Genomic DNA, 99,653 nt, shown 5'->3' with positions numbered 1-99,653 from the left:
CGAGTACGAGACCATCATGACCTCGTCGGTCGCTCTGACCGCGTGACGTAGCTGTCACCTGATCATGCAGCAGACCCAGGCGCTGTGGATGCTGGGCCGCTCTGCGTCCTGGCCGGCGTGCGAGCACCACCCGGGGCGGCATCCCTTGGCGGCGCGCGAGGTCGAGGGTCGAGCGCTCTGGGTGTGTCCGACGCTGGGTGCACAGGTGGGAGTGATCGGTGCTCTCACCTCTGTGGGTTGAAGGACGCTCTGGCCAGGCGGCAGCACGCACCCCGGTAAGACCGCGCGACGTCTGCGGGATGACCGCGCGCTGTCTACGCAACGGGGTTAGGTCTCCGAGTCAGCGTCTCGGTCTGCGTAGCGTCGACGCATGAGCAACTTCACGTCGATCGAAGAACACAGCTGGCGTTGCGGATGCGGGGTCCAGAGTGCCCCGACACTCAGCCTGGTGCAGGCCACGCAGGAGATGGCTATGCACCAGGCGGCCCACGCGAGGAGATGACGAGGGCGGGATCACCGTGCGCCGCGCGCACCGCGGGATGACCGTGCGTTCTGGTTGCTGCGCTCGACGCTGTTCAGTGCGGCTGAGCCGACTCCTGCGGCGTCAGCAGCCAGCGGGCGAAGACACCCTCCTCCAGTTCGGTGGACCACCGGACCGTGACCTGGAAGGTGGCCGGCGACACTCGCAGCCGCAACCCCATCGGTTCGCGAGCCGACTCCTCACCGGTCGTGGGGTCCGGCTCTCGGACGGGAGGAAGACCCGGCGCCTCCTCGGCGATCTGGCCGCTGTACTCGCCGGCCCCGTCCATTGCGGCGTTGTAGAGCACCAGCTCCCCGGTGGGGACCGTGAAAGTGGCGCCGTACTCGTCGTTCTCGTCGAGGGGATGGTCCACGGCGGCTTGCAGCAGCGCGCCGTACGCCTTCGCGGATGCCTGCACGATGCAGATACGGTCCTGGCTGCGGAAGATCTCCAGCCAGCTTTCGTCGCTGACGGTGCCGTCCGGGCCGATGAGTGCAGCGGTGTCCCCACCCAGGGGGATGCTCGTCACGTCGTAGCTGAGGCCGCAGAGACCTTCGTACTGCTCTCCGCTGAAGCCGGACCACGAGCTCAGCTGTGATGCATCCAGGGCGAGGTAGACCTCCCCGCTCGTCCAAAGACGACCCACGTGCGTCCACATCGGCTTCGCTCCTCCCGAGTCCAGTTCTGCCGAGCCTGCGACCGCAGAACAGCCGTCGCACCGCAGTCGCGGCCGACAGGATCGCAGTTGCGGGATGACCGTGCGATGCGCGCGTACCGGCGGTGGGAGCGGAGATGTGGCTGAGCCAATTCGGTGACGTGGCTGGCGGGAGTCGGAGCGGTCCCGTTCGACCCGCGATGCTGAGCGGCGTGTCGCACCGTCCCCACCTCTCGTCACTGCGGTCTCACCGCTTGGCCTTCACGCGCTACGTGCTGGTGGTGCTTTGTGCGGGCGTTCTAGCCGTCGGTCGAGCCATTGACGGCGAGTGGTGGTGGTTCGCGCTCACGACTCTGGTCGCGGTCTGGGCTGTCGTTGCGCTGGTGTTCTCGGTGCGTCGGCGGCGTCACGCTGTCGCCGTTGGTGGCCAGTCGACGCAGGAGACAGCCGCGGCAGAGGCCGTTGCAGAAGCGCAGTGGACGACCGAGCGCTTGCGCGAGCTCGCCCGTGATCGAGATCTGGACCTCGACTCTTCCCGAGGTCGTATCGCTCTCATCAAGGTGGTGCGGGAGAACGACCCGCGGCTGGGTTTGGTGGCAGCCAAGAACGCCGTGGACCGCGTCTCCCGGATGTGACTGAGCATCAGGGCTACCTGTGCCGCGCCGATGTTCCTCGAACGACAGGGTCAAGAGGGACGTTCACAATGCCGGAGTGATCGCACTCAACTCGTCAGATCCGGTCGCCGCCAACGCCGGGGCGACCGCGCGGATCGCGGGATGACCGGATGTTGCAAGGTGCCCATCAGTGCCCAACACGGGCTCTGGACCAGCTCAGCGCCGGTACGGTCACGAAGGTGATGTCTGCCGTCGACGCGCCCCTGATCTTCCTCGACGTCGACGGCCCGCTGATCCCCTTCCGGTCCAGGCCAATCAGTCGGAAGCATCCCTTCCGCGATGCGGTAGCGCTGGCCATAGCCGCCACAGGAAACCCACTGCTCGACCGGCTCGACCCCGACGACGGGCACAAGCTGCTGTCGCTGGAATGCCCACTGGTATGGGCAACGACTTGGATGACAGAAGCCAACGAGGTCATCGCACCCCTGCTGGGGCTACCGGAGCTTCCTGTCGTCATCTGGCCTGACGAGGACGACGAGCCGCAGCACGGCATGCACTGGAAGACCACGGCTCTCACCCCATGGGCAGCCGGACGTCCCTTCGTCTGGCTCGACGACGAAGTCACCGACGCCGACCGGCGATGGGTCGAGGCGCACCACCCCGCCCAGGCACTGCTGCATCGTGTCGACCCCTCCACCGGTCTCACCGAAGCCGACTTCACCGTCATCCGTGGGTGGCTCAGCTAAAGCAACGAGCATCCTCACCCGCCATGATCGCGCCCGAATCGCGATGACCGTGCGGTCGGGTCAGGCCAGGAGTCGATGCATCGCCTGATGCAGCAGGTCGGGGGTGAGCGCCCACAGGAGCGCGGTCTCACCCGCGTGCGGCAGGTCGAGGACGAGGCGGATGTCCAGCCCGTCCGCGGCCGTGGACCTGGCCTGGCCCGTCTTCTCCGCCAGGGAGAAGGTAGGCGGCGGGCACCGTCCGGCCTCCCACAGCAGGGTACCTCCATCGACGGCGTCACCGAGCTCCTCGGCTGTTTCGATCAGCTCCGCTGGGCTGAGGAGAAGGTCGAAGGACAGTCGGCGAGCCCGCCAGGTCCGTGGACGTTCAGCCGAGCGGGAGCTGAGCGGCACCGCGGCGGTGCTCCACCGGGTCATCCCGAGTGCGAGGTGGCCTTCGAGCACCACGAAGGGGATCTGGGGGTCCATCACGGTGGCCAGCTCGCTGAGCCGTCCTGACCAGATCGGGACACTGGCCGATCCGTCTGCGCGCACGGCGACCTCGCCGAGGTTTCTCCGATCCACTCGGGCATCTCACCACGGCTCGCGCCTCGACATGGGAGGTCGTGGTCGGCTGGCGAGCTCGCGCAGCGCGGGATGACCGGTGGTCATGCTCCCCGCACTTTGGGGCGACTTCGAGGCAAGTGACAGTCCCTCATCGCGGGATGACCGGATGCTCGAGCGGGCCCTTCCTGGGCTGGGGAACGGCGCGACTGCCGGGTGCGTCCCACGAGGCGTGCGAGCTCGCCAACTTCTTGCAGCCACCGGAGTACTGGCTTTCGTCTGCGCCGCGCTGGGTGTGCTGCCGGTGACTCCAGCAGCAGCCAGCTGCGTGGGCCCGCAGTTGGTGATCGGCGCCGGCCCGGAGGCAGCGTCGCTGGGTGGTGGGGAGAGCCCGGCACCGGTGACAGTGGCCACGGACGGGCGCCTGCAGGTCGCTGGGGAGTGGTTTCGCGAGGGCTGCGACGACACCAGTGCGGCAGGCGCGGGGTGCGCGGGTCCGTCGGCGAGTTCGGAGAGTCCGATGCGCGGGGTAGACCTGGTGTTGGAGCAGGGCGGCTCGTCGTGGACGTTGGGCACTGCTGATGCAGCGGGGAGTGGTGAGAGATACGCCATTTCGTGGCAGGTGGACCTGCCTGCAGAGGTCGTAGCGGGTCCAGCGGTGGTGAGCGCCGGCGGCGTGGGGATCCCTGTTGAGGTCAGTGGCTGACGCCGCAGCGACGTTGATGGTCGTGCCGGATCGCGGGATGACCGTGCGCACGCGCACCGCGGGATGACCGTGCAATGGATCGAGCGAACGTCCCTCCTCTAGGGCCGCGCCCGGCCATCATGCGTAGATGGAGAGCGAGGTAGCTGAGGAGCCGCGGGTGCACCAGCCCGTCTCGGTCGTGACGCTCCTCGCGGTCGCCTTGCTGGTCTTCGCCGTTGGGGTCGGAGCCTGGGTGGTGTGGCAGCTCAGCGCGGGAAGTCGGCCCCCCGCCGCTTTCGAAGACCGCACCGCCCTGCCGCAGTGCCCGCCGATCACCGTCCCGCAGGGTCAGTCCACTCCTGTGTTGCTGCAGGACTGTTTGTTCAGCCTGGACGCGCAGCATGATGGTGTGGAAGTCGTGGTCACGTCCTTAAGCACCGAGGGAAGTCCGACCAAGACCTACTACCGAGTGCTGCCCGGTGGAGGTGCGGAGATGTTCAGCGACGTCACCGCGGATGCCTACGGGCCCGGTGGGTGGACCCACGTGCAGTGCCCGGACGCCGCCGCCTTGGAGACCAGGGACGGCTGCCGGCCTGCGTGACGTCGGGGTGGTTCGGCCTGATCCACCGCCGTTGAGCACGGCTCGGCCGTGCTCAACGAGCTTGCGGAAATCGCCAAGAGCGCGACGTCGCCGCCAGCTCAGAACGGCGCACAACGCGGGATGACCGCGAGCTTCCCGGCTCCCGAGCTGGTCGTCTCGATAGCGTCACCGGATGCTCCCGCGCTTGGCCTCCTCACCGTCCACGTCATCGTGACGAGACCACGAGGGCCGGTCCTGACGCGCTGCTACCGACCACCGGCAACCGCCTCCACCGTGCTCACCCCCACGCTGGTGTGGCTGCACGGAGGTGCCTTCTTTGCCGGTGGTCTCGACGGGCCGGAGTCTGAGGCCTTCGCCCGGGCCCTGGCGGGGCGCGGTGTGCGGGTGGTGACCGCTGACTATCCCCTCGCTCCGTTGTTGTCGACGTGCTGGCCGTTCCCGGACCGTTCGGCCAGTGGTGTGCCGCGGTCCCACTTTCCCGCGCAGGTCCAGTACGTGTCTGCGGTGCTCACCCAGGTGCGGGCGGCGTTCACCGGCCCGGTGCTGCTGGGTGGTGCCAGCGCTGGCGCCTGCCTGGCCGCCGGTGCTGCTGCGGCAGCCACGGCAGATGGTGCTCGTCTCGACGGTGTCGTGTTGGCCTACGGGTTCTTCCACGCCCGTCTGCCGCCGCGACCTCGATCGCTGCGGGCCCGGTTGCGCGGTAGGCGTCGTTTCACCCACACCCGTTGGCCGATGCTGGCGATGAACCTCAACTACGCCGGGTCCCGCGCACGGCTGAGTGATCCGTCGGCCTTCCCCGGTGGGCACCATCTGGTGGACTTCCCGCCGACGCTGCTACTGGATGCCGACCGGGATGGGATGCGAGCCTCCAGCAGCCTGTTCGCCACTGACCTAGCGGCAGCTGGTGTGCCTGTGGAGCACCGCGTACTGCCCGACGCCGTGCACGGCTTCCTAGGACGTCCGAACGAGGGTGACTTCACTGCCGGCGTCGACGTCATCGCGCGGTGGTCGCTGCAGCAGGTGGGGTCAGTGGTCAGGTCACTGGCTCGCGCCGCACCGGTCGCTGGAGTCACCCACACCAGCTGACGCCCTCCGAGCTCGCTGCTCCGTCGCGCTCTTGGTCACACGCTTGACGACGTGCGCACCGTGTGACGGCGGAGGCGGGCGTTGAGGATCAAGGACACGAGGCTGAGGACGACACCTGCAGCCAACCAGCCGGCGTCGGAGAAGACGTTCCCGCCGGTTCCACCCTCATCGGCGCGGATCGCGCCTTGATAGGTGAGTACGACCCAGACGGCCGTGAGCACGGTACCGGCCAACGCGAGGAGGATCACCGCCCAGCGGCGCGGTCCTGTCGCCACGGCGAGCACGAAGGCGACCAGGACGACGACGCCCCCCGCCGGCAGCAAAGCCAGGGCGAGCAGCAGTAGGAGGTTCACGACGTCGAGCGTGCCGGTCGTGAGCCTGCGCGGCGCGTCTCATCGATGATCTTCACTGGTCCCGTCCGGCAAGAGCACAGGAAGCGGTCTCGAAGCGAGAACCAACCCGAGCTGCATCAGCTTTTCGGCAACATGTGGGTGCTCGTCACGCTCGGCGTGCGCTCGGTCATCGCCATGATCGCGACGTCGCCGGCCGCGCGCACATCGCGGGATGACCGGACGTGTGGTTGATCGGCATGCTGGGTCGATGCACCTTGAGCTGCAGGCCGCGTTGACACCCGTCTTGGCTGATCTGGAGGTGCCCAGCGGAGTGGCGGCGAGGGTGAGCGATGAGGAGTGGCAGGACGCGGTTCCCGGGGCGGCCAGTTGCGTGGTGGTCAGCCCTGATGGCTTCGGCATGGGCGTGTGGATTTCGACCGGTCAGCCGCTGAGTGCCCAGGTGACAGCGCTGGCTGACCAAGTGCAGGAGTGGGCGGTGGAGGCGCTGTGGATGCTGGGCCGCTCTGCGTCCTGGCCGGCGTGCGAGCACCACCCGGGGCGGCATCCCTTGGCGGCGCGCGAGGTCGAGGGTCGAGCGCTCTGGGTGTGTCCGACGCTGGGTGCACAGGTGGGAGTGATCGGTGCTCTCACCTCTGCGGGTTGAAGAACGCTCTGGCCAGGCGACAGCACGCACCCGGTAAGACCGCGCGACGTCTGCGGGATGACCGTGCGTTCTTCGGCGGTCCCCGCACCGCGGCGTGAGTCGCTGACGTCAGGTCACCGGCAGGATGTCCAGGCGCTGCTGCGCGGTGGCGCGGACCCGCGGGGTGCTGCCGGTGGTGGTGAGTCGCAGCAGCACTTCCCGAGAGGTGCTGGTCGAGGCCGCCTGCTGCTGAGCTTGGATGAGCCGTGCGTGGGCTCGAGCGCGCTGCTGCTCAGCCGGAGTCAGGGCCGGTGCCGGTGGCAGTGGGCCGAAGACCTCCGTGGTGATTGAGGGGGCCGCGAAGGTCGGGTTCTCGCGGTACCAGCGCAGCTCATCGGCCACATCGGGAAGGTCGATGCTCTCCGCCGCGGCAGCGTCGGGGTCCACCTGTGGCCACCGCTCCCGCAGCCAGCGCAGCAGCAGGGGCCGGTGGGTGCTGATCTTGGTCCAGTCGCGGTGGAGTTGGCGCACCAGACTTCGGCCTTGGGTCGGGGTGGCGCGGCTGATCAGGTACACGAGTGCCGCCAGGTCGGTGGGGGCGTAGCGGCGGATGCGCCCGGGAAGGTCTTCACCTGGGCCCCAGCTGTCGCCCTGCTGGCCGACGGGTCGTCGGGCGAGGTAGGCGAAGCGGTCGTGCACCGCCTCCCAGGCGCGTTCGTCTCCGACGACGACCAGGCACGTCAGTGCGTAGTCCTTCACGACGGTGTCGCGGCTGGCTAGCCCGTGGAGCAGGTCGGGGGTGGCGTGGGCGCCCTCCCGGCGGGCCAGGGCCACCAGGGCGGTGGTTCGTGCGTCTCGCCCACCGCGGTCTGCGCTGTGCCGGATGGCGTCGGTGTGACCGCGGCGGGGGAAGTCGCCGAGCGCGGCCAGGACGTGGGGGATCCGGGTCTTGGCGACCAGGGGAAGGGCTTGCAGGAGAACCTGTTCCCCGTGTTCGCCGTCGCTGACGGCGTCGAGGAGGGCGGCGTCCACGGTGGCGCCATGACGGGAGGTGAGGCGTTGGAGGAGGTCGTGTCCCTGCTGGGTGGGCGCGTTGCTGGTCATGTCCCGTTCCTCTGGTGTTCCTGGTCGCAGTACGCGCGACGGTAGCGGCGGGGCCGGACAGGTCCCCACGGTGCGGCGGGATGCCCATGAGGGTCGTACGTACGAGTCGCCCCGCCATCGCGGGCTTCCACCCGATCGCTGTGCCGTTGACCGCGCGGAAGGCGGGATGACCGTGCGGTCGGTTGTTCGTGGGCGCGATTCTGGATCATTCCTCCACCTCACGATGGCCAGGTGTGTCAGCCTGCGCCGGTGAACGATCGTGGATGCCCTCACGCGGTGGTCGTAGGACTGCTGGCCGGGGTCGCGCTCCTGTCCGCGGCGTGCTCGGGTGGTGGCGACGGCCACCCGCCGATGCAGCCGACGTCTACGGGGAGCAGTCTCGCCACGGAGTCGACCGGTCCGCGACTCAGTGATCACGCGGCGGAGATCGCTGAGTACGAGCAGGCGGCGCAGGCAGCGTTGCCCGCCCGCGAGGGTGCGCTGTTCAGCTCCTCCGGGATCGTCACCGGTGCGGACACGGCTGAGGGCTGGCAGGTACAGAGTCAGCGGAACAGCTCCTCCGGGCAGGACGCCGCGGTCGGGAGCCGGCAGGTGGAGCTGGTGTGCGCGGGTCGGGGGGAGGTTCGGGTCAGCGTCACCGTGCGGACGGTTGCAGGCGATGAGGTGAGCATCACCCCGGTCTCGACTACGTGTTCGGCGCAGGGGTCGACGTCGCAGGCTTCGTTTGAGGTGGGGGCTGATGATGGGGGCTTCGAGGTCGACGTGGTCCCGGCCGAGGATGCTGTCGCGGTCCTGGGGTATGTCGTCACCTGAAGGGTCGTCACCTGAAGGGCCGTCACCTGAAGGGCCGTCACCTGAAGGGCCGTCACCTGTGAAGCGTCACGGCTTTGATGCCGCTTCCTGATGAGTCAGGATGCGGCCTTCCAGAAGAACATCCCCAAAGAGACACCGACGGTCGTGGCACCCGGAGAAACGTTGGCGTCGCTTTCGAGCGTTCGACCCGGGACCTCCACGCGAATACTTACTGTTCCTGTGTCCAGAGACGAGAACTGCGCCTCACCCTTCGCGTCAGTCGAACGCGTAGTGGACTTGCTGCCCTGGTGGATGGTCACAGGCGTGTCAGGCAAGACCGCGTTTGGGCAGACCCGATTATCGGGCTCGCACACGGCCGCTGAAACCGAAACCGTCAGAGTCGTGGCCTCGGCCTGCGCAACGTGCTGATGCGCTGCCACTCCGAGCACCACTACTCCAGCTACTGTAACCAATCCAAAGATGCGCGCCCGCCGTCCGCGACGAGGTGCACGGTATTCCGGTTCGGATTCAGCAGCCAAAGTCAACACCCACGAGACGGCCGGCGGCGGCCAGGTTGACGGTGTGCGTTTTCCTGCCAACGCTGAAAAAGCTGGTCTGGGCTGCGGCCGCGGGGCGGTCCCGGCAGGTGTGCTTGCGGCCCAGGAGCAGGGTGGTCACCATGATGACCACTCCTCTACCGGTCCTGAACGACCGGTGGCGGCGCCGAGCGGGGGCCAGGAGGGCCAGACCAGAGAGGGCTGTGCGTGGAAGGTGGTTCATGATGAGAAGTCTGGCGAGATCTCGACCCTCACGCTGGCAGTTGACGGAATACCTCGACCGCGTCACGCATCGGCGGACGAGAGGCTGTTCGGCGTCTGAACCGATGAGCTTCTGGCCTACTGGAGTACGCCGTCTCTCCAGTAGCAGCGTCCGACTGATTGGGCTCGGCAACTCAGGTGCCGCTTCACTACACGTCGTACTGTCGCTAGGGCAGCTTCCCGGGACGGGCTTCTGGGGCGGCGCGCCCTACGGAAACCGTGAGAGCAACGGTGTGACCTCCAGCGGTAAGTTGCGTCCTTCTGGCGGGGCTACATGGCGGGCTGACCGCGTACTGAGCGCGGGATGACCGAGCGTTCTTCCTCGCGGTGTGAGCAGGCCTCGCCTGCTTAGCGGACAGCCCGGAGCGCCTCGGCCAGCTTCGTGGCATGTCCTCGGCCCAGGCCTGGCAGGGGTAGATCCCGGTGGGTGGCGGTGCGCACCCTGCTGTGCCACTGCCAGGCCCCGGCCACGTACACCTCTTGGACGTCGTTCCAGGCGATGTGCGTGCGGCTCCGCTGCCCCGACCCCTGGTTGATGGTGATGCCCTCGTGCGAGATGGTCGTGGTCACTTGACGGCGACGCGTTCGCCAGCTGATGACCGCTGCCAGGACCAGCAGCCCGATGGCCACAGTCATCAGCTGGCGGTCGTGCACCAGCACCGCGCCCAGCAGCAGCAAGGCTGCGAGCAGCAGGGATCCGACGAGGGCCGCGATCTTTGCGCGCGTCCCCACGCGCAGGGCGTACTCACCGTCGAGGCCGGTGAGGTCGGGCTGGGCGGGTGATGGGCGCGGACTCACTCGTCGGAGTCTGCCGCTTCGTCCTCGCCTGGTGGGGCCGGTCACTCGGGTGGAGTAGCCGGGCAGAGAAGGTGCGTTCGGAGCTGTCCAGCTGCGACAGCTGGGCACGATTAGGACACCGACCTTGCACGCGGTCATCGCCATAGTGATGTCCGGAGGTTGCCGGTGGGTCAGAAGCGCGCACAACGCGGGATGACCGCGCGTGCGTTCTGGCGGGGGTTGGCTCAGATGAGGGGCAGCACCCGCGAGGTGAGGTTGTCGAGGTCGGTCAGGGTGAGCTCGCTGCGGGTCTGCGGCAAGCCAGCCTGCGGCCAGGACAGGGTGATGCGGAGCAGTCCGTCGCGGGGCAGGTCGTCGATCCAGTAGGCGGCGTCTCGGGCCCACACCTGGTCGTCGTCGCTGGCGTGCAAGGCGCCGGTGGTGGTGGCGACGCCGCGGGTGCCGTTGACCTCCACGATGATCTGCGGCTCGGAGTAGGGGGTGTAGCCGTGTTGGCTGTTCTCCCGTTCGACGAAGGAGCCGGAGGGGTAGCGGCGCAGCGTGCCGGGGTTCCAGGCCGTGGCGTCTCGGATGTGTTCGCCGCTGGCGCGCAGGACCAGGGGTAGGTGCAGGCCGCTGGGGTGGGCGTAGACGCAGCGCAGGCCGGCGGTGATGCCGGGGGCTTGGGCCAGGATGAGGGGTCCGTGGGCGATGGAGCCCAGTTCGTGGGGTGGGAGCTGGGCGGGCCACTGGTGCTCGGTCACGGCTTCAGCATGGCTGCGATCGTCCTCGTCTCGCGTCGATTGCTGCTCGACCATCGCGGGATGACCGTGACGTCGGTGCAACAGGGCGACCCCCGTCGTGGGGGAAGACGTGGGTGCGCCGATCTGGTCGCCCGGGTGACCGTTTCGGTTCACCCACGGGTGACCTCATGTGGTGACAGCGGTGGGTGCGACGGCCAGGGCTGAACGCCCGGACATCGTCATGACCGCGACGTCCGTGACCGTGGAGTCGGGGCAGTGCGGGTGAGCCGCTGACGGCTCGGGGACCGGGGAGCATCCCCACCGGGACTGCTGGAAGCGTCACCGGTGTCTCCATGTGGAACTGTCCCCGATGCCCTACGACGTGACGGTCGGTGCTCAGGCGTTCTCACGCTGCTGTCCTTGCCCAGACGTCGCCAACTCCGCGAGCACCCGCCGGACGTCCGCGCCGCGGACCGGCTTGACCAGCACCCCGTCCATGCCGGCCGCGCGGCACGCGTCCGCGGACGCCTCGAGCGTGTCGGCGGTGAGCGCGAGGATCCGCTGGGCACCGGCCGGGCCTGGGAGCGCCCGGATCGCGGCAGCGGCCTCCAGCCCGGACAGCCGAGGCATCTGGAGGTCCAGCAGCACCAGGTCGAAGTCCCCGGCGGCGGCGGCGAGCACGGCCTCCTGACCGTCGTTCGCGGTCGTCACGTCGGCGCCCTCGGCGGCGAAGAGTCCGCGGGCGACCATCAGGTTGATCTCGTTGTCGTCGGCGACCAGCACCCGGGGGCGACCCTCCGGAGCGGGGTCGGGGACCGGGACCGGGGTCTCGACGGCGGCCGGGGCGGACGCGGAGGGTCGGGCCGGGGGCTCCTCGCAGACGTTCGCCGGTGCTCCCTCCGCCCGGGGCAGCTCGACCACCACGGTGAAGGTGGACCCGTGACCGGGGCGGCTGGTGACCTCGACGCGCCCGTCCATGAGCTCGACGATCTGCCGGCTCAGGGCCAGGCCGAGGCCGGTCCCGCCGTGCTGCTCGCCCGCGCTGCCCTGGGTGAAGGGCTGGAACAGCAGCCCCTGCTCCTCGACGGTCATCCCGGCCCCGGTGTCGCGGACGGCCACCTCCAGCCGCACGGTGTCGGAGCCGGTGAGCACGCTCGACACCTGGACGTCGACGTGCCCGGCGCCGGTGAACTTCACCGCGTTGCCGACCAGGTTCATCAGCACCTGCCGCGTCCGGCGGGGATCACCCAGCACGGTGTGCGGGGCCGATCCGGTCAGCCGCAGGTCCAGACCCTTGCGCCGGGCGACGGGCTCGAGGGCGGCGACGACCTCCGCGCCGACGTCGCCGGGCCGGAAGGGCTCGGCGGCCAGCACGACGGAGACCGTCTCGGCCTTGGACAGGTCGAGGACGTCGTTCAGCAGGGCCAGCAGGGCGTTGCCCGACGCGTGCGCCACCCGGACGTGGTCTTGCTGACGGGGGGTGAGGTCGTCCAGGGAGAGGATCTCCAGCATGCCGAGCACGCCGTTGAGGGGTGTGCGGATCTCGTGGCTGGCGGCGGCGAGGAACGCGGTCTTGGCCCGGGTCGCGGCCAGGGCCTGGTCGCGGGCCTCGGCGAGTGCCCGGGCCTGGGTGCGGGCCTTCGTGACGTCGGTCATCGCGATGACCGCCCCGAGGGGACGTCCGGTGGAGTCGTGCATGGCCCGGCCGTCGCAGCGCACGGTGACGGGGTCGCGGCCCGCCGGGGCGATGACGATCGCCTGGTGCTTCACCGCCCCGTCCACCAGGGCGCGGAAGAGCGGCACCTCGTCGTCGGGCAGCGGGGTGGTGCCGTCCTCGCGGAACAGGGAGTACGTCTGCGCCCAGTCGTCGGGCCGCAGGGTGGGGTCCTCCGGGATCCCGTGGAAGTCGCGGGCCGCGGGGTTGAACAGGGTGAGCCGGCCGTCCGCGTCGCAGGCGACGATCCCGGCATCGAGGGTCTCCAGGACGGCGGCCGTGAGCGCGCCGCGACGTTCGGCCACGTCCCGGGCCTGGCGGTAGCGGACGGCCTGATCGGCGGTCTCGCGGGCCAGTCGCGCCTGCTCGAAGATCGCGACCGCCTGGGCGGCGAGGTCGGTGAGGCCGTCGAGCTGGGCCGGGGAGAGGTCGCCGGGGCGCTCGTCGAAGACGCACAGCGACCCCAGGACCCGCCCGCCGGGCAGCACCAGGGGAGCGGAGGCGTAGAGGCCGACCGAGGCCAGCCGGCCGTCCACCCAGGGGTTGCCGGCGAACAGCGGTTCCCGGCCGGCGTCGGGCAGGTAGCGCAGCTGCGGGTGGCGTCGCGCGGCGGCGCACATCGAGTCCGACACCGGGGAGCGGCCCCCGGCGAAGCCCACCGCGCTGACCTGGTGCTGGAAGCAGTCGTCGAGCAGGTTGACCACCGCCGACGGCACGCCGGCGAGGGTGGCGGCGACCCGGGTCACCGCGCGCAGCTCCTCGGCCGGGGCGTGCTCGGGCAGGCCGTACTCCGTGAGCAGGTCGCCGTCCTCGGGGGCGGCGATCGACGAGATGTCCACGTCCGGTTCATCGGCGGTGGGGACCGAAAAGTTGAGAACTCGTTTCTAGAACACTCCCTCCTCCCCCCCGGGCGCCGCACGGTCTCCCGGTGGGGCGGTGGGAGGCTGAGCGCGTGCAGATCGAGCTCCTCGGCCCGGTGCGGGCCCGCCGCGACGACGGCTCCGAAGTCGTCGTCGCCGGGACGCGGTTGCGACGGCTGCTCGCCGAGCTCGCCCTGCGCGGCGGCCGACCGGTCCCGACGGGGCTGCTGGAGGACGCGCTCTGGGGCGAGGACGGCGCGACCGGACCGGGTGCGCTGCAGTCCCTGGTGTCCCGGTTGCGCCGCACGCTGGGGCCAGAGGTGGAGGTCACCGCCGGCCCGGCCGGTTACGCGTTGAGCGGTGTCGACGTCGACGTCCCCCTCGTCGAGGCCGGGTTCGCCGACGGCCGGCGGTTGCTGCGCGAGGGGTCCTGGGCCGCCGCCGCCCAGGTGCTGGACGCGGCCCTGGCCCGCTGGCGCGGGGAACCCGTCGAGATCGCCGGTTCTCCCGACGCCGTCCGCCTGGAGGACGCCCGTCTCGACGCCCTCGCCGACCGCTGCGAGGCGCGGTGGCGGGCCGGGGACCTCGACGGCCTCCCGGCCGACCTCGAGGAACTCGTGGCCGCGCACCCGCTGCGGGAGCGGTTCGCCGAACTGCGGGTGCGGGTCCTCGTGGCCGCCGGACGCACCGGCGAGGCGCTCGCCGCCTACGAGCAGACCCGACGGGTGCTGGCGGAGGAACTCGGCGCCGATCCCTCACCCGCGTTGCGGGAGGCGCACCTGGCCGCGCTGGCCGAACCCGCCACCGGACCGGCGCCGCATCGGACGGTGCGTTCGCTGACGTCGTTCGTCGGCCGCGACGGTGACCTGGAACGTCTGACCGGCCTGCTCGCGACCACGCAGTGCGTGACCGTGGTGGGACCCGGTGGCGCGGGCAAGACCCGGTTGGCCACCGAGGTCGCCCGGCACCTGGCCCGCACCTGGGCCGTCCACGAGGTCTCGCTCGCCCCTGTCGCCGAGGGCGAGGACGTCCAGGGGGCGGTCGTCAGCGCGGTCGGGGTCGGCGACGTCGCGCTGGAGACCCGGGCCATCCCGCGCGACGTGGCCGAACCGCTGCACCGCCTCCGCTCGGCCCTGAGCTCCGGGGCGACGGGTCGGCCCGTGCTCCTGGTGCTCGACAACTGCGAGCACGTCCTGGACGACACCGCCGTGCTGGTGGAGGACCTGCTGCGGCACTGCCCGGGCCTCAGCGTGCTGTGCACGAGCCGGGAGGCGCTCGGCGCGGAGGGGGAGGCCCTGCACCCCCTCGGTCCGCTGCCGACGGACGCGGCGGTGCGGTTGTTCACCGACCGCGCCGTCGCCGTCGACCCCGGGTTCGTCGTCGACGACGCCAACCGCGGGGTCGTCACCGACCTGGTCCGCCGTCTCGACGGGTTGCCGCTGGCGCTGGAACTGGCCGCGGCCCGCCTGCGCACCACGACGTTGACCGACCTCGACGCGCGGCTCTCCGACCGCTTCCGCGTCCTCGCCGGCGGTCGGCGCACCGCCGTGGCCCGCCACCGCACCCTGCGCGCCGTCGTGGACTGGAGCTGGGACCTCCTCGAGGAGGACGAACGCGTCCTGCTGCAGCGGCTCTCGGTCTTCGCGGGGCCCGTCGCCGTGGACGCGGCCGCGGCGGTCGCCCGCGACCTCGGCGACGAGCACGAGGTCGCCGATCTCCTCGCCTCGCTCACGGAGAAGTCGCTGCTGCAGCTGCGTCCGGGCCCGACCGTCCGCTACGCCCTGCTGGAGACCATCCGCGAGTACGGCGCCGAACGCCTCGCCGCCTCGGGGGACCTCGAGGACGTCCTCGAGGCGCACACCGCCTGGGCACTCGACCTCGTGGCGCGCGCGGGCCGCGGTCTGCGCAGCCGTGATCAGGTGGCGTGGTCGCAGCGGCTGGACGCGGAGGTCGACGACCTGCTCGCGGTGCTGCGCCAGCTCGTCGCCGCCGGACGCGGGGAGGACGCCGTCCGGCTCACCCTGCCGGTCGTCCTCTGGGCCGGTGCCCTCGGCCGGCAGAACCAGGCCCGCGAGTGGGTCCGCCTCGCCGCCTCCGTCCCCGCCCCGGCCGCGCCCGTCGAGGCGCTGGTCGTCGAGACGGCCGACCGGATGATGGGTGTCGTCGAGGCGGCCAGCAGCCCGGGTGAGGTCATGGCGGTGCTGGCCGTGCTGCGCGACAAGGTCGACGTCCTGCTCACCGCCGACGCGAACGTCTTCACCCGGCTGGTCGCGCTCGTCGTGGACCGCTTCGGGGGCTGGGACGGCGACCCCTTCCGCGACCTGTCCGCCACGGCCGAGCAGGACGCGGCCCTCGCCGCCCTCACCGCGGAACTGTCCGCCGCCGGTGAACCCTGGCTGGTGGCGACGTGCGAGTTGCTGCGCGCCTCGGCCGCGGAGAACTTCGGCGACGCCACGACGATGCTCGAGGCGGCGCAGCGGGCCGAGGCCGGGTTCCGCGCGGTCGGCGACCACTGGGGCCTGTCCGCGACGCTGCGGATGCTCGCCCAGGCGCAGGTGCATGGTGGTGACCTCGACGCCGCGGAGGCGCTCTACGTCGAGTCCCTCGACCTGGCTGCTGCGTTCGGCGGAGCCGACGACGAGGTCCTGGTGCGGACCCGGTTGGCCGAGGCCCACCAGCGTCAGGGGCGGTCCGCGGAGGCGGCCGCCGAACTCGCCCGCACCCGTGCCCTCACGGCCGGCAGTTCCGACCCCACCCGCACCTGGCTGGTCCTCTCCGAGGTCGTCACCGCGGTCCGGGAGGGACGGGTCGAGGACGCCCGCCGGCTCGCGGTCGAGCACGAGGCCGTTCTCTCGCAGCGGCCGCTGGGTGGCGCCTTCGGCCACGAGCGGGCCGCGCTGTCCGCGGCGATCTCCCGCGTCCACACGGCCGCCGGGGAACTGGCGCAGGCCCGCGCACGGCTGGTGGTGGCGCTCGAGGCGGCGCTGCAGACGCGGGACATGCCGATCATCGCCCTGGTCACCACGTCGGCCGCCCACTGGGCGCTCGCCGACGCGAACCCCCTCCGGGCGGCCCGGTGGCTCGGGATCGCCGCGGCGCTGCGGGGGTTCGACGACGCCACCGACCCGTCGGTGCTCGAGGTCCTGGCCGGAGCGCGCGACGCCACCGACGAGGCGTCGGTGGCGTCGGCGGTGGCGGGTGGACGGGCGCTGGACCGTTCCGCGGCCCTGCGGGAACTCGCTGCGGGGTTCGGGGTGCTCGGGCAGTGACGCGCGTTGCCCCGGTGGTTCCTCAGGCCCGGCGGTTGTAGGCCCGCAGGGCCAGCGGCACGAACACCGCGAGGAACACGGCGATCCAGCCGCCGGTCCAGGCGAGGTCCCCGGCGACCGGGCCACCGAGCATCAACCCGCGGACCACCCCCACGAGGTGGGTGATGGGGTTGACGTGCACGAAGTCCTGCAGCCAGCCCGGCATGGTGTCGGTGTTCACGAACACGTTGCTGCCGAAGCTCAACGGCATGACGAGCAGGAACATCAGACCCTGCACGGCGCCCGGGGTCCGGACCACCAGGCCGACGAACACCGAGATCCAGCCGAACGACAGGGCGAACAGCATCGAGACGCCGAGGGCGGCGAGCGTGGGCACGAGACCGGTCTGGACCCGGAAACCCATGACGTAGCTCGCGCTCATGATGACCGCGAAGAGGATGAGGTAGCGCACCACGTCGGCCAGCACCGCCCCCACGAGCGGGGCAGAGCGGGAGATCGGCAGTGACCGGAACCGGTCGAACACCCCCTTCTGGATGTCGCTGTTCAGGTTCTGCCCCAACGAGACCCCGGCCAGCGAGATCGACTGGGCGAGCAGGCCCGGCAGCAGGTACTGCAGGTAGGAACCCCGGTCACCTCCGCCGAGGGCGCCGCCGAAGATGTAGGTGAACATGAGCAGGAAGATGATCGGCTGGATCGTCACGTCGATCAGCGCCTCGGGGGTCCGGGCGGTCTTGATGAGGTTCCGGACGGCGAGCGCGCCGGCGTGGCGCAGACCGCGGAACGGACTGGGGGAGACCGTCTGGACGGCGGTGCGGGTGGGGCGTTCGAGAACGGTGCTCATGCTGCCACCTCCTTGTTCTGGGTGTTCTGGGTGTTCTGGGTGTTCTGGGTGTTCTGGGTGAGGGTCGAGAAGACCTCGTCGAGGGTCGGCAGGTGCAGCGACAGTTCGCTGACCGCGATGCCCCTCTCGGCGAGGCCGGTGACGGTGGCGGGCATGGCCCGCTCGTCGAGGACGGGTACGGAGAACCCGCCGCCCGGCAGCGACGTGGGTTCCTCGGACGAGAACCCCGAGAGCAGGTGGGCGACCGCCGGGCCGTCGGCGGGATCGGCCGGGGTGACGGTCAGGGTCCGGCTGCCGGCCTGCCGCTTCAACCCGAGCGGGGTGTCGTGGGCGATGACGCGACCGTGGTCGATGACGGAGATCTCGTCGGCGAGCTGGTCGGCCTCCTCGAGGTACTGCGTGGTCAGCAGGACCGTCGAACCGTCCCGCACCAGGGTCCGGACGACGTCCCACATGGCGTCGCGCTTGGCCGGGTCGAGGCCGGTGGTGGGTTCGTCGAGGAACACCACGGCCGGCCGGCCGACGAGGGAGGCGGCGAGGTCGAGGCGGCGGCGCATCCCGCCGGAGTACGTGCCGGCGGGGCGTCCGGCCGCCTCGGTGAGGTCGAACCACTCGAGCAGTTCGTCGGCGCGCCGGCGGGCGTCGCGGCGGGAGAGGTCGAGGAGGGTTCCGATGAGCTTGAGGTTCTGCAGACCGGTCAGGTCTTCGTCGACCGAGGCGTACTGACCGGTGAGCCCGATGGTGCGCCGGACGGCGGCGGCGTCGTGGACGACGTCGAAGCCGCCGATGCGGGCCACCCCGTCGTCGGGACGCAGCAGGGTGGCGAGGATGCGCACGGCCGTGGTCTTGCCGGCCCCGTTGGGGCCGAGGACGCCGAGCACCTTGCCCTCCGACACCCGCAGGCTGACCCCGTCGAGGGCCTGGGTGTCACCGAATCGTTTCCGCAGGCCGTCGGCCTCGATGGCGTAGTTCATGGTCGTACCGTCGCCCGCTCCGCTGGCGCGGCGCTGGCACGCGGCTGGCGTGACCTGGTGCGAGCTGGCGTGGGCCGGTGGTGGCGGGCGTCCGCCGGGACCCGCTACCCTTGGGACGTTTGCCTGCGTGAGTCACCCGGGGTCCGCCCGGCCACCCGCAGGCCTCGGGGGAGATCCAGCACTGTGACGGACAAGCTCACGCTCATGCAGATCAGCCACATGTACGACGTGGACGTCGCCGCCCTGCACGCCATGGTCGGCCGTCGCGCCCTGCCCGAGCCCACCTGGTCCGACGGCCGTCTCGGCTGGAGCGCCGCAGACGTCCGCGCCTCGCTGCAGAAGCTGGGCCTGCAGCGCGCCTGACCCCCCACGACACCTTGGGGGCCGCGCCGGCGGGCGGTCAGGTGGAGTCGCGCGCCACGAAGCGGTGCGGCACGACGCGGACGGCTTCGCCCGGTCCGTTCGTCGACAGTTCCACGACGAGGTCCAGCGCCGCGTGGGCGACCTCGGCGAGGTCGATGACCAGCGTCGACAACCGGGGCGTGACGAACTCCCCGACGGCGAGCCCGTCGACCCCGACGACCCGCACGTCGCGGGGTACGTCGAGACCTGCGACGCGGAGTTCCTGCAGGACGCGGAACCCGTCGAGGTCGTTGAAGGCGACCACCGCGTCGGGTTCACCGGCGGCGGCCAGGTCGGTCCAGGGGGTCAGGCGGTCGGCGACGACCGGTTCCACCCCGGCGGCGCGGAACGCGGCGACGAACGCCTCGCCGCGACGGGTGCGGCCGTGCGGGCCGAGACGGTCCAGCACCACGGGGTGCCGGGTCCCGCGGGCCAGCAGGTGCGCGACGGCCTCCTCCGAGGCCGTCGCCCGTTCGAACTCCACCCGCCCGTGGCGGGGGTGGAACCGCGGGGGGTCGATCTCCACCACAGGCAGGTTGGGTGCTCCCGTGACGGGGGTGTCGATGGCCAGACCGGTGAACCCGATGACGGCGTCCGCCCCGCCCGCGAGGTCGGCGATGCTGCCCTGCTCACCCATCACGACGTTCCAACCCCGGTCGGCGGCGAGCCGCAGCACCGTGGAGGCGAGTTCGCCGTAGTAGGGGTTCGTGAGGTCGCCGACGAGGAGGCCCAGGGTGCGGGCCGCGGGTTTCACCAGACCTCGTCCGAACCGGGACGGGTGGTAGTTCAGTTCCCGGGCCGCGTCGAGCACCCGTTGCCGGGTGGCCGGGTTGATCCCCGGCATGTCGTGCAGCGCCCGGGTGACCGTCTGCCGGGAGACCCCGGCGACGCGGGCCACGTCGACGATCGTCGTGGCCCGCGTCGTGTCCGGTGTTCTCACCCCTCCTGGAGGTCCAGCCAGGCCACCTGCTGCGCGTCGAGTTCGACCCCGAGGCCGGTCATCGAGGAACGGGCCTCGGCGATCGTGCGGGGGCCGAACAGGGCGAACGTCGGGAACGACTGCGCCAGGACGAAGGCCAGCGCGATCGCCGTCGCGGGGACCCCGAGTTCGGCGCCGAGCTTCTCGGCCCGGGCCTTGCGCTCGAAGTTCGCGTCGCTGTAGTAGCAGCGCACGAGTTCCGCGTCGCTCCGGTCGTTCACGTCCGCGCGGGCGAAGAACCCGCGGGCCTGCGACGACCACGGCAGCAGGGCGATGTTCCGCTCGGTCAGCCACTTCTTCGACTCGGGGTCGGTGACGTGCAGGCACCCGGCCCACGGCACGTCGTAGGCCTCGGCGAGGCCGAAGTGGTTGGACAGCACCGTGAACGGCTGCTTGCCGTTCGCCGCGGCGTAGGCGTTCGCCTCGTCGACGCGGGCGGGCGACCAGTTCGAACCGCCGTAGGCGCTGATGCGACCGGCCTTGGCGTGCTCGTCGAGGACGTCGACGAACTCACCGACGGGGATGTCGAGGTTGTCCCGGTGCATCATGTAGATGTCGGCGTGGTCGTGGCCCTGCCGCTCGAAGGACTCGAACAACTGCCGGGTCAGCGACTCCGGGTCGTTGTGCGGGGTGTGGCAGCCCTTGACGATGACGTTGACCTCGGACCGGATGCCGCGGTTGGTCAGCCACGTCCCGAACAGCTTCTCGTACTTGCCCATGCCGTAGAGCCACGCGGTGTCGAAGGTGTTCCCGCCGGCCTCCACGAACGCGTCGAAGATGGCCGACGCGTGCGCGAGGTCCGGCTGGTTGTCGCACCCCATGACGAGGCGGGAGACGGGGCGTTCCAGTCCCTCGACCTTCCCGTACTTCATGGCCGTGGGTTCGCGGCGCTGCAGCGGGAGACCCGAGACGGTGGGGATGTTCGCGGTGTCGGTCTCGAAGGGGTAGCGCAGCCCGATCGCGTCCCGCCAGCGGTTCAGCACGGCCGAGACCGCGAGGGTGTCGTCGAGGGTGAACACGGGGGCCTCGTCGGAGACGAGGGCCTGCGCCTCGCGGGCGTAGGCCTTGTTCTCGGGCAGTTCCGGGTCGAACTCGAAGGTCTCGGTCTCCTGGCCCGGCCGGGTCAGGACGACGCGGGTCTCGCCGCGGATCGTCCACGGGTCGGGGAGGTGGATCGTCCCGCCGGAGCCGTACACCGTGATCGTCTCGGGGTCGGAGAGCGCGACGCCCGTGCGCACGGACGCGGTGACGCCACCCGCGAAGGTGATCGAGGCGACGGCCCACTCGTCGACGCCGGTCTCGCCCACGGTGCCCTGGGCGGAGAACCCGGTGACGGCCGCCGGCCGGCCGAGCGCGGCCGCCGCGACGAGGTGCGCGGCCGAGACGGGGTAACCGCCGACGTCGAGGATCCCGCCGCCGGCGAGGTCGGCGTCGTAGAGGCGGCCGGTCTTCCCGCCGGTCGCGAAGGCGAAGCTCGCGTCGACGTGCTGGACGGTGCCGACGGCCCCGGACCGCACGAGGTCGAGGAGCTTCGCCGTCTGCGGGTGGTGGGCGTACATGTACGCCTCGAGGAAGTGCACGCCGCTGGCGCGGGCGGCGTCGACGATCGCCATGACCTGGCCGTTGTTGGGGGCGAGGGGCTTCTCGCAGAGCACGTGCTTGCCGGCGCGGACCGCGGCCAGGGCGAGCTGCGCGTGGGTGACGTGCACGGTGCTGACGTAGACGGCGTCGACGTCCTCGCGGGCCAGCACGGCGTCGTAGTCGCCGACGAAGGCGTCCGGGTTGAACTCCGCTGCGAAGGCCCGGGCGCGCTCGGCGCCGGCCGCGGTGGGGGAGGCGCCGACGGCGACGAGTTCGTGACCCGCCGCGGGGAGCTGGCCGGCGAAGCGCCGGGCGATGTTGCCCGGGCCGACGACGGCCCAGCGGGTGGGGGAGGTGGACGACACGGGAGGCGCTCCTTCGAGCCGGGGGGTGACGGTCGCATCGGGAACGGTCATCTCGTGAACGTTCACGACGCCGCCCACGGTAGCCATCCCGGTGGGGGCGGGTCAACGGTGGACCGTCAGCCGCGTGCCTAGACTCACCCCGTGACCGTCGACATCAAACCCCGCAGTCGCACCGTGACCGACGGCCTGGAGGCGACCGCTTCGCGCGGGATGCTGCGCGCCGTCGGGATGGGTGACGACGACTGGGTCAAACCCCAGATCGGGGTGGCCTCCAGCTGGAACGAGATCACCCCCTGCAACCTCCCCCTGGACCGCCTGGCCAAGGCCGTCAAGGACGGCGTGCACGCCGCCCAGGGCTATCCGTTGGAGTTCGGGACGATCTCCGTCTCCGACGGCATCTCGATGGGGCACGAGGGGATGCACTACTCCCTCGTCTCGCGCGAGGTCATCGCCGACTCCGTCGAGACCGTGATGAGCGCCGAGCGCCTCGACGGCTCCGTCCTGCTCGCCGGCTGCGACAAGTCGCTGCCCGGCATGCTGATGGCCGCCGCCCGCCTCGACCTCGCGAGCGTCTTCCTCTACGCCGGGACGATCCTCCCCGGCCGGGCCAAGCTCTCCGACGGCAGCGAGCACGAGGTCACCCTCATCGACGCCTTCGAGGCCGTCGGGGCGTGCGCCCGCGGGCTGATGTCGCGCGAGGACGTCGACACCATCGAACGCGCGATCTGCCCGGGTGAGGGTGCCTGCGGCGGGATGTACACCGCCAACACCATGGCCGCCGCGGCCGAGGCGCTCGGGATGTCGCTGCCCGGCAGCGCCGCCCCGCCCGCCACCGACCGCCGCCGCGACGGGTTCGCCCGCAAGTCCGGCCAGGCCGTCGTGAACCTGCTGTCCAAGGGGATCACCGCGCGCCAGATCCTCACCAAGGAGGCGTTCGAGAACGCCATCGCCGTCGTCATGGCCCTGGGCGGTTCCACCAACGCCGTCCTGCACCTGCTCGCGATCGCCTACGAGGCCGAGGTCGAGCTGACCCTGGACGACTTCGACCGGGTCGCGGCGAAGGTCCCGCACCTCGCCGACCTCAAGCCCTTCGGCCGCCACGTCATGGTCGACGTCGACCGCATCGGCGGCATCCCCGTCGTCATGCGCGCCCTGCTCGACGCCGGTCTGCTGCACGGGGAGTGCCTCACCGTCACGGGCAAGACGATGGCCGAGAACCTCGCCGACATCGCCCCGCCCGACGTCGACGGCGTCGTGCTCCGCGCCCTCGACAACCCGATCCACAAGACCGGGGGCATCACCATCCTCAAGGGCAACCTCGCCCCCCTCGGTGCCGTCGTGAAGAGCGCCGGGTTCGACTCCGACGTCTTCGAGGGCACCGCGCGCGTCTTCGAACGCGAGCGCGCGGCGCTGGACGCGCTCGAGGACGGCACGATCTCGGCCGGCGACGTCGTCGTCATCCGCTACGAAGGCCCCAAGGGTGGCCCCGGGATGCGCGAGATGCTCGCCATCACCGGCGCGATCAAGGGCGCCGGCCTCGGCAAGGACGTCCTGCTGATGACCGACGGCCGCTTCTCCGGCGGGACCACCGGCCTCTGCGTCGGCCACGTGGCCCCCGAGGCCGTCGACGCCGGCCCCATCGCCTTCGTGCGCGACGGCGACCGGATCCGCCTCGACGTCGCGGGCAAGACCCTCGAGGTCCTGGTCTCCGACGAGGAGCTCGAGGCCCGTCGCGAAGGCTGGGAGCCGCTGCCCCCCGTGTTCAAGCGCGGGGTGCTGGCCAAGTACGCCAAGCAGGTCCAGTCCGCCTCCCTCGGCGCCGTCTGCCTCTGACCTCAGGGTGCGGCCGGGTGGGATCGTTGCCTCCGCGGTGACGTCCTGCGGGATCGTTGCCTCCACGAAGGCGTCTAGTGACACCGTGGAGGCAACGATCCCCCCGCCGCGACCGCACGAGCCGGTAGACCGTCCAACTCGTGGACCACGTGTCCACGATGTGAGACGCAGCGATCCCGTGGCTGACATCTCCCCACGCAGGGGCTACCTTCGGCACATGCGGTTCCTCGTAGCCATCGGACAGCGCGCCGGCTGACCAGTTCGGCCGAGCGCGCGACCCCTCACACGCCTTCCCTGGCTGAGGGGTCTTTTTGCGTCCGGCGGACCGATCTGCCGGGCGTCCGGGACTGAACGACGACCGTGAACGGCACCGCCCGAGGAGGACACCAGAGATGCCAGAGCAGCTGCCACTGGACCCGAAGCTCCCCGTCGCCAAGCTCACCGGCGCGCAGAGCCTCATCCGTTCGCTCGAGGCGGTAGGGGTCGAGGTCGTCTTCGGTCTGCCCGGGGGCGCGATCCTGCCCGCCTACGACCCGCTGATGGACTCCCCGCACGTCCGGCACATCCTCGTCCGCCACGAGCAGGGCGCCGGCCACGCGGCCGAGGGGTACGCGGTCGCCACCGGCAAGGTCGGCGTCTGCATGGCGACTTCCGGCCCGGGAGCGACCAACCTCGTCACCCCGATCGCCGACGCGAACATGGACTCCGTCCCGATGGTCGCGATCACCGGGCAGGTCGCCGCCAAGGCCATCGGCACCGACGCGTTCCAGGAAGCCGACATCGCCGGCATCACCATCCCGATCACCAAGCACAACTACCTGGTGACCGATCCGGCCGACATCCCCCGCGTCATCGCCGAGGCCTTCCACCTCGCCGCCACCGGCCGGCCCGGCCCGGTCCTCGTCGACGTCGCCAAGTCCGCGCTGACCGCGACGACGTCCTTCGCCTGGCCCGAGACGATCGACCTGCCCGGCTACCGCCCGGTGACGCGGCCGCACGGCAAGCAGATCCGCGAGGCCGCCCGGCTCATCGCCGCGGCCGAGCGCCCCGTCCTCTACGTCGGCGGTGGCGTCATCAAGGCCGACGCCTCCGCGGAGCTCGCCGCGCTGGCCGACCTCACCGGCATCCCGGCGGTCACGACGCTGATGGCGCGCGGTGCGCTGCCCGACTCGCACCCGAACAACCTGGGCATGCCCGGGATGCACGGGACGGTCGCGGCCGTGACGGCGCTGCAGAAGTCCGACCTGCTCATCACCCTCGGCGCGCGCTTCGACGACCGCGTCACCGGCGACCTGCCGAGCTTCGCCCCGCACGCCAAGGTCATCCACGCCGACATCGACCCGGCCGAGATCGGCAAGAACCGCGCCGTCGACGTCCCGATCGTGGGCGACGCCCGGCTCGTCATCGCCGAGCTCACCACGGCCGTGGCCGCCGAGTTCGAGAACGGGCGCGCCGACCTCACGGCCTGGACCGAACTCACCCAGTCCTGGAAGACGACGTACCCGCTGGGCTACACCGAGTCCGACGACGGCACCCTCGCCCCGCAGCACGTCATCGCCCGGATCGGGGCCATCGCCGGTCCCGAGGCGATCTACGTCTCCGGGGTCGGGCAGCACCAGATGTGGTCGGCGCAGTTCGTCCAGTACGAGAACCCGCGCACGTGGCTGAACTCCGGCGGACTGGGCACCATGGGCTACGCCGTCCCCGCAGCGATGGGCGCCAAGGTCGGCAAGCCGGACACCGTGGTGTGGGCGATCGACGGCGACGGCTGCTTCCAGATGACCAACCAGGAACTGGCGACGTGCACCCTCAACGGCATCCCCGTGAAGGTCGCCATCATCAACAACTCCAGCCTGGGCATGGTCCGGCAGTGGCAGACGCTCTTCTACTCCGAGCGCTACTCCAACACCGACCTGAACTCCGGTGACCACCACGGCACCCACGCCGCGCCGGTCCCCGACTTCGTCAAGCTCGCCGAGGCCTACGGGTGCGTCGGTCTGCGCTGCGACAAGGCCGAGGACGTCGACGCGACCATCGAGAAGGCCATGGCGATCAACGACGTGCCCGTCGTCATCGACTTCCGCGTGCACCGCGACGCCATGGTCTGGCCGATGGTCGAGGCCGGCGTGAGCAACGACGCCATCCAGTACGCCCGCGGGGTGTCGCCCAAGTGGGACCGCGAGGAAGAGGGCGACAACGAGTCCGGCCCCGAGAAGGTGATCTCCTGATGTCCCAGCACACCCTGTCCGTCCTGGTCGAGAACCGACCCGGTGTCCTGATGCGCGTCACGTCGCTGTTCGCGCGCAGGAACTTCAACATCCACTCCCTCACGGTCGGACCGACCGAGCGCAGCGACATCTCCCGGATGACCATCGTCGTCGACGTGGAGTCGCAGCCGTTGGAGCAGGTGACGAAGCAGCTCAACAAGCTGATCAACGTCCTGAAGATCGTGGAGCTCGAGGACGGCGGTTCCGTCCAGCGCGAACTGCTGCTCGTGAAGGTCCGTGCCGACGCCTCGGCGCGCGGGGAGGTGCTCGACACCGTGGCGCTGTTCCGCGCCCACGTCGTCGACGTCGCCCCCGACGCCGTGACCGTCGAGGCCACCGGGAGCCCGGACAAGCTGGCCGCGCTGCTGCGCGTGCTGGAACCGTTCGGCATCCGCGAGCTGGTCCAGTCGGGGTCGGTCGCCCTCGCCCGCGGTGGACGCGCGATCTCCGACCGGGCGCTCCGCTCCGCCTGAACCCGAACACCCCCTGTACGACGAAGAAGATCCAGAGGAGAGAACCCCACGTGGCCGAGATGTTCTACGACGACGACGCCGACCTGTCCAAGATCACCGGGAAGAAGGTGGCGGTCCTGGGCTTCGGCAGCCAGGGCCACGCGCACGCGCTGTCGCTGCGCGACTCCGGCGTCGACGTCGTCGTCGGCCTCAAGGAGGGCTCGAAGAGCCGCGCCAAGGCGGAGGAGCAGGGCATGACCGTCCTGACCCCGTTCGAGGCCGCCAAGGCCGCCGACGTGATCATGGTCCTGGTGCCGGACCACCTGCAGCGCGGTCTCTACGCCGAGGCGATCGAGCCGAACCTCACCGCCGGCAAGGCGCTGTTCTTCAGCCACGGCTTCAACATCCGCTTCGGCTACATCAAGCCCCCGGCCGACGTCGACGTCGTCATGGTCGCCCCCAAGGGCCCGGGTCACCTCGTCCGTCGTGAGTACGTCGACGGCCGCGGCGTCCCCGTGATCGTCGCCGTCGAGCAGGACGCGACGGGTTCCGCGTGGGACCTCGGTCTCGCCTACGCCAAGGCGATCGGCGGCCTGCGCGCCGGCGGCATCAAGACCACGTTCACCGAGGAGACCGAGACCGACCTGTTCGGTGAGCAGGCCGTCCTCTGCGGTGGCATGTCCGCCCTCGTCCAGACCGGTTTCGAGGTCCTCACCGAGGCCGGCTACCAGCCCGAGGTCGCCTACTTCGAGTGCCTGCACGAGCTGAAGCTGATCGTCGACCTCATGTACGAGGGCGGCATCGCCAAGCAGCGCTGGTCGATCTCGGACACCGCCGAGTGGGGCGACTACGTCTCCGGCCCGCGCGTCATCGACGCCTCGGTCAAGGGCCGCATGCAGGACGTCCTCAAGGACATCCAGGACGGCACCTTCGCCCAGCGCTTCATCGACGACCAGGACGCCGGCGCACCGGAGTTCAAGAAGCTGCGCGCCGCCGCCGAGCAGCACCCCATCGAGGCCACCGGCCGTGAGCTGCGCAAGCTCATGTCCTGGGTGAAGTCGGACGACTCCGACTACGTCGAGGGTTCCGCCGCCCGCTGACGCACCCCGTCGTCACGAGGGCCCCGCACCACGGTGGTGCGGGGCCCTCGTGCGTCCGGGGTACCGGGTCAGCGTCCGGGACGCACGAAGCAGCGGATCTCCTGCAGGCGCGCGGCGATGGCCGCCTGTCCCGTGGCGCCGGGGTGGAAGCTGAGCACCGGGTCGCGCGGCACGATCGTGTTGATCCACGACGCCGCGGGATCGGCCTCGCAGGAGGAGTGCCCGGTGAAGGGGCGCACCAGGTCCACGTAGAGCCCCCCGACGGCGGCAGTGGCGGCGCTCGCCGCCGCGTTGAGCTGCAGGGTCGCGTTGTTGATCGCCGTCCGGGCCGCGGGCTGGATGACGTCGCAGCGCGGGGACGCGGCGCCGGTGGGGAAGAGCAGCGGGTAGCCCGTGACGACGAGGACGGCGTGCGGGGCCTTCGCGAGCACCGCACGGTAGGTCTGCTCCAGCGGGGTGATGCCCCCGGCGGGGGCCGTGGTCAGCGCCCGCAGGGCGGCCGCCGAACCCGCCAGCGCGGCCTGGCAGGAGGGTGCCCCCGGGACGGTCGCCACGGTGTTGCACGCCGTGGCCACGCTGCTGAACCCGGCGTCGTTGCCGCCGATGCTCAGGGTGACCGTCTTCGTGCGGGGGCCGAGGGCGTCGAGCTGCGAGCGTTCCCCCTTGAACCCCCGCACCAGGCTGACGGTGGTGGCGCCGCTGCAGGACGCGTTGACGTAGGCCTTGGCGTCGCCGCGCAGCAGACCCGTCCCGAAGACGGTGTGCCCGCTCAGGGCGGAGCGGTGGCAGCCGTCGGCGCCGCTGTCGCCGTAGACGTCGCTGACCCACGGCATCGCACCCGCTGCGGGCGCGCCCTCACCCGAGGCGTAGGAGTCGCCGAGGGTGGCCACCTTCGCCCCCGCCGGGTTCAGCTCGGGCGGTGGTGGCCCCTGGGCCGCCGCGCTCCCGGCACTGCCCACCACCAGCGCAGCCCCCACCACCGCCGCCGTGAGCGCGCTGGGGAACCTGGGCGAAATCCTGGACCTGGGCACGTGCGCCTCCGGCGGGCTCGTCGTCGAGTGGGTGGAGCAGGACGAGTCTGGCAGTCGGGCGCTCACCGTGCAGGCACATCGCGTCGCGTCCCCGGGAGGCTCGGAGGTGCCCCGCCGGGAGGTGGGTGCCAGGGTGGGCCCATGAGCAACCTCAGCGACGACGACATCACGACGACGACCTCCGCCTCGACCCCCGGGGGCGACGCGGACTCCGGCGACAGCGACGCCACCCAGGTGGACCCCTCGGGTTCCGACCCGGCCGGGGTGGACCCCGACGGCGGCGAGGGCGGGGACTCCGACTCCGGCGACTCCGACTCCACCCAGGTCGACCCGAGCGGCAGCGACCCGGCGGGCAGTGACCCCGCGGGATCCTGACGTGACGAGCGCCGGTCCGGCGTTGCGACGGTGCTTCGGGGAGGCCGCCGACCGCCTCGCCGAGGAGCACTGGAACGCCGCTCCGCTGCTCGTCCGGGCCGCCGACCGCGCGGCCGAGGGCGGGCGGGCCTCCGTGCACGACCTGCTCGCCCCCGCCGACGTGGACGAACTCCTCGGCCCGCGGGCGCTGCGGACCCCGTTCTTCTCCCTGGTGAAGAACGGCACGCCCCTGCCCCGCGCGAGCTACACCCGTCGCGCGGTGGCGGGCAACCAGCAGTTGTCGGACCTGCCGGACTCCGAGCGCATCGCCGCGGCCCACGCGGACGGGGCGACCATCGTCCTCCAGGCCCTGCACCGCACCTGGCCTGCGCTGCAGTCGTTCTGCTCCCAGCTCGCGGAGGACCTGGGGCACCAGTGCCAGGTCAACGTGTACGTGACCCCGCCGGGTGCGCAGGGTTTCAACCCCCACCACGACACCCACGACGTCGTGGTGCTCCAGGTGGACGGGCGCAAGCACTGGACGATCCACCCGCCCGCGGTGGAACTCCCGCTGAAGTCCCAGCCCTCCACCCGACTCGGCCCGGACCCCGTCGGCGGGCGGCCCGCCGTCATCGACACCGTCCTGGAACCCGGCGACGCCCTGTACCTGCCCCGCGGCTGGCTGCACTCGGCGCGCACGACCGAGGACCGGTCCATCCACCTGACGATCGGGGTGCTCGCCACGACCTGGGCCGACGTCCTCACCGACGCGGTGACCTCCGCCGGCGCCGGGGACGTGGCGCTGCGTCGTGCGCTGCCGCTGCCCGGAGCGCCGACCCCGGAGGACGTCAAGGAGTTTCGCGCCGCGGCGCAACGCTGGCTCGACACCCTGGACGAGGACGCGGTCGAACGTCTCGTCGCCCGGCGGCGGGCCGGTGCGGTGCCGCCGGAACCGGTCGGGGTCCTCGCCCAGGACGAGGCCGCCCGCACCCTGACCCCGGACCGCGCGGTGCGGGTCCGGCGTGGGGTGCGTCCCCGGTTGACCGGCCCGGGCGAGACCGTGGACCTCGTCCTCCCGGACCGGCGGATCACCTTCCCCGGTTGGCTCCGTCCCGCCCTGGACCACGTCCTGACGGCGGGCCGCACGTGCGCGGGCGACCTCGCCGCGGTCGGCCTCGACGTCGACGACGCCCTGGTCGTCGTGCGCCGTCTGCTGCGTGAGAACGTCCTGCTCCCCGCGGGGGGTCCGGCCTGAGCACGGAGGCCATCGCCCGCCGGTTCTCGTGCGCCGCGGCGGCGGAGGAGCGGGGCGACGCCCTGCTCGGCACCGCCACCGCGGTGCGCGGTTACCTTCTGGTCGAGGAACCCGGGGCCTGGGGCGCCGGGGCCGTGCCGGCGTCCCGGCTCGGGCCGGTGGTGACCGACGCCCTCCGCGGGACCGCGCAGGAACGCGGTCTGAAGCTCCTGCTGATCCGGCGCCCCTCCGCACGCGACCTCGACCCGGACGGCCCCCGTCGGCTCTTCCTCGTCGACGTCCGCCGCGGGCGGGCCCGCACCCTGACCCGCACGACCCCCCAGGCGGAGGTCGCCGCGGCCGCCGCCGCGACCGAGGGCTGGGAGCTCCACGACGAGCCGCTGCTCCTGGTCTGCACCCACGGTCGCAAGGACTGGTGCTGCGCGCTGCGGGGGCGCCCGGTCGTCGCGGCGCTCGCCGACCTCGATCCCGGTCCGGTGTGGGAGTGCTCCCACCTCGGCGGGGACCGCTTCGCCGCGACCGCTCTGTCGCTGCCGACGGGGGTCACGCACGGGCGGTTGTCCCCGGCGGACGCACCGGACCTGGTGGCGGCGCTGCGCACCGGTCGCGTCCTGCCGCACCGGTTGCGCGGTCGTTCCTGCGACCCCGGGGTGATCCAGGCCGCGGAGGCCCACGCCCGGCTGGAACTCGGGATCGACGTGCTCGAGGCGCTGCGCCCGCGGGCCGTCGTCGACGAGGAGGAGGGCCGCTGGCGCGTCGACCTCGAGCACGAGGGGCGTCCGCTGCGGGTGCACCTGCGGGTGGGATCAGCTGCGGCGCACCGGTTGACGTGCTCCGCCCCCGACGACCGGCACGCCCGGACGTGGGAGCTGGAGCACATCGACCGGTGAACCCGGTCTCAGGCCGTGAGCTTCTTCGCGGTGGCGACGACGCGGGTCACGAGGTGGTCCAGCGCCGTGAACGTCACGTCGTCCAGCGGCTGGTCGCCCTGACCGGCGACGTGGCCGACGCCGTAGGGGTTCCCGTCCACGAACTTCGAGGGGTCGGTGTACCCGGGCGGCACGATGATCCCGCCGAAGTGGTAGATCGTGTTGTAGAGCGCGAGGAGCGTGGACTCCTGGCCACCGTGCAGGGTCGAGGTCGAGGTGAACCCGGCGTAGACCTTGTCGGCGAGCTGACCCGCACCCCACTGGGCGCCGAGGGAGTCGATGAACACCTTGAGCTGCCCGGCGATGTTGCCGTAGCGGGTGGGGGAGCCGAAGAGGACCGCGTCGGCCCAGACGATGTCGTCCGCGGTGACCCCGGCGGCGCCCTTGGCCTCCTCGGCCTCGGCGGCCTGTTCGTCGGTGGCCGCCTTCTCCCCGCCGGTGGGGGTGCGTTCCACCTGCCGGAGCCGCACCTCGGCGCCGAGGGACTCGCCGGTCGCGGCGAGGCGTTCGGCCATGCCGCGCACCGTGCCGGTCGCGGAGTAGTAGACGATCGCGAGCTTGACGTCGCTCACCAGTGACCTCCAGGTAGTTGAAAGTACAACTTGCACCTCCCAACCTAGACCTGCCGCCGACGGAACGCACCACGGGCCGTGGCGCCTTGACGGGACGCGGGCGGGCTGGTGGTCTTCACCGCGTGTCCGGTGACCCGCGAGAGACCCGCTGGACCCTGGACCCGGACCCGTCCCAGGACGACCTGCAACGTCTCGTGGCCGAGCTGCGTCCGCCGGCGAGGGCGTACCTGCCGCGATCCGTCCCGCTGGCCCTGAACCTCCCCCTCGTCGACCTGTTCCCGTTCGTCCCCCCGCAGTTCGTCACCGCACGCCTGGGGCGTCTGCCGGTGCTGTTCCGCGACCTGCTGCCGGCCGGTGCGACGTGGATCCACGCCCTCGACGAGCCGGGTGGGCGGTGGCGCGTCCAGGTCCTCGGTCTCGCCGACGGCATGGTTCCCGCCAGGACCTCGCTCGCCGGGTTCGTCCCCGCCGGTGGGGTCGTGGTGACCCTGCGCCAGGGCCACGACGTCGAGCCCTGGGACCTCGGCTTCGTCACCGACCCGGCCGACGGCGACCGGGTCACCCTGCTGGTCCGCGGGCTGCCGACGTTCGTCGCTCTGCCCGACGCCCGGACGACGCTCCTGGGGTGTCGGGCGACCTTCCACGGCACCCCGGTGACCGTGACGGCGGAGAGCACGGCCTGGCCGGAAGTCCTCCTCCTGCAGCTGCTGCACGCCGCCGACCTACAGTGACGGGGTGAGCGGGAAGACGTTGCCGACGAAGGACTGCGTCGTCTGCGGTCGCACGATCACCTGGCGCAAGAAGTGGGAACGGGACTGGGACGAGGTCCGCTACTGCTCCGACGGCTGCCGGCGTCGGGCGAAGTCTTCCGCGTCCGCGGTCGACACCGAGCTCGAGACCACCATGCGTGCGCTCCTCGACGCCCGTGGGCGGTCGAAGACGATCTGCCCCAGCGAGGTCGCCCGCGCCGTCGGCGGCGAGGGCTGGCAGGAGCTGATGGAACCCGCGCGCGCCGCCGCCCGCCGGCTCGTCGTCGCCGGGGAGGCGGAGATCACCCAGGGCGGGAAGGTCGTCGACCCCTCGACGGCGAAGGGACCGATCCGGGTGCGCAAGACCTGAGCACGGGAACGGCGTAGGTTCGCCGTCATGCACATCGGACTCCACGTCTCCGACTTCACCAACCCCGGCGGCCCGGCCACCCTGCGCGAGGACCTCATCCGCATCGTCGGCGAAGCCGAGGAATCGGGCTACCGCAGCGTCAGCGTCATGGACCACCTCTGGCAGATCCCGCCCATCGGCGACGCCGAGCGGGCCATGCTGGAGGCCTACACGACCCTGGGGTTCCTGGCCGCCCGCACCGAACGGGTGGAACTCCTCGCCTGGGTGACCGCCGTGACCTACCGGGAACCGGGCCTCCTCGCGAAACTCGTCGCGACCCTCGACGTCCTCTCCGGTGGCCGCGCCTGGCTCGGCATCGGTGCCGCCTGGTTCGAGGGGGAGGCGACCGGACTCGGGCTGCCCTTCCCGCCCACCGCGGAACGTTTCGAGCGGCTCGAGGAGACCCTGCGGATCTGCCTGCAGGTGTGGTCGGACTCCGAGGAACCGTTCGAGGGGAAGCACTACACGCTGGGTCGCACGCTCGGCAACCCCCGGCCGGTGAAGCGTCCGCACCCGCCGATCCTCATCGGCGGAGGTGGGGAGAAGAAGACGTTGCGCCTCGTGGCGCAGTACGGGGACGCGTGCAACCTCTTCGGCGGCGACGACGTGGCGCACAAGCTGGACGTCCTGAAACGGCACTGCGACGACCTCGGCCGCGACTACGACACGATCGAGAAGACCGTCATGGCTCCGTTCACCCCGAACGACCTGGACGGGTTCTTCGAGAGCGCGAAGGAGTACGCCGCGCTGGGTGTGACTCACCTGCACGGTGGGATGTACGGAACCTACGAACCCGGCACGGTGAAGTCGTTCGGCGACGCCGTCGTCCCACGTCTCGCGGAACTCTGAGCACGCGGACCGGTTGCTACCCAACAGGTCCGAGGTGACGTGATGCAGCCGGTGGAGACGGCCGACGCCGTGCGTGCGGCGTCGGCGGTCGCCGGGTCCGAGGGCCTGGAGGTCGGCGACGTCGTCGTCCTCCAGAACTCGAACAAGCTCACGCTGCGGTTGCTGCCCGCGGACGTCCTGGCCCGGGTCGCCCCGGAGTCCGACGGGATCCTGGCCTTCGAGGTCGACCTCGCCCGGCGACTGGCGGCCGTCGGGAGCCCCGCGGTGGCGCTCGACCCGCGGGTGCGACCGCGCGTCCACGTCCGGAACGGGTTCAGCGTCACCTTCTGGGAGTTCCACCCCGCCCGGGAACGCCCCCTCTCGGCCGAGGAGTACGCCCGGGCGCTGCGACGACTGCACGAGGACCTGCGAGGACTCGACGTGCCGTACGCCGCCGTGCCGCACGTCACCGAACGGGTCGACCGGGCGTCTCGACTGCTCGCCGACCGGGAACGCACACCGGAGGTCCCCGAGGTCGACCGCACGTTCCTGACGGCCGTCCTCACCCGGTTGCGCGACGTCGCCGGCCGCGGCCCCGAGCAGGTGATCCACGGGGAGCCGCACGAGGGGAACGTGCTGGCCACGGAGTCGGGACCACGGTTCGTCGACCTGGAGACGTTCTGTCGCGGACCGGTCGAGTTCGACCTCGCCCACGCACCCGACGACGTCGCCGACCACTACCCGGGACTCGACCCCGACCTCCTCCAGGACTGCCGGGCGCTGGTGCTCGCCATCGTCACGACGTGGCGCTGGGACCGCGACGACGAGCTGCCGAACGGGCGGGAACTCGGCCGGGAGTGGATCGCGCAGCTGCGGGCGCTCACCGGGTGAACCGCCACACCACCAGCGCGGGCTGCCCGAGGTAGGCGGCGTCGCTCGCCTCGGGGACGAGCGCCTCGAGCGACCACGGCCACTCGTTCCAGGTCCCCGGAGCGTCCTGGCCGGGTCGGCCGGTCGTGGACCCGGCCGGTACGGGTTCGACGCAGTCGAGCACCCGCAACCCGGCGGAGAGCGCGGCGCGCAACTGGGTGCCCACGGGGTGCACGAAACCCTCGATGCGCCGCGCCTCTCCCCGGGGGCCGGGGGAGGACGGGATCGAGCCCCGGCGGATCCGGTCGGGGTGGACGTCGGAGACGACGAGGGTCCCCCCGGGGCGCAGGACGCGGGCGAACTCCGCGAAGACCGGGGAGAGGTCGGGGACGTGGGAGAGGGCCAGGGCGCAGACCACCACGTCGGACGAGGCGTCGCCCACCGGGACCGCGTGCAGGTCGCCCGGGAGGAACTCGACCCCCGCGACCCCGGCCAGCGCGAGCATCTCCGGGGAACCGTCCACGCCGGTGACCCGGTGTCCGCGGGCCGCCAGCTCGGCGGACCAGCGCCCCGTCCCGCAGGCCAGGTCGAGGGCGTCCCCCGGAGCGAGGTCGTCGAGCCAGGGCAGCACCACGTCGGCGTCGCCGAAGGCGGTGTTGGGGACGTCGTAGCGCCGCGACCACTCGGCGTACCCCTCGCCCGGAGGCACCCGGGCCACGTCGAGACCGTCGCGCAACCGGGGGTCGTCGAGCAGCCGGCGCACCTCGGCGAGGCGGCGTTCGACGAACTCCCGGCCGTACCGGCCGTGACCCGTGGTGGCCCGCTGCAGGGCGAGCCCCTCGATCCCGAGCAGGACGGCGAGCGGGTGTTCGTGGACGGCGTCGGCCATGGCAGGCCTCTCAGGCGTAGCGACTCGGCGGGACGGGCAGCCCCATGTTCTCGCGCAGGGTCGCCGCGGGCAGTTCCGGCGGCAGCGCACCACGTCGCACGAGCAGCGGCACCACCTGCCCGACGAACTCCTCGAGCCCCGCGGGGACGGAGGAGAACGCGAGGGTGAAACCGTCGGCGGCGCCGTTCTCGAAGCGTTCCACCATCCAGTCCGCGACCTGCTCGGGCGTCCCGGGCAGGAACCGGCGGCGGAGCATCGTCCGGTACAGGTCGCGCAGCGTGAACCGCTCCGGGTCCGACTGCCGCTCCATGAGCTTGCGGACCCCCTCGAACACCGTCTGCACCTGGTTCGACCCGCCGCTGAAGTCGAACTCGAACCGTTCGTCGAGGGGGTGGCCCGAGAGGTCGACCCCGAGGTGGTGGGAGAGCCAGTCGAGGCTGAGGCGGTCCGGGGTCAGCGCCTCGATCTCGTCCACCCGTTCGAGAGCGCGTTCCGGCGTCTCGCCGAGGACGGGGGAGAGGGCGGGGAGGACCTTGAGGTGGGCGGGGTCGCGGCCGTTGTCCGCGGCGCGGCGCTTGTAGTCGTCGGCGAGCTTCCGAGCACCCTCCAGCGGGGCGCTGCCGGGGACGAAGACCGCCTCGGCGTGCTTCCCGGCCAACCGGCGGCCGTCCTCGGAGGAACCGGCCTGGAACAGCACCGGGTGGCCCTGCGGCGGGCGGGGCAGGTTCAGCGGACCGCGGACGCGGAAGAACTCACCCTCGTGGTCGAGGACGTGCATCCCCGCCGGGTCGGCGTAGCGGCCCGAGGGGACGTCGGGCCGGATCGCGTCGTCGTCCCAGCTGTCCCACAGGCCCTGCACGACGTCGACGTACTCGCCCGCCCGGCGGTAGCGCGCGGCGTGGTCCAGGTTCACGTCGAGACCGAAGTTGCGCGCCTCCTCGTCGCTGGCCGAGGTCACCAGGTTCCACCCGGCCCGCCCGGAGCTCAGGAAGTCCAGCGAACCGACCTGACGGGCGGTGTGGAAGGGCTGGTTCCACGTCGTGGAGACGGTGGCGACCAGCCCGATGCGTTCCGTGCTGCGGGTGAGCGCGCCCAGGAGCCCGAAGGGTTCCGGGCGGACGTTGGCGACGTGCTCGACCCCGGAGGGGAAGCGGTCCCACACGTAGAGCTCGTCGGCGTAGAACAACGCCGTGAACCCGCCGCGCTCCGCGGTGCGGGCGAAGTCCTCGTAGTAGCCGTGGGTGAGGTAGTCGTCCGGGCGCCCGCCCGGGAGCCGCCAGCTCGTGAGGTGCTCGCCCCCGGGGTAGAAGAGCATCGCGGTGAGGATCACGAGCGGGCACGCTACCTCCGCTGCGACCGGGTGAAGCGCTTGACACGGGGCCCGCGGTCACCGTTCACTGGAGGAGCCATCCAGAGCGGCCGAGAGACCTGGCTCGTCGACGCCGCAGCAACCGCCTTCGGGTAGGTGCTTCCGCCAGGACCGATGGGAGAAGCTCCGTGCCTGAACACCGCCTGACGCGCCGTCTCGTCATCGACCTCCTGCGCAGCGCCGGGATGACCTGTCGGGCCTGAACGCCCGCCAGGTCCCCCGTTCACGCTCCCGGAAGGTCCCGTCGATGTCGCACGTCCCGTTCCCGCACGGTTTCGCCACCCAGCAGGTCCACGCCGGTTCCTCGCCCGACCCCGCGACCGGTTCCCGCGTCACCCCCGTCCACCTGACCGCCGGTTTCGTCTTCGACGACTTCGAGCAGGCGCGTGCCCGCTTCGCCGGTGAGGACGACGGCTACGTCTACACCCGGATGGCCAACCCCACGACGACGGCGCTCGAGCAGCGCCTCGCCGTCCTCGAGCACGGCAGCGACGCGATCGTCGTCGGCACCGGCCAGGCCGCGATCACGGTGGCCCTGCTCGGCGTCCTCGGCGCCGGCGACCACGTCGTCGCCGCGGGGGACCTCTACGAGGGATCCCGCGGCCTGCTCGTCGACAACTTCGGCCGGCTCGGGATCACCGTCGACTTCGTCGCCGACAGCACCGATCCTGCGGCCTGGGAGGCGGCGGTGCGCCCCGAGACCCGGGTGTTCTTCGCCGAGTCGATCGCGAACCCGAAGAACGTCGTCCTCGACGTGCCCGCCGTCGCCGCCGTGGCCCACCGGCACGGCATCCCGCTCGTCGTCGACAACACCTTCGCCACGCCCTACCTGCTGCGCCCCCTCGACCACGGTGCCGACGTCGTCGTGCACTCCGCGAGCAAGTTCCTCGCCGGGCACGGGGCGGCCCTGGGCGGCGCGATCGTCACGGGCGGTTCGTTCGACTGGAGCGGGTTCGACCACCTGACCGCTCCGGCGAACGTCCTCGGCGGGGTCAGCTGGGTCGAGGCGCACGGGTCGCGACGGGCCTACGTCGAGCACACCCGGGCCGTCGTCGCCTCGCGGTTCGGGCCGACGATCTCCCCGTTCAACGCGTTCCTGGTCCAGCAGGGCCTGGAGACCCTGTCGTTGCGGGTGGCGCGGCAGACGTCGACGGCCCTGGAACTCGCCCGCTGGTTGGCGGCGCGTCCGGAGGTCGTGAGCGTCGACCACGCGGGACTCCCCGGCCACGGGACCTCCGCGGTCGCGCAGCGGTTGCTGCCGCGGGGCAGCGGCGCGGTGTTCTCCTTCACCCTCGAGGGTGGACGGGCTGCGGCGCAACGCTTCGTCGACGCCGTCGAGCTGTTCACCCGGATGACCCACGTCGGCGACGTCCGCTCGCTGGTCATCCACCCGGGGAGCACGACGCACGCCCACCGCACCGAGGCCGAACGCCTCGCCGCCGGGATCTGGCCGGGACTGGTGCGGCTCTCGATCGGGCTGGAGGAACCCGAGGACCTGCTCGCCGACCTGGAGCTCGCCCTCGCCGCCACGGTCCCCACCGCGGTTCCGGCCGAGCTCCCCGTGGCGGTCTGAGGTGACGCGCCTGCAGCACTTAGGGTACTTCTTCTCCCGGGGTTTCGGCCCGCAGGGCTGGGGCCGGGACTACCAGGCGTGGAACGACGACTGGACGCGTCCCGACCTCTACGCCCACGCGGTCCGTGACCTCGAACGCGCGGGTTTCGACCTCGTGGTCATCGAGGACGCGATCTCGCTCGGCAACCCCGACACCCTCGACCTGCGGGTCCGCGCCGCCTACGGCGGGCCCAAGCACGACCCGCTGCTGCTCGCCCCGTACCTGTTCGCGGCGACCCGGCACCTCGGCGTCGTCCCCACGATCAACGCGGGGATCACCCCGCCCTACCTCGCCGCCCGGCAGGCCGCAACGCTGCAGCACCTCTCCGGCGACCGGTTCGGGATCAACCTGGTCACCGACGTCGGCAGCGCCCGCCACGTCGGGCTCGAACCCGTCGCGCACGACGTCGCCTACGACCGCGCCGAGGAGTGGATCGACGTCGTCCGCCGGTTGTGGCACAGCTGGGACGCGGACGCCCTCGTCGCGGACGCCGAGACCGGGCACTTCGCCGACGGGGCGAAGATCGACGCCTTCCAGCACCGGGGTGAGCACTTCCGCCTCGACGGACCGCTCAACGCGCTGCCCTTCGACGGCGGGGACCCGGTGGTCGTCTCGCCCGGGGGTTCCGCGCGCGGCCTGGGTTTCGCCGGGTCGCGTTCCGACGTGCAGCTGGCGCTGGCGCCGCTGCAGGTCGAGGAGGTGCGGGCCTACCGGACGAAGGTGCTGGCGGCGGCCGCGCTCGCCGGTCGCAAACCCGCGGACGTCCGCGTGCTGTTCGTCGTCAAACCGGAACTCCTCGCCAGCCGGGAGGAGGCCGACCGGGTCGTCGCCGCCTCCCGGCACGCCTCCGACGCCGTCCTGCACGAGGTGGCGCTCGCCTGGTCCAGCGACCTCGAGACCGACCTCACGGCACTCCCGCTGGACGCGCCGATCGATCCCGCGGTGTTCGGCGACCACGTCTCGCTCGGCACCCTCACCGCGTTGCGCGGGGACACCCCGGACGCCCCGCTGCGGGAACTGCTGGCCCGCAAGGCCCGCAAGGGGCGTCTCGGCGATCGCAGCGGACTGGTCGGGACGGCGGAGGAGTTCGCCGACCTCGTCGAGGAGTTCGGTGCGGACGCCGACAACGACGGGTTCCTGCTCTCCGGGGACCTGCACCCGGTGACGTTGCACCGGTTCCTGGACGACCTCGTCCCGGTGCTGCGCCGGCGGGGGATCCTGCGCAGCGGGTACGGCGGCGGCGGGTTGCGGGGCAACCTCTTCGAGTTCTAGCCCAGGAACTCGCGCACCCCGGCGCGCAAGCGGTCCAGGGCGTCGGCGGTCGCCGTGGGATCCCCCGGGAACTCCAGGGAGTGGTCGGCGCCGACGAACTCGAGGACCTCGCGGTCGCTCTCGTGGGCCAGGGTCCGGTTCCACGACGGGTCGGCCGTCCCGCCGACGAGCAGGGTGTTCGCGTGCGAGCGGGCGGCGGCGAGCCCCACCGCCGGTTCGTCGAGCAACGGCGTCAGCCAGATGCCCGCGAGCGCGAGGTCCGCGGCCACGGGCAGGGCCAGCGTGGTCAGCGACTTCGCGACGACGAAGTTCGGGCGGAGGTCGTGCAGCAGGGCCCGCACCAGGTCGGGGGTGTCCGCGGCGGTGGGGGCGGGACCGTCCCAGGAGAGGGTCAGCACCCGGTGCCCGGCGGCGAGCAGTTCGTCGCGGACCACCCGCAGGACGGGCTGGTCGGCGTCGTAGCCGCGCCCCGGCAGCACCAGCGTGGGTGCTCCCGGGGCGTGGCCCGCGGAGTCGATCCTCATCGGTCCGGGATCAGCTCGGGTCGGCGCCGAGGACGACCTCGAACTCCAGGAGCGAGGCGCCGGTGGCGACCGGCTTGGCCCGCTCGCCCGCGTGGGCGGCCTGCGCGCCCCCGCCGGCCCAGGCCTGGAACGCCTCCTCCGTCTCCCACTTCGTGTAGACGAAGTAGCGGGTCTCCCCCGAGACGGGGCGCAGGAGTTCGAAACCGAGGAACCCGGGGGTTCCCTCGACCGCACCCATCCGGGCGCCGAACCGGCGCTCCAGCTCGGGCCCGCCACCCTCGGGGACCTCGATCGCGTTGATCTTCACGACAGCCATGCCGACAGCGTCTCAGGGTCAGTCGGCGATGGCGGCGACCGGGGGTGTCCTCGCCGCACGTCGTGCCGGCAGCACCGAGGCGAGCACCCCGGCGAGCGCGGCGACGACGACGATCCCCCCGACCTGACCCCACGGCACGGCGAGCACGACCGGCATCTCGGCGCTGAGCACCGAGGCCGTCCCGGCCAGGCCGTACCCGGTGCCGAGGACCACCCCCAGCACCGCGGCCACCCCGGCCACGAGCAGCGCCTCCCAGGCCAGCACGGCGCGCAGCTGACCCCGGGTCAGCCCCAGGGCCCGTAGCAGGCCCGACTCCTGCCGTCGTTCGACGACGGAGAGGGCGAGCGTGTTGCCGACCCCGATGAGGGCGATGACGACGGCCACGGCCAGCAACCCGGTCACGATGAGGAGCATCGTCGTGAGGAGCTGGTCCAGGGAGTTGCGCAGGCTCGCGATGCCCTGGACGTCGCTGGAGGGCAGGACCTGGGCGAGGGCCTCCGAGATCCGGTCCGTCGCCGCGGCCTGGGCCCCGGTGTCCCCGTCGGCCAAGCGGATCCAGGCGCCCGTCGGCTCGAGGTCGGTCCGCAGCCGCTGCGCGTCGGCCTGGGTGATGACCGCCGCGGACTGGCTGTCCGGGGCGATCCGGACGGTGAACGGGACGGCGGCGCCGCTCGGCTCGCCGGCGTCGTCGAGGACCTGCAGGGCCAGCGCGTCCCCGTCGGAGAGACCTGCACCGAGGGTGGCCGGGAGGACGATCTGACCGGCCCGGGGCAGGGGTGAGCGCTGCTGCGAGCGCACGACGGCGCCCGCCGCGGCCGGGTCGACGGCGTCGACCGTGAGGCTCAGCGAACCGTCCGCGGTCGTGAGGTCCAGGTTCTCGACCAGCGCGAGACCGGCGACGCCGTCGACCCCGCGCACCGCGGCCACGACGTCGGGCCCCCAGGGCTGCGAGGCGGTGGCGACCACGTCGGTCGGGTAGCCGGCGTCCATGGCGCGCAGGGCGCTGACCCGCGTCGAGGAGGTCCCGACGACCATGGCCGTCGTCAGCGTCACCCCGATGACCAGGGCGGTGGCGGTGGCGGCCGTGCGGCGGGGGTTGCGGATCGAGTTCCCGGCGGCGAGTCGGGCCGGTACCCCGCCCAGGCGTCGGAACGGCCTGCCCGCCAGGGCGACGAGCGCCGGTACGAGGTGCTGGGCCAGCAGCAGGAACCCGAGGAAGCTGAGGGCTCCCGCGACGAGGGCACCGAGGAGCTGGCCACCGGCGGCCAGGACGACCATGGCGGCGGTGGCGGGGACGGTCACCACGAGACCGAGCACCAGGCGCACGACGCCGGCCCGGGAGCGCACCGGAGCGGTGGACAGCGGCCGCAGCGCGGCCAGCGGGGCGACCCGGGTCGCGGCCCGTGCCGGGGCGAGCGCGGCGAGGACCGTCACCACGGTGCCGAGGACGAGACCCGCCAGGACCGCGGAGGCGGGCAGGACGACGTCGGTCAACGGGACGGGGGAGTCGACGCGACCCGCCAGCCCCGCCACGGCCCGGGCGAGACCGGACCCGGCCAGCACACCGACGACCGAGGCGAGCAACCCGACGACGAACGCTTCCCCGAGCACGCTGCGACCGATCTGGCCGCGGTCCGCACCCACGCAACGGAGCAGGGCGAGCTCGCGGGTCCGCTGGGCCAGCAGCACCGCGAACGTGTTCGCGATGACGAGCCCGGCGACGAGGACGGCGATCGCCCCGAAGGCCAGCAGGACGCTGGTCAGGCTCTGCGCGTCCCCGGTGAAGGAGTCGGCGACGTCCTGCGCGGCCTGGTCGCCGGTGGTGACCTCCACCGACGCAGGGGCGACGGCGGCGACGCTGCGGAGCAGGGCGGCGAGGTCGGTGCCCGGAGCGGCGGCCACCCGCAGCCGGTCCGGGGACCCCGCGCCCCACGCGGTGACCGCCTCGTCGGTGCCGAAGACCGTCGGCACCAGGCCTGCGCGCGGGTCGCCCGCGAGGTCGACGGTCCCGACGACGGTCACCTGCTGCGTGACGGGTTCCGGGGACCCGGAGGCGTCGTCGCCCACGGGGTAGTGCGTGAGGGCGATCCGCGTCCCGGGCGCGACGTCGACGCGGTCGGAGACGGCGATCTCGTCCGCGTCCTGCGGCAGGCGGCCGCTGCTGACGTGCTGCCACCGCAGCATCCCGGGGCTGCCGAGGCTGCGGGCCTGCGCCGACGTCGCGCCGGTGCGGTCGGGCAGTCGCACGTCGACGGAGGTGGACCGGTCGGCCGCGACCGCGGCGACGCCCGGCAGGGCCGCCACCACGGGTTCGAGGGCGGTGAGCGGTCGGTCCTCGGCGTAGGGGTCGCTCGGGGTCACGACGACGTCGCTGGCGACGAACTGCGCGCCGACACCCTGCAGGACAGCGGCCTTCGCCGTCGCGTTCAGGGACAGGGTCGCCACCACGAAACCCACCGCGATGACGATCGCGAGGCAGGAGGCGAGCACGCGTGCGCCGTGCGCACGCAACTGGGCCAGGGTCACCCGGAGCACGGTTCAGACCCCCAGGGTGCGCAGGGCGTCGATGACGTCGTCCGGGGTGGGGCTGGTCAGCCCACCCGCGAGGCCGCCGTCGGCGATGAGGACGACGCGGTCGGCGTAGCTCGCCGCGACCGGGTCGTGGGTCACCATCACGACGGTCTGGCCGACCTCGCGGACGCTGCCGCGCAGCAGGCTGAGGACCTCCGCGCCGGCGCGGGAGTCGAGGTTCCCGGTGGGTTCGTCGGCGAAGACGACGTCGGGCCGGGGGAGCAGCGCGCGGGCGACGGCGACGCGCTGCTGCTGCCCACCGGAGAGTTCGTGCGGGCGGTGCCGGAGCCGGTCGGTCAGCCCGAGGCGGTGGACGACGTCGTCGCGCCAGGCCGCGTCGGGCTCCCGGCCCGCCAGGCGCAGCGGCAGCAGCATGTTCTCCTCGGCGTCGAGGACGGGCAGCAGGTTGAAGCTCTGGAACACGAAACCGATCCGGTCCCGTCGCAGTCGGGTGAGCTCGGCGTCCTTCAGGGCGGTGAGTTCGGTGTCACCGAGGAACACCTGTCCCGCGGAGGCGACGTCGAGGCCTGCGAGGCAGTGCATCAAGGTGGACTTGCCGGAACCCGAGGGGCCCATGATCGCGGTGAACTCGCCCCGGGTGAACTCGACGTCCACCCCGGCGAGGGCGTGCACGACGGCGTCACCGCGGCCGTAGGTCTTGCGCAGACCCACGGCACGGACCGCGGAACTGTCGTGGAACTCGGACACGGTGGTTCTCCCAGGATCGCGGGGGTTCTCGAACACCCTCGACGCTAGGGATCGCGGCCCTGCGCAGCGTCTGGCCCTGAGTGGATCCTGAGGTCATCCCGTGGTCTGACGGGCTCCCGCCGCTTCGGGCACGGGACCGACGCGGCCGGGCCCTAGGCTCCTGCCGTGGTCACCCTCGGCACCCCGAACTCCCCGTCCGCGACGCGCGTCCTGATGCTCGGCTCCGGTGAGCTGGCCAAGGAGGTCGTCATCGCCCTGCAGCGCCTGGGGGTCGAGACGATCGCCGTCGACCGCTACGAGGGCGCCCCGGCCCAGCAGGTCGCCCACCACTCCCGCACCATCGCGATGAGCGACCCGGACGCCCTGCGCGCCCTGTTGCGGGCGGAGCGACCGGACGTGATCGTCCCCGAGATCGAGGCGATCGCCACCGACGTCCTCGTGGAGCTGGAGGCCGAGGGTTTCCGGGTCGTCCCCACCGCCCGGGCCGCCCGGTTGACCATGGACCGCGAGGGGATCCGCCGCCTCGCGGCGGAGACCCTGGGCCTGCCCACGAGCCCCTACGCGTTCTGCGACTCCCTCGAGGAACTCCACGCCGCCACCGGCGGACCGATCGGGTTCCCGTGCGTCGTGAAACCCGTCGTGTCCAGTTCCGGCAAGGGACAGAGCACGCTGCGTTCGGCCGCCGACGTCGAGCATGCGTGGGAGTACGCCCGGTCCGGCGCCCGCGTGGAGCGACCCCGCGTCATCGTCGAGGGTTTCGTCGAGTTCGACTACGAGATCACCCTCCTCACCGTCCGCTCCCTCGACGCCGACGGCGAGGTCGTCACCCGGTTCTGCGACCCCGTCGGGCACCGCCAGGAACGGGGCGACTACGTCGAGAGCTGGCAGCCGCACCCCGTGTCCCCGACCGCCCTGGCCCGGGCGCAGGAGATCGCCGCCGCCGTCACCACCGACCTCGGCGGCACCGGGCTGTTCGGCGTCGAACTCTTCGTCCGCGGTGACGAGGTGCTCTTCAGCGAGGTCAGCCCCCGCCCGCACGACACCGGCATGGTCACCCTGGCCACCCAGTTCCTCAGCGAGTTCGACCTGCACGCCCGGGCCCTCCTCGGACTGCCCGTCGACGTCGAACGGCACTCCACCGGCGCCAGCGCCGTGATCTACGGCGGCGTCGACGCCGTCGCGATCTCCGCCGACGGGGCTGCCGAGGCGCTCGCCGTGCCCGGCAGCGACCTGCGCTGGTTCGGCAAGCCGGAGAGCTTCACCCGTCGCCGGATGGGCGTCGCGCTGGCCCGGGGGGCCGACGTCGAGCAGGCGCGCGACCGCGCGATCCGCGCGGCCGCTGCGGTGCGTCCCCGGGCGTAAGAGCTACCGGGCGTCGCGCAGCACGTCGCCGGGCTGGACGAGCCCGGCGGCGTAGGCCAGCACGACGGCCTGCACCCGGTCGCGCGAGTGCGTCTTGGCCAGCACCCGTCCGACGTGCGTCTTCACCGTCGCCTCGGAGACGACGAAGCGCTGGGCGATCTCGCCGTTGGTCAACCCGTGGGCCATGCACTCCAGCACCTCCCGCTCCCGGGGGGTCAGGTCCGTCGGGATCCCCTGCGGCGCAGCGGAGGGAGTCGCCGCGCCGGCCCGCAACAACGGACCCACGTGCTGAAGCAACCGTCGGGTGGAACTCGCCGCGATGACCGCGTCGCCGGAGTGCACCGTGCGCACCGCGGCCAGGAGTTCCTCCGGCGGCGCGTCCTTGAGCAGGAAGCCGCTCGCTCCCGCACCGATCGCCGAGACGACGTACTCGTCGAGGTCGAAGGTCGTCAGCACCACGACCTTCGGACCCTCCGTGGGACCCGCCGAGGCGCTGGCCGAGGTGATGGCCGAGGTGATGCGCCGGGTCGCCTCGATCCCGTCGAGACCGGGCATGCGCACGTCCATCAGCACGACGTCGCAGGGGGTGGAGGTGACGACCCGCACGGCGTCGGCCCCGTCGGAGGCCTCGCCCACGACGTGCAGGTCGGGTTGGGAGTCGATGACCATCCGGAACCCGGCGCGCACCAGCTGCTGGTCGTCGACGAGGACGACGCGGATCGGTTCGGTGGGATCGCTCACGTCACGAACTGTAGGGAAGGCGCGCCCGCACGGAGAAACCCCCACCGGTGCGCGGCCCCGACGTCACCGACCCACCGTGCAGCCGGGCCCGCTCCGACATCCCCACCAGACCCTGCCCGCCGGGACTCGGCTGGACCATGGACGCCGCGCCGCGTCCGTCGTCCTCGACGTCGAGGCGCAGGGCATCGTCGTCCCAGCGGACGACGACCCGGGTCCGGGCCCGCGGACCGGCGTGCTTGAGGACGTTGGTCAGCGACTCCTGGACGATCCGGTAGGCGGCCAGCCCGATCGCCGGCGGCAGTTCCCGCGGGGGGCCGAGGACCTCGGCCTCCACCTCGAGGCCGCTGGTGCGCACCTGCTCGACCAGTTCCGGGATCATCCGCGCGTCCGGTTGCGGGGCGAGTTCGTCGCCGGGGCCCTGACGCAGGACGCCGAGGAGGTTGCGCATGTCGGCCAGGGCCTGGCGTCCGGTGCCCGAGATGGTCTCGAGCACCGTCGTCGCGATGCCCGGGTCGGCGTCGGCGGCGTAGCGCCCGCCGTCCGCCTGGGCGATGATCACCGACAACGAGTGCGCCACGACGTCGTGCATCTCGCGCGCGATGCGCTGGCGTTCCGCGGTCGCCGCCAGCCGGGACTCGTTGTCCCGCTCGTTCTCCAGCAGCCGCGCGCGCTCCACGAGGGCCACCTCGTTCTGGCGCTGGGAACGGCGCAGGCTCCCCAGCGACCAGCTGGCCAGCACCATGAAGCCGATGAAGGCGCTCAGCAGGACGACGGCGCCGATCCCGGTGCCGCTGAAGAACCGGACCGCGCAGACCAGGGCTCCGGCCAGCCCCAGGGCGAGCCCGCCGCGGGACGCCCACGGCGCGGCGTAGGCGGCCATGGCGTAGACGGAGGCGAGGACCGCGAGGTTGCCGTAGGCGGGGCCGGACAGGACCAGCTGCGAGATCCCGAAGAACGCGACGAGCACGCCCGAGACCTCGGGGTAGCGCCGGCGGACGGCCAGCGGCAGGCACATGCCGGCGCTGATGACCGCGCCCAGGAGTCCTCCTGCGACCCCGACGGCGATGCTGAGCAGCCAGGAGGTCCCCGCCATCACGAGGGCGATGAGGGCGTCGATGAGCAGGCTGTTGGCCCGCGTCCAGTTCACGACGCGGTCGAAGACGTTCCGTGAGGTGTCCTGCTGACGCACCCGACGAGCCTAGGCAGCCCCGGGCCGCGTGGCGTCAGACCACGGGGCGATCCGCGCCGACGGCCGTGTCGACCTGGGGGAGGGTCCCCGTGACCCGCACCGTCTCACCCCTCGGGACGCGACGCCCACATGGTGGATGGTGCCCGGACGGGCTCCGATAGCCTGCGCGCCATGACGGACACCCTGCGACTCGCGGTCATCCCCGGCGACGGCATCGGCCAGGAGGTGACCGTCGAGGCCCTCAAGGTGCTCTCCGCGGTGCTGGACCAGGCGGGCCAGAAGGTCTCGACCACCGAGTACGACCTCGGCGCCCGGCTGTACCACCGCACGGGGGAGACGCTGCCCGACACCGTCCTCGAGGAGATCCGCGGTCACGACGCGATCCTGCTCGGCGCCGTAGGCGACCCCAGCGTGCCCAGCGGGGTCCTGGAGCGCGGGCTGCTGCTCAAGCTGCGCTTCGCGCTGGACCACTACGTCAACCTGCGCCCGTCCAAGCTGTTCCCCGGGGTGCCGAGCCCGCTGGGTGAGCCGGGCGACATCGACTTCGTCGTCGTCCGCGAGGGCACCGAGGGGCCCTACGTCGGCAACGGTGGCGCGCTGCGGATCGGCACGCCGCAGGAGATCGCCACCGAGGTGAGCGTCAACACCGCCTTCGGCGTCGAGCGCGTCGTGCGCGACGCCTTCACCCGCGCCGCGGCGCGTCCGCGCCGCAAGCTCACGCTGGTGCACAAGCACAACGTCCTCGTGCACGCCGGGCACCTGTGGCGTCGCACCGTCGAGGCGGTCGGGACGGAGTTCCCCGACGTCGCCGTCGACTACCTGCACGTCGACGCGGCCACGATCTTCATGGTGACCGACCCGTCGCGGTTCGACGTGATCGTCACCGACAACCTCTTCGGCGACATCCTCACCGACCTCGCCGCGGCCGTGACCGGCGGGATCGGCCTCGCCGCGTCCGGCAACGTCAACCCGGACCGCACCGCCCCCAGCATGTTCGAACCCGTCCACGGTTCGGCCCCCGACATCGCGGGCCGTCAGCTCGCCGACCCGACGGCCGCCGTGCTGTCGGTCTCGCTGCTGCTCTCCCACCTCGGCCGGGACGAGGCCGCGGCGCGCGTCGACGCGGCCGTCACCGCGGACCTGGCCGCCCGCGCGAGCGGCGAGGTCGGGACGCGCTCCACGGCGGAGGTCGGCGACGCGCTGGCCGCCGCCGCGACCGCCTGAGCGCGGGGTACCGTCGATCCACCACCGTCAGCTCACGAGGAGACCGCGCATGAGCGCCACGCCGACCGCCACCCCCACCGGATCCGCCCCCCGGCTGACGTTCCCCGTCACGCCGTCGGCCGTCCCGGTCGCGGCGGAGCGTCGGGCGGAGATCCTCCGGGCGCCGGGGTTCGGGAGGTTCTTCACCGACCACATGGCCATCGCCACCTGGACGAAGGGCGAGGGCTGGCACGACACGGCCGTCGTCCCCTACGGGCCGCTGCAACTCGACCCGGCCGCCGCGGTGCTGCACTACGCGCAGGAGATCTTCGAGGGGCTCAAGGCCTACCGCCACGCCGACGGCAGCGTCTGGACCTTCCGTCCCGAGGCCAACGCCGCGCGCATGGCGCGGTCCGCGCGACGCCTCGCGCTGCCCGAGATCGGCGAGGAGACGTTCCTCGAGGCCATCACCCAGCTGGTCCGGGCCGACGAGGCCTGGGTCCCCACGGGTGGGGAGTCCTCCTTGTACCTGCGTCCGTTCATGGTCGCCACGGAGGCGTTCCTCGGGGTCCGCGCGGCGCACGAGGTGAAGTTCCTCGTCATCGCCTCCCCGGCCGGCGCCTACTTCTCCGGCGGGGTGAAGCCGGTCTCGATCTGGCTGTCGCAGAACTACTCCCGCGCCGCCCTGGGGGGCACGGGTTCGGCCAAGTGCGGCGGGAACTACGCCGCCAGCCTCGCCGCGCAGGAGGAGGCGGGCGAGCACGGCTGCGACCAGGTGTGCTTCCTCGACTCCGCCGAGCAGAAGTACGTCGAGGAACTCGGCGGGATGAACCTGTACTTCGTGCACGACGACGGTTCGATCGTGACCCCTGAACTCACCGGCACCATCCTCGAGGGCATCACCCGCGCCTCGATCATCGACCTCGCCAAGGACCTCGGTCACGACGTCAGCGAGCGCCGCGTGAGCATCGACGAGTGGCGCGAGGGGGTCGCCTCGGGTCGGATCACCGAGGTGTTCGCCTGCGGCACAGCGGCTGCGGTCACCCCGGTCGGCAAGCTCGTGTCGGCCGACGGGGAACTCTCGCACGGGACCGGTTCCGCCGGCGAGGTCACGATGACGATCCGCGAGAAGCTGCTCGACATCCAGTACGGCCGGGCCGAGGACACCCACGGCTGGCTGCGCAGACTGGTCTGAGGGGAGGGGCCGCCGCCCGGCGGCCCCTCGCACCCCGTCGGACGGCGGGGTCGCGCCACGTCACTAGGGTGAGGCCATGCGCATCGCCAGGTTCTCCTCCAGTGGTTCCGACCCGCGCTACGGCGTCGTCGAGGGCGCTCCGGGCGAGGAGGAGATCCTCGTCGTCGCGGGCGACCCGCTCTTCACGCCGATGAGCCCGACGGGGGAGCGCGTCCCGCTGGCCGACGCCCGGTTGCTCGCGCCGGTCATCCCCCGCTCGAAGGTGCTCGGGATCGGGCGCAACTACGCCGCCCACGCCGAGGAACTCGGCAACGAGGTGCCTGAGGAACCGCTGGTCTTCACCGTGCCGAACACCTCGGTGGCCGGTCCGGGCGACCCGCTGGTGATCCCGGCCTGGGCCGGGGAGGAACTGCACTACGAGGGCGAACTGGCGATCGTCATCCGCCGGATCTGCAAGGACGTCCCGAAGGAGCGGGTCAAGGAGGTGATCTTCGGCTACACCATCGCCAACGACATCACCGCGCGCTCGCTGCAGGGTCCCGACAAGCAGTGGTGGCGGGCCAAGGGTGCCGACGGGTTCACCCCGCTGGGGCCCTGGATCGAGACCGACCTCGACCCCTCCGACCTGCGGATCGAGACCCGTCGCATCACCGGCGGGCAGAGCGAGGTCGTCCAGGACGGCCGGACGTCGCTGATGGTCCACGACATCCCGGCGATCATCGCCCACGTGTCCTCCGCGATGACGCTGCTGCCCGGCGACGTGATCATGACCGGGACCCCGGCCGGGGTCGGACCGGTGCGCGCCGGACAGCGCGTCGAGGTGGAGATCGAGGGCCTGGGGGTCCTCTCGACCTCGTTCAGCTCCCCGGAGTGACCCCAGGAGTGACTGCCGGAGCGATCGCCACGGTGATGGTGTCGTTGGCGGTCTGCTTGGAGTAGTCGCTCGCGCCGGGCGCGCTCTGCTCGAGCACGTCGTAGGAGATCAGGAGTTCCACGCTGCGGGTGCCGACGGGCACGGCCGGGATGACGAACGACGTCGAGTAGGCGTAGGGCGCCATCGCCAGGTAACCCGGGGTCTGGCGCGAGACGTCCTGGACGCTGACCGGGGAGGTCACCGTGCCGTCGGCCGCGACGGCGGAGGAGGTCACGGTGAAGGCGCTGACGTACGCCTTCTGCTGCTTCTTCGCGGTGCCCAGGTTCGGCCCGGTGATGGTCGCGGCGAGCTGGATCGGCTTGGCGGCCTGCGGGGTCCACTGGCCCATGTCCAGCGTCGACCAGTAGTCGACGGCCACGGTCATGCCGCCGGCCTGCAGCTCGTGGTGGGCGGAACCGAGGGCGAGGTCGTTGGCGACGGGTTCGACGGCGACGGTCGGGGTGGGCGTCGGGGTGGCGGTCCGCGCGGGGGTCGCGGTCTCCACGGGCAGACCGGCGGCGGCCTGCACCGAACCGCAGGCGGTGAGGGCGGCGAGCGGCAGCAGGAGGGCGGCGGCGGCGAGGCGGAGCGAGGGGCGGGTCACGAGGATCCTCCGGAGGGGGCGGCGGGGGAGCGGGGCGGTCTCCACGACGCTGACACGTGTGACGCTGCGTGTTCGTCCGTGCCACCCGAACAGCCCACCCGTGACGCTCTGCGACCACTCTCGCGGGCGAATAGGCTGGGGCCGCCATGACTGACATCGCCGCACCTCCCGCCCCGGGCTCCTCGCCCGTCCGTGTCCGCTTCTGCCCCTCGCCGACGGGGACGCCGCACGTCGGCCTCATCCGGACGGCCCTGTTCAACTGGGCCCACGCCCGCCACACCGGCGGGAAGCTCGTCTTCCGCATCGAGGACACCGACGCCGCCCGCGACAGCGAGGAGAGCTACGCGCAGATCCTCGACGCGCTGAGCTGGCTGGGGCTGGACTGGGACGAGGGCATCGACGTCGGTGGTCCGCACGAGCCGTACCGGCAGAGCCTGCGCCGCCCGATCTACGACGACGTCGTCGCACGGCTGCGCGCGGCCGGGCACCTCTACGAGTCGTTCTCGACCGCCGAGGAGATCGAGGCCCGCCACGAGGCCGCCGGCCGGCCGAAGGTCCTGGGCTACGACGGTTTCGACCGCGACCTGACCCTGGAGCAGGTCGCCGCGTTCCGCGCCGACGGGCGCGAGCCCACCCTGCGGCTGCGGCTGCCCGAGGGGCGCGACTACTCCTTCGACGACGTCGTGCGTGGTCGGATCGAGTTCAAGGCCGGGTCCTTCCCCGACCCGGTCCTGGTGCGCGCCAACGGCGATCCGCTCTACACGCTGGTGAACCCCGTCGACGACGCGCTGATGGGGATCACCCACGTCCTGCGCGGGGAGGACCTGCTCTCCTCCACCCCGCGCCAGATCGCGTTGCACGAGGCGCTCGTGGACATCGGCGTCTCGCAGGCCGTCCCGTTGTTCGGGCACATGCCCTACGTCATGGGGGAGGGGAACAAGAAGCTCTCCAAGCGCGACCCGGAGTCGAACCTCTTCCACCACCGGGACCGGGGGTTCGTCCGCGAGGGGTTGCTGAACTACCTCGCCCTGCTCGGCTGGGGCATCGCCGACGACCGGGACGTGTTCTCCGTCGAGGAGATGGTGGCCGCCTTCGACGTCGCCGACGTCAACGCCTCGCCCGCCCGCTTCGACGTGACCAAGGCCGAGGCGATCAACGCCGCGCACCTGCGGTTGCTGGCTCCCGACGACTTCCGGCAGCGGTTGGTCCCCTACCTGCAGACGGGCGGCGTCCTGCCGGCCGAGCCGTCCGCGGAGCAGTTGGAGCGGCTCGCCCTGGCCGCCCCGCTCGTGCAAGAGCGGATGACCCTGCTCGGCCAGGCCCCCGGCATGCTCGGGTTCCTCTTCGTCGCGGACGCGGACGTCGTCCTGGAGGAGGACGCGACCACGGCGCTGCGACCGGAGGCCGCCGACGTGCTCGAAGCCTCGCTCGACGCGCTGGAAGCGTTGCCGCAGTGGAGCACCGCCGAGCTCGAGACCGCGTTGCGGGCGGCCGTGGTGGACGGGCTGGGGATCAAGCCGAAGTTCGCCTTCGCCCCGTTGCGCACGGCCGTCACGGGGCGTCGGGTCTCCCCGCCGTTGTTCGAGTCGATGGAGATCCTCGGCCGCGAGTCGTCGCTGGCCCGGCTGCGGCGGCTGCGCGCGACCCTCTGACCATCTCGTCGGCTCCCCGTCGCGCCTCAGGTCGCGCGGCGGGGAGCCGATTTGGGGTGGAGGGCGCGGACGCGTTAGAGTTCATCTCGTTCGGGCGGTTCGCCGCTCGGATCAGTCACCATGGGGTATGGTGTAATTGGCAACACGGCTGTTTCTGGTACAGCTATTCTAGGTTCGAGTCCTGGTACCCCAGCGCTTGTCGCAGACGTCGACAGTCCGGAGCACACCGCTCCGGGAGGTAGACTCTCCGAGGCGGGTTCCGGGAACGGAACTCCTGAGCTAGGGCCCCGTTGTGTAGCGGCCTAGCACGCCGCCCTCTCACGGCGGTAGCGCGGGTTCGAATCCCGTCGGGGCTACAGATCAAGGCTCCCGGTCATCGACCGGGGGCCTTCTTCGTTGCCCGGCAACCGGTCAGGTCTGGGGCGCGAGGGCGGCGCCGAAGGCGGCGGCCGTGGCGAGCACCGCGTCGGCGTGACGACGACCGGGGTGGCGACCGAAGCGCTCCGCGGGGCCGGACACCGAGACGGCCGCCAGGACGCGACCGGAGGGCCCCCGCACGGGCGCGCTGACCGAGGCGACCCCGGCCTCCCGTTCACCGCTGGAGTGGGCCCAGCCGCGCCGCCGGACGCCCGAGAGGGCGCTGGCGTCGAAGCGTGCGCCCATGAGCTCCACCGAGAGCCGCTCCGGGTCGTCCCAGGCGAGCAGCACCTGGGCCGCGGACCCGGCGGTCATCGTCATGGAGGCGCCGACCGGGACGGTGTCGCGCAGACCGTGCAGCCGTTCGGCGACGGCGATGCAGATGCGGTGCTCGCCGTGGCGGCGGTAGAGCTGCGCGCTCTCGCCCGTGGCGTCGCGCAGGGCGCTCAGCAGCGGTCCCGCGACGGCCACCAGCCGGTCCTCGCCGGCGGCGGCGGCGAGCTCGGCGTGCCGGGCTCCCAGCACGAACCGGCCCTGCAGGTCGCGCGCCACGAGGCGGTGGTGCTCGAGGGCGACGGCGAGGCGGTGCGCCGTGGGGCGGGAGAGACCGGTCACCGACACCAGCTGCGCCAGGCTCGCCGGGCCGGCCTCGAGCGCGCCCAGCACGAGCACCGCCTTGTCGAGCACGCCGACTCCGCTACTCTTGTCCACGAAGCGATACTGGCGTCTCAAAACGTGAGACGCAAGTGAGGGGAGCGGAGCATGGCACGCACGCTGGCGGAGAAGGTCTGGGACGACCACGTCGTCCGCAAGGGGCAGGACGGGGAACCCGACCTGCTCTACATCGACCTCCACCTCGTCCACGAGGTGACCAGTCCGCAGGCCTTCGACGGACTGCGGATGGCCGGGCGTCCGGTGCGCCGTCTCGACCTCACCATCGCGACCGAGGACCACAACACCCCCACCGCCGACATCGACCGACCGCTGTCGCTGCTCGAGGACAAGGTCTCGGCCAAGCAGCTGCAGACTCTGCGCTCCAACTGCGAGGAGTTCGGCGTCCGGCTGCACCCCCTCGGTGACGCCGAGCAGGGGATCGTGCACGTCGTCGGCCCGCAGCTGGGCCTGACCCAGCCGGGCATGACCGTCGTCTGCGGTGACTCCCACACCTCCACCCACGGCGCCTTCGGCTCGCTGGGCATGGGGATCGGCACCAGCGAGGTCGAGCACGTCCTCGCGACGCAGACCCTGCCGCTCAAACCGTTCCGCACGATGGCGATCACGGTGAACGGGACGCTGAAGCCCGGCACCACGGCCAAGGACGTCATCCTGGCCGTGATCGCGGAGATCGGGACCGGCGGGGGACAGGGCTACGTCCTGGAGTACCGCGGTGAGGCCATCCGCAGCCTCTCCATGGAGGGCCGGATGACCATCTGCAACATGTCGATCGAGGCCGGCGCCCGCGCCGGCATGGTCGCCCCCGACGACACCACCTTCGAGTACCTGAAGGGGCGTCCGCACGCTCCGCGGGGCGTGGACTGGGACGCGGCCGTGGAGTACTGGCGCACGCTGCGCACCGACGACGACGCGGAGTTCGACGCCGAGGTGGTCCTCGACGGGAACCTGCTGGAACCGTTCGTGACCTGGGGGACCAACCCCGGGCAGGGCGTCCCGCTGTCGGGCTCCGTCCCCGTCCCCGAGCAGATCGGCGACGACGGCGTCCGTCAGGGCGTCGAACGGGCGCTGGAGTACATGGGCCTCGAGGGCGGGACCGCCATGCGCGACATCGCCGTCGACACCGTCTTCATCGGTTCCTGCACCAACAGCCGCATCGAGGACCTGCGGGCCGCGGCGGAGGTGGTCCGGGGCCGCACGAAGGCCGACTCCGTGCGCGTGATGGTCGTCCCGGGCTCGGCGAAGGTCCGCCTGCAGGCCGAGGCCGAGGGGATCGACACCGTCTTCAAGGAGTTCGGTGCCGACTGGCGCTTCGCGGGTTGCTCGATGTGCCTGGGCATGAACCCCGACCAGCTCGCCCCCGGCGAACGCTGCGCCTCCACGTCCAACCGCAACTTCGAGGGCCGCCAGGGCAAGGGGGGGCGGACCCACCTGGTCAGCCCTCTGGTCGCCGCCGCCACGGCCGTGCGGGGGACGCTCAGTTCCCCCGCCGACCTCGAACCCGCGCTCTGAGAGGGGATCACCATGGAGAAGTTCTCCGTCCACCGCGGTGTCGGGGTGCCGATGCGCCGCACCGACGTCGACACCGACCAGATCATCCCCGCCGTCTACCTCAAACGGGTCACCAAGACCGGTTTCGAGGACGCGCTCTTCGCCGCCTGGCGGGGCGACCCGGGCTTCGTGCTGAACCAGGAGCCCTACCGGGCCGGGTCCGTCCTCGTGGCCGGCAAGGACTTCGGCACCGGGTCCAGCCGTGAGCACGCCGTCTGGGCGTTGCGCGACTACGGGTTCAAGGCCGTCCTCGCGCCCCGCTTCGGCGACATCTTCCGCGGGAACTCCGGCAAGCAGGGGTTGCTCGCGGCCGTCGTCGCGCAGAGCGACATCGACCTGATCTGGAAGGCGCTGGAGGCGCACCCGGGAACCGAGGTGACCGTCGACCTCGTCGAGCGCATCGTGCAGGTCGACGACTTCACCGCCCCCTTCGAGGTCGACGAGTACGTGCGCTGGCGGCTCATGGAGGGCCTGGACGACATCAGCCTGACCCTTCGCCACGCCGACGCCATCACCGACTTCGAAGGCCGTCGGCCGTCGTTCAAGCCGACCACCACCCCCCTCGCACCGACCGTCTGATCCCCTCACCGACGACCCCGGACTCCCGCTGCGGCGCAGTGGGACCGGGGTCGTTCTGCGTCCTGACCCGTTGCGCGGCAACCCTTCCGACGAAATCCCTTGCGGTGCGGGCGGACCCGTCGCCGGCTCCGTGGGAAGCCCTGCGGCACAGTCGGGGCGGTCGTCGGGGAGTCGAGGTGTGCTGCGGCGCAACGACTCGCCGCCGGGCCTGTGGTGGACTCAGGTGATCGTCGGTCGTACCGTTTCCTCGTCGGGCTCCTGCTCGGCCAACCACGGACGACCCGTACCCCCCTGGAGGAGCCCCCGTGAACAAGGCAGAGATGGTGGACGCGCTCGAGGTGACCCTCGGCGGTCGCAAGCAGGCCGTCACGGCCGTCGAGGCGGTCGTCGAGCTCATCACGCTGACCGTCGCCAAGGGTGACAAGGTCGCGATCAGCGGTTTCGGCACCTTCGAGAAGCAGGCCCGCAACGCCCGCACCGGTCGCAACCCGCGCACCGGTGAGGCCGTCAAGATCAAGAAGACCTCGGTGCCCCGCTTCCGCCCGGGCACGGCCTTCAAGGAGGTCGTCTCCGACACCAAGGCGCTGCGCGCCTTCCAGGCCGCGGCGAAGGAGCGCGCGGCCGCGGGCGGTGTCGCGCCCGCCGCGACCTCCACCACCACCACGACCAAGAAGGCCGCTCCGGTGGCCCGCAAGGCGGCTCCGGTCAAGGCCGCCCCGGCCCGGACCACCACCACGGCCGCGAAGAAGGCCGCTCCGGCGACCCGCACCGCGACCACCGCCGCCGCCAAGAAGGCGGCTCCGGCCAAGACCGCCACCACCACCCGTCGGGTCGCCAAGAAGGCCTGACCCGCGACAGCAGGAGGCCCCCGGACCCACTGGGTCCGGGGGCCTCCTGCGTGGTGGCGGGGTCAGTCGCGGAAGGTCTCGATCTGCGCGCCCAACGGCGTCAGGCGTTCTGCGAGCTGCTCGTAGCCGCGGGCGATGATGTCCACGTTGCGCAGCACCGAGGTCCCCTTCGCCGCCAGCATGGCCAGCAGGACGACCACGGCGGGACGCAGGGCCGGCGGGCAGAGCACCTCGGCGCCGGACCAGCGGGTCGGGCCCTCGACGAGGACCCGGTGCGGGTCGAGCAGCTTCACCCGCGCGCCGAGGCGGTTGAGCTCGGTGAGGTAGATCGCCCGGTTGTCGTAGACCCAGTCGTGGACCGTCGTCGAACCCTCCGCGCTCGCCGCGATGACGGCGAAGAACGGCAGGTTGTCGATGTTCAGGCCCGGGAACGGCATCGGGTGGATCTTGTCGATCGGCGCCTTGAGCTCCGAGGGGAAGACCGTGATGTCGACCAGGCGGGTGCGCCCGTTGGCCGCGGTGTACTCCGGCGTCAGGTCGTACTTCAGGCCCATCTCGGAGAGGATCGCGAGCTCGATCTCGAGGAACTCGATCGGCGCCCGGGTGACCGTGAGCTCGGAGTGCGTGATGATCGCCGCGGTCAGCAGGCTCATCGCCTCGACCGGGTCCTCGGAGGGGGCGTAGTCGACGTCGACGGAGATGTCCTTGACGCCGTGCACGACGAGCGTCGTGGTGCCGATCCCGTCGATGCGGACCCCGAGCTGCTCCAGGAAGAAGCAGAGGTCCTGGACCATGTAGTTCGGGCTCGCGTTGCGGATCGTGGTGATCCCCTCGACGCGGGCCGCCGCCATGAGGGCGTTCTCGGTCACGGTGTCGCCGCGTTCGGTCAGCACGATCGGACGCTGCGGGGAGACGCTGTGGTCGGCCGTCGCGTGGTAGAAACCGGTCGTCGCCGTGATGGACAACCCGAAGGGGCGCAACGCGACCATGTGCGGCTCGACCGTGCGGGTCCCGAGGTCGCACCCACCGGCGTAGGGGAGCGCGAACTCGTCGTAGCGGTGCAGCAACGGCCCGAGCATCATGATGATGCTGCGGGTGCGGCGGGCGGTCTCGCCGTCCATCGCCTCGAGGTCGAGGGTGTCGGGCACGTCCAGGACGAGGTCGGCCTCGTTGATCCACTCGTACTTCACGCCGATGCTGGCGAGCACGTCGAGGATGCGGTGGATCTCGAGGATCCGGGCGACCCCGCGCAACGTGGTGCGGCCCTTGTTCAGCAGCGCCGCGCACAGCAGGGCGACGCCGGCGTTCTTGCTGGACTTCACCGCGATGCTGCCCGACAGCTTCACGCCGCCGTGCACGCGCAGGTGCGTCGGCCCGGGACGCCCGATGGAGACGATGTCGTCCTGGAGGGCGTGACCGACGCGTTGGAGCATGTCGATCGAGACGTTCTGCTGCCCCTGTTCCATGCGGTGGACGGCGCTCTGGGACGTGCCCAGGCGTTCCGCGAGCTGGACCTGCGTGAGGCCTCGGTGCTTGCGGGCGTCGCGGATGAGGGCGCCGATCTGCGACAGGTGGTCGCTGCTCGACGTCATCTGCTCGGTGGAGACTGCCATGTCCGCACCGTATCTCATAGATGAGATAAAGCTTGCGCTCCCCGGGATCCCGGGCGTGTCACCGCTGTGGTCAGCGTGACACAGGCCCCGGGTGTTCCCGTTCCTGCGACGCGCGTGTCCCTCAGATGGTTCCCCGGTGGGCGAGCGCGGCGTCCAGGGCCTGGGAGAGGTCGCGCCACAGGTCCTCGACGTCCTCCACGCCGACGGAGAGGCGCAGCAGGTCCTCGGGCACGACGGCCGGCTCGTTGCCGTGCCGGCGGCGGCGCTCGATCAGGGACTCGACCCCGCCCAGGCTCGTCGCCGGGACCCACAGTGCGACGGCGTCGACGACGGCGTCCGCCCCCGCGGCACCGCCCACGACCTCGATGGCCACCAGGGCGCCGAACCCGGACATCTGGCTGGCGGCGAGTGCGTGACCGGGGTCCTGCGGCAGGGAGGGGTGGCGGACCCGCGTCACGGCCGGGTGGGCGAGCAGGCGCCGCGCGAGGTCGGCCGCGGAGGCCTGGGAGCGCTCCAGGCGCAGCGGGAGGGTCCGGATGCCGCGCAGGGCCAGGAAGGTCTCCAGCGGGCCCGCGATGGCCCCGTGGAAGGTGCGGTGGGACGAGAGCGCCGCCAGCGTCGCCTCGTCGCGGGCGACGACCGCGCCCAGGACCACGTCGGAGTGCCCGGAGAGGAACTTCGTCACCGAGTGCACGACGACGTCGGCGCCGAGCTCGAGCGGCTGCTGCAGCAGCGGGGTGGCGAAGGTGTTGTCGACGGCGACGACCGCGCCGTGCTCGTGGCCCAGCGCGGCGAGCGCGGCGATGTCCGCGACCTCGAGCAGCGGGTTCGTCGGGGACTCCAGCCACAGCAGCGTCGGGCCCGCGGTGGCCGCCAGGGCCGCGCGGACCTCGTCGAGGTCGGTGATGTCCACGGGGCGCACCGTGATCCGTCCCTGCGCGGCCAGCAGGCCGGTGAGGGAGTGGGTGCCGTTGTAGGCGCCGTGGGGCACGAGGACCGTCCCGTCGGCGGGGACCAGGTGGACCGCGGCGGACACCGCCGCCATGCCGGAGGCGAAGACCAGTGCGCGGCCACCCTCCAGCTCACCGATCGCGGTCTCCAGGGCGACCCAGGTGGGGTTCGCGAACCGGCCGTAGCCGAGCGAGGCCTGGCCCAGCGAGCCGCCCCCGACGAACGTCGCGGACAACGACACCGGGGTGTTGAGCTCGCTGTCGAGCCCGCGCGGCGGACGACCCGCCACGACGGCCAGCGTCGCGGGCGACAGCGGTGTCGTGGTGGCGGGGGAGAGGGGGGTGGTGGAGGACACGTTGTCGGGCACGCCCGAAGACAACCACACCGCGGGTAGGGTCGGCGCCGATGAGCAGCCAGCACAAACCCCGCGTCGCCGTCGTCTTCGGCGGTCGGTCCTCCGAGCACGCCATCAGCTGCGTCACCGCGGCGGGCGTGCTCGCAGCTCTCGACCGCGACGTCTACGACGTCGTCCCGATCGGGATCACCACCGGCGGACGGTGGGTCCTGGTCGAGGACCCCTCCCGGTTCAGCCTGGAGGACGGGAAGCTGCCCGAGGTGCCGGCCGCCGGCGCCCCCGTCTCGCTGTCCTCCGACGTCGACTCCAACGCGTTGCAGCGCTTCGAGAACGGTGACGTCACCGAGTTCGGTGCCGTCGACGTCGTGCTGCCCCTGCTGCACGGCCCCTTCGGTGAGGACGGCACCCTGCAGGGCCTGCTGGAACTCTCCGACACCCGCTACGTGGGGTCGGGGGTCCTGGCCTCGGCGGCGGGGATGGACAAGCAGGTCATGAAGCTGCTGCTCGCGGGTCAGGGGTTGCCCGTCGGGCCGTGGACCTCCTTCCGCGCGCGCCGCTGGAACACCGACCGCGCCGCCGTCGTCGCGGAGGTCGAGGCGCTGGGCTACCCCGTCTTCGTGAAACCCGCGCGCGCGGGGTCGAGCATCGGGATCACCCGCGTCACTTCGCCCGACGGCCTGGAAGCCGCTGTGGCGGAAGCGATCTCCCACGACCCGAAGGTCGTCGTCGAGGCCGCGCTGGTCGGCCGCGAGATCGAGTGCGGAGTTCTCGAGGACCTCGACGGCGGGGAACCCCTCACCAGCCTGCCCGGCGAGATCGAGATCGTGGGCGGTCACGACTTCTACGACTTCGAGGCGAAGTACCTCGACTCCGGCAACGTCCGGCTGACGTGCCCCGCCGACCTGCCCGACGACGTCGTGGCGGCCGTGCGCTCGACCGCGGCGCGGGTCTTCGAGGCCATGGGGGCCGAAGGGCTGGCCCGCGTCGACCTGTTCGTCGACCCGACCCGGGGCGCGGACGGGATCGTCGTCAACGAGATCAACACGATGCCCGGGTTCACCCCGTTCTCGATGTACCCGCGGATGTGGGCGGCCACCGGCGTCGACTACCCCGAACTCGTGCACCGGTTGCTGCAGCTGGCGTTGAAGCGGCCCACCGGGTTGCGGTGACGACGCGACGGCGGGGCCTCCTGGTGTTGACGGCCGCCCTCGCGCTGAGCGGGTGCGGGGGTCCGTCCTTCGCCGACTCGGTGCCCGCCCTGGCCCAGGACCAGACGCCGACGGACCAGTTGCGCACCGGTGTGGACGGCATCGCCGCGGACTCGACCCGCTACCTCGGGGGGACGCAGGTGGCCGAGTACTGGGTGGGTCTGGACGGTGAGCGGATCTGCCTCGTGCAGTCCCTGCGGGCGACGCAGGTCCTGGGGTCCTCCTGCACGGACGCCGAGGAGTTCCAGCGGTCCGGTCTCGCGGTCAGCACGACCTCCGGCGCGACGAGCGCCACGGGGCTCCTGGTCCCGGAGGGTCTCGACCCGGCCGACGCGGCCGGGGACGAGGAGTGGGTGGCCGTGAGCGACAACCTGTTCGCCCCCGCCGGTGAAGGTGAGCCCACGGCCCCGCCCGGGTGACGTTCGGGTGAGTTCCTGGTCACGTCGGGGGGACCCGTCGGGCCACGTCGGCGAAGCCGGGGCACCATGTCGGGGTGAACGCTGCCGGCCCCGGCTCCCCGGTGCGGAACCTCCTCGCGGGAGCTGTCGGTGCCTCGGCGATCCCCCGCCCCGCCCCGGACCCGGAGGTCGCCGCCGCCCTGCGGGTGGGTGACCCGCTGGCCGAGGCCGCGGCCGCCGCCCTCACGGCGGACCCGTCGCTGCGAGCCCAGGTGGACCTGGGCCTGCGCTTCGGGCTCCGCGCCCTGCGCGACCCGCACCCGGCGATCGCGGCGCTGCTGGGCGAACTGGAGGCCGCGTGCGCCGCCGTCGACGACGGGCTCCTCGAACGGGGCAGCCGGCCCTACTTCACGATCCCGTTCCCGGCCCACATCTACGACCTCGGCGCCGGGGCGCTGATCCGCTCCTACGCACCCCCGGAACCCGCGGCGCTGCTCGTGAGCACGGGTGAACTCGTCGAACGCACCTACCGGCGGATGCTCGACACCGCCCACTGGATCAACCTCTGCATGCTCCCCGGCGGCTTGCGCCGCGGCGCGCCCGGCTACGTCGCCACGGCCGAGGTGCGGCTGCTGCACGCCCGCATCCGCAACGGGCTGGCCCGGGCCCGCCCCGAGGCCGACGTCCTCCCGCTGCACCAGGTCGACCTGGCCCGGACGTGGCTGGACTTCACCCTGGTGACCATCGAGGCCGCGGCGACGATCGGCATGGACCTCACGGACGAGGAGCAGCGCACGCTGTACCGGTTCTGGCGTCACCTCGGACGACTGCTGGGCGTCGGTGACGGAGCCGATCCCGGGTTGTTGCGCGGCGTGTCCGACGGGGTCGGCGCGGCGCGGCTGGAGCGACGGCTGGCGGCCGTCACCGGAGCGCCCAGCGAGGACTCGCGACGGCTGACCGAAGTGGGCCTCGGCGCGATCGCCCAGGCCCTGCACGACCTCGGCGGCGTACCGCTGTGGGCGGCCGGGCAGCTCGTGCACACCGTGTCGCGCCGGATGCAGGGCGAGGAACTGGCCGACGCCCTCGGTGTGCGCCGCCACCGGGCCGCGCTGGCCGTCGCCCCCGTCGCGGTGGCGGTCATGCGGGCCCACCGGCGCGCGTTGCGGCGCGTGCCGCCGCTGTGGTCGGTCGTCGTCGGGGTCAACGTCGTGGCGGCCCGCTGGCACGCCCGCAGCCGACGCGACGCGACGGGCTACCAGCACGGCTGAGCCCGGCGCGTCGCCCGTACGGTGCGGTGGTGGACGAGAACAGCGAGCGGCGTCGGGCGGACGTCACGACCGTCGAGCTGGTGGGCGGTGTCGAAGCCCTCGACCTCCAGCTGCACGAGCACGACGAACGGTGGGCGCAGGCCTACCGCGAGCACGAGCGGCGGATCCGGGACGCCCTCGCGGGGGTGGACGTCGAGGTCGAGCACATCGGTTCCACGTCGGTCCCCGGGCTGGCGGCGAAACCCGTCGTCGACATCGTCGTCGCGGTGGACGACATCACCGCCGAGGAGGACTACCTCGACGGCCTGCTCGCCGCCGGGTACGTCCTGCGGGTGCGCGAACCCGGGCACCGCCTCGTGCGCACGCCGGCCCGCGACGTCCACGTGCACGTCCTCCAGCGCGACGACCCCGCCGTGGCCGACTACCTCCTGCTGCGCGACCACCTGCGCTCCGACGCGGGCGACCGCTCCCTCTACGAGAGCACCAAGCGGGCCCTGATGAGCGGGCGGTGGGACGACACGAACGCCTACGCCGACGCCAAGACGGACGTCATCGTGGCGATCAAGGCCCGCGCCCGGGCGGCCCGGGGACGAGGGTGAGCCCGGTTCAGAGGCAGGTGCGGGTCTGCGGGATCGCGGAGACGGCGTCGGCCAGGTCGACGAGCTGAGAGGGCGCCTGGTCGCTGGTCAGGGTCGAGCTGAAGCGGATCGTCACCTCGACGGCAGGGGTCCGACCGTAGGTCAGGAAGCGGACGGCGCGGTCGTTGGCCGCGTCCTGCACCCAGTCCACGCTCGGACCGGCGTCGGGGCCGACGGGGATGCACGCCTTCGTCGTCGGACCCAGGACCAGCGCGCCGCACCGCAGGACGATCTGGTCGCCGCCCCAGGACGTGACGCCCTGCGCCCCCTGCTGCGTCCGCCCGAGGGTCCCCAGCGTCTGCGGGAGCGCCCCCAGCAACGTCGAGCACGCAGGATCGGAGGCCTCCGGGGCCGCCTGCACCCCCCGGGAGTTCGCGAGGTAGGCCCAGACGGCTGCGGCGACGACGAGGACGACGACCAGCGCGACGACCAGGGGACGCGGGCGGTGGCGGGGCGGGGTGGCGACGGGACCTGGCTCGGACATCGCCCCGTAGTGTGCCCCAGTGGTCACGGTGCTGGTCGGGGAACTGGACGAGACGGCACTGCTGGCACGGGTGATCCCGCTGCTGCCGACGCGGGCGCTGCTCGGCCCCGGTGACGACGCGGCCCTCGTCGTGGCCCCCGACGCCCGGGTCGTGGCCACCACCGACGTCCTCGTGGAGTTCCGCGACTTCCGGCGCGACTGGTCCACCGGCGCCGACGTCGGCTGGAAGGCCGTCGCGCAGAACGTCGCCGACGTCGCCGCGATGGGCGCGGTCTGCACCGGGCTGCTCATCACCCTCGGCCTGCCCACCGACCTCGAGGTGGCCTGGGTGGAGGACTTCGCCCGCGGGGTGGCTGCGGCCTGCGCCGCCTTCGACGCCGTCGTCGTCGGTGGGGACCTCTCCGCCGCGTCGGAGGTCTTCGTCTCGGTGACGGCCCTCGGCGACCTCGGCGGGGCCGACCCGGTGCTGCGCTCGGGGGCCCGCGAGGGCGACGTCGTCGCGGTGGCAGGGGTGCTCGGCCGGTCCGCGGCGGGGCTGGACCTGTTGCTGCGCGGTCGACTCGACGGCCCCGAGGACCTCCTGAGCGCGCACCGCCGACCCGTCCCCCCGGTCGCCGCCGGCCCCGCGGCGCAGCGTGCCGGGGCGAGCGCGCTGATGGACGTCAGCGACGGGTTGCTGCGCGACGCGGGCCGGATCGCCGCCGCCAGCGGGGTCACGCTGGACCTGGCCACGACCTCCGGGGCCGCGCCCTGGATCGCCGACCTCGTCCGCACGGCCGGTGACCGGGCTGAGGAGTTCGTCCTGACCGGAGGCGAGGACCACGCCCTGCTCGGCTGCTTCCCCGCCGGCGTCGAGCTGCCGGAACCCTTCGTCGCCGTCGGGCGCGTCCTCGCCCGCGGCGAGCACCCCGTCCTCGTCGACGGGGCGCGCTGGGGCGGGCGGGGGACCGGCTGGGACCACTTCGCGCGCTGACCGGGTGCTCCGACCCTCCGAGCGGACCGGAACGCACCGCGGGGCCGGTCCCCGAGGGGAACCGGCCCCGCAGGGTCGATCAGTGCAAGGTGGTCAGCGCGTGACCTTGCCCGCCTTCAGGCAGGAGGTGCACACGTTGAGGCGCTTGGGGGAACCGTTCACAGTGGCCCGAACCCGCTGGATGTTCGGGAGCCACATGCGGTTGGTCCGCCGGTGCGAGTGCGAGACGCTCTTGCCGAAGCCAGGGCCCTTGGCGCAGACGTCACAGGTGGCAGCCACGGGGAACTCCTGAAGTCGAACGAAATGTGGTGCGTCCCGACGGGGCGCACGATGTCCGGACTTCCGGACACCGACGAACACGATAGCCGAGACCCGCGGATGCGAGAAACCGGACCCTTCGACCGGCCCCGCGTCGCCCGCTCGGCCGCTACAGAGGAGGACCCCACGCGTCGATCCACCACCGTGTCCCGAGCCTCGCAGCAGCGCCGGACCGCGAGCGACCCGACGGTCCGCGCGCGCCCCGGCGCGCCCCGGCACGCCTGGTGGACGGCCCGGGACCACGTCCCGGCGGCCCGGGCCGTCGGCGTGATGACCACCGCGGCGAGCCTCTACACCATCCTCAACGGCATCGTCTCGCCCGAGACGATGGGCACCCGGCCGGGCGGCTGGGTGGTGACGGGGACCTTCGCCGTCGTCGTCGTGTGCTGCGGGCTGTTCCTCGCCGTGGCCCCTCGGCGAGCCCCCGGCTGGGCCCCGGCAGCGCTCGCGGGCCTGGCCGGGCTGATGGTCCTGGTGCTCGACCTGTGGACCGACGACGCCTCCTTCGGGGGGCAGATCTACCTGGGCTGGCCCGCGATGTTCGCGGCCTTCCACCTGCGCCCCCTCGCCGCCTGGTTGCTCACCGCGCAGGCCGTGGCCGCCGACGTCGTCCTCATGGGCGTCGAGGAGGGAACCGTCGGGATCTTCCGCGACAGCCCGGCCCACCTCGTCACGTTCTGCCTGATCACCGCGCTGCTCACCACGGCCGGGGAACGCCAGGAGCGCCTGACCGCGACGTTGCGCGCCCAGGCCGCCGAGGACGCCCTCACCGGGCTGACCTCCCGCCGCGCCTACGACAGCGCGCTCGCCGCGCACGTCCAGGCGGGAACCGTCGACGGGTTGCTGCTCGTGGACGTCGACTCCTTCAAGGCGGTCAACGACACCCACGGTCACCCCACGGGCGACGCCGTCCTGCGGATCGTGGCCGGCGAGCTGCGGGCGGTCTGCCGGGCCGAGGACGTCGTCGCGCGCCTCGGCGGGGACGAGTTCGCCGTCGTCCTGGTCCGCTCCGGACCCGACTCCGGGCCGGACGCCGGTGCCGAGCGGGACCTGCGGGCCGTCGCCGACCGCTTCCACCGGGCGGTGGCGGCCTCCAGCGTCCCCGGCGACCGTTCCCACCGGCTCTCGATCAGCGCCGGGATCGCCCGGGCGGAGGTCGGGGAGAGCGCCGAGGACCTCGTCGCCCGGGCCGACGCCGCGCTGTACACCGCCAAGCGGGCCGGACGCGACCGGGTCGTGGACGCGCCGCCGGTCGGTGCCGTCAACGGGGGGTGGAGCGGGCGGTAACCTGCCCGCGTGGACGACCTGGACGCACCCCTGTCCAGCCGGCTGCCGCGGGGGAAGGGCAACAGCAAGAAGGCCAACCCCGCCAAGTTCCTGTCCGAGGGCCTCGGGCTGGAGACCGTGCGGGACCTGCTGTGGCACCTGCCGCGCCGCTACGCCGACCGCGGCTCGCTGACCCCCATCCGCGACCTCGTCGAGGGCGAGAACGCGACGATCCTGGCCCAGGTCACCCACTACGGGGACCCGCAGCGCATGCGCGCCCGGGACGGCGTGCGCCTGGTCGTCACCCTGGGCGACGGCCGCGACACCCTGACCATGACGTTCTTCGCGAAGTTCGCCGGGCAGTTCCAGCACCAGAAGGACGACCTCGTCCCTGGCCGCCTCGTCCTCGCCTCGGGCAAGGTCGGGAAGTTCCAGGAGGTGTGGCAGCTCTCCCACCCCGACTACGAGGTGCTCGAGGACCCCGCCGAGGGCGCGGGCACCGTGGCCCGTCCGATCCCGCTGTACCCGGCGTCGAAGACGGCCCCCAACTGGCTGATCCGCCAGTGCGTCACCCAGGTCCTGGACGGCCTCGACGGCCAGCTCCCGGAGTTCCTGCCGCCCGAGGTCGTCGCCGACGCGGACCTGCTCGACCCCGTCGCCGCGCTGCGGGCCGTGCACGCCCCCCGCGACGAGGCCGAGCTCGAGGCCGGCCGGCACCGGCTGCGCTACGAGGAGGCCTTCGTCCTGCAGACGGCGCTGGCCCTGCGCCGGGCCTCCACCGCCCACCAGCGGGCCATCGCCCGCACGGCCTCCCCGGACGGGATCGCCGCCGCCTTCGACGAGCGGCTGCCCTTCCCGCTCACCGGCTCCCAGCGCCTCGTGGGCGAGGAGCTCGCGGTCGACCTCGCGAAACCCCACCCCATGCAGCGGCTGCTGCAGGGTGACGTCGGCTCCGGCAAGACCCTCGTCGCGCTGCGCGCGATGCTCGCCGTCGTCGACGGCGGGGGACAGGCCGCGCTGCTGGCCCCGACGGAGGTGCTCGCGGCGCAGCACCTGCGGAGCGTCACCGCGATGCTGGGCGACCTCGCCGGGGCCGGGACCTTCGACGCGGACCCCCGGGCCACCAGGGTGGTCCTGCTCACCGGCTCGATGGGCGCGGCGGCCCGCCGCGAGACGCTGCTCGCCGCCGCGAGCGGGGAGGCCGGGATCGTCATCGGGACCCACGCCCTGCTGCAGGAGCACGTCCAGTTCGCCGACCTCGGGCTCGTGGTCGTCGACGAGCAGCACCGCTTCGGCGTCGAGCAGCGCGACGCGCTGCGGGCCAAGGGCAACGGCGTCCCGCACCTGCTGGTCATGACCGCCACTCCCATCCCGCGGACCGTGGCCATGACGCTGTTCGGCGACCTCGAGACCTCGGTGCTCACCGAACTCCCGCCCGGCCGGGCCGACGTGCAGACCGTCGTGGTCCCGCAGGACAAGCCCGCCTGGATCGACCGGACCTGGCAGCGGATCGCCGAGGAGGCCGCCCTCGGGCGCCAGTCCTACGTCGTCTGCGCCCGCATCGACACCGACGACGAGGGGGGCGAGGACGGGACCCCGCCGGAACCGGGAGAGCCCGGGGAGTTCGAGGAACCACCGCCCGAGGACGAACCCCGGGGTCAGCGCTCGACCCCAGGGGGCAGGCCGGGCCGGCCGAAACCCCGGCCCGCGGCCGCCGTCAGCCAGGTCGTCGAGATCGTCCGCAACCACCCCGCGACCGCGGGCCTGCGCACCGAGGTCCTGCACGGCCGGCTCACCCCGGGCGAGAAGGACGACGTCATGAGCCGGTTCTCCGGCGGCGAGCTCGACGTCGTCGTCGCCACGACCGTCGTCGAGGTCGGGGTGGACGTGCCCAACGCCAGCGTCATGGTCGTCGTCGACGCGGACCGCTTCGGCATCTCCCAGTTGCACCAGCTGCGCGGGCGCATCGGCCGCGGCGGGTTGCCCGGCACCTGCCTGTTGCTCTCCGGCGCCTCCGAGGCGTCCCCGGCCGGACAACGCCTCGCCGCCCTCGCCCGCACCCGCGACGGGTTCGAACTGGCCCGCCTCGACCTCGAGCAGCGCCGCGAGGGCGACGTCCTGGGCGCCGCGCAGTCCGGGGAGCGCAGCTCCCTGCAGCTGCTCGGGGTCCTGCGCGACGCCGACCTCATCGCGCACGCCCGCGCCGCCGCGGTGACCCTCGTGGCCGCCGACCCCGACCTGTCCCGAGCCCGCCCCCTCGCCGCGGCCGTCGCGGCCCGGGTCAGCGGGGACACCGAAGCCTTCCTGGAGCGCGTGTGAGCAAGAAGAAGCCCCGTCCCGCCCGCCAGGTCGTCCTGGCCCTGGAGGGACTGCGGGTCGGCTACGGCGAACCCGTGTGCGCCCCCGTCACCGTCGACGTCGCCGCGGGCGAGGCGCTCTGCCTCGTCGGGGCCAACGGTGCCGGCAAGTCCACCGTCCTGCGCGCCGTCGCCGGTCTGCTGAAGCCGTTGAGCGGCAAGGTGACCCTGCGGGGGCAGGCCGTCGACGAACGCTCCGCGCAGTTCCGCCGCGAGGTCGCCTCCGTCTTCGACGAGGACGCCTGGTTCGCGGAACTCTCCGTGGCCGAGCACCTCGAGCTCGTCGCCCGCGGGCACGGGGTCCGCGACGTCGTCGCCGTCGTCGACGCCGAACTCGAGGCGCAACGCCTCACCGGCGCCGCCGACCAGCTCCCCGGGTCGCTCTCCAGCGGGCAGAAGCGACGACTGCTCCTCGCCGCCGCCCTCGTCCGCCCCCGCTCCGTCCTGCTGCTCGACGAACCCGAGCAGCGCCTCGACCCCACCGGGCGCGAGGCGCTCGCGGAACGGCTCGTCGCCGAACGCGACGCCGGGACCGCCCTCGTCCTCGCCACCCACGACGTCGTCCTGCTCCGGGCGCTCGCGACCCGCGCCGTCGTCATCGACGACCCCGACGTCGCTCCGGCGTGCCGCGTCGTGGACGCCGACGAGGCCGCGCGGATCGTCAGCGAACCCGTGCGATGACGGACGTCGAACCCGAGGTCGAACCCTGGCCGGAGCTCGTCGGGCCGCTCGCCGACCAGCCCTACCCGACCCGCCGCGAACTCCTCGACGAGGCCGCCCCCTCCAAGGCCGCCCGCGGTCTGCGGGCCACCTTCACCGACACCTACACCGTCGTCCTGCAGGTCGGCATCGCGTTCCTGCTGCTGCTCGGGGGCAGCGGAGGACTGCGCAACGCCCTCCGCAGCGGCCTGGCCACCAGCGGCGACGGGCCGGGCTGGCTGCCCCAGACCTCCGCCGTCCTGCTCTCGGTCGGCCTGTCCTGCAGCGTCATCGCCTTCGGCCTCGCCGCCTGGTGCCGCCTCGGGCCCGTCAGCCTCGCCACCGCCCCCACCACCTGGTGGACCCCGCTGCCCGTGCCGCGCGCCGACCTGCTGCGACCCGTCGTGCGCAACCGGGCCCTGGGCACGGCGCTCGCGGGCGGGCTGTTCACGGCGTGGAGCTCCTCGGTGGCCTTCGGGGTGGCGGGCGACCTCAGCGGCAGCACCGTCACCGGTGGGCTCCTCGGCGGGTTCGCCGTCGGGGCGGGCGTCGCCGCGGCGGGCTACGCCCTCGTCGTGCGACCGGCCGTGGGCGCCGGGGTCGAGGCGCTGCTGCGGGTGGGGCGGGTCCTCGACGGGATCGGCGTCGGGCTCGTCCTGGCCCTGGCGGCCTCGGCCGTGGTGGGCATCTCGGTGGACGCGGTGCACCCGCGGACGGTCGTCGTCCCGGCGGTCGTCGTCGGCGTGGGTGCGCTGGTCGCCCTCGTCCTGGTCGGCCGCCCGGCGTGGTCGTCGGTGGGAGAGATCCCCTCGCCGTCGCTGCGGCGCGGTGCGTCCCGGCTGGAACGCCTGACGTCCTCGGTCCTGCAGTTCGACATCCGCGAGATGGGTCGCGCCCTCTCGGCGGACTCCGGTGGCCGGGTGCGCCGCCGGGCCCGGTTCGAGCGCGTCACGGGTCCGGTCCGGGCCGTCATCGCCGCCGACCTCGTCCTGCTGCGTCGCCAGCCCCGCCGGTTGGTGACCGCCGGCGTGCTCGCGCTCGTGCCGTTCGTGCTGGCCGCGGGGACCTCCGCGCACCGCGCGGTCGCGGCGCTGCTCATCTGGATCGCGGGGTACGCCGCGGCGACGACGCTGTCCGAACCGGCCCGCGGGCTCGCGCTGGCTCCGGCGGCCGCGCGCACGCTGCCGATCTCGGCGACGAACATCGCCCTCGCCCGGTGGATCCCCGTCGCCGCGCTGATGGCGGTGTGGGGGGCGGTCGCCGTACCGCTGGCCGTCACCACCTCCGGTCTGCTGCACGGGGAGACGCAGGGCACGGCGTGGTGGTCCTGGGCGCTGCTGGGGGCCCTCGCCGGGCCCGGGTTCGCCGCCGCGGGGCTGCGGGGCGCCGTCCGGCCGGACCCGGACCTGTCCGGCCCGGTGATCTCCACCGCGATGGGCGGGTTGCCGCCCGGGGCGGCCGCCGCGACGACGACCGGTCCCGACCTCGCGGTCCTGGTCAGCGTGCCGGTGCTGCTGGCCGTGCTCTCGCGGGCCGCCTTCGACTGGCTGCTGCTGGGCCAGCTCGCGGCGACCCTGGCCGCGTTCGGCATCGGCTGGGCCTACGCCGCGCACCGTGCGCGGAAGATCTCGTGAGCGGGTCCTCGTGACCCGGCTCATCGCCGGGACCGCCGGCGGACGACGGCTGAAGGTCCCGCCGGGGGAGACGACCCGCCCGACCAGCGACCGGGTCCGCGAGGCGGTGTTCTCGGCCCTCGACGCCGCCGACGTCCTCGAGGGTGCCCGGGTGCTCGACCTCTACGCCGGCTCCGGGGCGCTCGGGCTGGAGGCGGCCAGTCGCGGTGCGACGCGGGTCGTCCTCGTCGAGGCCGCGCGGGCGGCCGCCCAGACCGCGCGGGCCAACGTCGCGGCGGTCGGGCTGCCCGGGGTCACCGTGGTGGCCGAGCGGGTGGAGAGGTTCCTCGCCTCGGCCGGCGCCGCGCTCGAGGGCGGCTGGGACCTGGTGTTCCTCGACCCGCCCTACGCCGTCGAGTCGAACGACGTGGCGACCGTGCTCGGCGCTCTCGTGCCCCTGCTGGCACCCGCGGCGACGATCGTGGTCGAGCGGTCCTCACGCACCGCCGAGCCGGTCTGGCCGGAGGAGTTCAGCGACGTGCGGCAGCGCAAGTACGGGGAGACCAGCGTGTGGACGGCGCGCTGTTAGCGTCGGGTCCCGTGAGCCGTTGCGTCTGCCCGGGCAGTTTCGACCCCGTGACCCTGGGGCACGTGGACGTCCTGCTGCGGGCGGCGGGGATGTTCGACACCGTCTACGCCGGTGTCGCGGTGAACCCCTCCAAGCGGGGCCTGTTCAGCGGTCCGGAGCGGGTGGAGCTCGTGCGGGCCGCGCTGGAGGAGACCGGCGACCCGCGGGCCGAGCGCGTGCTCGTCGAGGAGTTCGCCGACGGGCTCCTCGTCGACCACTGCCGCCGTCTCGGCGCCCCGGTCGTGGTGAAGGGCCTGCGCGGCGGCGGCGACTACGCCTACGAGCTGCCGATGGCGCTGATGAACCGGCACCTGGCCGACGTGGAGACGGTGTTCCTGGTGGGGGACCCGCGCGTCCAGCACGTGTCGAGCTCGCTGGTCAAGGAGGTCGCCCGCTACGGCGGCGACGTCTCCGGTCTGGTGCCTGCGGCGGTGCGCACCGCGTTGGTCGCCCGGCTGGGGGAGAATGCGGACCCGGGACGTCCCTGAGGACGACGTCCCCGAGAACGCTGAGAAGCAACGGAAAGGCTGTGGCTGTGGAGGTGCACGAGAAGCTCGGTGAGCTCGCCGCGCTCGTGTCGGGGGCGCGCGGGGTCCCGCTGTCGTCGTCGGTGATGGTCGACCGCGAGCAGCTGCTCGCCCTGGTCTCGGAGGTGCGCCGGCTGCTGCCGGCCGAGGTCCAGCAGGCCGGTGACGTGCTGGCCCAGCGCGACGAGGTCCTCGCGGCCGCCCGGTCCGACGCCGACCAGGTGCTCGCCGAGGCCCGTGAGCGGGCCGAGGAGCTCGTCGACGCGCAAGCCGTCACGAAGGCCTCGCGCGAACGCGCCGACCACATCGTCCTGTCCGCCCGCGACGAGGCCAAGCGCCTGCGGGTCGACGCCGACGCGTGGGTCGACCGCAAGCTCTCCGACTTCGAGGAGGAGCTGGACCGGCTCAAGCAGCAGGCCCACCGTGGGCGTGACCGGCTGAAGGTCCGCGGGGGCGAGGACGAGGTCCCCGAGGGGGCCACCGCGACGTCGCCGGAGACCTCCGAGGACGAGAGCGCGTCGTCCTGAGCACGATTGGGTCGCAGGGCACACCCTCGGTTACCCTTGGGGGCGGCCTCGGCGCGTGTGGTTCTGCCACCAGCGACGGGGTCTTGTGGTGTGTCGATCGAGTTCCAGCGGAGGTGTGGACGTGAGCAAGCAGAAGGTGCACGAAGGTCAGCTGGACCCGAACGCTCCGCTCGTGCTGTCCACGCACGACCTGGGCCGTCGGCCCGGCACGATGCGCACCTTGCAGCGCACCGTCCCGGCACCGGCCGAACTCGGGATCGCCGTCATCGGTGTCCCCGAGGGAGCCGACCTCGAGCTCGACCTGCGGCTGGAAGCCGTCATGGAGGGTGTGCTCGTCTCGGGCACCGTCCGTGGCACCGCCGTCGGGGAGTGCGGTCGTTGCCTCGCCGAGGTGACGCAGGACCTCGAGGTCACGGTGCAGGAGCTGTTCGCCTACCCCGGCAAGAAGCCGCTGGAGCTGGCGGACGACGAGGACGAGATCCGTGAGGTCGCCCAGGGCGAGCTCGTCGACCTCGAACCCGCGGTCCGTGACGCGATCGTGCTGGAACTGCCGTTCCAGCCCGTGTGCGACGGCCCCTGCCAGCAGGACTACGAGATCGGTGTCTCCGAGCAGGCGCCGCTCACCGAAGAACCGGCGGACCCCCGGTGGGCCGCTTTGCAGTCCCTGCTCGAGAGCAGTGACGACTCCCCGTCCGGAACCAGAGAGAAGAGCTGATCGTGGCAGTCCCGAAGCGGAAGATGTCCCGCAGCAACACCCGCGCCCGCCGTTCGCAGTGGAAGGCGACCGAAGAGACGCTGGTCCGCAGCAACGTGCGTGGCCAGGTCGCGTACTCGCGTCCGCACACCGCCCGGGTCGTCACCGACTCCGCCGGCACCCCGCTGTACCTGGAGTACAAGGGCCGCAAGGTCAAGGACCTCTGAGCTGACCGCTCAGCAGGCGCCCGCAGTCACGCCGGGCGGCGTCGGTGACGCCGCCCGGCTGACTGCTGCTCTGGGCGTGGAGATCGACGCCGACCTCCTGGAACTCGCGCTGACCCACCGCTCGTACGCGTACGAGAAGGGTGGGTTGCCGACCAACGAGCGCCTCGAGTTCCTCGGGGACTCGGTGCTCGGGCTCGTGGTCACCCACGAGCTCTACACCCGCTACGCGGACGTCTCCGAGGGCCGGCTCGCCAAGCTGCGGGCCGCTGTCGTGAACTCCCGCGCCCTCGCGGACATCGCCCGCGGGCTCGACCTCGGCGATCACGTGCGTCTCGGCAAGGGCGAGCTCGGCACCGGCGGCCGGGACAAGAACTCGATCCTGGCCGACACCATGGAGGCCGTCATCGGGGCGGCGTTCCTCTCGGTCGGGATGGACGGCGCCCAGGACTTCGTCCTGCGCCTGACCTCGCCGCTCATGGAGTCCTCCGAACGTCTCGGGGCCGGGACGGACTGGAAGACGGCGTTGCAGGAACTCACCGCGGCCGAGGGCCTCGGGGTGCCGTCCTACGCCATCACCGACTCCGGCCCCGACCACGCGAAGAACTTCACCGCCGACGCGGTGGTGGGGGGCACCGCGCTGGGGCACGGTGAGGGACGCAGCAAGAAGGAAGCCGAGCAGAAGGCGGCCTCGGCCGCCGTCGAGGCGTTGCGCGAGGCCACGGCCGCGGCCGCGCAACGCGCCGCGCACTGATCTCGTGCCCGAACTCCCCGAGGTCGAGGTCGTTCGTCGTGGAGTGGCCCGTTGGGTGCTCGGACGGACGGTCTCGACCACGAGGTTCCTGAACGCTCGCGCGATCCGTCGCCACGTCGCCGGGCCGGAGGACGCCGCCGCCCGCACCAACGGCCTCGTCGTCGCCGACGCCGTGCGCCGCGGGAAGTTCCTCTGGTTGCCGCTCGCCGACGCCGACGGTCACGCCGAGGAGGCGATGGTCGTGCACCTCGGGATGAGCGGTCAGCTGCTCGTCGAAGCCGCCGACGCGCCGCCGGAGAAGCACCTCCGCGCCGTGTGGACCTTCGACGACGACGGCGAGGAACTGCGCTTCGTCGACCAGCGGACGTTCGGCGGGGTCGCCGTCGTGCCGCTGGTGGGGACGCCCGACGGTGGTCTGGGCGGGCTGGGGGAGTCCTCCGACGCCTCGTGGTCGAGGTTCCTGCCCGCTCCGGTCGCGCACATCGCCCGCGATCCCCTCGATCCCGCCTTCGACGACGCCCTCTTCGCCCAGCGCCTGCGGGAGAAGACGACCGGGTTGAAGCGGGCTCTGCTGGACCAGACCCTCGTCTCGGGGGTGGGCAACATCTACGCCGACGAGTCGCTGTGGCGCGCGAAGCTGCACTACGCCCGGCCGACCCGGTCCATCACCCGGCCCCAGGCCGCCGCGCTGCTGGCGGGGTTGCGCGAGGTGATGAGTGCAGCGCTGGACGCGGGCGGGACGAGCTTCGACTCGTTGTACGTCAACGTGAACGGCGCGAGCGGGTACTTCGACCGGTCGCTGGCCGTCTACGGGCAGCTGGGACGGCCGTGCCCGCGGTGCGGGTCGCTGGTGCGTCGTGACGCGTTCATGAACCGGTCGTCGTTCTCCTGCCCCGGGTGCCAGCCGGTGCCGCGCACAGCGCACTGGTGAGCCCCGCCCGGGCGGTCCTCTTCGACGCCGACGGCGTCCTGGTGGACTCCCACGCGGGCTACCGCAGCGTCTGGGACCGCTGGTCCGCGCTGCACGGTCTCGATCCCGCCCTCGTGCACGCCGCGACCCACGCCCGTCGTCCGGTCGACACCATCGCCGCCGTCGCCCCGCAGCTCGACCCGGGGGCCGAGCACACCCGGCTGCGGGAGTTCGTCGAGGAACTGCCCGGGGCCTTCCCGGTGTTCCCCGACGCCGCGCCGCTGCTGGCTGCGCTCCCGGCCGAGAGTTGGGCGATCGTGACCTCCGGCGTCGCCGGGACGGTGCGGGCGCGGTTGCGGGCGGGCGCCCTGCCCGTCCCGTCGGTGCTCGTCGACGGGTCCGCCGTGCACGTGGGCAAACCCGACCCCGAGGGGTACCTGCTGGCGGCGCAGCTCCTCGGCGTCGCGCCGGGGGACTGCCTCGTCGTGGAGGATGCCCCGGCCGGGATCGACGCGGGACGCGCCGCCGGGATGCGGGTCGTCGCAGTGACGACGTCGCACCCGGCGGCGGACCTGGCGGCCGCGCACGTCGTCGTGGGTTCGCTGTCCCAGGCGACCCCGCACCTCCTCGCCTGGACGTCCACCGCCGGCGGGTGAGGTGCCCGTCGGGTGACCTGGCCCGGACAGGCGGAAGCCCCCGCACCGAGAGGTGCGGGGGCTCCGTCGTGGGTTCAGCCCTTGAGCGCGCCACCGAAGTTGAACGCCCCGCCGAGACGGCGGGAGAGCAGCACGTACAGGATGACGACCGGCAGCGTGTAGAGGATCGAGTAGGCCGCGAGCTGACCCCACTGGACCGACCCGTACTGGCCGAAGAAGGTGAAGATGCTCACCGAGGCCGGCAGCCGGTCGGGGGAGAGCAGCAGGATGAAGGGGATGAAAAAGTTCCCCCACATGCCGATGAACGTGAAGATCGTCACGACCGACATCCCCGGCCACATCAACGGCAGCACGATGTGGCGCAGCGTCTGCATCGAGTTCGCGCCGTCGGTCCAGGCGGCTTCCTCGAGGGTGAGCGGGACGCCGTCCATGAAGTTCTTCATGAGGAAGATCGACATCGGCAGCGCGGTCGTCGCCATGAACGCGACCGTCCCGCTGATGGTGTCGATGAGGTTGAGCTGCACGAACAGGCCGTAGACCGGAACCATGATGGCCGTGATCGGCAGACCGGTCGAGAACAGGATGGTCAGCAGGAACGGGCGCTTGTAGCGGGTGTTGAACCGCGACAGCGGGTAGGCGGCGAGCGTCGCCACCGCGATCGCGATGACCGTCGAGCCCACGCAGAGGACCAGCCCGTTCCACATCGGCCGGTAGGTCGTCTCCGGGGTGAGGATGGCCCGGAAGTTGTCGAGGCTGAAGTTCGACCCCGGCCACTCCAGCTTGAGGCCGGCCTGGGAGTTGAACGCGGCGAAGACGACCCACAGCAGGGGGACCAGGAACGTGATCCCGAGGACGGCCGTGACGAGGTTGATGACGCCGACGGCGACCCGGGTCCGGGGCCCGACGGGTTTGCTCGAGCCGACCGTGAGCTTGGTGGTGCTGAGCGCAGGGGTGGGGGTTTCGGTGGTCATGGGCGTCAGTCCTCGCGCAGCAGGCGCATGTAGATGATGGAGAAGACGCCGCCGACCGCGAGCAGGACGAGCGCGATGGCGGTGCCGTAGCCGATCTGACTGAAGGAGAAGGCCTGCTCGTACATGTAGAGCGGCAGGGTCTGGCTCTTGGTGCCGGGACCGCCTCGGGTCATCGTGTAGATGAGGCCGAACACGGACAGCGTCTGCAACGTGATGAGCATGAGGTTCGTCGTCACGGTGCGCTTGATCATCGGGACCGTGACCCAGCGGAGACGCCGCCAACCGGTCGCCCCGTCCATCTCGGCGGCCTCCTCGATCTCCTGGGGGATCTCGGAGAGGGCGGCGTTGTAGACGAGCATCGAGAACGCCGTCCCGCGCCAGACGTTGGCCAGGGAGACCGCGATGATCGGCAGGGTGTAGAGCCAGTTCTGGCCCAGCCCCAGCGTCGCGAGGATCTCGTTGAGGGTTCCGTCCTTGGCGAGGAACGCGTACCAGACGTACCCGGCGACGACCTCGGGGATGACCCAGGCGCCGATGACGGTGATGCCCACCAGGGTGCGGACCGCCTTCGCGGACCGCTTCTGCAGCAGCGCGAGACCGAGACCGAGGAGGTTCTGCCCCACGACGGCCGACAGGAACGTGAAGACCAGGGTCAGCACGACGGAGTTGCGGAACGTGTCACTGCTGAACGCGGCCCGGAAGTTGTCCAGGCCGACGAACTGGGTGTTGCCCGATCCTGCGCCGGTGAGCGCCGTGTTGGTGAACGCGGCGTAGATGCACCACAGGATCGGGCCGGCCAGGAACACCAGCAGCAGCAGGACCGCCGGCGTCAGGGGGAGGGCCCGAGCGATGTCCACCGAGATCGGGTGGGTCCTGCGCCGGAGTTCAGGCCCTCCGGGTGTTCCCGGGTTCGGACGGGTGATGGTGGCCACGGGACCTCCTTCCTGCTCGGGACGACGCTCAGAGCGTCGCGGTCTTGTCCTCGCCGACGATCCCCTTGACCGCCTCGTCGTACGCCTTGGCGGCGTCCTCGACGCTGGCCTGGCCGGTGACGACGGCTTCCATCGCGACCTGGATCTCGTTGGACACCCGGGGGTAGTCGGTGTTCTGCGGGCGGTACTGCGTGACCGGGACCAGGCTGGAGAAGAACTCCAGCGTGGGGTTGGAACCGGTGTAGTCGGCGTCGGCCGCGACGTCCTTGCGCACGGCGACGGCCGCGGAGTTGATGTTGTACTTGAGGTTGTTCTCGAACGACGTGAGCGTCGAGATGACCTTCCAGGCGTCCTCGGGGTTGGACGCGTTCTTGGTCATGGCCCAGGTCCAGCCACCGGACATGCTGATGCTGCCCTCGCCCGAACCGTCCCGCGTCGGCATCGGGGCCTGGCCCATGGTCTCGCTCCACTCCTTCCACGGCGCGCCGCCGGTGTCCAGCCAGGTGCTGGAGACCCACGACCCGTCGAGGTCGATGGCCAGCGTGCTGCCGGGCAGGAACTCCTCCTGGACCCGGGTGCCGACCTGGGCGTCGAGGGCGATCGTGGGGTCCGGGGCGAGCTTCTCGTCGAAGAGGGTCTTGAGGAAGGTGAGGGAGTCCTTGAACTCCGAGCTCCCCACGTTCCACTTGTCCTTGTCCGCGTCGTAGAGCGTCGAACCGGTCCCGTAGAAGATCATCTCGAAACCCTGCATCGACGCGGCCTCACCGGCGGCCTTGCCGGCGTAGACGTTGATCGGCGTGACGTTCGGCAGTTTCGCCTTGATCTGGCGGGCGGCGGTGAGGATGTCGTCCCAGCTGCCCGGTGTCCAGGTCTCGGGCAGGCCGGCCTGCGCGAAGAGCTTCTTGTTGTACCAGAGCGCACGGGTGTCGGTGCCGTCCGGCACCCCGTAGGTCTTGCCGTCGGCGGCCTTCGCGGCCCCCTTGGCGACGTCCTGGAACTGGTCCCACTCCTCCCACTCGTCCAGGTAGCTGTCCAGCGGCTGCAGGTACCCGGCGGTGATGTCGGAGTTGATGAGGAAGGTGTCCTCGTACACGATGTCGGGCGACGTGCGCGGCGAGCGCATCATCAGCTGGAGCTTCGTGTAGTAGTCGTTCTCGGAGGCGACGATGGGCTGCAGGTCCATGGTCTTGCCCGCGTTCGCCTTCTCGTAGGCGGCCTTGACGCCGGTGAGGTAGTCCTTCATCACCGTGCCCGAGCCCCACTGCTGGTAGGCGACCTTGATCCCCTTGCCCCCGGAGTCGTCTCCGGACTGGGAACCGCCACCACAGGCTGCGGTTCCGAGCAGGGTGCCGGCGCCCAGGCCGGTAGCTGTCAGGAAGTTGCGACGACGCACGATCCACTCCCTCGTGGCGGTGTCCGATGTGGTGCGCGCCGGCCGGTGGAGCTCCGGTGCGCCGTTCCGTGTCAGGAAAGTAAATCCAGTGGATTGACCGTGTCAACGGATCGGACGCATGATTCTGGGAACGATCCCAAGGGGGTCGCCGAGCGCGAGGAGGCGTGGTGCGACGTGGCACGAACCTGCCCTGGGTGGGCGACTACAACCAGGCGGTGGTGCTCGACGGCATCCGGCGCCACCCCGGCACGTCCCGCACGGACCTGGCCGGCGCGAGCGGGCTGACGCTGCAGACGGTCTCGAACATCGTCCGGCGCCTGGTGGAGCGCGGTCTCGTCCAGGAGGGGGTGGCCCTGCTGCGCCCCGGTACGGGTCCGGGGGCGGTGCGCGGTGCGGGCAAGCCGCGCACGGCCCTGTCGGTGCGTCCGGGGGCCGCGCTGGCCGTCGGCGTCCAGTTCGAGCGCGAGCACGTCGACGCCGTGCTGCTGGACCTGTCCGGGGTGGTGGTCGGGGTCGACCGCGAACCCCTGCCCGATCCGGAGGCCCCCGTGGAACTCGTGGTGGCCCACGCGGCCGGTCTCGTCCGCCGGCTGATCGACACCACCGGTGCGGTGGGGGTCCGCGGGGTCGGTGTCGCCGTCCCCGGGCCCCTGGACTTCGCCGGACCGGTGCGCAGTTCGGCGATCAACCTCCCGGGGTGGCGCGGGGTCGCCATCGCGGACCTGCTCCTGCGGGCCACCGGGTTGCCCGTCCTGGTGGAGAACGACGCGACCGCCGCCGCGGTCGGGGACCTGTGGCGTTCGCGCCGCACGGGGCGCAGCTTCCTCTACGTCCACGTCGGGGCGGGCATCGGCGGTGGGCTGGTGCTGCGCGACGAGGTGCTGCACGGGGAGTCCGGCAACGCGGGCGAGATCGGCCACGTCGTCGCCGACCCGGCCGGCCCGCCGTGTCCCTGCGGCTCCGTCGGCTGCCTCGAGGCCGTCGCCGCACCGGCCGCCGTGGTGCGCCGCTACGTGGAGCGGGTCGGCCCCCGGGCGGCGCGGGCGGCCGGGTTGCGCCTCGCCGAGCGGACCGTCCTGGACGACCACGACGTGCTGGGCACCCGGGCGGGCGCGGGGGACACCGTCGCCGCGGAGGTGCTCGACGCGGCGGCCGACGACATCGCGCGGGTGGTGCTCGGGGTGGTGAACGTCCTCGACGTGAGCGAGGTCGTCCTCGGCGGCGCAGGGTTGCGCCGAACGGGTGAGCGGCTGCGGGTCGCCCTGGCGGCCCGGCTGGGTGCGGCCATGACGCGCGAGGTCCACCCGGTCGGCGTGCGGCTGGGGGAGGCGGGGGAGCAGGCCGGGGCCCTCGGGGCGGCGAGCGCCGTCCTGCACGAGTCGCTGTCCTCGACCTGGGCCGGGGTCCACGCCCCGGTCCGGGCGCTGGTGATCTCGCCGGTCGCCCCGGTGCACTGAGCTCTGGCAGGATCGCCCGGGTTCCGCCCCGTCGACCCCGAGGTCCCGCATGTCGCACGCCCCTGTCCCGTCCGCCCTCGACCGCTGGTTCGAGATCAGCGCCCGGGGCTCCACCGTCGGACGCGAGGTCCGCGGTGGTCTCGCGACCTTCTTCACGATGGCCTACATCATCGTCCTGAACCCGCTGATCATCGGGACGCAGCCGGACGGGACCGGGGGCTTCCTGGGCGGTGGCAGCAGTCCCGACCTGGCCGCCGTCGCCGCGGGGACGGCCCTCGTGGCCGGGGTCGTGACCCTGCTGATGGGTGCGGTCGCGAACTACCCGCTCGCGCTGGCGACCGGGCTGGGCCTGAACGCGTTCCTGGCCTTCGGCGTGGCCAGCCTGCCGAGGATGACCTGGGCCGACGCCATGGGGCTCGTGGTCATCGAGGGCCTGGTGATCCTCGTCCTGGTGCTCACGGGTCTGCGGGAGGCGGTGTTCCGGGCGGTCCCGGCGCAGCTGAAGATCGCCATCAGCGTGGGGATCGGGTTGTTCATCACGATCGTCGGGCTCGTCGACTCCGGCTTCGTCCGGGCCGGCAGCGGCACCCCCCTGGAACTCGGCATCGGCGGGTTCCTGGCCGGCTGGCCGACCTTGGTGTTCGTCGTCGGGCTCCTGCTGACGATCGTCCTGATGGTCCGCGGCGTCCGGGGTGCGATCCTCGCCGGGATCGTCGTGGCGACCGTCCTCGCGGTCGTCGTGGAGGGCGTGGCGAAGCTCGGGCCGCGCACCGGCGCCGACGGTTCCGTCGTGAACGCGCGGGCGTGGGGGCTGAACGTCCCGGAGCTGCCCGACCGGTGGATCTCCACCCCGGACTTCTCGACGCTCGGGCAGTTCTCGCTGCTGGGCTCGTTCCGGGTCATCGGCGTGGTCAGCGTCCTGCTGCTGGTCTTCACGCTCCTGCTCGCCGACTTCTTCGACACCATGGGGACCGTCGTCGCCATCGGGGCCGAGGGGGACCTGCTGGACGCGGACGGGAACCCGCCGCGGATGCGCCGGATCCTCGTCGTCGACTCGATCGCCGCGGCCGCCGGTGGTGCGGGCGGGGTCTCCAGCAACACGAGCTTCATCGAATCGGCGACGGGGGTCGGTGAGGGCGCGCGCACGGGCCTCGCGAGCGTGGTCACCGGGGTGGCGTTCCTGCTGGCGACGTTCCTGGCCCCCGTGGTGTCGATCGTCCCCTACGAGGCGGCGACCCCCGCGCTCGTCGTCGTGGGTTTCCTCATGATGACCCAGGTCAAGGGCATCGACTGGTCGGACCTGGAGATCGCCCTGCCGGCGTTCCTGACGATCGTCCTGATGCCCTTCACCTACTCCATCAGCGCCGGCATCGGGGCCGGGTTCATCGCCTTCGTGGTGCTCAAGGTGGCCAAGGGCAAGGCCCGGCTGGTGCACCCGGTGCTGTGGGTCGTCGCGGTGCTGTTCCTCGTCTACTTCGCCATCGACCCGCTGAAGGAAGCCCTCGGGGTCTCCTGAAGGAACCCCCGGACGACGTCGACGAGGACGTCCGGGGTCTCGATCTGCGGGAGGTGGCCCGTCCCGGGGAGCAGGACGAACCCGGCCCCGGGGAGCGCCGCGGCGTAGGCGCGGCCGTAGTCGGGGTCCCCGATGCGGTCCGCCTCGCCCCAGACGACGAGGCTCGGCCGGGCGGTGCCCGCCAGCCGGCCGGCGAGGGTCGGGTCGGTCATCGCCGTACCGCCGTAGACCTGCAGGGTGGCGCGGTTGCCCGCCATCGCCGCGAGCCGCTCGGCGGGGAGCGTGGCGGGGTCGAGGCCGAACGTCGCGGGGTCGGCGTAGCTGCGCTCGGCGACCTGCTGCGGGGTGAGGGCGAAGAAGTCGGCGACGGGGTGGCCGGGGACCTCGATCCCGACGGCGTCCACCAGGACCTGACGACCGACCCGGGTGGTGTCGAGCAGCCCGAGTTCCGCCGCGATCCAGCCGCCGAGCGAGTTGCCGACGACCGTGACGTCGTGCAGGTCGAGGGACTCCAGCAGGCCGGCGTAGAGCCGGGCGAGGTCCCGGGGCGAACTCAGGGCCTCCGGGCGGGGTGTTCCCTCGAACCCCGGGTGGGTGGGGACGATCACCCGGACGTCCGCGGTGGCGGCCAGCCGGTGCGCCCAGGCGCTGACGGTGAGGGGACCGCCGCCGCCGTGCAGCAGCAGGACGGGACGACCGCGGCCCTGGTCGGTGCAGGTCACGGGCACGGTGGTGGTGTCGAGGGGGACGTCGATGAGCGGTATGTAAGGAACCTTAGGTCAGGTTCCTTGGATCCGCTACCCTGAGGACGTGGAACCTTCGCTGCAGGACGTCGGGCTGGCCGTCAAACGGCTGCAGTGGCGCCACCACCGGGACGCGAACCGGCAGTTGGCCACGCTCGGGGTCTCCCTCGTCCAGTGGGACGTGCTGCGACACCTCGACGCCGAACCCGAGGCCTCGCTGCACCGGCTCGCGGTCCTCACCTTCCAGACCGACCAGTCGATGGGCGAGCTGGCCCGGCGCATGATCGAGCGCGAACTCCTGGAGCGGGTCGAAGGGCCCGGCCGGGCGGTCCGGCACCGCCTCACCGCCGCGGGCGAGCAGGTGCGGGCGGCGGGGGGTGCCCTGCTCGACGAGGTCCTCGAGGAGTCGTTCGGCGGGTTGTCCGACCGTGACCAGGCGACGTTGCACCGGTTGCTGCTGCGCGCGCTGGAGCCGGGTCCTCCCTCGACGTGAGCGAACGACGTCCGGCGCACGACCCTGTTCCCCCGCGACCTGCACCGCCTCACCCCGTGAGGGTGGCGGCGGCGGTTCAGTCGAGGAGGGGGCGGAGGTTCTCGACCCACACGTCGTGGCCCACCTTCACGATGAGCGCCGCGACCACCACCAGGAAGACGGTGCGGATGAAACGGGTGCCGCTGGCGATGGCCATCCGTGAGCCGAGGTAGCTGCCGCCCACGTTGGCCGCGCCCAGGAGCAGAGCCAGTCCCCAGACGACCGATCCGTGCGGGACGAAGAAGAGCAGGGCGCCGAGGTTGGTGGCGAAGTTCACGATCTTCGCCTTGGCGCTGGCCTGCAGGAAGTCGTAGCCGAGGAGGCTGACCATCGCGATGACCAGGAACGTCCCCGTCCCCGGACCCAGGACGCCGTCGTACACCCCGATGGCCAGGCCCACCGCGACGGCGGCGCGGTAGTGCGCGTGCCCGGAGAAGCGCAGCGACGTCGTCCCGCCCAGGGCCGGCCGCAGCAGGGTGATGGTCGCGACGGTGACCAGGGCGACGACGATGACGGGTTTGAACACCGCGACCGGTAGGGCCGCGGCGATCGAGGCACCGCCGAAACTGCCCACGAGGGCGACCGCCGCCATCGGCAGGGCCGTCCGCAGGTCGGGCCGGGCCCGCCGGTAGTACGTCAGGGCGCTGGTGGAGGTCCCGAAGATCGAGCCGAGCTTGTTCGTGGCCAGGGCCTGGACGGGGGCGAGACCGGGGACGAGCAGCAGGGCCGGGAGTTGCAGGAGGCCCCCGCCGCCGACCACGGCGTCCACCCAGCCCGCCGCGAAGGCGGCCAGGAGGAGCAGCAGGAGGGTCGGGACGGCGAGGTCGGGCGGGAAGAGGACCGCTCCGGCCACCGACGAGGCGATCACCGACGAGCGGCCCGGGGGATCAGCGCGGCGACGGCGTCGGCGACCGGGGTGGGACCGGCGGTGAGTTCCACCACGGAGCGGTTCAGCCGGGGTTCGGCCAGGGCCGCGTCGAGGAACGCGGCCACGTCGTCGCGCGGCACGTCCCCGTACGCCAGGGCTGCCCGCGCGGCGACCGTGCCCGTCCCGGGGGAGTCCACCAGGGTCCCGGGGCGCACGATCAGCCAGTCGAGGTCGGTGGCGGCGAGGTGCGCGTCGGCGTCCTTCTTGACCCGCACGTAGTGCTCGAACCCCTCACCGAGATCGCCCCCGCGCCCGGCCTCGGGGAACACCGAGACCAGCAGGAACCGGGACACCCCAGCCTGCGCGGCGGCCGCGGCGGCCTTGACCACTCCCTCGCCGTCGATGGCGCTCGTCTGGTCCCGGCCCGTCCCGTGGGCCCCGGCGCTGAACACCACGGCGTCGTGCCCGGCCAGCTTCGCGGCGAGCTCGTCCACGCTGTCGGCGACGAGGTCACCGGCGACGGGGGTCGCACCCTGCTCGGCGATGGTCGCGGCCTGCGCCCCGGCGCGGTGCATCCCGCTGACCTCGACGCCCCGGGCGACGAGCAGGGCGCTGAGTCGACGTCCGACGCCGCCGGCGGCACCGATCTGGAACACCTTCACGGGAACCTCCTCCAGCCGGACGGGGTCCCCGGCGTCGTACGATGGTTGTCGTAGTACGACGAAGACCGTAGCACCCACCTGCGGAACGGAGAGGAGCGAGAGTGCGGACCCTGGAGCACCCCGAGAAGGAGCGGTTCTCCCTCGACGCCGTGCTGGCGGCCCTGGCCGACCCCGTCCGGCGGCGCATCGTGGCGCAGCTGGCCGGGGGGCACGACGACCAGGCCTGCATCGCGTTCGACCTCCCCGTGACCAGGTCGACCTCGACGCACCACTTCCGGGTCCTGCGGGAGGCCGGCGTCATCGACCAGCGCTACCGCGGAACGGCCATCCTCAACACCCTGCGCCGCGCCGACCTGGACGACCGCTTCCCGGGACTGCTCCAGGCCGTGGTCGACGCCCACGCGGCGACCCTCACGGGCGGGCGCGGGGAACGAGTCGCTCCAGCTGGGTGACGTGCTGGGGTCCGAGCTCGGAGACGTCGGCGACCTCGAGGAGCTTCATCGTCCGCACGACCTGCTCGGTGAGGATCTGGATCGCGCGGTCGACGCCCTGACGTCCACCGGCCATGAGGCCGTAGAGGTAGGCACGCCCGACGAGGGTGAACTTCGCACCCATCGCGAGGGAGGCGACGACGTCGGCTCCGTTCATGATGCCGGTGTCGATGACGACCTCGGTGTGGTGGCCGACCTCGCGGACCACCTCGGGCAGGAGGTGGAAGGGGATGGGGGCGCGGTCGAGCTGGCGGCCTCCGTGGTTGGACAGGATGATCCCGTCCACGCCGAGGTCGACGAGCTTCTTGGCGTCCGCCACGTTCTGGACGCCCTTGATGACGAGCTTCCCGGGCCACATGCCGCGGATGGTCTCGAGGTCGCCGTAGTCGATGGAGGGGTCCATCGCGTAGTCGAGGAGTTCCCCCACGGTGCCGCCGGTCTCGGTGAGGGAGGCGAACTCGAGCTTGGTGGTGGTGAGGAAGTCGAACCACCACCAGGGCCGGGTCATCGTGTCGAGGATGGTGGAGGCGGTGAGCTGGGGCGGGATGGAGAAGCCGTTGCGCTTGTCGCGCAGGCGGGCTCCGGCGATGGGGGTGTCGACGGTGAACATCAGGGTGTCGAAACCGGCCTTCGCGGCGCGTTCGACGAGGCCGTAGGAGATCTCGCGCTGGCGCATGACGTAGAGCTGGAACCAGTTGCGGCCCGTGGGGTTGGCGGCCTTCACGTGCTCGATGGAGGTGGTGCCCAGGGTGGAGAGGGTGAAGGGGATGCCGGCCGCCCCGGCGGCGCCGGCTCCGGCGGTCTCGCCCTCGGTCTGCATGAGACGGGTGAAGCCGGTGGGGGCGATGCCGAAGGGCAGGGCCGAGGGGCCGCCGAAGATCGTGGTGGAGGTGTCGACCGTGGAGACGTCGTGCAGGATCGAGGGGTGGAACTCCACGTCGGAGAACGCCTGGCGGGCGCGGGCGAGGGAGATCTCGCCCTCGGCGGAACCGTCGGTGTAGTCGAAGGCGGCGCGCGGGGTCCGGCGCTTGGCGATGTGACGCAGGTCCTCGATGGTGAGCGCGGACTCGAGGCGGCGTTTGCGGCCGTCGAGTTCCGGCTTCTTGAACTGCACCAGCTCCAGGATCTCGCGGGCGTTGGGGACCTGACGTTTCACGACACTCCTGCGGTGGTGCGATCCGGGACGTAGGTGGTGAGGTCGGCAGTCTGGCGCACCAGGGACCGCAGCGCCTCCAGGGACCCGGACAGGTCCCCGGCCGCGCGGGCCTGGACCAGGACGTTGCCCAGGGCGGTGGCCTCCACGGGCCCCGCGACGACCGGCAGTCCGCAGGCGTTCGCGGTGAGGCGGCAGAGCAGGGCGTTGCGGGCCCCCCCGCCGACGAGGTGGACGACGCGCACGGGGTGGCCGGACAACCGGACCGCGTCGGCGACGGTGCGGGCGAACGCGTCAGCCAGGCTCTCCAGCACGCAGCGCACGACCTCGGCGGGGTCCACCGGGGGACGGCGCCCGGACTCCGCCACCGCCGCGGCGACCCGTTCGACCATCGGCCCGGGGGCCAGGAAGCGGGCGTCGTCGATGTCGATCACCGGTCCGCCCGGCGGGACCTCCGCCGCGGCGGCGAGGAGCTCGCTCAGGTCGACCCGGTCCCGCGCGGACCACTCGGCGACGCACTGCTGCAGGACCCACAGGCCCATGACGTTGCGCAGGTAGCGGATCCGGTCGTCCACGCCGCGTTCGTTGGTGAAGTTCGCCGCGAACGACTCCGCCGAGACGACGGGGTGTCCTAGTTCGACGCCGACCAGGCCCCACGTCCCGCACGCGATGTAGGCGAAGTCGTCGTCCGCGGCCGGGACGGCGACCACGGCCGAGGCCGTGTCGTGCGAACCGACCGCCACGAGGCGGGTTCCGGGGTCCAGTCCCGTGGCGTCGAGCACGTCGGAACGCAGGGTTCCCAGGACGGTTCCCGGGTCGTGCACGGGCGGCAGCAGCGTCCGCGCGAGCCCGGCGAGGTCCACGAGGTCGTCGGCCCAGCGTCCGGTCGCGACGTCGGCCAGGCCCGTCGTCGAGACGTTGGTGGCCTCCGCACCGCGGACGCCGGACAGCCAGAACCCGAAGAGGTCCGGGAGCAGCAACGCGTCGGACGCCGCGCCCAGCAGCGGCCCGTCCGCCTCGGCGATCAGCTGGTAGATCGTCGTGAACGGCAGGTGCTGCAGACCGTTGCGCCGGTAGAGCTCCGCCCCGGGAACCCGGGCCAGGACACGCTCGGCGACCCCCTCGGTCCGGGGGTCGCGGTAGTGCCGGGGGGTCCCCAGCAGCGTCCCGTCGGGGGCCAGCAGGCCGTAGTCGACGGCCCAGGTGTCGACGGCCACGGTGCTCGCCCCGGGGTTCGTGCGGGCGACGGCGCGCAGACCGACGAGGACCTGCTGCCACAGGCCGACGGCGTCGGTGACCAGCCCGCCGTTGACCGGGATCGGGCCGTTGGGAAAGCGGTGCAGCTCTTCCAGGTGGAGCACGCCGGGTGCGGCCGTGCCGAGCATCACCCGGCCGCTCGAGGCGCCGAGGTCCACCGCGATGTGGACGGACATCGTTCGGGCTCCTATCGGAGGAACGCGGCGGCGACGCCGGCGTCGACGGGGACGTGCAGACCGGTCGTGTGGCTGAGTTCGCCGGCGGTGAGGACGAACACCGCGTTGGCCACGTGCTCGGGCAGGACCTCGCGCTTGAGCAGGGTGCGCTGGGCGTAGAACTTCCCGAGGTCCTCCTCCTCGATGCCGTAGGTCTTGGCCCGCGAGGCGCCCCACCCGCCGGCGAAGATGCCCGACCCGCGGACGACCCCGTCGGGGTTCACCCCGTTGACCTTGATGCCGTGCTCACCGAGTTCCGCGGCGAGGAGGCGGACCTGGTGGGCCTGGTCGGCCTTCACCGCGGAGTAGGCGATGTTGTTCGGGCCGGCGAAGACGGAGTTCTTGGAGGCGATGTAGACGATGTCACCGCCGAGGCCCTGGGCGATGAGGACGCGGGCCGCGGCCTGGGCGACCAGGAAGGAACCTTTGGCCATGACGGCGTGCTGCAGGTCCCAGTCCTTCTCGGTGGTCTCCAGCAACGGCTTCGAGATCGACAACCCGGCGTTGTTCACGACGAGGTCGAGACCGCCGAAGGCCAGGACGGCCTGATCGACCGCGGCCTTCACGGCGTCGGGGTCGGAGACGTCGGCCGCGACCCCGACCGCGACGTCGGACGATCCCAGCTCGGCTGCCGCGGCCCGGGCTGTGGCCAGGTCCAGGTCGGCGATGACGACGCAGGCGCCCTCGGTGGCCAGGCGGGTGGCGATGGCCTTCCCGATGCCGGAGGCGGCACCGGTGACCAGGGCGATGCGGGTGGCCAGGGGTTTCGGCTTCGGCATCCGCTGGAGCTTGGCCTCCTCCAGGGCCCAGTACTCGATGCGGAACTTCTCCGCCTCGTCGATGGGGGCGTAGCTGGAGACCCCTTCGGCGCCCCGCATGACGTTGATGGCGTTGACGTAGAACTCGCCCGCGACGCGGGCGGTCTGGGCGTCCTTGCCGTAGGAGAACATCCCGACCCCGGGGACGAGCACGACGAGCGGGTCGGCGCCGCGGATCGCCGGGCTCGAACCGTCGGCGTGGCGGTCGTAGTAGGCCTGGTAGTCGGCCCGGTAGTCCTCGTGCAGTTCCTGCAACCGCGCGATCGTGGTCTCGAGGTCGGTCGTCGGGGGCAGGTCGAGGAGAAGGGGTTTCACCTTGGTGCGCAGGAAGTGGTCCGGGCAGGACGTGCCGAGCGCGGCCAGGCGGGGGTGCTCGGTGCGGGAGAGGAAGTCCAGGACCACGTCGGCGTCGCTGAAGTGACCGACCTGGGGCTTGTCGCGGGAGGCGATCCCGCGGATCACCGGCGCCAGGGCGGCGGCCCGGGCCCGGCGCACTGCGGGTTCCAGGGCCTCGTGGCCGGCCAGCACGGGGCCGAAGGGTTGCGGGCGGGAGTTCTGCGCCAGGAACGCCTCAGCGGTCTCGATGATCCACCGGGAGTTCGCCTCGGCTTCCGCCGAGGTGTCGCCCCAGGCGGTGATGCCGTGCCCGCCGAGGATCGTGCCCACCGCCTGGGGGTTGGCGTCCTTGATCGCGGCGATGTCGAGGCCGAGCTGGAACCCCGGACGGCGCCACGGGACCCAGACGACCTTGTCGCCGTAGACCTGTTCGGTCAGCTTCTCCCCGTCGGTGGCGCAGGCCAGGGCGATGCCGGCGTCGGGGTGGAGGTGGTCGACGTGAGTGGCGTCGACCAGGGCGTGCATCGCGGTGTCGATGGACGGGGCGGCGCCGCCCTTGCCGTGCAGGCAGTAGTCGAACGCGGCGACCATCTCGTCCTCGCGGTCCAGACCGGGGTAGACGTCCTTCAGAGCGCGGACGCGGTCCAGGCGCAGGACGGCCAGGCCCTGCTCGGTGAGCGTTCCGAGGTCACCGCCGGATCCCTTGACCCACAGCAGTTCCACGTCGGTGCCGGTGACGGGGTCGGTGGCGCTGCCCTTGGCGGAGGTGTTCCCGCCGGCGTAGTTGGTGAACCGCGGGTCGGCCCCCAGGGTGTTCGAGCGGGCGATCAGTTCCTCGACCGTGGTCCGTCCTGCAGGACTCATGCTCCCCATCCAGCCTGCTGGCCCCCGATGCGTTCGGCGGCGATCCGTGCGAGGTAGCCCGAGGCCTTGAACGCGGCCATCGGGTCCGGGTCCAGGCCCATCTCCTCGCGCAGTCCGGCGAGGAGGGGGCGGACGTCGGTGTGGTACGCGTCCATGAACACGTCGTTGGCGGCGAGGACGTCGCCGGCCTGCTGGGCGGTGCGCAGCGCGTCGCGGTCGACGAGCAGGGCCTTGGCGGTGGCCTGCTGGACGTTGGTGACGGAACGGATCTGGCCGGGGATCTTGTCCTCGACGTTGTGGCACTGGTCGAGCATGAAGTTCACGCCCGCACCAGCGGGATCCCAGGCGGGGTCCGGGCGCAGGGCGTCGGAGCGGACGATCTCGTACATGATCCGGAACAGCTGGAAGGGGTCCGCGGCGCCGGCCATGAGGTCGTCGTCGGCGTAGAAGCGGGAGTTGAAGTCGAACGCGCCGAGGCGGCCCTGGCGCAGCAGCTGGACGACGATGAACTCGATGTTGGTGCCGGGGGCGTGGTGCCCGGTGTCCAGGACGACCTTGGCCCTCTCGCCGAGTGCGAGGCAGTGCAGCAGCGAGGTGCCCCAGTCGGGGACGTCGGTGGAGTAGAAGGCGGGTTCGAAGAACTTGTACTCCAGGACGAGGCGGTGGTCGTCGTCGAGGAGGGCGTAGATCTGCTGCAGGGACTCCGCGAGGCGGTCCTGGCGGTCCCGCAGGTCGTCCTGGCCGGGGTAGTTGGTGCCGTCCGGGAGCCACAGCTTGAGTTCCTTGGACCCGGTGGCGCGCATGACGTCGATGCACTGCGCGTGGTGGGCGACGGCCTTGGCGCGCACCTTCGGGTCGGTGTGGGTCAGGGAGCCGAGCTTGTACTCGTCGTCCTGGAAGAGGTTGGAGTTGATCATGCCGATGGTGACGCCGAGGTCGGCGGCGTGGGCGGCGAGCTTGCCGTAGTCGTCGACGAGGTCCCAGGGGATGTGCAGGGAGACGCGGGGGGCGATGCCCGTGTAGCGGTGCACCTGGGCGGCGTCGCTGAGCTTCTCGAAGGGGTCGCGGGGGGTTCCGGGGGTGCCGAACACCTTGAAGCGGGTGCCGGAGTTCCCGAACGCCCAGCTGGGGAGTTCGATCGTCTGCTCGCGCAGGGCGGCGAGGACCTGTGTCTCGTTCATGGGGACTCCACTCCATCGGGGGTCCGGTCACGATAGCGGGACTTTGACACGTTTCACAAGGTGCGTCGCGCACGCTGCCAGCCGAGGCGGTCGACGTTTCGGGCCTTGGTCCACGCCCTCGGGCGGGTAAGCGCATTCCGCCCTGACCTGCGAAAACGATCCGGGAATGTGACGGCCCGGTGCTTGACTCCTGGCGCCTTCGGTCTCCAGACTCTGGGTGCCGCTTTGAATCGTGTCAGGCGGAGAAGTGCCGGCACTGCCGCCGGCTGCAGTCTCGAAGAGGAGACGTCCATGACACACGATCCACACCGCGTCCGACCGTTGCGTCGCGCCCTCGCCCTGGCCGTCGTCCTGACCCTGGCGCCGCTGACCGCCTGCAGTGCGGGCAGCCTGGGCTCGACCTCCGACGACAGCGCCGGAGGCACGACCATCACCTGGCTCACGGGGGTCGACGAGACGGCGCAGGCCACCGCGAAGGCCGTCGTGACCGCCTTCGAGAAGGAGAACCCCGACATCACCGTCAAGCTCGACGGCAAGCCGGCGGGGACCGAGGGCGACAACCTCGTCAAGACCCGGTTGCAGACCGGCAGCATGCCCGACGTCTTCGACTACAACTCCGGCTCGCTGTTCCAGCAGATCGCACCGGAGAAGAACCTGGCGAAGCTCACGGGCGACGCCTCGGTGGCGAAGGTCGACGAGGCGTTCACACCGCAGGTGTCGGTGGGCAACGACGTCTACGGGGTCCCCTACGGAACCGCCTTCGGTGGCGGGGTCATGTACAACAAGAAGGTCTTCGAGCAGCTCGGTCTGAGCGTCCCGACCACCTGGGCCGAGTTCCTCAGCGTCAGCGACAAGATCAAGGCCGCCGGCATCACGCCGGTCGTCCAGACCTACGGCGAGACCTGGACGGCGCAGCTCTTCGTGCTCGGCGACTTCCACAACGTTGCCGCGGCGAAGCCGAACTGGGCCGCCGACTACACGGCGAACAAGGCCAAGTACGCCACCGACCCGGTGGCGGAGGCGGGGTTCCAGCACCTGCAGGAGGTCTACGAGAAGGGGTACGAGAACCCCGACTACGCCTCCGCCAAGGTGCCGGACGGCATGCGGATGCTCGCCGACGGCACGGGGGCGATGTACCCGATCCTCTCCAGCAACATCACGACCCTCGCCGCGGCGTCGCCGGACAAGGTGAACGACATCGGCTTCTTCGCGCTGCCGGGGACCGACGCCGCGGCGAACGGGCTCACGGCCTGGTTCCCGAACGCCGTCTACATCCCGGCCACGACGAAGGGGGACCAGCTGAGCGCCGCGAAGAAGTTCCTGGCCTTCGTGGCCAGCCCGGCCGGTTGCGAGGCGCAGACTTCCGCCAGCCCGCCCACCGGTCCGTACCTGGTCGAGGGTTGCACGTTGCCGGCGGACGTTCCCCAGGTGACCAAGGACGTCCAGGCCTACTTCGACGCCGACAAGCAGTCCCCGGCGCTGGAGTTCCTGTCCCCGGTCAAGGGGCCGAACCTGGAGCAGCTCTGCGTGCAGGTGGGCTCGGGCATCAGCTCGGCCGCCGACGCCGCGAAGCTGTACGACCAGGACGTCGAGAAGCAGGCCCAGCAACTCGGCCTCGCGGGCTGGTGACGGACGTGTCGACGACCGTCAGCACGGACTCGCCGAAGGCGCGCGTCCACGCCCCCCGCGGCGAGCGTCGTGGTGGGCGTCGACGCAGCTTCTACCCGAACTGGTTCTACCTGCCGGCGGCCGTCGTCTACGGCCTGCTCTTCCTCATCCCCACGTTGCTGTCGTTCTACTTCAGCCTCACCCGGTGGACGATCTTCACCAGTGAGTTCATCGGGTTCGACAACTTCCGGCAGTTCTTCTCCGAACCCGCGCTGACGAAGGGCTTCGTGAACACCCTGGTCTACGCGGTCATCACCTCGGGCGCGAAGGTCGTGCTGGGGATGGCCCTGGGGTTGTTGCTGACGTCGCAGATCGTCGGCCGCGGATACCTCCGCTCGGTCGTGTTCTTCCCGGTGCTGGTGTCGACGGTCGGGGTCGGCATCACCTTCCAGGTCCTGATGCACCCCAGCAAGGGCGTCATCAACCACGTCCTGGGGATGGTCGGCCTCGACGGGCCGGGCTGGTTGACGAACCCCTCGCTCGCCCTGTTCTCCGTCGCGCTCGTGGACGTCTGGAAGGGCGTCGGGCTCGCCACGGTCATCTACATGGCCGGGATCGTCTCGATCCCCAACGAGTACCGTGAGGCGGCGAAGGTCGACGGGGCCGGGCCGTGGGCGTCGTTCCGCAACATCGTCCTGCCGTTGTCCTGGCCCGCGACGTCCACCGTCGTGACGCTCTCGCTCATCGGCGGCCTGCGGTCCTTCGACCTGATCTGGGCCATGACGAAGGGCGGTCCGGGTTTCACCTCCGACGTGATCGCGTCGGTGATCTACAAGCAGTACCAGGCCGGTTTCTACGGCCTCTCGACGGCGGGCAACGTGATCCTGTTCATCGCGGTCACCGCGATCGTGATCCCGTTGACCCGGTTCATGGCGAAGCGTGAGGTGGACCTGTGAACCGGACCCTGGCCCGCTACGGGCTCGGCGGGGTGGCCATCGTGGCCAGTGTCGTCGTCTTCCTCGTGCCGTTCGCGTTCATCGTCCTCACGGCTGTGATGGACGCCCAGCAGGCCGGGGAGTTCGCGCTGGCCTGGCCACGGAACTTCGACCTCGTGCAGAACTTCACGACGGTCCTCCAGACGCGCGACTACATCCTGGTCATCGCGTTCATCAACTCCACGGTCCTCACCGTCGTCTCGGTGACCGCCCTCGTGATCCTGGGGGCGATGGTCGCCTTCGTGCTGCAGCGCCGCAAGAGCCGGCTGACCTCGGTGGTGAGCTTCCTCGTGCTGGCCGGGCTCATCATGCCGCCGGCCATCGTCCCGACGATCTGGGTGCTGCAGAAGCTGGGGTTGTTCGGCGGGATGCCGGGCCTGATCTTCGTGGAGATCGCCTACGGGCTCTCGTTCACGATCCTGCTGTTCCGGGCCTTCCTGGGTACGGTTCCCCGCGAGCTCGACGAGGCCGCGATCCTCGACGGTGCGGGTCCCTTCCGTTTGTTCTTCCGGGTGATCCTGCCGCTGCTGCGACCGGTCACGGTGACGATCATCGTCGTGCAGTCGGTGAACATCTTCAACGACTTCACCAACCCGCTGTACTTCGCGCCCGGTGACGACAACGCGACGGTCCAGCTGACCTTGTTCAACTTCCAGAGCCAGAACCTGAACTCCTACAACCTGCTGTTCATGGACATCCTGCTCATCACCATCCCGCCGTTGCTCATGTACCTGTTCTTCAACCGTCAGATCGTCGCCGGCATGACGTCCGGCGCCGTCAAGGGCTGAACCCGGCCCCACCGTCGCACCGCAGGAGGAAGCACCCCCATGACCCCACGCTGGCAGGCGGCGATGATCGTCGCCGACGAGGTCGACCAGGCTCCGTTGTTGCGCACGCGCTTCACCCTCGACGAGGGCCACGGGGAGGTGACCTCGGCCGTCCTGCACGTCAGTGCCCTCGGGGTGGTGGAACCCCAGCTCGACGGTGAACCCGTGGGCGAGGACGTCCTCACCCCGGGCTGGAGCAGCTACGAGTGGCGGTTGCGCTACGTCAGCCACGACGTGACGTCGCGCCTCACCGCGGGGGACCACGTCCTCGGCCTGGCGCTGGGCAACGGATGGGCCGTCGGGCGCCTCGCGTGGAGCGGCAGGAGCGGGCTGTACTCGAAGGACGTCGGCGGTTTCGCGCAGCTCGAGGTCACCTTCGCGGACGGCCACGAACAGGTCGTCGCGACCGGCGCCGACTGGCAGGCGCGGTCTTCGGCGGTGCTGGCCGATCAGATCTACGACGGTCAGACGATCGACGCCCGGTTGCGGGAACCCCGCTGGGCCGCGCTCGACGGCCCCGCCGACGGGTGGAGCGGGGTGCACGTCGCGGAGTTCGACACCGGGCGCCTCACCGAGCACCTCGGGCCCCCCGTGCGTCGCCAGGAAGTGGTCCGACCCGTCGCGGTGACGACGTCGCCGAGCGGGCAGACCCTCGTCGACTTCGGCCAGAACCTCGTCGGCTGGTTGCGCTTCACGGTGCAGGGCGAGGCGGGTTCGACCATCACCGTCCGGCACGCCGAGGTCCTCGAGCACGGCGAGCTCGGCGTGCGTCCGCTGCGCACCGCCGAAGCGACCGACCGGTTCGTCCTCTCCGGCGGGCGCGACACCTTCGAACCCACGTTCACGTTCCACGGGTTCCGCTACGCCGAGGTCGGGGGCTGGCCCGGGGTCCTCGACGTGACCGACCTCGAAGCCGTCGTCGTGCACTCCGAACTGCGCCGCACGGGCGAGTTCGAGTGCTCCCACGAACTCGTCAACCAGCTCCACCGCAACGTCGTCTGGGGCCAGAAGGGGAACTTCCTCGACGTCCCCACCGACTGCCCGCAGCGCGACGAACGGCTCGGCTGGACCGGCGACCTCGCGGTGTTCGGCCCCAGCGCCGCCTACCTCTTCGACGTGTCGACGTTCCTGCAGGACTGGTTGCGCGACCTCGACGCCGAGCAGGCCCACAACCACGGCATCACGCCCTACGTCGTCCCGGACGTGCTGAAGTGGTCGCCCATCAAGGAGGTGCGGGGCACGCCCGACTCGACGTCGTTCTGGTCCGACGTCGCGGTCTGGCTGCCGTGGTCGCTCTACCAGGCCTACGGCGACGAGGCGGCGCTGGCCGAGGCCTACCCCGCCGCGGTCGCCCACGTGCGCCGCGTGGAGTCCTTGCTGTCCCCGACCGACCTCTGGGACACCGGGTTCCAGTTCGCCGACTGGCTGGACCCGGACGCACCGCCGGACGACCCGGCCGCGGCCAAGGCGGACAAGGGCGTGGTGTCGACGGCCGCCGCCCACCGCAGCGCCCGGACGCTCGCCCGGATCGCGGAGGTCCTCGGGAAGCCGGCGGACGTGGCGGAGTTCGGCGCGCTGGCCGACCGCCTGCGCACCGCGTTCACCGAGCACTACGTCGAGGCCGACGGCCGGGTCCGGTCCGACTGCGCCACGGTCTACGCCCTGGCCATCGACTTCGGGCTGCTCGAGGGCGACGTGCGGGCGAAGGCGGGCGACCGGCTCGCCGAGGTCGTGGCCAAGGCCGGCTACCGCGTCTCCACGGGGTTCGCGGGAACCCCCTACGTGACCGACGCCCTCACCTCGACCGGCCACCTGGAGGAGGCCTACCGGCTGCTGCTGGAGGAGGGCTGCCCGTCCTGGCTCTACCCGGTGACCATGGGGGCGACGACGGTCTGGGAACGCTGGGACTCGATGCTGCCCGACGGGACGATCAACCCGGGGCAGATGACGAGCTTCAACCACTACGCCCTGGGGGCCGTGGCCGACTGGATGCACCGGGTGGTGGCGGGTCTGTCCCCGCTGGAGCCCGGCTACGCCCGCTCGCTCATCGCCCCGCAGCCCGGCGGTGGCCTCACGTGGGCGCGGGGTGCGCTGGAGACCCCGCACGGCCGTCTCGCGGTCCACTGGCGCGACGAGCCGAGCGGGCTCACCGTCGACGTCACGGTGCCGGCCGGGACGACCGCACTGCTGCGGCTGCCGAACGGGACCGAGCAGGAACTCACGGCCGGTGAGCACACGGTGACCGCCTGAGAAGCAGAGCGTGACGAACGGCCCGGTACGGCGTGATCACCCGCGCGCCGTGCCGGGCCGTGCCCGTGACGGCTGGAAGGATCGCCCCATGACTCGAGGCAGCGGGCGGTCCCCCTTCGCGCCCGACGTCCTGCCCGACGGCCGGCGTCGCTACAGCCACCGCGCCGTCGTGGCCCGTCGGACGCTGCTCGTGGGGGTCGTCGCCGCCGGGACGAGCATCGGGGTCGTCGCGGCGCGGGCCGGGGGAGCCGACGACTCACCCGGCGCCGTGGGAGTGGCCGGCGGGGACCCCGCCGTCCACGACGCGGCCGCGCAGCCCGCCCCGCCCGCGACCCCGCCCGCGCACTCCCTCACCGAGGCCGGCAGCCCGTGGGTCATCGTGAACAAGCAGCACCCGATCGCCCCGCACGACTACGCCCCGGAGACCGCCGTCGTCGGCGGCAAGGAGGTCGCGAGCACGATCGCCGCCGACCTGGGGGCGCTGCTGGCGGCGGCGACGTCGGCCACGGTGTCCCTCGGGGTGACCAGCGGGTTCCGCTCACTAGCCCACCAGCAGGACGTCCACGACAACGCGGTCGCCCGCGACGGCGTGGAGAGCGCCGAGAGCGTCTCCGCCCGCCCCGGCTACAGCGAGCACCAGACCGGCCTCGCCGTCGACTTCAGCGGCAGCAGCCGGCCCGGGTGCCTCCTGGAGAACTGCTTCGGTCAGACGCCCGAGTACGACTGGCTCGTCGCCAACGCCGGCCGGTTCGGCTTCCTCCGGCGCTACCCCGACGACAAGACCGACGTCACCGGCTACGCGCCCGAACCCTGGCACTGGCGCTGGGTGGGGACCGACCTCGTCGCTCAGATGGCGGCGAAGGGGGTCACGACGATGGAGGAGTTCTTCGGCGTCTCCGGCGGTACGACCTACGCGTGAACCCCTCCACCGCCGGCTTCCACGTCTCGCGGTTCGAGATCGGGACACCGCTCGGGGTGCGTTCACGCACGGCATGCACTGGACTGGACCGGTGCAGCTGGGAGCGACCGCGGCAGAGTCCGTGAGCATCAAGGGCAACGACGTCATCCTGCGCGCCGACGGGCGCGCCGAGGTCTACGACCTCTCCTACGTGCGGATGCTCGTGCCCTACCTGATCGGGGAACGCGACGTCCCGCCGATGCGGCTCGCGCACTTCCGGCCCGGGATCAAGCCCTGGCTCTGCCTGAGCGTCATCGAGGACGACGGCTCCGAACCGAACCTCGCCGGCGTCGCCATCTACTCCGGCCTCGGCAGCCACCGGGAGATGGGTCTGCACCTGAACCGCTCCGAGGCCTGGCGGCTCGCCGAGATGCTCACCCGGGCGATGCCCGTGCAGCACCAGCGCCAGCACGAGAACGACGAGCCCGCCAAGGAGCAGTCGCGCGGTGAGCAGGACCCGGCCGCCTGAGCGGCCGGATCGTCGTAGGTGGCGTCGTACGGTGACGGGGTGGAGCGACTCACAGCCCTGGTGACCGGTTCCGTCCAGGGCGTCGGGTTCCGGTGGTGGGTGCAGCGCCAGGCCGGCGAACTCGGGCTGAGCGGATCCGCGACGAACACCCCGGACGGACGGGTCGAGGTCCTCGCGGAGGGTGATCGTCCGGCCCTGAAGTCGCTGCTGTCCCGGCTGCGCGCCGACCCCTCGACGCACGAACGCCCCGGGCGGGTCACCCGGGTCATCGACCACTGGGGACCCGCCGAGGGCGTCGAGGGGTTCGAGACGCGCTAGGCGTCGACGTGGGCCCGTCGGGCCGGCTTCGCGACGAGGAACAGCATCAGCGCCGCGGCGCCGGTGCAGCCGAGCATCGTCGTGACCATCGGGACCGCGGAGTGCTCCCCGGCCAGCCCGACCACGGGGGAGACCAGCGCACCGATGGTGAACTGCAACGCACCCTGCAGCGCCGACCCGGTGCCGGAGGCGAAGCGCACCTCGTCGGCCGCGAGCGCCGTGGCGTTGCCGAAGACCAGACCGCAGCTGAACACGGTGAACCACAGCAGCACGAGCACGGCCGGCGTCCAGGCGTGGAAGGCGAGCACGGTCGTGAACAACCCCGCGGCGCAGACGACCTGGATCAGCACGCCGGCGGCCAGGATCTGGGACGGGCCGTGGCGACGCAGCAGGCGGGTCGAGACGGCGCCGCCCGCGGCGATGCCGAGGGCGTTGGTCGCGAACACCAGCGAGTAGGTCCCGGTGGAGAGCCCGACGACGTTCTGCAGGACGAACGGCGAGGCGGACACGTAGGAGAAGACCGTCCCGAAGACCAGGACGAGGGTCCCGACGTAGCCGACGTAGCCGCGGCGCGACAGCACGGCCTTGGCGGTGACCACGACGTCGCGGACCCCGCCGGCGTGGCGGCGCTCGCGGGGGAGGGTCTCGGGCACGAGGAAGTACGCGGCGACCACCATCGCCAGCGCGGCGAGGGCGGTGACCCCGAAGATCCCGCGCCAGCCACCGTGGCCTGCGATGAGCCCTCCGAGCAGGGGCGCGACCACGGGGGCGACGCCTCCGATGACGCCGAGGGTCGAGAACGCGCGGGCGGCGGTGCGCCCGGTGGCGAGGTCGGCGACGACGGCGCGGCCGATGACGAGCCCGGCCGCTCCCGCCAACCCCTGGACGAGGCGGGCGAGCACGAGGACACCGATGGAGGGCGTCAGGGCGCAGACGATCCCGGCGAGGAACGTGACGGCCGAGCCGGCCAGCAGCAGCCTCCGACGGCCGAGCCGGTCGGAGAGCGGACCGAGCACGAGCTGCCCGGCGGCCATGCCGAGCATGAAGGTGGTGAGCGTCAGCTGGACCCGCGCCGCGCTGGTGGACAGGTCGCCCGCGAGGTCGGGGAACGTCGGCAGGTACATGTCGACGGCGAACGGCCCGATCGCGGACAGCAGCGCCAGCGTCACGAGCAGCTTGAGCGGGACCTCCTGGCCCTGGGCGACGCCGTTCGGGTCGCCGACCCGGCCGGCGAGCACCGAGGGGGCCCGGCGGGGTGCGGGCAGGACCCGGGCGGGGAGGCCGCGGAGGAGGTTGCGGG

97 protein-coding genes, 2 tRNA genes and 1 riboswitch are annotated in these 99,653 nt (G+C 72.1%); of the genes, 60 read left to right on the top strand and 39 right to left on the bottom strand.

Going from position 1 to position 99,653, the window contains the following annotated elements; genetic code table 11:
• Positions 1-575: 575 nt before the first annotated feature.
• Entirely contained in the window at positions 576-1,049 is a 474-nt protein-coding gene (locus AC0I8G_RS20565) for a hypothetical protein (RefSeq protein WP_471731593.1), read from the bottom strand.
• A gap of 380 nt (positions 1,050-1,429) precedes the next feature.
• Between AC0I8G_RS20565 and AC0I8G_RS20560 the strand changes: the two genes are divergently transcribed.
• Positions 1,430-1,810 carry a hypothetical protein gene (locus tag AC0I8G_RS20560; RefSeq protein WP_471731592.1) on the top strand — a complete coding sequence of 127 codons (381 nt, stop codon included), beginning with the start codon at positions 1,430-1,432 and terminating at the stop codon, positions 1,808-1,810.
• A gap of 221 nt (positions 1,811-2,031) precedes the next feature.
• Entirely contained in the window at positions 2,032-2,535 is a 504-nt protein-coding gene (locus tag AC0I8G_RS20555; RefSeq protein WP_471731596.1) for an HAD domain-containing protein, read from the top strand.
• A gap of 60 nt (positions 2,536-2,595) precedes the next feature.
• Here AC0I8G_RS20555 and AC0I8G_RS20550 read toward each other — a convergent pair whose 3' ends face one another.
• Positions 2,596-3,066, bottom strand: coding sequence for a hypothetical protein (locus AC0I8G_RS20550; protein WP_471731591.1), 471 nt, complete (start codon positions 3,064-3,066; stop codon positions 2,596-2,598).
• A gap of 872 nt (positions 3,067-3,938) precedes the next feature.
• Between AC0I8G_RS20550 and AC0I8G_RS20545 the strand changes: the two genes are divergently transcribed.
• Both AC0I8G_RS20545 and AC0I8G_RS20540 read left to right on the top strand, forming a co-directional pair.
• Entirely contained in the window at positions 3,939-4,361 is a 423-nt protein-coding gene (locus AC0I8G_RS20545; RefSeq protein WP_471731590.1) for a hypothetical protein, read from the top strand.
• Between the two features lie 48 nt (positions 4,362-4,409).
• Positions 4,410-5,447 carry an alpha/beta hydrolase gene (locus tag AC0I8G_RS20540; protein ID WP_471731589.1) on the top strand — a complete coding sequence of 346 codons (1,038 nt, stop codon included), beginning with the start codon at positions 4,410-4,412 and terminating at the stop codon, positions 5,445-5,447.
• A 35-nt stretch (positions 5,448-5,482) separates the two neighbouring features.
• Here the strand turns inward: AC0I8G_RS20540 and AC0I8G_RS20535 are convergent, their stop codons facing one another.
• On the bottom strand, positions 5,483-5,800 hold the full coding sequence (locus AC0I8G_RS20535; protein WP_471731588.1) for a hypothetical protein: 318 nt from the start codon (positions 5,798-5,800) through the stop codon (positions 5,483-5,485).
• A gap of 247 nt (positions 5,801-6,047) precedes the next feature.
• Here AC0I8G_RS20535 and AC0I8G_RS20530 point away from each other — a divergent pair, with 247 nt between their 5' ends.
• Positions 6,048-6,443, top strand: a complete 396-nt coding sequence (locus AC0I8G_RS20530) for a hypothetical protein (RefSeq protein ID WP_471731587.1) — start codon at positions 6,048-6,050, stop codon at positions 6,441-6,443.
• Between the two features lie 108 nt (positions 6,444-6,551).
• Here AC0I8G_RS20530 and AC0I8G_RS20525 read toward each other — a convergent pair whose 3' ends face one another.
• Entirely contained in the window at positions 6,552-7,526 is a 975-nt protein-coding gene (locus AC0I8G_RS20525) for a hypothetical protein (protein WP_471731586.1), read from the bottom strand.
• A 276-nt stretch (positions 7,527-7,802) separates the two neighbouring features.
• On the opposite strand from AC0I8G_RS20525, the gene AC0I8G_RS20520 reads away from it, so the two are divergent.
• Positions 7,803-8,339 (top strand): hypothetical protein, encoded by a 537-nt coding sequence (locus tag AC0I8G_RS20520; RefSeq protein WP_471731585.1) that lies wholly within the window; start codon positions 7,803-7,805, stop codon positions 8,337-8,339.
• A 507-nt stretch (positions 8,340-8,846) separates the two neighbouring features.
• Here the strand turns inward: AC0I8G_RS20520 and AC0I8G_RS20515 are convergent.
• The 4 genes from AC0I8G_RS20515 to AC0I8G_RS20500 all read right to left on the bottom strand — a co-directional run bounded on the left by AC0I8G_RS20515 (position 8,847) and on the right by AC0I8G_RS20500 (position 13,209).
• The gene (locus AC0I8G_RS20515; protein ID WP_471731584.1) at positions 8,847-8,999 is read right to left on the bottom strand and encodes a hypothetical protein; all 153 of its coding nucleotides are present in this window, start codon (positions 8,997-8,999) and stop codon (positions 8,847-8,849) included.
• Between the two features lie 485 nt (positions 9,000-9,484).
• Entirely contained in the window at positions 9,485-9,934 is a 450-nt protein-coding gene (locus AC0I8G_RS20510) for a hypothetical protein (protein ID WP_471731583.1), read from the bottom strand.
• Positions 9,935-10,158: 224 nt separating this feature from the next.
• Positions 10,159-10,677 carry a hypothetical protein gene (locus tag AC0I8G_RS20505; protein WP_471731582.1) on the bottom strand — a complete coding sequence of 173 codons (519 nt, stop codon included), beginning with the start codon at positions 10,675-10,677 and terminating at the stop codon, positions 10,159-10,161.
• A 375-nt stretch (positions 10,678-11,052) separates the two neighbouring features.
• Positions 11,053-13,209, bottom strand: coding sequence for a GAF domain-containing hybrid sensor histidine kinase/response regulator (locus AC0I8G_RS20500; RefSeq protein WP_471731581.1), 2,157 nt, complete (start codon positions 13,207-13,209; stop codon positions 11,053-11,055).
• A 113-nt stretch (positions 13,210-13,322) separates the two neighbouring features.
• On the opposite strand from AC0I8G_RS20500, the gene AC0I8G_RS20495 reads away from it, so the two are divergent.
• On the top strand, positions 13,323-16,499 hold the full coding sequence (locus AC0I8G_RS20495; protein ID WP_471731580.1) for an AfsR/SARP family transcriptional regulator: 3,177 nt from the start codon (positions 13,323-13,325) through the stop codon (positions 16,497-16,499).
• A gap of 22 nt (positions 16,500-16,521) precedes the next feature.
• On the opposite strand, the gene AC0I8G_RS20490 is transcribed toward AC0I8G_RS20495, so the two are convergent.
• Both AC0I8G_RS20490 and AC0I8G_RS20485 read right to left on the bottom strand, forming a co-directional pair.
• Complete coding sequence (locus AC0I8G_RS20490; RefSeq protein ID WP_380259790.1) at positions 16,522-17,340, bottom strand: ABC transporter permease; 819 nt, start codon at positions 17,338-17,340, stop codon at positions 16,522-16,524.
• Complete coding sequence (locus tag AC0I8G_RS20485) at positions 17,337-18,314, bottom strand: ATP-binding cassette domain-containing protein (protein WP_471731579.1); 978 nt, start codon at positions 18,312-18,314, stop codon at positions 17,337-17,339. The genes AC0I8G_RS20490 and AC0I8G_RS20485 overlap by 4 nt, the downstream gene beginning before the upstream one ends.
• A 183-nt stretch (positions 18,315-18,497) precedes the next feature.
• On the opposite strand from AC0I8G_RS20485, the gene AC0I8G_RS20480 reads away from it, so the two are divergent.
• Positions 18,498-18,677 (top strand): hypothetical protein, encoded by a 180-nt coding sequence (locus AC0I8G_RS20480; RefSeq protein ID WP_380161499.1) that lies wholly within the window; start codon positions 18,498-18,500, stop codon positions 18,675-18,677.
• A gap of 37 nt (positions 18,678-18,714) precedes the next feature.
• On the opposite strand, the gene AC0I8G_RS20475 is transcribed toward AC0I8G_RS20480, so the two are convergent.
• Entirely contained in the window at positions 18,715-19,656 is a 942-nt protein-coding gene (locus tag AC0I8G_RS20475) for a LacI family DNA-binding transcriptional regulator (protein ID WP_471731578.1), read from the bottom strand.
• The gene (locus tag AC0I8G_RS20470; protein WP_471731577.1) at positions 19,653-21,692 is read right to left on the bottom strand and encodes an aldo/keto reductase; all 2,040 of its coding nucleotides are present in this window, start codon (positions 21,690-21,692) and stop codon (positions 19,653-19,655) included. Before AC0I8G_RS20470 ends, AC0I8G_RS20475 begins: the two co-directional genes overlap by 4 nt.
• Before the next feature lie 90 nt (positions 21,693-21,782).
• Here AC0I8G_RS20470 and ilvD point away from each other — a divergent pair, with 90 nt between their 5' ends.
• The 4 genes from ilvD (at position 21,783) to ilvC (ending at position 27,293) form a co-directional block, all read left to right on the top strand.
• A complete protein-coding gene (gene ilvD, locus AC0I8G_RS20465) occupies positions 21,783-23,474 on the top strand; it encodes a dihydroxy-acid dehydratase (RefSeq protein WP_380259786.1) in 1,692 nt (563 codons plus the stop codon).
• 392 nt (positions 23,475-23,866) lie between these two features.
• Positions 23,867-25,702 carry an acetolactate synthase large subunit gene (locus AC0I8G_RS20460; RefSeq protein ID WP_471731576.1) on the top strand — a complete coding sequence of 612 codons (1,836 nt, stop codon included), beginning with the start codon at positions 23,867-23,869 and terminating at the stop codon, positions 25,700-25,702.
• Complete coding sequence (ilvN, locus tag AC0I8G_RS20455; RefSeq protein WP_328292151.1) at positions 25,702-26,214, top strand: acetolactate synthase small subunit; 513 nt, start codon at positions 25,702-25,704, stop codon at positions 26,212-26,214. The genes AC0I8G_RS20460 and ilvN overlap by 1 nt, the downstream gene beginning before the upstream one ends.
• Positions 26,215-26,264: 50 nt before the next feature.
• The gene (gene ilvC, locus AC0I8G_RS20450) at positions 26,265-27,293 is read left to right on the top strand and encodes a ketol-acid reductoisomerase (RefSeq protein ID WP_380161502.1); all 1,029 of its coding nucleotides are present in this window, start codon (positions 26,265-26,267) and stop codon (positions 27,291-27,293) included.
• A 68-nt stretch (positions 27,294-27,361) separates the two neighbouring features.
• Here the strand turns inward: ilvC and AC0I8G_RS20445 are convergent, their stop codons facing one another.
• Complete coding sequence (locus AC0I8G_RS20445; protein WP_471731575.1) at positions 27,362-28,183, bottom strand: SGNH/GDSL hydrolase family protein; 822 nt, start codon at positions 28,181-28,183, stop codon at positions 27,362-27,364.
• On the opposite strand from AC0I8G_RS20445, the gene AC0I8G_RS20440 reads away from it, so the two are divergent.
• The 4 genes from AC0I8G_RS20440 (at position 28,176) to AC0I8G_RS20425 (ending at position 30,823) form a co-directional block, all read left to right on the top strand.
• On the top strand, positions 28,176-28,469 hold the full coding sequence (locus AC0I8G_RS20440; protein WP_471731574.1) for a hypothetical protein: 294 nt from the start codon (positions 28,176-28,178) through the stop codon (positions 28,467-28,469). The genes AC0I8G_RS20445 and AC0I8G_RS20440 overlap by 8 nt on opposite strands.
• Positions 28,466-28,699, top strand: a complete 234-nt coding sequence (locus tag AC0I8G_RS20435; RefSeq protein ID WP_328292148.1) for a hypothetical protein — start codon at positions 28,466-28,468, stop codon at positions 28,697-28,699. The genes AC0I8G_RS20440 and AC0I8G_RS20435 overlap by 4 nt, the downstream gene beginning before the upstream one ends.
• Position 28,700: 1 nt before the next feature.
• Positions 28,701-29,933, top strand: coding sequence for a cupin domain-containing protein (locus AC0I8G_RS20430; RefSeq protein ID WP_471731573.1), 1,233 nt, complete (start codon positions 28,701-28,703; stop codon positions 29,931-29,933).
• 83 nt (positions 29,934-30,016) lie between these two features.
• Positions 30,017-30,823 (top strand): sucrase ferredoxin, encoded by an 807-nt coding sequence (locus AC0I8G_RS20425; RefSeq protein ID WP_471731572.1) that lies wholly within the window; start codon positions 30,017-30,019, stop codon positions 30,821-30,823.
• Positions 30,824-30,831: 8 nt separating this feature from the next.
• On the opposite strand, the gene AC0I8G_RS20420 is transcribed toward AC0I8G_RS20425, so the two are convergent.
• Positions 30,832-31,434 carry a flavodoxin family protein gene (locus tag AC0I8G_RS20420; protein WP_471731571.1) on the bottom strand — a complete coding sequence of 201 codons (603 nt, stop codon included), beginning with the start codon at positions 31,432-31,434 and terminating at the stop codon, positions 30,832-30,834.
• Between the two features lie 122 nt (positions 31,435-31,556).
• On the opposite strand from AC0I8G_RS20420, the gene AC0I8G_RS20415 reads away from it, so the two are divergent.
• The 4 genes from AC0I8G_RS20415 to AC0I8G_RS20400 are packed head-to-tail and all read left to right on the top strand — an operon-like array spanning position 31,557 to position 34,311.
• A complete protein-coding gene (locus AC0I8G_RS20415; RefSeq protein WP_471731570.1) occupies positions 31,557-32,165 on the top strand; it encodes a hypothetical protein in 609 nt (202 codons plus the stop codon).
• Between the two features lie 4 nt (positions 32,166-32,169).
• A complete protein-coding gene (locus AC0I8G_RS20410; RefSeq protein ID WP_471731569.1) occupies positions 32,170-32,553 on the top strand; it encodes a DUF3253 domain-containing protein in 384 nt (127 codons plus the stop codon).
• A gap of 27 nt (positions 32,554-32,580) precedes the next feature.
• Positions 32,581-33,441 (top strand): LLM class F420-dependent oxidoreductase, encoded by an 861-nt coding sequence (locus tag AC0I8G_RS20405; RefSeq protein ID WP_471731568.1) that lies wholly within the window; start codon positions 32,581-32,583, stop codon positions 33,439-33,441.
• Between the two features lie 42 nt (positions 33,442-33,483).
• Complete coding sequence (locus tag AC0I8G_RS20400; RefSeq protein WP_471731567.1) at positions 33,484-34,311, top strand: phosphotransferase; 828 nt, start codon at positions 33,484-33,486, stop codon at positions 34,309-34,311.
• On the opposite strand, the gene AC0I8G_RS20395 is transcribed toward AC0I8G_RS20400, so the two are convergent.
• Both AC0I8G_RS20395 and AC0I8G_RS20390 read right to left on the bottom strand, forming a co-directional pair.
• Positions 34,301-35,179 (bottom strand): class I SAM-dependent methyltransferase, encoded by an 879-nt coding sequence (locus tag AC0I8G_RS20395; protein ID WP_471731566.1) that lies wholly within the window; start codon positions 35,177-35,179, stop codon positions 34,301-34,303. The genes AC0I8G_RS20400 and AC0I8G_RS20395 overlap by 11 nt on opposite strands.
• Positions 35,180-35,189: 10 nt before the next feature.
• The gene (locus tag AC0I8G_RS20390) at positions 35,190-36,509 is read right to left on the bottom strand and encodes an NtaA/DmoA family FMN-dependent monooxygenase (protein ID WP_471731565.1); all 1,320 of its coding nucleotides are present in this window, start codon (positions 36,507-36,509) and stop codon (positions 35,190-35,192) included.
• A 73-nt stretch (positions 36,510-36,582) separates the two neighbouring features.
• A riboswitch (SAM riboswitch) is annotated at positions 36,583-36,669 on the top strand.
• Positions 36,670-36,795: 126 nt separating this feature from the next.
• Here AC0I8G_RS20390 and AC0I8G_RS20385 point away from each other — a divergent pair.
• Both AC0I8G_RS20385 and AC0I8G_RS20380 read left to right on the top strand, forming a co-directional pair.
• Positions 36,796-38,121 carry an O-acetylhomoserine aminocarboxypropyltransferase/cysteine synthase family protein gene (locus tag AC0I8G_RS20385; RefSeq protein WP_471731564.1) on the top strand — a complete coding sequence of 442 codons (1,326 nt, stop codon included), beginning with the start codon at positions 36,796-36,798 and terminating at the stop codon, positions 38,119-38,121.
• A 1-nt stretch (position 38,122) separates the two neighbouring features.
• Positions 38,123-39,433, top strand: a complete 1,311-nt coding sequence (locus AC0I8G_RS20380) for an LLM class flavin-dependent oxidoreductase (protein ID WP_471731563.1) — start codon at positions 38,123-38,125, stop codon at positions 39,431-39,433.
• On the opposite strand, the gene AC0I8G_RS20375 is transcribed toward AC0I8G_RS20380, so the two are convergent.
• The 4 genes from AC0I8G_RS20375 to AC0I8G_RS20360 are packed head-to-tail and all read right to left on the bottom strand — an operon-like array spanning position 39,430 to position 43,552.
• The gene (locus tag AC0I8G_RS20375; RefSeq protein ID WP_471731562.1) at positions 39,430-39,957 is read right to left on the bottom strand and encodes an alpha/beta hydrolase; all 528 of its coding nucleotides are present in this window, start codon (positions 39,955-39,957) and stop codon (positions 39,430-39,432) included. The two genes, AC0I8G_RS20380 and AC0I8G_RS20375, sit on opposite strands and share 4 nt — an antisense overlap.
• A gap of 10 nt (positions 39,958-39,967) precedes the next feature.
• On the bottom strand, positions 39,968-40,273 hold the full coding sequence (locus AC0I8G_RS20370; protein ID WP_471731561.1) for an antibiotic biosynthesis monooxygenase family protein: 306 nt from the start codon (positions 40,271-40,273) through the stop codon (positions 39,968-39,970).
• 18 nt (positions 40,274-40,291) lie between these two features.
• Positions 40,292-42,799, bottom strand: coding sequence for an ABC transporter permease (locus tag AC0I8G_RS20365; protein ID WP_471731560.1), 2,508 nt, complete (start codon positions 42,797-42,799; stop codon positions 40,292-40,294).
• Between the two features lie 12 nt (positions 42,800-42,811).
• Positions 42,812-43,552, bottom strand: coding sequence for an ABC transporter ATP-binding protein (locus AC0I8G_RS20360; protein WP_380161513.1), 741 nt, complete (start codon positions 43,550-43,552; stop codon positions 42,812-42,814).
• A gap of 165 nt (positions 43,553-43,717) precedes the next feature.
• On the opposite strand from AC0I8G_RS20360, the gene purT reads away from it, so the two are divergent.
• Entirely contained in the window at positions 43,718-44,914 is a 1,197-nt protein-coding gene (purT, locus tag AC0I8G_RS20355) for a formate-dependent phosphoribosylglycinamide formyltransferase (RefSeq protein ID WP_471731559.1), read from the top strand.
• 3 nt (positions 44,915-44,917) lie between these two features.
• Here purT and AC0I8G_RS20350 read toward each other — a convergent pair whose 3' ends face one another.
• The gene (locus tag AC0I8G_RS20350; protein ID WP_380259768.1) at positions 44,918-45,655 is read right to left on the bottom strand and encodes a response regulator; all 738 of its coding nucleotides are present in this window, start codon (positions 45,653-45,655) and stop codon (positions 44,918-44,920) included.
• 1 nt (position 45,656) lies between these two features.
• Entirely contained in the window at positions 45,657-46,844 is a 1,188-nt protein-coding gene (locus tag AC0I8G_RS20345; RefSeq protein WP_471731558.1) for a sensor histidine kinase, read from the bottom strand.
• 171 nt (positions 46,845-47,015) lie between these two features.
• On the opposite strand from AC0I8G_RS20345, the gene AC0I8G_RS20340 reads away from it, so the two are divergent.
• The 3 genes from AC0I8G_RS20340 (at position 47,016) to AC0I8G_RS20330 (ending at position 50,116) form a co-directional block, all read left to right on the top strand.
• Complete coding sequence (locus AC0I8G_RS20340) at positions 47,016-48,068, top strand: 3-isopropylmalate dehydrogenase (protein WP_471731557.1); 1,053 nt, start codon at positions 47,016-47,018, stop codon at positions 48,066-48,068.
• A gap of 49 nt (positions 48,069-48,117) precedes the next feature.
• Complete coding sequence (locus AC0I8G_RS20335) at positions 48,118-49,242, top strand: branched-chain amino acid aminotransferase (RefSeq protein ID WP_471731556.1); 1,125 nt, start codon at positions 48,118-48,120, stop codon at positions 49,240-49,242.
• 76 nt (positions 49,243-49,318) lie between these two features.
• A complete protein-coding gene (locus AC0I8G_RS20330; RefSeq protein WP_380259764.1) occupies positions 49,319-50,116 on the top strand; it encodes a fumarylacetoacetate hydrolase family protein in 798 nt (265 codons plus the stop codon).
• Here AC0I8G_RS20330 and AC0I8G_RS20325 read toward each other — a convergent pair.
• Positions 50,100-50,759, bottom strand: coding sequence for a hypothetical protein (locus AC0I8G_RS20325; RefSeq protein WP_471731555.1), 660 nt, complete (start codon positions 50,757-50,759; stop codon positions 50,100-50,102). The two genes, AC0I8G_RS20330 and AC0I8G_RS20325, sit on opposite strands and share 17 nt — an antisense overlap.
• 146 nt (positions 50,760-50,905) lie before the next feature.
• On the opposite strand from AC0I8G_RS20325, the gene gltX reads away from it, so the two are divergent.
• From gltX to AC0I8G_RS20310, 3 genes are all read left to right on the top strand, one after another.
• A complete protein-coding gene (gltX, locus tag AC0I8G_RS20320) occupies positions 50,906-52,411 on the top strand; it encodes a glutamate--tRNA ligase (RefSeq protein WP_471731554.1) in 1,506 nt (501 codons plus the stop codon).
• 121 nt (positions 52,412-52,532) lie between these two features.
• Positions 52,533-52,604 (top strand) — tRNA-Gln (locus AC0I8G_RS20315).
• Positions 52,605-52,694: 90 nt separating this feature from the next.
• Positions 52,695-52,767, top strand: a tRNA-Glu gene (locus tag AC0I8G_RS20310).
• Between the two features lie 55 nt (positions 52,768-52,822).
• Here AC0I8G_RS20310 and AC0I8G_RS20305 read toward each other — a convergent pair.
• Complete coding sequence (locus AC0I8G_RS20305) at positions 52,823-53,539, bottom strand: IclR family transcriptional regulator (RefSeq protein ID WP_380259761.1); 717 nt, start codon at positions 53,537-53,539, stop codon at positions 52,823-52,825.
• A gap of 51 nt (positions 53,540-53,590) precedes the next feature.
• On the opposite strand from AC0I8G_RS20305, the gene leuC reads away from it, so the two are divergent.
• The 3 genes from leuC (at position 53,591) to AC0I8G_RS20290 (ending at position 56,478) form a co-directional block, all read left to right on the top strand.
• Complete coding sequence (gene leuC / locus AC0I8G_RS20300) at positions 53,591-55,012, top strand: 3-isopropylmalate dehydratase large subunit (protein ID WP_471731553.1); 1,422 nt, start codon at positions 53,591-53,593, stop codon at positions 55,010-55,012.
• A gap of 12 nt (positions 55,013-55,024) precedes the next feature.
• On the top strand, positions 55,025-55,630 hold the full coding sequence (gene leuD / locus AC0I8G_RS20295; RefSeq protein WP_380259759.1) for a 3-isopropylmalate dehydratase small subunit: 606 nt from the start codon (positions 55,025-55,027) through the stop codon (positions 55,628-55,630).
• 305 nt (positions 55,631-55,935) lie between these two features.
• Positions 55,936-56,478 carry an HU family DNA-binding protein gene (locus tag AC0I8G_RS20290; RefSeq protein ID WP_380259758.1) on the top strand — a complete coding sequence of 181 codons (543 nt, stop codon included), beginning with the start codon at positions 55,936-55,938 and terminating at the stop codon, positions 56,476-56,478.
• A gap of 62 nt (positions 56,479-56,540) precedes the next feature.
• On the opposite strand, the gene AC0I8G_RS20285 is transcribed toward AC0I8G_RS20290, so the two are convergent.
• Both AC0I8G_RS20285 and AC0I8G_RS20280 read right to left on the bottom strand, forming a co-directional pair.
• Positions 56,541-58,070: a helix-turn-helix domain-containing protein gene (locus tag AC0I8G_RS20285; protein WP_380162463.1), complete on the bottom strand. Its 1,530-nt coding sequence runs from the start codon at positions 58,068-58,070 to the stop codon at positions 56,541-56,543.
• Positions 58,071-58,212: 142 nt separating this feature from the next.
• Complete coding sequence (locus AC0I8G_RS20280) at positions 58,213-59,409, bottom strand: trans-sulfuration enzyme family protein (RefSeq protein ID WP_471731552.1); 1,197 nt, start codon at positions 59,407-59,409, stop codon at positions 58,213-58,215.
• A gap of 38 nt (positions 59,410-59,447) precedes the next feature.
• On the opposite strand from AC0I8G_RS20280, the gene AC0I8G_RS20275 reads away from it, so the two are divergent.
• From AC0I8G_RS20275 to AC0I8G_RS20260, 4 genes are all read left to right on the top strand, one after another.
• Positions 59,448-60,566 (top strand): D-alanine--D-alanine ligase family protein, encoded by a 1,119-nt coding sequence (locus tag AC0I8G_RS20275; protein ID WP_471731551.1) that lies wholly within the window; start codon positions 59,448-59,450, stop codon positions 60,564-60,566.
• Entirely contained in the window at positions 60,563-61,024 is a 462-nt protein-coding gene (locus AC0I8G_RS20270) for a hypothetical protein (protein WP_471731550.1), read from the top strand. Before AC0I8G_RS20275 ends, AC0I8G_RS20270 begins: the two co-directional genes overlap by 4 nt.
• Before the next feature lie 74 nt (positions 61,025-61,098).
• Entirely contained in the window at positions 61,099-62,271 is a 1,173-nt protein-coding gene (locus tag AC0I8G_RS20265; RefSeq protein WP_471731549.1) for an oxygenase MpaB family protein, read from the top strand.
• A gap of 29 nt (positions 62,272-62,300) precedes the next feature.
• Positions 62,301-62,870, top strand: coding sequence for a GrpB family protein (locus tag AC0I8G_RS20260; RefSeq protein ID WP_471731548.1), 570 nt, complete (start codon positions 62,301-62,303; stop codon positions 62,868-62,870).
• 7 nt (positions 62,871-62,877) lie between these two features.
• Here AC0I8G_RS20260 and AC0I8G_RS20255 read toward each other — a convergent pair whose 3' ends face one another.
• Positions 62,878-63,393, bottom strand: a complete 516-nt coding sequence (locus AC0I8G_RS20255) for a DUF3515 family protein (protein WP_471731547.1) — start codon at positions 63,391-63,393, stop codon at positions 62,878-62,880.
• A 28-nt stretch (positions 63,394-63,421) separates the two neighbouring features.
• Here AC0I8G_RS20255 and AC0I8G_RS20250 point away from each other — a divergent pair, with 28 nt between their 5' ends.
• Positions 63,422-64,366, top strand: coding sequence for a thiamine-phosphate kinase (locus AC0I8G_RS20250; protein ID WP_471731595.1), 945 nt, complete (start codon positions 63,422-63,424; stop codon positions 64,364-64,366).
• A 93-nt stretch (positions 64,367-64,459) separates the two neighbouring features.
• Here AC0I8G_RS20250 and rpmB read toward each other — a convergent pair whose 3' ends face one another.
• Positions 64,460-64,645 (bottom strand): 50S ribosomal protein L28, encoded by a 186-nt coding sequence (gene rpmB / locus AC0I8G_RS20245; RefSeq protein WP_328292112.1) that lies wholly within the window; start codon positions 64,643-64,645, stop codon positions 64,460-64,462.
• A 183-nt stretch (positions 64,646-64,828) separates the two neighbouring features.
• On the opposite strand from rpmB, the gene AC0I8G_RS20240 reads away from it, so the two are divergent.
• The 12 genes from AC0I8G_RS20240 (at position 64,829) to AC0I8G_RS20185 (ending at position 75,539) form a co-directional block, all read left to right on the top strand.
• A complete protein-coding gene (locus tag AC0I8G_RS20240) occupies positions 64,829-65,971 on the top strand; it encodes a GGDEF domain-containing protein (RefSeq protein WP_471731546.1) in 1,143 nt (380 codons plus the stop codon).
• Between the two features lie 9 nt (positions 65,972-65,980).
• Positions 65,981-68,269, top strand: a complete 2,289-nt coding sequence (locus AC0I8G_RS20235) for an ATP-dependent DNA helicase RecG (protein ID WP_471731545.1) — start codon at positions 65,981-65,983, stop codon at positions 68,267-68,269.
• Positions 68,266-68,988, top strand: coding sequence for an ABC transporter ATP-binding protein (locus tag AC0I8G_RS20230; protein WP_471731544.1), 723 nt, complete (start codon positions 68,266-68,268; stop codon positions 68,986-68,988). Before AC0I8G_RS20235 ends, AC0I8G_RS20230 begins: the two co-directional genes overlap by 4 nt.
• Positions 68,985-70,640 (top strand): DUF6297 family protein, encoded by a 1,656-nt coding sequence (locus tag AC0I8G_RS20225; protein ID WP_380259749.1) that lies wholly within the window; start codon positions 68,985-68,987, stop codon positions 70,638-70,640. The genes AC0I8G_RS20230 and AC0I8G_RS20225 overlap by 4 nt, the downstream gene beginning before the upstream one ends.
• A gap of 10 nt (positions 70,641-70,650) precedes the next feature.
• A complete protein-coding gene (gene rsmD, locus AC0I8G_RS20220; protein WP_471731594.1) occupies positions 70,651-71,208 on the top strand; it encodes a 16S rRNA (guanine(966)-N(2))-methyltransferase RsmD in 558 nt (185 codons plus the stop codon).
• Between the two features lie 11 nt (positions 71,209-71,219).
• Positions 71,220-71,735 (top strand): pantetheine-phosphate adenylyltransferase, encoded by a 516-nt coding sequence (gene coaD, locus AC0I8G_RS20215; protein ID WP_380259748.1) that lies wholly within the window; start codon positions 71,220-71,222, stop codon positions 71,733-71,735.
• A gap of 47 nt (positions 71,736-71,782) precedes the next feature.
• Complete coding sequence (locus AC0I8G_RS20210) at positions 71,783-72,301, top strand: hypothetical protein (protein ID WP_471731543.1); 519 nt, start codon at positions 71,783-71,785, stop codon at positions 72,299-72,301.
• 121 nt (positions 72,302-72,422) lie between these two features.
• Positions 72,423-73,016 (top strand): YceD family protein, encoded by a 594-nt coding sequence (locus AC0I8G_RS20205; protein ID WP_328292104.1) that lies wholly within the window; start codon positions 72,423-72,425, stop codon positions 73,014-73,016.
• A 2-nt stretch (positions 73,017-73,018) separates the two neighbouring features.
• Positions 73,019-73,222 carry a 50S ribosomal protein L32 gene (gene rpmF / locus AC0I8G_RS20200; RefSeq protein ID WP_328292103.1) on the top strand — a complete coding sequence of 68 codons (204 nt, stop codon included), beginning with the start codon at positions 73,019-73,021 and terminating at the stop codon, positions 73,220-73,222.
• Between the two features lie 76 nt (positions 73,223-73,298).
• Complete coding sequence (rnc, locus tag AC0I8G_RS20195) at positions 73,299-73,973, top strand: ribonuclease III (RefSeq protein WP_328292102.1); 675 nt, start codon at positions 73,299-73,301, stop codon at positions 73,971-73,973.
• Positions 73,974-73,977: 4 nt separating this feature from the next.
• A complete protein-coding gene (gene mutM, locus AC0I8G_RS20190) occupies positions 73,978-74,904 on the top strand; it encodes a bifunctional DNA-formamidopyrimidine glycosylase/DNA-(apurinic or apyrimidinic site) lyase (protein WP_471731542.1) in 927 nt (308 codons plus the stop codon).
• The gene (locus AC0I8G_RS20185; RefSeq protein ID WP_471731541.1) at positions 74,901-75,539 is read left to right on the top strand and encodes an HAD-IA family hydrolase; all 639 of its coding nucleotides are present in this window, start codon (positions 74,901-74,903) and stop codon (positions 75,537-75,539) included. The genes mutM and AC0I8G_RS20185 overlap by 4 nt, the downstream gene beginning before the upstream one ends.
• Before the next feature lie 74 nt (positions 75,540-75,613).
• Here AC0I8G_RS20185 and AC0I8G_RS20180 read toward each other — a convergent pair whose 3' ends face one another.
• The 3 genes from AC0I8G_RS20180 to AC0I8G_RS20170 are packed head-to-tail and all read right to left on the bottom strand — an operon-like array spanning position 75,614 to position 78,835.
• A complete protein-coding gene (locus AC0I8G_RS20180; protein ID WP_471731540.1) occupies positions 75,614-76,510 on the bottom strand; it encodes a carbohydrate ABC transporter permease in 897 nt (298 codons plus the stop codon).
• A gap of 5 nt (positions 76,511-76,515) precedes the next feature.
• Positions 76,516-77,442: a carbohydrate ABC transporter permease gene (locus tag AC0I8G_RS20175; RefSeq protein WP_471731539.1), complete on the bottom strand. Its 927-nt coding sequence runs from the start codon at positions 77,440-77,442 to the stop codon at positions 76,516-76,518.
• Positions 77,443-77,470: 28 nt separating this feature from the next.
• On the bottom strand, positions 77,471-78,835 hold the full coding sequence (locus tag AC0I8G_RS20170; RefSeq protein ID WP_471731538.1) for an extracellular solute-binding protein: 1,365 nt from the start codon (positions 78,833-78,835) through the stop codon (positions 77,471-77,473).
• A 167-nt stretch (positions 78,836-79,002) separates the two neighbouring features.
• Between AC0I8G_RS20170 and AC0I8G_RS20165 the strand changes: the two genes are divergently transcribed.
• Both AC0I8G_RS20165 and AC0I8G_RS20160 read left to right on the top strand, forming a co-directional pair.
• Positions 79,003-80,292, top strand: a complete 1,290-nt coding sequence (locus AC0I8G_RS20165) for an ROK family transcriptional regulator (protein ID WP_471731537.1) — start codon at positions 79,003-79,005, stop codon at positions 80,290-80,292.
• Between the two features lie 49 nt (positions 80,293-80,341).
• Complete coding sequence (locus tag AC0I8G_RS20160) at positions 80,342-81,808, top strand: NCS2 family permease (RefSeq protein WP_471731536.1); 1,467 nt, start codon at positions 80,342-80,344, stop codon at positions 81,806-81,808.
• Here the strand turns inward: AC0I8G_RS20160 and AC0I8G_RS20155 are convergent.
• Positions 81,763-82,530: an alpha/beta fold hydrolase gene (locus AC0I8G_RS20155; protein ID WP_471731535.1), complete on the bottom strand. Its 768-nt coding sequence runs from the start codon at positions 82,528-82,530 to the stop codon at positions 81,763-81,765. The two genes, AC0I8G_RS20160 and AC0I8G_RS20155, sit on opposite strands and share 46 nt — an antisense overlap.
• A gap of 88 nt (positions 82,531-82,618) precedes the next feature.
• On the opposite strand from AC0I8G_RS20155, the gene AC0I8G_RS20150 reads away from it, so the two are divergent.
• The gene (locus AC0I8G_RS20150) at positions 82,619-83,044 is read left to right on the top strand and encodes a MarR family winged helix-turn-helix transcriptional regulator (protein WP_471731534.1); all 426 of its coding nucleotides are present in this window, start codon (positions 82,619-82,621) and stop codon (positions 83,042-83,044) included.
• 76 nt (positions 83,045-83,120) lie between these two features.
• Here AC0I8G_RS20150 and AC0I8G_RS20145 read toward each other — a convergent pair whose 3' ends face one another.
• A complete protein-coding gene (locus tag AC0I8G_RS20145; RefSeq protein ID WP_471731533.1) occupies positions 83,121-83,936 on the bottom strand; it encodes a sulfite exporter TauE/SafE family protein in 816 nt (271 codons plus the stop codon).
• An 11-nt stretch (positions 83,937-83,947) separates the two neighbouring features.
• Positions 83,948-84,613, bottom strand: coding sequence for an NAD(P)H-binding protein (locus AC0I8G_RS20140; RefSeq protein ID WP_471731532.1), 666 nt, complete (start codon positions 84,611-84,613; stop codon positions 83,948-83,950).
• A 101-nt stretch (positions 84,614-84,714) separates the two neighbouring features.
• Between AC0I8G_RS20140 and AC0I8G_RS20135 the strand changes: the two genes are divergently transcribed.
• Positions 84,715-85,065 carry an ArsR/SmtB family transcription factor gene (locus AC0I8G_RS20135; RefSeq protein ID WP_471731531.1) on the top strand — a complete coding sequence of 117 codons (351 nt, stop codon included), beginning with the start codon at positions 84,715-84,717 and terminating at the stop codon, positions 85,063-85,065.
• On the opposite strand, the gene AC0I8G_RS20130 is transcribed toward AC0I8G_RS20135, so the two are convergent.
• From AC0I8G_RS20130 to rhaI, 4 genes are read right to left on the bottom strand one after another with little or no spacing between them, the layout of a single operon-like run.
• Entirely contained in the window at positions 85,025-86,260 is a 1,236-nt protein-coding gene (locus AC0I8G_RS20130; RefSeq protein ID WP_471731530.1) for an alpha-hydroxy acid oxidase, read from the bottom strand. The two genes, AC0I8G_RS20135 and AC0I8G_RS20130, sit on opposite strands and share 41 nt — an antisense overlap.
• The gene (locus AC0I8G_RS20125; RefSeq protein WP_471731529.1) at positions 86,257-87,690 is read right to left on the bottom strand and encodes a rhamnulokinase; all 1,434 of its coding nucleotides are present in this window, start codon (positions 87,688-87,690) and stop codon (positions 86,257-86,259) included. Before AC0I8G_RS20125 ends, AC0I8G_RS20130 begins: the two co-directional genes overlap by 4 nt.
• A gap of 11 nt (positions 87,691-87,701) precedes the next feature.
• On the bottom strand, positions 87,702-89,756 hold the full coding sequence (locus AC0I8G_RS20120) for a bifunctional aldolase/short-chain dehydrogenase (protein WP_471731528.1): 2,055 nt from the start codon (positions 89,754-89,756) through the stop codon (positions 87,702-87,704).
• The gene (gene rhaI, locus AC0I8G_RS20115; protein WP_471731527.1) at positions 89,744-90,928 is read right to left on the bottom strand and encodes an L-rhamnose isomerase; all 1,185 of its coding nucleotides are present in this window, start codon (positions 90,926-90,928) and stop codon (positions 89,744-89,746) included. The genes AC0I8G_RS20120 and rhaI overlap by 13 nt, the downstream gene beginning before the upstream one ends.
• 291 nt (positions 90,929-91,219) lie before the next feature.
• On the opposite strand from rhaI, the gene AC0I8G_RS20110 reads away from it, so the two are divergent.
• From AC0I8G_RS20110 to AC0I8G_RS20080, 7 genes are all read left to right on the top strand, one after another.
• Positions 91,220-92,557, top strand: a complete 1,338-nt coding sequence (locus AC0I8G_RS20110; RefSeq protein ID WP_471731526.1) for an ABC transporter substrate-binding protein — start codon at positions 91,220-91,222, stop codon at positions 92,555-92,557.
• A gap of 5 nt (positions 92,558-92,562) precedes the next feature.
• Positions 92,563-93,492, top strand: coding sequence for a carbohydrate ABC transporter permease (locus AC0I8G_RS20105; protein WP_471731525.1), 930 nt, complete (start codon positions 92,563-92,565; stop codon positions 93,490-93,492).
• Entirely contained in the window at positions 93,489-94,319 is an 831-nt protein-coding gene (locus tag AC0I8G_RS20100) for a carbohydrate ABC transporter permease (protein WP_471731524.1), read from the top strand. The genes AC0I8G_RS20105 and AC0I8G_RS20100 overlap by 4 nt, the downstream gene beginning before the upstream one ends.
• Before the next feature lie 39 nt (positions 94,320-94,358).
• A complete protein-coding gene (locus tag AC0I8G_RS20095; protein WP_471731523.1) occupies positions 94,359-96,608 on the top strand; it encodes a family 78 glycoside hydrolase catalytic domain in 2,250 nt (749 codons plus the stop codon).
• An 88-nt stretch (positions 96,609-96,696) separates the two neighbouring features.
• Positions 96,697-97,527, top strand: a complete 831-nt coding sequence (locus AC0I8G_RS20090; RefSeq protein ID WP_471731522.1) for a M15 family metallopeptidase — start codon at positions 96,697-96,699, stop codon at positions 97,525-97,527.
• Positions 97,528-97,618: 91 nt separating this feature from the next.
• A complete protein-coding gene (locus AC0I8G_RS20085) occupies positions 97,619-98,035 on the top strand; it encodes a hypothetical protein (RefSeq protein WP_471731521.1) in 417 nt (138 codons plus the stop codon).
• Between the two features lie 39 nt (positions 98,036-98,074).
• Complete coding sequence (locus tag AC0I8G_RS20080) at positions 98,075-98,353, top strand: acylphosphatase (RefSeq protein ID WP_380161540.1); 279 nt, start codon at positions 98,075-98,077, stop codon at positions 98,351-98,353.
• Here the strand turns inward: AC0I8G_RS20080 and AC0I8G_RS20075 are convergent.
• Positions 98,350-99,653: multidrug effflux MFS transporter (locus AC0I8G_RS20075; RefSeq protein ID WP_471731520.1), on the bottom strand; the 1,304-nt coding region annotated here is incomplete at its 5' end. The genes AC0I8G_RS20080 and AC0I8G_RS20075 overlap by 4 nt on opposite strands.

It is taken from the genome of Kineococcus sp. AC630, from assembly GCF_979255925.1.
This window is presented reverse-complemented; position numbering and strand designations above follow the sequence as displayed.

Excerpts from the sequence above, each read along its gene's own strand:
- leuC (WP_471731553.1), top strand. The coding sequence starts at position 53,591 with ATGGCACGCACGCTGGCGGAGAAGGTCTGGGACGACCACGTCGTCCGC.
- AC0I8G_RS20125 (WP_471731529.1), bottom strand. The coding sequence starts at position 87,690 with ATGTCCGTCCACATCGCGGTGGACCTCGGCGCCTCGAGCGGCCGGGTG.
- AC0I8G_RS20110 (WP_471731526.1), top strand. The coding sequence starts at position 91,220 with ATGACACACGATCCACACCGCGTCCGACCGTTGCGTCGCGCCCTCGCC.
- AC0I8G_RS20525 (WP_471731586.1), bottom strand. The coding sequence starts at position 7,526 with ATGACCAGCAACGCGCCCACCCAGCAGGGACACGACCTCCTCCAACGC.
- AC0I8G_RS20435 (WP_328292148.1), top strand. The coding sequence starts at position 28,466 with ATGAGCAACCTCAGCGACGACGACATCACGACGACGACCTCCGCCTCG.
- AC0I8G_RS20275 (WP_471731551.1), top strand. The coding sequence starts at position 59,448 with ATGAGCAGCCAGCACAAACCCCGCGTCGCCGTCGTCTTCGGCGGTCGG.
- AC0I8G_RS20385 (WP_471731564.1), top strand. The coding sequence starts at position 36,796 with ATGTCGCACGTCCCGTTCCCGCACGGTTTCGCCACCCAGCAGGTCCAC.
- AC0I8G_RS20285 (WP_380162463.1), bottom strand. The coding sequence starts at position 58,070 with ATGACGTCGAGCAGCGACCACCTGTCGCAGATCGGCGCCCTCATCCGC.
- AC0I8G_RS20400 (WP_471731567.1), top strand. The coding sequence starts at position 33,484 with ATGCAGCCGGTGGAGACGGCCGACGCCGTGCGTGCGGCGTCGGCGGTC.
- AC0I8G_RS20225 (WP_380259749.1), top strand. The coding sequence starts at position 68,985 with ATGACGGACGTCGAACCCGAGGTCGAACCCTGGCCGGAGCTCGTCGGG.
- AC0I8G_RS20395 (WP_471731566.1), bottom strand. The coding sequence starts at position 35,179 with ATGGCCGACGCCGTCCACGAACACCCGCTCGCCGTCCTGCTCGGGATC.
- gltX (WP_471731554.1), top strand. The coding sequence starts at position 50,906 with ATGACTGACATCGCCGCACCTCCCGCCCCGGGCTCCTCGCCCGTCCGT.
- AC0I8G_RS20160 (WP_471731536.1), top strand. The coding sequence starts at position 80,342 with ATGTCGCACGCCCCTGTCCCGTCCGCCCTCGACCGCTGGTTCGAGATC.
- AC0I8G_RS20490 (WP_380259790.1), bottom strand. The coding sequence starts at position 17,340 with ATGAGCACCGTTCTCGAACGCCCCACCCGCACCGCCGTCCAGACGGTC.
- AC0I8G_RS20470 (WP_471731577.1), bottom strand. The coding sequence starts at position 21,692 with ATGACCGTTCCCGATGCGACCGTCACCCCCCGGCTCGAAGGAGCGCCT.
- ilvN (WP_328292151.1), top strand. The coding sequence starts at position 25,702 with ATGTCCCAGCACACCCTGTCCGTCCTGGTCGAGAACCGACCCGGTGTC.
- AC0I8G_RS20120 (WP_471731528.1), bottom strand. The coding sequence starts at position 89,756 with ATGGGGAGCATGAGTCCTGCAGGACGGACCACGGTCGAGGAACTGATC.
- rhaI (WP_471731527.1), bottom strand. The coding sequence starts at position 90,928 with ATGAACGAGACACAGGTCCTCGCCGCCCTGCGCGAGCAGACGATCGAA.
- AC0I8G_RS20095 (WP_471731523.1), top strand. The coding sequence starts at position 94,359 with ATGACCCCACGCTGGCAGGCGGCGATGATCGTCGCCGACGAGGTCGAC.
- AC0I8G_RS20090 (WP_471731522.1), top strand. The coding sequence starts at position 96,697 with ATGACTCGAGGCAGCGGGCGGTCCCCCTTCGCGCCCGACGTCCTGCCC.
- AC0I8G_RS20370 (WP_471731561.1), bottom strand. The coding sequence starts at position 40,273 with ATGGCTGTCGTGAAGATCAACGCGATCGAGGTCCCCGAGGGTGGCGGG.
- AC0I8G_RS20515 (WP_471731584.1), bottom strand. The coding sequence starts at position 8,999 with ATGGTGACCACCCTGCTCCTGGGCCGCAAGCACACCTGCCGGGACCGC.
- AC0I8G_RS20255 (WP_471731547.1), bottom strand. The coding sequence starts at position 63,393 with ATGTCCGAGCCAGGTCCCGTCGCCACCCCGCCCCGCCACCGCCCGCGT.
- AC0I8G_RS20405 (WP_471731568.1), top strand. The coding sequence starts at position 32,581 with ATGCACATCGGACTCCACGTCTCCGACTTCACCAACCCCGGCGGCCCG.
- leuD (WP_380259759.1), top strand. The coding sequence starts at position 55,025 with ATGGAGAAGTTCTCCGTCCACCGCGGTGTCGGGGTGCCGATGCGCCGC.
- AC0I8G_RS20460 (WP_471731576.1), top strand. The coding sequence starts at position 23,867 with ATGCCAGAGCAGCTGCCACTGGACCCGAAGCTCCCCGTCGCCAAGCTC.
- AC0I8G_RS20340 (WP_471731557.1), top strand. The coding sequence starts at position 47,016 with ATGACGGACACCCTGCGACTCGCGGTCATCCCCGGCGACGGCATCGGC.
- AC0I8G_RS20530 (WP_471731587.1), top strand. The coding sequence starts at position 6,048 with ATGCACCTTGAGCTGCAGGCCGCGTTGACACCCGTCTTGGCTGATCTG.
- AC0I8G_RS20330 (WP_380259764.1), top strand. The coding sequence starts at position 49,319 with ATGCGCATCGCCAGGTTCTCCTCCAGTGGTTCCGACCCGCGCTACGGC.
- AC0I8G_RS20555 (WP_471731596.1), top strand. The coding sequence starts at position 2,032 with ATGTCTGCCGTCGACGCGCCCCTGATCTTCCTCGACGTCGACGGCCCG.
- AC0I8G_RS20180 (WP_471731540.1), bottom strand. The coding sequence starts at position 76,510 with ATGACCACCGAAACCCCCACCCCTGCGCTCAGCACCACCAAGCTCACG.
- AC0I8G_RS20335 (WP_471731556.1), top strand. The coding sequence starts at position 48,118 with ATGAGCGCCACGCCGACCGCCACCCCCACCGGATCCGCCCCCCGGCTG.
- AC0I8G_RS20485 (WP_471731579.1), bottom strand. The coding sequence starts at position 18,314 with ATGAACTACGCCATCGAGGCCGACGGCCTGCGGAAACGATTCGGTGAC.
- AC0I8G_RS20375 (WP_471731562.1), bottom strand. The coding sequence starts at position 39,957 with ATGAGGATCGACTCCGCGGGCCACGCCCCGGGAGCACCCACGCTGGTG.